This is a genomic window from Grimontia marina (assembly GCF_900060185.1).
GTDB classification, from domain to species: Bacteria; Pseudomonadota; Gammaproteobacteria; order Enterobacterales; family Vibrionaceae; genus Enterovibrio; species Enterovibrio marinus.
Map to the genome: position 1 here is coordinate 1 of NZ_FIZY01000011.1, position 115,343 is coordinate 115,343.

The window sequence follows — 115,343 nt, forward strand, 5'->3', positions numbered from 1 at the left end:
CCGTACCCGTCACCGTCACCACAATCTCATGGGTTGAGCCGTCAGAGGCGGTGAGGGTAAAGGTGTCGTTGGCTTCCTGTCCTTCTGGCAGGGACTGGGCTTTGTCCGGATCGACGGTGTACGTCCAGTTGCCGTCCACTAATTCGAAGGTGCCGTAGTTGCCTTCCATGGTGACATTGTCGATGGTGGCGGTTTCGCCACTGTCAGGGTCAGTGACCGTGATAGTCCCGGTTGTTGAGGTATCCTGGTCAGTGACCTGTCCAGTGGTATCGCCGGTGACGACAGCCGCATCATCCGTACCCGTCACCGTCACCACAATCTCATGGGTTGAGCCGTCAGAGGCGGTGAGGGTAAAGGTGTCGTTGGCTTCCTGTCCTTCTGGCAGGGACTGGGCTTTGTCCGGATCGACGGTGTACGTCCACTCGCCGTCCACCAATTCGAAGGTGCCGTAGTTGCCTTCGATGGTGGTGTTGCCAATGGTGGCGGTGTCGCCACTGTCAGGGTCAGTGACCGTGATAGTCCCGGTTGTTGAGGTATCCTGGTCAGTGACCTGTGCGGTGGTATCGCCGGTGACGACAGCGGCATCATTGGTGCCGGTCACGGTCACCACAATCTCATGGGTTGAGCCGTCAGAGGCGGTGAGGGTAAAGGTGTCGTTGGCGGCCTGACCGTCCGGCAGGGACTGGGCTTTGTCCGGATCGACGGTGTACGTCCACTCGCCGTCCACCAGTTCGAAGGTGCCGTAGTTGCCTTCCATGGTGGTGTTACCTATCGATGCCTGACCACCATCTGGATCCGTAATGTTAATGGATCCGGAAGTAGATGTGTCCTGGTCGGTAATGGATGCTGTCATGTCACCTGTGATGACGGCAGCATCGTCAGTACCGGTCACTTCGATAGTAATGCTCTGCTGGGTGTTGTCGGATGCAGTGAGAGTAAAGGTTTCGGTCGCAATGTCGTCTGATCCCAATGCTTCTGCTTTGGACGGATCCAAGGTGTAAGTCCAGTTACCGTCGACCAATTCAAAGGTTCCGTATTGCCCTTCAATAGTAGTATTGGCAAATTCCGGTGTGTCGTTAGTGTCTGCATCTGAAATGCCGATTTGACCAGTTGCTGTCACGGCATCGGACACATCAAGGTAATTGATGCTGCTTACTTCGTTGTAAGAGCCATCAACCAGAGTTAAATCAGTGCCGGATGTGATATTAGGGCCATCAATTTGAACCAGCATGGTCGTTGGTTCGGCCTTACTGCCAAAATATTCTCCTGTTTGGGTTACCGAAACTGTCAGTACTGCCATGGTGAAAACATTGCCATAAGCATCGGTGTATTGGACTGTCGCATTAACAGAAACTGGATATGATTCGCCATTCAATTCGATGGACTGGGAACCGTCGTTATTTAGTCTGCCATCGCTGTCTGTGATGTTGGCACTGAAACCTGTCGAGCTGAAGTTCAGTCCGCTTGGTTGGCTGTTGGCATTAAAATCAGAGGAATCACCATCAACATCTTCACCAAACACAAATAGGTTAGTGATTTCGACTACAGGGCTTGTCTCCGTAGAAACGGAACCCGTGAATTTACCTGAAACTACGGCTGTATCTGCTGTACCTTCAATGGTGATAACTATCTGATGTTCATTGTTTTCACTGTCAGTGAGTGTGATGGTATCAGTGGCTGTTTGGCCGGAATTCAACCCCTGAGCAACGGACGGATCGAGAGTGTAGGTCCAATCACCATCTACCAGTGATAGTGAACCGTACTGACCGTCAACGTTTGTGTTGGCGATAACGGGTGTATCGCCACTATCCGAATCAATCACTTCGATGGAGCCAGTTGCAGTGATGTCGGACCCTTCCACCAAATTGGCCGATGTGTCTCCGGTTAACTGTGCTGAGTTATCGGTACCAGTAACACTAATCGCCAGTTCATGTTTCCCGCCCATGGAATCGGTAATGGTGATGGTATCGGTGACCGTTACCCCTTCGTCTATTTCAGCGGCCAGTTCAGGATCCAAGGTATATGTCCAGTTGCCATCTACCATAGTGAAGGAGCCATATTGCCCCTGTTGGTTGATATCTGGCAGGGTTGGGGTATCACTGCTATCTGGGTCGCTAACAGTTAATGAACCGCTCGCCGTCAATGAGCCTGTTTCATCGGTGACACCACCCGTAGTATCGCCACTCAGTACAGCGGAATCCTCGCTACCCGTAATAGTGATAACAATGTCATGCACTGTACCATCAGAAGCTGTGATACTGATGGTGTCGGAAGTTGACTCGCCTTCATCCAGATACTGAGCAAGATCAGGATCAAGAGTGTAAGTCCATTCTCCATCTACCAAGTTTAACGAGCCGTATTGCCCAGCCGTTGTACCGTTTGGCAGGGTTGGGTTTTCGCCTGTGTCTACATCAACCAATTCAACTGAGCCAGAGACAGTTAACGCAGCACTGCCTTCAGTGATTATGCCTGTGGTATTGCCAGTAAGCACTGGCTCCTGATCGGTACCGGTAATCGTAATAGTGATTTCATGCTTTGAACCGTCAGAAGCTTCAACTGTCACCACGTCAATTGTGGTTTCACCATCAGGTAAGGCAGCGACTGAATCAGGTGTCAGCGTGTAGATCCATTTGCCATCCACCAGTGTAAGCGAGCCGTACTGACCATTGACCTCTGCATCTGGGAGCATTGGCGAATTATCAGAATCCGGGTCGAAAACATCAATGAAGCCAGAAGTGGTCGGCGAGCCGTTGTCACTGATGGAACCGACAGTATTACCCGTCAGTAAAGGCTCATCGTCGGTACCTGTTAACGTAATAACAATTTTCTGCTCGGTGCCGTCGTTAGCAGTCAGGGTGATAACATCAGTGTCGGTTTCACCGGCGTTCAGTGTTGAAGCGTCTGCTTTATCAAGGGTGTAGGTCCACTTTCCGTCGACCATTTCAAGCACACCGAATTCGCCCTCAATACTTGTATCTTCGAAAGTTGGTGTGTCGTCGGCATCTACGTCGATAATTGACAGTGATCCCGAGACAGTCTGCACTGCACCGCTCGTGGTGTCGGTTAATGAGCCCACTGTTTGGCCTCCGACAACAGGCAGATCATCGGTGCCTTGAATGGTGATGTCGATCGTGAGTGGTGTGCCATCCAACGAGTAAACGGTGATGGACTCAGGTATCGTGTCACCTGCGTCCAGCGTATCAAAGGTTGCTGTGTTTTCCGGTGAAGAGATGTACGTCCAATTACCTACTTTGTCTATGGTGATATCACCGTAAGTTCCGCTATAAGTACCTTCCTGGAAGAAATGCTCACCGTAATCTGCATCAGAAACTATTGCGCGTCCGCTGGTAGAAATTTGGCCATCGGTTTCATCAACAGTCGCACTGGTTTTGCCGCTGAAAACAGCTGTATCGTTAGTGCCATCAATGGTGATTGTGATGGTTTGTACTGTGCCATCTTCTGCACGCACTGAGAGAGTATCAGTGAGTTGATTACCTTCGCCTAAAAGGTTGATTGCGTCTGTTTCGTCAGTAGTGGAGTAGTTCCAACTGCCGTTTGCTTCGATGGTAATTTCGCCCCAAAGCCCTTCAATGGTCTGCGCGGTGAAGGTGTTGTTATTACCATCAATATCGGTACTGATCAATTGTCCGGACGTCGACATGGTGCCGTCAGCTTCGACAATTGTGCCGACGATATCGCCAGTAATCTGAGCAGGGTCATTGGTGCCGATAATGGTGACTTTTATTTCGGTTTCTGTGCCGTCTTGAGAGCGCACTGTGATGGTATCGACGCGCTGCTCGCCTTCTTTCAGGGAATCCAGTACGGCGTTTTGCGACGGATCGGAGGAGTAAGTCCAATTACCATTACGGTCCATTGTGACAGAGCCGAGTTCGCCAACGTACGTCCCCGCATCCATGTAGCTTTGTCCTTCGTCAGGATCGACCACATTGATGGAGCCTGAGACGTTGACAACCTCGTTACTCTCGTAAACATCTCGTTCAGTAATTGCTGAGAACACCGGGCGATCATTCACGCCTTCGATAGTCAGGACGATCTGTTGCGCCGTGCCATCTTCCGAGCGAACCGTGACAACTTCCGTTAACGTCTCACCCTCTGACAGGCGCTGAATTGCGCCGGTTGGGTCGGTGGTGGTGTATGTCCAGTTGCCATTTTCATCTATGGACACTTCACCGCGCAGTGTGGTGATGGTTTCAGCGATAAATTTATTATCTGTGCCATCGACATCAGATGACGTTAGCGATCCTGTTGCGGTCATTGTTCCATTGTTGCCGACCACAGTAGCAGTTACATCACCGGAAATCAGTGCCGGATCGTTGGTACCTTCAATGTTCAGTATGATTTCGTGGGTGCTGCCGTCAGAGGCAGTGATGGAGATGACATCAGTAACTTTGTCACCATCTACCAAGGGAGTAACCAATACTTTTTCTACGGTGTAGACCCAGGAACCATTTTCAACCACGAGGGTACCGTATTCACCCTTGTAGATTCCATCATCCAGAGTGGTTTCATTGTTAGAGTCCGGGTCAACGATATTCAGGGTGCCAGATGCTGATGCCGGGGTAGTGCCATTATTGTCAGTCACGGTGGCGATGGTATCGCCTTGAACGGTGGCGTCGTCATCTTTACGAGTAATGGGCAGCGTAACTGTTTCTTCTACTGTTGTTTTGCCGTCTGAAACACTGACGGTAACGCTGATTTGTTGTAGATTCAGCGTGTCATCATCTATGGCAGCAGCCCCGGCTGCTGTGAGCACGACTTTACCGTTTTCAACCGCGAAATAACCATTGGGGTCGTTGGAGATCGTAATGGTTAGTTCATCACCATCAGCATCGCTAGCATCGATAGAAGCAATCACACTGCCTTCGGAAACATTCTCGTCTTCTGTCAATTCTACTGGTGTGACGGATATTTCTGGGTCGTCCTCAACCTCAGATACGCTGATAGTTACATTACCTGTAACAGAATTCTGGCCATCTGTTATTTCTATCGCGAAATTGACAGTGCCACTGAAATCAGGAGGTGGGGTTAGGGTAAAGGAGCCATCTGCATTTTCGGTGACGGTAGCACCAGGTGTATTAGCCTGAATGCTGGACACACGGATACTCGAAGGGTCACCACCTGAAACGGCGCTAAGAATGTCATCTCGACTAAGGGTAATTTCACCATCTTCTTGCATTGAGATATTAATGCCTTCGAAAGAGGGCGGCCTGTATTGGCTACCTTCTCCGTCACCATCTGAATCTTGTGCGGGATTTTCAAGAAACTGCGCATAGCGTGTGCTTATGAGGGTATCAGCCTGCTCTTGAGATAAACGTGACGATAAAAGCCCGGTGCTGTCGAAGGTCACAATGGTACTTAAACCGGCTGCGGCACCGCCCTTGGAAGCGTTATATTCAATGACGGAGGCCGCCGTCAGTGCAGAGCCCGAGGCCGCTTCACCGGCCGCTGTCTCAGTACCTTCTTTTTGGGTTGGGTCATCACCTTCTTCTATGGCTGTAATGATTTCAGCAACGTCTGAAGGCAGGTCTAGGTCTTCAAAGCCCTCTTCGCTAACAAGCAATGCCTCATCCAACAAATCAACCTGCTCGCCATCTTTAGTCACCAGCCAGGCATTTTTTCCGTTTGGTACAGACAACACATCGCCGGTTTGTACCACTGTATTTTCTGCAGCAGGAACCATTTCTCCATCTGGTTTCACCACAAATGCCTGTCCTACGACCTGACTGAGGACCAAGTTCATAGCCATAACTTTCTCCCGACAAATGATGACTCATTTTTGTTCTAAGTGTTTGCCTTATGAGCGGAATGTTAAAAGTAGTACATAAATATCTACGGTGATAAGAGAGGTGAATGAAGATAAGTACTTTTTCTTTGCAATGTGTTTCATAATTGAGATTAAACTAATCCATTCGTTGATATTGATAGCTATCTGATTGGACATGATGTTTTCCTTTAGGAAATGCGTGTATATGCAACTGAGAAACTTGTAAATAAGTGAGGTGTGGATTTGGCAGTCCCAGCAAAAAGCCACTAGCTTTATTAAACAAAGCAGTGTTTCGTCAATGATATTCGGTGATAAAAAAAGCTACTAGTAGCGGTATTTCTTGCTTAAAAAGGCCGACAGAAACAGGCCACTTCGTAACATCGATTGGCGATCTCAGCCTAAGACAAAATGCGTCTTGAAAAGTCTCAAAGGAAGGCCGAATGACAGGTTTGGTAAAGCATGAGCCGCTGATTGTGCTCGTCGACGAAGATCTCTCCCACATTGATTTCTATCAGCAAGTTTTGAGTGAAAGTGGTTACTGGTTGCGCTCCGTGGCGACCCCCGCAAAGTTGATGACTATTCTCCAGCAGCATCCGGTTAACATTCTCGTTATCAACATGGATTTTCCATTTGAAGGTGGAGGCTCCCTGACAGCAGAGATTGCGAAGATCAAGCAACTACCCTCCTGCCGTGATACGCAGATTGTGATGACGAGCACTCAATTCTCTTCCGAGCAAAAACAACTGGCCTACCGCAGTGGCGGCGCTGACTATATGGTTTACCCTATCACGCCTGAAGAGCTGTTCTTGAAGATGGGTACCCATTTAACCGCAGGGGCGAGAAAAAATGTATCCAGCGCATTGAGTAGAAGCTTCAATGTGCTTTCCGAGTCAAATATGGCGCTGTATCCCATGATGGCGGCTGCTCTGAGTTGTGCCCAAATGCTGAACCAAACTTCCCTCAGCAACAAACAAGCACTTTACCTTAATAGCCTGACCCGCTCACTGAAGCGCACTGGAGTAATCTGTGATAATTTGCGAGATTTTCAAGAGCTATCATCGCATTACCTTACCCTCGAAAATACTCCCTTTGACCTTGACCAATTATTGGAAAGTCTAAGGGAATACCTGCTCAGCGAGGCAGAAAGCCGAGAAGTGGAGTTGTTGTTCAATGTACCGCTGGATGTACCGCGCTCTTTGGTGGGCGATCCAGATAGATTACGGCGTGTACTTCTGAATATCATTGATGAAGCCATGGTAGTAGGCGAAGGTAGCCCATTGATCCTCAGCATCAGATCTGGGCAAATGAAAGATCACTGCGCTGTACTCGAATTCGCGATAAACCAAAAGGTGACGGATGGCGACGAGTCATTCGATGACTTGGAAGAGCTTACTGAACGGTTGGTGATGTCGAAATCCGAAGTCGATGAATCGATTAACCTGCTTATCGCGTCTTATCTGATCGAGAAAATGGGGGGGCAGGTACATTATGACTATGATGACGGTGAGCCTGGTGTCTACTTCAATATGGAGTTGCAACTGGCGAAAGCCACATCAGACAAAAGTTTTTCTGTTCCCGTTGATTTGCGAGAGCTGCGTGTCTTGGTGGTTGATGATAATCCGTCTTCAATAGCGGTGCACAAGGCGATTGTTGAATCGCTGGGTTTTAAAGTGGATTCCGCCAGCGATGTTGACAGTGCTTTCACTGCAATTGTGGAAGGGCACTTAGATTTGGAAATGGAGCCTTTTGATCTGGTGCTGCTTGATTGGCACATGCCAGGGAAGAAAGGCTTCCATCTTCTGGAGAAAATCAAAAACGATCTGGAACCGGAGAAGCACCCGTTAGTGATTGTGATCAGTGCCTATGAAAAAAGGATGATCGACAAAGAACGAGGGCAGGGCAAGATTGATGGCTACCTTCACAAACCGATTTCAGCATCGGTAATGTTTGATACCATTATGGGAGTAATGGGACAGAACCTACCCAAAACACACCGTCGGGTAATGGGCAATAAACAACATGGTTCCGCTGTTACAGTAAACGGAGGAGGTCGACGAATACTGGTGGTCGATGACATGCCAATCAACCAGCAAATTGCCCGTGAAGTATTGATGAGTAATGACTTTCAGGTAGAGCTAGCAGCGTCGGGTCGCGAAGCGATAGTTAAAGTTTGCCCTGCTCCGGAGCTTTACGACGCCATTCTGATGGATCTTGAAATGCCTGAAATGAATGGTTTGGAAGCCACCCGGATCATTCGGGAAACCTCTGACAAAGAAAGCTTGCCTATTTTTGCATTGACCGCCCATACCATGGAGCGTGACCGCCAACGTTGTTCAGACGCTGGTATGAATGAACACATTCCTAAGCCACTTGATGCCGACAACCTGCTACAAAAACTGGCGGTGTGCTTAGGGCTAGCCGTCACCTCACAGTCTTATTGCGAAGGAGATACAGACTCTCCGATGGAGGACCACGAATACGTCGATGTGGAAGACGGTATCAAGCGCGTGATGGGCAATGAGTCCCTCTATTTCAAACTACTTAGTGACTTTGTACATCAGGCGCGTGCGCAGGAAAACAAGATTTACCAGCAGATTGACGCTGGACAGCTGACAGAAGCTTCTGAAAATGCCCACAACATCGCAGGCAGTGCAGGGAATTTGTCAATCGTTGGACTTCGGCGTTCAGCCAAGCAGCTCCAAAATACTTTGTTGGCTTTGGAAGACCATCAGCCTCCGCTCGATCATTTTAAGCGGGACATGGATAATGCGATTAAAGAAATTGGGGAGATCCTGCTACAGCGAAACCAAGCTTCGATATCAACTGAATTGCTGAATGCGGAAAGTGCCGGTGGTGAGACGATAAAGAAAAAAGAGTCGAACGTGGATCAGGCCAAACTGGCTCGCTTAAAAGTGTTCAGGAGCCAAATGATGTCGCAGGATTTGATTGCTATTGATACTTACTATCAACTGATGATTGACTACTGCGATTTAGCGCCAAAGCTGAAACCTGTGGGAGACAAGTTGATCGAACTTGATTATGTCAAAGCTCTGGCGGCATTCAACGCCTATTTGAAGGAGAGCAAGCTGGATATCTCACCGGCTGAAGTAAAAGGAGCTTCGCATGAACGCTAATCATACTGCTCCGGATAAAGACACAGTCCTCATCGTTGATTCGTCGCCAAACAGTATCCGTATTCTTAACGCCATATTGGGTGAAGAATATAGGGTGATTTTTTCAACCACCGGGGCAACGGCCAAAGTACTGGCAAAATCAGAATCGCCAAAATTGATCTTGATGGACATCGAGTTGCCAGACATTGATGGCTTTAAGCTCTGCCAGTATTTTAAAACAGAGCCGGAGACAAAAGACGTACCTGTCATTCTTATCACTGAACATTCAGAAGACGAAGGCCGTGAGATGGGGCTGAGAATTGGTTGTGCCGATTATATCTCCAAACCGGTATCTCCGGCTGAAGTAAAGCTTCGAATATACAACCAGTTACGCATTCGTCGCAATGAAGAGTTGATCATGCAACGCGCACTCTATGATTCGTTGACAGGGCTGGCCAACCGTAACCTGACATTGGATCGACTGCGTTACGCGATTGCCCACGATTTGCGTCGTGGTTTGATGACGGGCGTGATGTTGGTGGATCTCGATAATTTTAAAATCATTAATGACACCCTGAGTCATGATGTCGGTGATCAGGTGCTGATCGAACTGTCCCGCCGCATCGTCAAAACGGTCCGCGAGATAGATACGGTTGGGCGCGTCAGCGGTGATGAGTTCCTGATTGTACTTCCTGGATTGCACCAGACCGAAAATGCCTGCCAGATTGCCAGCAAACTTCGCAAAGCCATCAACAAACCGGTGGAAATCGCAGGTGGTGGTGAAGTGCATGTGACGGTAAGTATCGGTATTTCACTCTGCCCATTGGATTCTGACGATTTCAAACGTCTTTTTGGTAATGCAGACGTAGCGAAACATCAAGCTAAAGAAGGTGGCAAAGACAGCTACCGATTATTTACAAGTGAGATGAACGACAATGCTCACCGCCGTTTACGGCTGGAATACCATCTGGTATGGGCTCTGTCACGGGGCGAATTTTCAGTGGTCTATCAGCCATTGTATGATCTTAAAACCAATCGCATTTCCGGTGCGGAAGCCTTGCTGCGTTGGACTAATGAAGAGCTGGGCATCGTTTCTCCTGCCGAGTTTATCCCCATCGCAGAGCAGTCGAATCTAATATATGAAATAGGCAAATTCGCACTGGATACCGCAATGGGAGATTTTGCCAAGCTTCAAAATTGCGGTGGTGATTTACTGCATCTCGCAGTGAATATTTCGCCGCAGCAAGTCCGTCAGCCACATTTTATCGAAGATTTTATGAAGATCATGGATAAACACAGTTTTGAACCCGAGCGTCTCGAACTGGAAGTGACGGAAGGGTTGCTCCTCAGTAATCAACCCAATGTGAGGGAGATGTTGAATAGGTTACATGATTTGGGGACAGCACTCTCCATGGACGACTTTGGTACCGGTTATTCATCCCTCAGTTATTTGCTGCAATTCCCCTTTGACGCGCTGAAAATCGATCGAGAGTTCGTTGACGGTATTACGGATGTGGAACTTAACGAAGCCCTCGCTACCGCAGTGATTTCCATGGCGCAGGGATTGAAAATGAAAACTGTTGCAGAAGGTGTGGAAACCGAAGAACAATTGGAAATGTTGAAATCGAAGGGGTGTGATTTGGCCCAAGGTTTCTACCTTAGTCGCCCATTGGATATCAAAAGCCTGAAAGCCCTGCTGGGTGATTCTGAAAATGAATCCACAACAAGCGAGGAAAATGCGAAAAACGCCAGGGCGACCTGAGCAATTCGTGGGATTTATCAACGGAGTTACGGCTCCCTTTTGTGTATATACCCAAACAATCTGAAGATGCTCGGATTCAGCAGTAATCAATGTGTTCAATTCGAGGCGAATTTCGTGATGAATAGTGGTCCTATTTCCGTGAAATTTAACAAAGAAGTGGGCGCATAGAGGGCCTCCCTTCGAACGAGTTGATTGATGTCGCGCTCTTTGTTGTTCCTTTTTGATGAAGAAGACTACACCTGCAAAAGAACACCGCGATCACAACGCCAGTCAATCTCCCTGAACCCTATATCTTCACGTTACTTGGATATAGCTATTCCAGCCACCCAGCAACAGTTTGTACGGGATCGCCACCACTCTGGGGTGTTAACCAAACCGCAATGGCGGAAGGAACGGCAACAGTGTCCCTCTCTAGCGCAAATTGCCAACTTCGCTGTCCAATTTTCGTGTCGAAATCGACGACCACAAAATCATGTTCCAGTGTTTTTCCTCGGTTTTCGCCACGTTTGACCTGAGTAGTAATGTTCATAGCGAGCAGAACATACTGTGCCTGGAATAGCCCACTACCTTCGTAATTCACGCGTAAGGTCTTACCCTCTATAGATGCCTTAAGCCTCGGTGCTATTGGGCCGTTGGCATAAGGAACCGTTTGTCTGGCGAAGAATCCCAGCCATTCCTGATCATTAATAAACCAACCTGGGGTGTACACACCACTGGCGCGAGTTTGAGAAACTTTTTGTCGCTGCCTCTTGCTGAATTCCGGCTTGGCATATTTGTCTGTCCAGCCAATGTAGTTCCAATAATCAACGTGGAAAGCCATTGGGATCACGCTCGTCCAAAGTTCATCATTGCCTTTCAAATTGTTGAGCGCGGCTTCTGCTGGCGGGCAACTGCTGCATCCTTCCGAGGTGTATAGCTCGACGACTGTTGCAGGAGAGCCACGGTTTTCCCAGCTCTGGGCAGAGAGCGCGTTGGAGGCTAAAGCGGTCGCAGCAAGCGCAAAAGACAACAAGGTACGCATAGTGAATCCTTTTCATGGCTAGTTACTACAGAGACCCGTCAGTGGGTGAGTCGCTTTCAAATAATGAGACTTCTTGTGCCTTTTCGCATGTATGAGGAGTCTTTTGTCTAAGCTAAGTAAAACGGTTTATATACCCAAACGACCTGAATTCGGACATTTCCAGGTCGTTTGGGTATGCAAGGGGAAAATCATGAAATTGATTGCGATTATGTTCTTAACGCTGTTTTTCGCCAGTGGCTGCAAAATCACCAGTATTGAGGGTGAAACGAAAGACGTCGAAATAAAAGTGAATTCCAAAGAAGATGAAAATAGCGGTCACTCAGAGGGCAAATTCTGTCCACCGGGACAAGCCAAGAAGGGGCGGTGTTAACGAAGGCTGACTGTGAACGCATTGCCTGAATCTTATGTGGTTGTGATGACGACCTTTGCTGATGACAGCATCGGAAAGCGAATCATTGAGTCTCTACTGGAAAAGAAACTGGCCGCTTGCATTCAGGTGTTACCTATTCAGAGCTACTATCACTGGCAGGGAAAAATCATATCGGATGCGGAAAAGCAGGTGATGATCAAAACCAAAAAATCACTTTATAAAGAAGTTGAAGCCGAGATCTGCCTATTACATGATTATGACGTGCCAGAGGTTATCCAACTTCCAATAGAAATAGGATTGGATGCTTATCTAGGATGGATTTCGGAAAGTTGCGGACAATAAAAATACCTCAATCGAGTCACCAACAGAGGCATTTTCAATGGTGTCAGGACAGCGCTTAGAGTTGGATTCTGTATCCAAGCATTAGGCTGAGGTTTTTTTCAGTATCATCAAATTCTGAGGCGCCATCCCGACTGCCGTTCAGCTTACCTTGAGTGTAGCGCAGACCTATCATCAGGTCAGAAAAGTTACCATCAACACCGGCCCCCCAACGGAAACCATCCGCCGTCATATCGTCACTGCCTTTGTAAATTCTCAGCGATGAATAGCCCGCAAGACCATAAACATCAACAGAACTTCCTGAACTGATGGGAAAGCGTTTACCTACAGGAATATTTGCAGAATACGAATAATCTTCTTTGTAGCCATCGTAGGTATCTTGAAAATGATTATTTTTCAATAGCGCAAACTCTAATTCCCCGCCAAGGAAAAAATTATTGTCTGCGATATTTTTAGCCCCAATATGTACAGCAACCTTTTGACCTGTTTCATCAGCTAATTCATGTGCTGCGAGGCTTCCCGCAATATAGAAATCCTGTTCATAAGCTTGTGTTGCAACTGAAGTCAGTGCGGAAAATAGCAATGCGGTTCCCCATTTCATTATTAATTCCTTTTCCTAACCAATGTGAGCAAATGTACTCAAACAACCGGAAGACACCGAATCCAATGAGTATGACAGGCATTGTGATCACCTCTGAGTGCGATCGCCTTAGGTTGTTTGGGTATGAAAAATTATTTCTTTGCAAAGTTACATGAGAGGAAAATAAGGGACTTGTATCTTATTTAATAAAAAGAGAGATTTGTTTTATCATATATCCACATGGATGCATTTCATGAGTTTTAAAAGGTAAGGCGTGTATTAATTAATATTCAAACTTTGCCTAGTTACCTGATGGTTGCTATTTCTTTAATTCGATTTGGTGTGTTTCTGACCAATTTCTTAGGTCATCAAGAATTTTTAATGCAGATTGCCCAAACTCAGTGAGTTCATAGCTGACGGCGATCGGCCGGTCACTTATCACTTGGCGCAAAACCATGCCTTCACTTTCTAATTCTTTCAAACGCTGATCGATCATCTTTTTGCTGGCACCGCCCAACTGGCGGGCGAGATCGTTAAAACGAACAGGTCCATCTTTAAGGTGGTAAATAATGGAGCCTTTCCACTTTCCACCAATCAATCGCATCGCTCGTTCAATTGCACATGGTTCGGTGCAAGCTTTTCTGCCACGACTATCGGTTTCAACTTTAGCTGTCAACTTGGAATGCCTCGTTCTCAATAACCCTACATTAGATCTAAGTTACAAAAAGTAAACTGGTTGAAAATAAGGTCAAGGTTACCATAATTAACCACTCAATACATATTATACCCAAACAACCTGAAGATGCTTGTTTTCAGAAGTCATCAATGCGTTCAATTCTAGGCAAATTTCACGAGGAACAGTCATTCTATTTCCGTGGAGTTTAACAAAGAAGTGGGCGCATTGATCGCCTCCCTTCGGGCGAGTTGACTGACGCCGTGCTCATTGTTGTTCCTTTTTGATGGAGATGACTACACCTACAAAGGAACGCCGCGATCACAAAGCCAGTTAATCTCGCTGAATCATGCATCTTCAGGTTGTTTGGGTATAAAGGTGCCTGAAACCCGGTGCCTTTATTTCAAGATTTACACTTACCGCTGGGTCAACGCCAGTTTGATACCCAGTCCGACAAACAATGTTCCTGTAACCCTGTTAAACCAGCGAATAAACTGAAGCTTTGCCAGAGTCTGCTTCATCAACTTTGCGGCTCCGCCATAAAACATCAAAGAACCAAAAGAGAGCACCATAAAAGTTAGCGTCATGATGAAAAACTGCGGTGCGACACGTGCACTGGTATCCAGAAACTGCGGAAAGAAGGACGCAAAAAAGACGATGGCTTTGGGGTTGGTTATCGCCAATAGCAAGCTTTCACCGAAGTAATGGCGATAGCGCTTGTTCGGTTTGTCACTCTCTTCAACCTTTGAATTGCCTATTCGACTAGAGCGGAAAATCTTGATGCCAAGGTAAATAAGATAAACAGCACCAATGGCTTTAAATACTGTAAAGACGAAGGAGGATGTCATCAAGAGTGCGCCAAGGCCAAGCATAGACACCACCGACAGAATGAACAATCCGACGATGTTGGCGAAGCTTGACGTAGCAACCACTGACATTTTGCCGGTGAGACCATTGCGGATGGCCAGCAAAATAGCTGGACCCGGACTGGTCACATAGAAAAACGAGACGAAGAGATAAAGCAGAAAAGTCTCTAGCAGCATGAAACGCACCCCCATAAGTTTGATTTGAGTAGGTTTTACAGATCCAGATAAAGCCTCAGCATATCTTTATGTTGCACCCCATTCTCCCAAATGGGCTCATCATAGTTGTCCAAAAAATGGCCTGTGACAACATCAAACACCCGAAACCCCATTCGCTGATAGAAAGTTAACTGATAGCCAAAGGTCCCCGTACCTAGTTCCAATCTCTTCATGTCTTTCGCACGAACAAACTGGATCATGTAACGAAGCAGTTGTGTTCCACAGCCTTTGCCCTGAAATTCTGGGGAAACGGCAATGTTAAACAACTCAGCGCGCTTGTCGCCAATGGGCTTCACCACACATGCGGCCACAACCTTGTCACCAAAACTAGCAACTACGCACCAGGAGTCGAGTATGTAGGAAGCAATACTGGATGCTGAAGGGTCTGCTTCTAGAAGTAACGAAGCCGGAATGTGCTGTGGAGTCACCTCGCTAAAAGTCATGTTAGAAGGCATCAGTTAGACACCCTTTGCTGGTGGGTGGTTTTCGTAAACATCATCGAAAGAAGCATAAATTTCCTATTTGCCGAACGTGACTCTGTGTTTGGGGTTCACACAACGAAAACCCTAGTCAAGCCAATTAGCTTGACCGATCTTCGTGCAACGGAATTCGACCGTATGACTATGCGGTCCGGTAAGGTAGATGGAATGCCTTTGACCTTTTGAACCATGACGATACACAAAACCATCATTGCTCAATGACGTGTTAGTCGAAATGAGCAAAGATCCTGTTTTCATTGATTAGAAAGATCAGTAGGCACTGGTGATCCAGATTGTTCTCTGTCTCTGTTGGAGCACCGCATCCTTGCCTTCCCAGCTGACTATGAATATCGACAAAGTCAATCAATACGCGGTCTGCGAACCACTGGGTTAATCCTGTTTCAGGGATTGTTTCCCGCTCCAAGTAACAGCCGAGTGCGACAGTATAAAATGTGAATATCGCATCGCGTTTTTCAGTTCTGAGAACGAGATGAACTATGCCTAGAATGTTAAGCATGTTTCCTCTTTGACGCGATGATAAGACACTTGCCTTTAAATTTGGACTTTTTGCGTGGGTTACAGCGATGTGATGGGCAAACCGCGGCGTCTTGCTTTTGATTTGTATCGTGCCTCTTTTATGTACCATCCAAGTGTACCAAGGAGTGCTGATACCAATATGATCATCAGCAATTGGGATGGGAAGTGGATAAAGAAGACATCAATGGTGGATACAGGTTCGTAGATAAACAGTGTGGTTAGGCGCGATGATAGCAGAACGATGCTAAAAAAAAGCGCGGTACGGATGATGTGGGAAAACTTTCCGTAGCGGCGTTCTTCTCCCCACCTATAAAAGCGTCTGTCGAGTTCCATATTCGTTCCCGTATTCTTATCTAAGGTTCTGATGCAGAAGAATAAAGCGAACTATCGAGTTTTTGCATTACGAGGTTTGAATCTGCGAGGCACTTAGCGGGAAGCGCGGTTGTAAAACCGAGGAGCATCCTGTCGCGGGAGGTGCACGAGATTTAGGTTGGCTTGAATCGCAGTGTTTACCGCCAGTGAGGTTGGTGTGCCGAGAGTGATGAGAGTACCTACACCGGATAAAACCGCTTTCTGTACTAACTCAATACTGCAGCGGCTGGTGACCAGCAAAGCTAGATTCGGTGTCAGTGCTTTACTGCGAAGTGCGGTTCCCAGAGTTTTATCCAATGCATTATGGCGGCCAATATCTTCGCGACACAGCAAAATGTCACCTTTTTCATCCAACAACATCGCCGCATGAATCGCACCGCTGATATGTCCTAGCGATTGCCAGTGACGGAGTGATTCCCGTAATTTCAACACGCTGTCGTTACTTAAGGTGTCGACGTAAGGTAAAGGTTCGAGCTTGGGAATGGCATGGTCGAGGGACTCGGTACCGCAAATACCGCAGCCAGTGCGGCCAGCCAAGTGCCGTTTGGTCAGGGAAAGCCTCGCTTGCGCACGGTTGGCAAGCTGAACATCGGCTATCAGCGCATCACTTCTATGCTGAATGTTGATGTCGTGGATTTCGCTGCCGGTACGTATTATCCGTTCACTGAAGGAAAAACCGTAGATGAAGTCCTCAATATCCTGTGGTGTTACCATCATCACAGCATGACTGACACCGTTGTAACCAATAGCAAGCGGAGTTTCTGTCGGTAAGGTAGCAAACGATGTGACCTGACTTGCGTCATCGATGTAGTGATGCAACGAGTGCGGAGGAAGTGGCGCATCCGGATGCGTGTCGTTGTCTTTTATTTTTCTAATGGTCATTCTCTGCCCCGAATAGTGGGTTTCTCACGAATCATAGCGCCATCCAGTTTACCGCGCAGAACCTATGAGTGAAAAGGTGACATCACTACTTGTCGCAAACGCATTTCGGGCGGGCGCATTTGCACATTTCTTGCCGAGATCACCCCTTTACCATGCCTAAAATACGGTGGCGTTTTTCCGCCTGATAGCAATGAAAAGACTACACTTTTCAGTGCCGTGACAAATTCGGTGGCGGCGTTAGATTTTTCGGAATTCAGGACAATGGAATGACAGATTACTCAGGATTTGGGATGTTCAAACACGCGCTCTCTTTCCATGAAAACTGGCAGCGTGCTTGGCACAACCCAACGCCAAAACCTCTTTACGATGTGATTATTGTGGGTGGCGGTGGTCATGGCCTTGCAACGGCCTACTATCTCGCGAAGGAATGTGGTGTTAAGAATGTCGCGGTGATTGAAAAAGGCTGGCTCGGTGGTGGTAATACGGCGCGTAATACGACGATTGTGCGTTCGAATTACCTTTGGGATGAAGCTGCTCATCTTTACGAGCACTCACTCAAACTTTGGGAGGGCCTTTCACAGGAGCTTAACTTCAACTTGATGTTCAGTCAGCGCGGTGTGTTGAACTTGGGTCATAACCTCCAAGACATGCGTGACATTGAACGTCGTGTCAGCGCTAACCGATTAAATGGTATCGACAGTGAAGTACTGGATACCAGAGGTGTTCAAGAGCTAGTCCCGCTTCTCGATTGCTCCGATAATGCGCGTTACCCGGTGCTGGGCGCCAGTTGGCAGCCGCGTGCCGGGGTTGCTCGACATGATGCCGTTGCATGGGGATATGCCCGCGCTGCTGACCAGTTGGGCGTAGATTTAATCCAGCAAACGGAGGTGACAGGTCTGCGCATTGAAGAAGGCAAGGTGAAAGGTGTCGAAACTTCACGTGGCTTTATTGGTGGAGAAAAGGTTGGCTGTGTCGTCGCGGGTAACTCTGGTGAGTTGGCGCGCATGGCGGGAATGACGATGCCGCTGGAATCCCACCCCTTGCAGGCGATGGTTTCTGAGCCTGTGAAGCCATGTATCGACACCGTCATCATGTCTAATGCTGTTCATGGATACATCAGTCAGTCGGACAAGGGGGACTTGGTGATTGGTGCAGGTATCGACAGCTATAACGGGTTTGGGCAACGTGGATCCTTCCCTGTTATCGAACACACTATTTCTGCGATCGTTGAGATGTTCCCATTCCTCAGCCGGGTGCGTATGAACCGCCACTGGGGTGGGATTGTCGATACTTGCCCGGATGCTTGTCCCATCATCAGTAAGACTGACATTCAAGGGCTCTACTTCAACTGCGGTTGGGGCACTGGTGGCTTTAAAGCCACGCCGGGCTCAGGCCACGTATTTGCACACACCATCGCGAATGATTCGCCGCACCCCATCGCGGCACCATTTAACCTCAACCGTTTTGTAACGGGTCATTTGATTGACGAACACGGCGCTGCCGGTGTTGCGCATTAGGGTCAACAGACCATAGGGAAAGGAACGCAAATGCTACGGATTTATTGCCCCTACTGTGAAGAATACAGAGAAGAAGACGAATTCAGCTATGGCGGTGAGGCACATATCGTGCGCCCGCTGGAGCCGGAATCCTTAAGCGATAAAGAGTGGGGACATTACCTGTTCCACCGTAAGAACATTAAAGGCAGCCATCGTGAAATGTGGTATCACGCCGCAGGCTGTCGCAAGTTCTTCAACGTGCAACGCAACACAGTGACTTACAAAATTGAAGCGGTATACAAAATCGGTGAGTCCGCTCCCGAGGAAAGTGGGGAGGCAGGTAAATGAGTCAGGTAAATCGTTTAAACGAAGGCGGACGTATCGACCGTAGCTCGTCTCTCACCTTTACTTTTGAAGGTAAGGCGTATCAAGGGCATAAAGGAGACACGTTAGCTTCTGCCCTTTTGGCCAATGGTGTAAAAGTCGTAGGACGCAGCTTCAAATATCACCGCCCACGCGGCATTTTGGGCGCTGGTGCGGAAGAGCCTAATGCGATTTTGCAGCTTGGTTCTAATGAAGCAACCTCTTTGCCAAATCAGCGTGCGACACAGACAGAACTGTATGATGGCTTAACTGCTCGCGTGGCGAATGCCTGGCCGAGTCTTGATAAGGACTTCCTGTCGGTGGTCGGGAAAATTGGCGGTGCAATGATGCCTGCCGGTTTTTACTACAAGACTTTTATGTACCCCGAATCTCTTTGGCCGACATACGAAAAATATATTCGTAAGGCTGCGGGTCTGGGAGAAATTCCACGTGCGAACGATCCGGACAAATACGATCACATGCATCAGCATTGTGAAGTACTCATTGTTGGCGGAGGTGCTGCAGGTCTGGCTGCGGCAAGACGGTTGCTGGGTTTGGGTCAGCGTGTGATTCTGGTGGATGAACAGTCAGAATTTGGCGGTAGCCTGCTGCATTGTCGCGAAAGTATAAATGGTAATCCCGCGACGGACTGGGTTGCCGAAACCGTGGAGCAGTTGGAGGCTGACCATAACTTCATGTTGTTGCCAAGAAGTACCGCGTTTGGCTATTACGACCACAATTTTGTGGGTGTTGTGGAAAGGCTTACCGATCATTTTGGCGATGAAGTCAGCGGCGTCCGCCAGCGCATCCATCATATCCGTGCAGAACATGTCCTGCTGACAACAGGGGCGATTGAGCGTCCTTTAGTGTTTGGTAACAACGATTTGCCAGGGAGCATGTTGGCATCGGCCGTTCAGATTTACCTTCGTCGATATGCGGTTGTACCCGGTGATGAACTGGTAGTTATGACCACCAATGACGAAGCCTATGATACTGCGATTGAGTGGCACAACAGTGGTAAGACAGTGGTGGCTATTGTCGACACGCGCTCATTTTCAGATGGCGACCGCGTGAAAGAAGCCAAAGCTTTAGGTATTCCTGTATTGCATGGCCATGCCATCACTAACCTCCAAGGTGGCAGCCATATTGCGGGAGCTGAAATTGCGCCAATCGACCGTGATGGAAAGAGCGTCAATGGCGCAATCAAGGTGCTTAGCTGCGACACAGTGGCGACCAGCGGCGGATGGAGCCCTGCGCTGCATCTCAGTTGTCACACGGGCGGTCGTCCAACTTGGCGCGATGATATTGCTGGCTTTGTGCCTTCAAATACCGTTGAAGGGATGGATTACGCAGGGTCGGTCAATGGCCAGAGTGCGTTACTTGAAGTGATTCAGGACGGGGTAACCAAAGCCAAGGTTATTGCGGATGCTTTGGGGGTTGAACTGGCTGATATGTCAGTCCCGGTTGTCGATACGCTGCAAGCTGATGCGGCCATGGCGATGTATTTGGTGCCCCATCGCTTACCTGTCAGTCGAGCACCAAAACAGTTCGTTGATTTCCAGAACGATGTCACAGCTGCAGGTATTGAGCTGGCAGTTCGGGAAGGTTACGAATCCATAGAGCACATTAAGCGTTACACCGCGATGGGTTTTGGTACCGATCAGGGTAAAACGGGCAACATCAATGGAATGGCGATTGCCGCCAATGCGATGGGCAAATCCATTGCGGAAACCGGAACCACAATTTTCCGCCCTATGTATACGCCTGTGACCTTTGGCGCGCTGGCGGGGCAGCATGTCGGCAAGCTATTCGATCCTGCGCGTTACACCGCGATGCACGAGTGGCATGTCAAAGAAGGGGCATTGTTCGAAAACGTAGGTCAATGGAAACGCCCTTGGTACTACCCAAAAAACGGGGAAACCATGGATGAAGCTTTGGCGCGTGAGTGTAAGGCTACCCGCGAAAGTGTCGGCATTCTGGATGCATCAACGCTCGGAAAAATCGACATTCAGGGTAAAGACGTGCGTGAATTTCTGAACCGTATCTATACCAACGGTTGGGACAAGCTGGCGCCGGGACGCTGCCGCTATGGGCTAATGTGTCACGAAGACGGCATGGTGTTCGATGATGGTGTGACGTCATGTATATCTGATTCTCACTTCATCATGACCACCACATCGGGCGGCGCAGCAGGCGTGCTGCAATGGCTGGAAGTGTGGCACCAGACCGAATGGCCAGAGCTGGAAGTTTATTTCACCAGTGTGACTGATCAATGGGCGACCATGACGATTTCTGGTCCTAACTGCCGCAACGTGTTGCGTCAGTTGGTTGGGGATGAAGATGTCTCAGAAGAGGCCATGCCATTTATGAGCTGGAAGCCGATGAAAGTGGCAGGCGTGGATGCTCGTGTTTTCCGCATCAGTTTCACCGGTGAACTGTCGTTCGAAATTAACGTGAATGCCAACTATGGCCTCTATGTGTGGGAGCAGGTGATGAAAGCCGGGGAAGCCTACAACATCACTCCTTACGGCACCGAAACCATGCACATTCTTCGTGCGGAGAAAGGCTTTATCATTGTCGGGCAGGATACCGATGGATCGGTGACACCGCAGGATCTCAATATGGGCTGGATAACGGGTAAACAGAAAACCTACAGCTTCTTGGGACGTCGTTCATGGTCGCGGGAGGACACCTCCCGTACCGACAGAAAACAGCTGGTGGGTCTTAAATGCGTGGAATCGCACAAAGTAATCCCAGAAGGGGCGCAGGCAGTGGATAACCCTGACCAACCAGTTCCTATGACCATGGTTGGGCATGTTTCCTCATCCTACTACAGTGCGGTATTGGGGCGTTCCATTGCATTTGGCCTAATCAAAGATGGCCTCAACCGTATGGGGGAATATGTTTACTTCCCATTGGCCAATGGCAAAACACTCAAGGCGGAAATATGCAGCTCAGTGTTTTACGACACTAAGAATGAAAAGCCATTAAATGCGCATGAAGATGACGTATTGGCACTGTCAGAAAACTATGAGCCGATTAAACGTACACCTGTGCATCATCTTGGTAAGTCGAACCCATCTTCACCGGGGGTGCATTTGCATGAGCGCGATGGTGTCAGCCATCTAGTGCTACGTGGTGAGCCCACTGCAGAGTTCTCTGCCGCCGTGGAAAGTGTGTTGGGGCTGGCGCTTCCTGTTTCGCCCTGTACCTCATCAGTGAATGATTCGCTACAGGTTTGGTGGCAATCGCCAGATGAGTGGCTGATCCTCAGCTTTGTTCAGGATGCAGGTACCATTGAGCAGAAACTTCGGGAAGCGTTGACAGGGCATTTCCAAATCACGGATGTGAGTGGCGGGCAGACATTACTAACGCTGACTGGCTCGCATGCTAAAGACGTGTTGAAGAAGTCTGTTTCTTACGATGTGAATAGTAGCCACTTCACCATGGGTAAGTGTGTGGGCACATCTTTCGCGAAAGGACAGGTGTTTATGCGTCATCACAGCGAAAACTGTTTTGACCTGATTGTGCGCCGGAGTTTTGCCGATTATATCGCACTCTGGATCCAGCAATCTGCCGACGAATACGGATTGGCGCTGGACTGCTAACTCAATACTCATTGCCCGCTTCTTGCGGGCTTTGTTTTTCTTAGCCGCGCGACGCATTACCCATCTGCATTAGTGATATTGTCTATATACCCAAGCAACCTGAAGTTGCTCGCATTGAGGGCCTCCCTTCGGGTGAGTTGACTGACGTCGTGCTCTTTGTTGTTCCTTTTTGATGGAGGTGACTACACCTACAAAGGAACCCCGCGATCACAACGCCAGTCAAACTCGCTGAATCATGCATCTTCAGGTTTTTGGGTATTAAACAACAACGAGATGGCGCACTTGGACTTTATCACTGACCCTTTGTTTTACCTGATGGCTATTCCTGCCGTGCTGATTTATGGCATTGGCAAAGGCGGGTTAGGTGGCGCACTGGGCATTATTGCGGTGCCTTTGATGGCCTTGACGATAGCGCCCACTCAAGCTGCTGCTATCTTGCTACCTATTCTTCTTGTGATGGACGTGTTTGCCGTTCGGTATCACTACCGCAATGCGGACTATTTCGTGATCAAGCAAATGCTGCCCGGAGCATTAGCGGGCGTTGTTCTAGCGGGATTGTATATGCAGGCCGTTTCTCAGTCAGGGTTGAAGCTAACGATTGGCATATTGTCGTTATGGTTTTGTGGTCAGTATTTATTGAGCTTGTTAGGAATAGCGAACCCTGCCAGAGGACGCAACAATGCGCTTTCAGCGACGATGTGGGGTGGCGTTAGTGGCTTTTCCAGCACTACAATTCACGCAGGTGGTGGCCCGATTAGCATTTACCTGCTGCCGTTGCGGCTTGAGAAAGTCTCGCTGGTGGCAACCATGGCGGTGTTTTTTGCTATTTTGAATGTAGTCAAATTGATCCCTTATGCGGCCTTGGGCGAATTCGATGCCAATAATCTATCAACGGCTCTAATCCTGATGCCATTGGCGCCTTTGGGCGTCGTATTAGGTGTGAGGCTTTTGCACCGTGTGAGTCAGGCGCGCATTTACCAGCTCTGCTATCTGTTCCTTTTTCTATCAGGTTTGAAACTTTCTGTGGATGGGATTAACGGGCTTCTTTGAATTATTTCCGGCTGAGCGTAAATGCCAGTGATACCGCCAGGCTCTGTGCCAGACAAAGTGTTGCAGTTTGAGAACGAAACGACTCCACTTCCGCTTCTTTGATCACAAAGCAGACGTCACTGTTTGCTGCCAACGGGCTTACCTGACTGTCGGTAAAAATGATTTGTTTGGCCTTTGTCGTGGCTGCAAATTCGCATAGCTCAACCGTTTCTGGAGAGTAAGGGGAGAAGCTGGCACCTATCACGACATCTTTATTACCCACCAGTGCCAACTGTTCCGACGACATAGCGCCGAATCCGTCGACAATCACAACTCGGCGTTCGAGATGACGAAGTGCATAACCTAAGTATGAGGCGATACTGAAAGCACGCCTCATTGCCACGATATAAATCGTCTCAGCACTTTCCAATAGTTCCACGGCTGCGTTCAACTGCTCTGGTGCAATGGCGTTTGAAAGCTCTTGAAGCGCGACGGTATTGGCGTGACTAAATTGTTGGAGAATGTCAGACGGCGTTTCCAGTTCTCTTTCTTCACCTTGGGCGTTTTGCAGAAGGCGGGCACGCTCAGTATAACTGCTGGTTTCCTCAACGAGGTTTTTGCGGAACAGTTGCTTCATTTCGTTAAAGCCACTGAATTCAAAAGCATTAGCAAAGCGGATGAGTGTAGAAGGGGGAACATTGGCGTGTGTAGCAATCACAGCGACAGTATCAAAGGCAATGCTGTTTGGATTATCCAATACATAATGCGCTACCTGTTGAAGTCGTTTACTCAGGTCGTGGTAACGATGACGAATTTGTTGTTGTAATTCAGCGAGGTGAGTTGCAGTTGCCATAGCATTTCCTGATTGTGCACATCTATGGCAAGTGTAATGTTCCGTTGATAAATAGGAAATGGAATTTTTATTCCATTTCCTAATGGGGTATAACTCAGGGAGGTACTAGCTGAACGTGACTTCACTAAAATGTGGATTATCTACCAGTGCTTTCATAGAGGCCACGGTATCAAGCACAACCAATACGTCTTCCCCCTCTACATCTAATACGATGCACTCTTCTTTCTCTATATTTCTGGCGGTATCTTTTGCAATGCCTTCTTTATGATCACCTGTGTGAAACTCTAATCTTACGGGGTAGTGAAACATACAGGCGATTTCAACATAGTCATGGACGTCGCATTTGATCATCTCAATTTCCTCTCGCAGAGTCCTTTATTAACAGTCTTACCCAAAGAGTGAAAACTCGCTACCGATCATTGCGCAAATTTTACTTTGTTGCTTTCTCGGTATCAGATAAGGGCAAGGCCACCAGTTCTACACGTCGGTTTTCGGTTCTACCTGCCGCATTTTTGTTGCTTTTCACTGGCTTGGTTTCACCTGCTGAGACTGTTTTCAAGAGCTTCTTGTCACTACCAGCATCAACCAAATATCTTTCCACAGACTCAGCACGTTTTAGCCCCAGAGTCAGGTTATATGCGTGCGAACCTACGCTGTCTGTATGGCCTGTGATGGAAAGTGGTGTTGATGAGGTTTTGATGGAATCCACTATACCTGCCAGGATCTTCTTTCCTGTTGGTGTCAGTGAAGACTTATCAAACCCAAAGTGTACTTTAGCAATCAGGCCGCTTGTCCCCTGCTCAACACTTGGTGTTTCTCGTAACAAAAGTTCCGCACATTCTTTATTAAGACCAGCGTTCATTAAAGCACCAATGAAGATGGGAGTCGTTGGAAAAGAATTGTCTTGGCGTTCAAGTTGAAGGTAATGCGCTTTATGGAAGAACACGTCGGTTGATTGGCCAACATCGATTTTGAATCGTACTTCTGTCTGCTTGTCAGCACATATGTCCTCAAAGGCAGTTGCGGATACGTTAGATGCGAGAGTTGGCATCGCCACAGTGTTCAATACGATTATGAGCGCAGGGAGGGTGAAGGTGGCTTTCATAAATACTCCGTTATTTATCGTAATGGCGGTAGTAAAGGTGGCCAACTTCTTCACTGATAAGCTCAAGAACCGTATCATAAATATCCTGATATGAATTTGCAGACTGAATATTCTCAGCACCGGCACAGGTTTGAAGGCCCGGGTTTCTGTCGATGTCATAGCCAAAACCAATAATAAATATACGTGCTTCAACGTTGCGGCCATTAATCTGTCTTTGCTCTAGTCGACTAATAATGTTGTCACAAAGGCCGGCATTATAAAGTCTAAGTGCTGCGTAGGCCGGGTAGCGCCTGTCATTAGCATAGTCAGGATGCCAATCCGCTCCGTCTGACAAGACGATGATCAATTTCCGTACATTTTCACCATTGTTAACAATCTTTGCAGCACTAATAATGCCTTCATACGAGGCTGTACCGTGACTGGGATAGAATCCATCTATGATTGAACGGAAAGTTGGAAAATCATCAGTGAGAGCTAACGTGCTGAAGGTGGAGTTGTCATTTGGATCTCTATCAGAGATGAGAGTTTGGGTGCCCCCCAATGGATTAGCAACCGTCGAACCATAGTCGATGTTTGGGATATTTTGCCACCAACGCCAAGAACTCGTTCCTGAACTATTAAAATACTGAACGTCGCTGTAGAAATTGAAACCATTATATGGGTACATGTTATATCCAACGAATGCAGCTTTATTGGCTAACAGCTCGCCGTTAATTTCTTGCTCGGTAGAGTCGTTATAAGACTCCAACCTTTCTGTTACACGTTTAATAACTTCGATAACACCTTCATATTTTGTATTGATATTGGCAAACTCGTCATCGTCATCATCTCCACTCCAGTCATCTAGCATTGAGCCAGAAAAATCTGCAACAAAAGCAACGTCGATAGTATAACCTTGATATTTTCGGGCTACTGCCTTGCTGCCCATTTCCTGGACTTCGTCATAGCCAAGGTTATAGTCATTTTGCGGAAACCAAGAGTCAAAATCGGCATTAATTACGACTTTGTATTCTGTAAATATTAGCCCTTCCTCGTCATAGACACCTGGCTTACCGCAATCGTTACCATAAATCTCATCACAACTTTTCCGGACGATAGCAATATCTGATTGTTCGATTTTGCCATCAGGAACAAAAACGTTCGTGACTTTTTGTGCAAGCTCTTTGTTTTCGCTCTCGACTTTGGATGCATTTGCGGCAACAGCCAACGAAGCCATTTCGACCGCATCACCAAGCCTTGCATGGGTTTGCAAGTAGCGCGTTGATTCAACAGAAAAAACAAAAATACTAAAGAATAAAGGGTACATAATCACAAAAATAATAGTGGCTATGCCTTTTTGCTTTTTTGGTGAACTGAATTTCATTTTTATTCCCTAGCGACCAAATGACATTGAATTGGAACGGACACGTTCGAACTTTTCACCGACGATGTCGCCATACCAGTTCTTTGAGCGATAGCAAATGGTGACTTGGTAAAGCGTAAGTTTGTTGTCGAACTGAGTGATGGGAGACATATCTGTCATGTCGGATAGCGCCGTGTCCGGCTGACATGCATATTGACCGAGACTAAAGCGGTGAACATTAACAACTGGGCTGATTGGCTGCTTATTGTCATCGAATTGCTGCTGCTCGATATAAAGTCCTAATCGTGAGGCTTCGAAATCGCCGATAGTATCTTTGAGAGACTTTGAAACCAGATCCATGCCTTTTGTGGCTTCGTCGTAGGTGATCGTTTCGTCACCGTCAAAGAGTTGGGTGCGCTCTTTGATAAGGCTTGCTAGCGAATAGGACAGCCTATCCAGTTTTCCTTTAATGGATTGCTTAGCGACCACATCCATGGTGAATACTAAGATCAGACTAAAACCAATCAAAACCAAGACCAGTTCTATGGTGAATACCCCGCGTTGTTTATTGGCTAAACTGGTCACGCTCAAACTCCTGAATACCAAAGACTTCGCGGGCTAAAGTAAAGTTCTGTATACCACCTTCCCAGTTAAATATGGATGAGTAATCGTAACTTACTCTATAGAGCGCAATTGGATTGTCCTCTCGCTCTTCACTACCCTCACTGCTAGGATTAGTTGCCTGGTTATACGATTCGTAATATCTGACTGAGATATTGAATTTATTGCGGTCAAGGAATTTAACCCATGCACTATCATTGTCATTCAGCGTACGCATGAATACGTCTTTATAGTCACTGTTAGCCGATGTTCTGGCATTGCGAGATGATTCAGCAATGGCATAGTCGATTGCCGATGACATAAAGCCCAAAACGCATACCTCAACCCAAAAAATCAGAACAAAAAATAGGGCCATGAATCCCAGAACGAACTCGATAGCAACGACGCCACGTTGCCTGTTCATACTATTTTTATTTTGCATTTCCGTATCTCTAAGCTTTCCATCGAATGAACAGTTTGTTTCCCTCTACCCAAACTTCAGGGTTCCCCTGTTTGTCGTCCCTCATCTCTAGCACGATACGCACAAAGTTTTCATGCTCTCCTAGGACCAATTTTTTGGCGGGACCTTCTTTATAGTATCGGCGCCGTTTTGTGGTGAAGTCTTTTGCGCCTTCAATGTCAAACACCCATTTTCTGCGTTTCTCTAAATACTCTGTATTGATTTTTCCCATTGGGAAATCAGACGTCGCAATATACTCTTCGCCTTCGGCGGTTGATTTATATTCGACATGAGTTACCAAACGACGCGATTTAGCGAGTTGACGCTTTCTCTTGGTTTCTGCCAGCAACTCTGCTCGTTTTTTCTCTTTAAGCGCGCGTTGAGCATTCTTGGCATTTGCTTCTTCAAGCTTTGCTCGGAGCTTAGCCATTTGGTCATTTGAAGTTTTACTGGTGTGTGCCGTGGTATTCGCAGTTAGGAGAGGGGCCTCAAGCTTATCTGTAGCTTTTCCTATATTGGCGGTAGCCTCTGTCTTTAATTTTTGCGTTTGAATCGGCTGTGGTGGTTTGGTTTGATATGCCACTGACGCGGGAGTGGATTCATCAATATATGTTAGTGCACTAATGTTTAAGGTTGTGTTTCGAAGCCCTGTAAACTTCTCGGCAAGATTAGTGTCATTTTGACTGTTTGCGAGCAATTGACTGAACGCACGTGTCTTCCCCGCTTTTGCGTAAGCAAGAAGAAGGTTGGCTTTAGCTTTGTCATCTGCTCGGCCGGCTTGGACAAGCGGACTTAGAATGCTGATGGCTTCATTGTAGTCACCTTTCAAAATTGCCATCATCGCTAAGTTATTTTTTATTGCCGCATCGTTGTAATGATTTTTTCTTGCCGTTTCAAAAGCAAAGGTTGCATCAGCGAACTTTCCTTGTTCTGCAAGAATTAGTCCCTTGAGATTGTGTGCTTCGCCTAACCCTTTTTTCTTACGGATGGCTGTATTCGCATGCTGTTCGGCCAACGTCAGCTTACCTTGATCAAGAAAAACATTTGCACGAAGAAGAGCAAGTTCTGCGCTGTCTAGCTCCCTTGGTGATATTTGGGATAGCTGGAATGTGGCGGCTTCTGTATCTCCCAACTTGTAATGTGCTGAAGCAAGCTTAAATCGGGTGGTGGCCGATGGGTCATCTTGCAGCTGATTCTCATAGCGCTTTATAAGCGCTGAATAATTTCCAGAATTAATCAGAATATCTTCCCCATTTTCTTTCACGTACTGTGAAGGCGAAGAAGAGGTACAGCCTACGATAAGGGTGGCTGCAAAAACATAAGCAGAGGCTTTCATTAACCTAACATCCTCATAATTCCAGGTGTGGTAATAAGAATTACAATTGGCATCATGATGAAAATAATCAGAGGGACTGACATTTTTGACGCGAGCTTGCCTGCTTTCTCTTCCAGAGATAGCAGTTGAATTTCACGGATATCTTTCGCCAATGTTGAAAGAACTCCGTATATCGAAGTTCCGTGCTGCATACTTTGAGAGAGTGTCATGACGAAGCTGCGCATTTCCGGTGCGGGTACTCTTTCGTATAACTCTCTCAACGCCTTCTCAAGACCCACTGTTTGCGCCCTGTCCCGAAGACGTTTGAGCATATATGCCATATCCCTATCAAACGCTGTCATTTCGGAAGTGAGATAAAATAGCGTTGTCTCTATAGTCATTCCCGTTTGGACACAGACGCCCATCAAATCAAGAAGGTATGGCAGCTTTCTGGTTAACTTTGCTGATAACGCTCTGCGGCGCATGTCTAAGTAAAGGTCTGGCACAATAACGACTGCGATAACAAGTATGCTCAAGGAAATAACTTTTGACGTGGCTGCCTCGCTAAAAGAGGTATCACCCGAAAAAAGGATAATCAGTGTACCTACACCGCAGACGGTATATTTTATAAGGAAGTAATAGGGAGCCAGGGCAATGTCATAGAATCCCGCGCCAATAAACTTTTCTTCAATTGCCTTGTTTGTCCCAGCGAAGTAGCTAGCAATGAGGCTAGCTGCGACTGACAACGCTGATTTTTTTACTGGGGCATCATTCATGTCCAATACTTGACGGAGGCGATGACGGCGGTAAAAAGAAACGTAGATTCCAGTCAGAATAATTGATGCACCAACGGAAATCAGTAGTGTATAGAAAACGATATAAATGCCCGTCATTACTTCACGCTCCGCATTAGGCCAGTGATAATTGCCATACCAATCGCTTCGCTGATCAGGGTGTAATAGAGTAGTGGCCGACCATCCTCATGATTCATCACGAAATCATAGTTTTCAGGGCTGAGTATGCGCATAATGAAAAAAAGGAAAATGAACGGTATAGCGCAAACAATATATGCTGACATACGCGCCTCTGCGGTCATCGCCCGCTTTTTCATTTCGATAGAACGTGCGTCAAACAGAACGCGATTCAACCGGGATATAACCTCTCGTAATTGGCCGCCGCGATTGACGTTGACGCGCATTGCGATAACGAAGAATTGAAACGATGGTGTGGGAAACCGCAAACACGCTTTACGGAAGACGGCATCAGTAGACTCTCCCATGTTTAAGCGCTCTCCCATACGCTTGAATTCTTTACCGACAATGGTGTCAAGGTTGCCACCAACAAAAACGATGGCATGTAGTAGGCTCTCACCAGCGGATACTGAGCTGGCAATCATGTTCAGAGCGTCAGGAAAACTATCCTCAAAAGCTTTTTGAGCACGGTTATTGAGGTACGTTAGCCCCAGTGCTGTTGAAAGAGGGATAGTAATGACTAAGCTAGTGAGCATCGTAAAATGGAACAAAGTCCCCAATACGTATACCCCAAGCATCGATACAACAGCATAGAAAACGATGATTTTTAGAAATGCAAACTGGCCAATATCAGCCAACACATTGTCAAAGGCACGTTTCACTCTTTGCGGATAGGTGGTCTGCGTCAGTGCATCCATGTCGACTGCGCGGTTTTCTAAAAATTGGGTTTCCGGTAACTGGTTATTGTCTCTTAACAGAGTTTCTCGGCGAGATTTGAGACGGGTTTGTTTGTGGAGTAGGTAAAGCCCAAATGCCAAGAGCAAACAATAGATGGCGTTAGCAATCATGAATGTCTCCCGCTGAAGATACTGCTCAGTTCTTTATCTAAACCGAAGTAACGGGCCTTTTCATAAAGTACCGAACGTTGAAGCAAGCCTGAGGTGATAAAATCACCAAGTACTTTCCCGTTTTCACTAATTCCGCGGTGTTCGAAACGAAAGATCTCCTCCATGACAACGTTGTTGCCCTCCATGCCAACGACCTCACTAATACTCAGCACCTTGCGGCTACCATCATGAAGGCGACTGATTTGGATGATGACATCGATAGCACTGACTATTGTTCGCCTAATCGCTTCCAAAGGCAGTGAAGACGTTGCCATCATTACCATACTCTCGATACGAGATATGGCATCGCGGGGGTTGTTGGCATGAAGTGTTGTCATTGAACCATCATGGCCGGTATTCATTGCTTGGAGCATTTCAAACGCTTCGGAACCACGACACTCACCAATAATGATTCTGTCTGGACGCATACGCAGAGCGTTAATCACCAGCTGGCGTTGATTGACTTCACCGGTACCCTCTATGCCTGCTGTGCGGGTTTCAAGACGGACTACATGGGGTTGCTGCAATCTCAGTTCTGCCGCGTCCTCAATGGTGACGACTCGCTCTTTTTCAGAAATATAGTGAGACAGAGCATTCATCATGGTGGTTTTACCAGAGCCTGTGCCTCCTGATATCACGATGTTTGCGCGGCATCGCGAAGCAATGACCATCAATTTAGCAAGTTCAGGAGTCATGGCTCCAAACTCAACCAAATCTGCAAACATGATGCTTTGCTTCTTAAATTTACGGATGGAAACGGAAGCACCGTCAATGGCGATTGGAGGGAGTACGATGTTTACCCGGCTACCATCTTCCAAACGCGCATCACACATTGGCACAGACTCGTCCACCCGACGACCCACTCGCCCAGCGATCCGCTTAGCAACATTAATAAGTTGTTGGCTGTCAATGAAAGTGATGGGAGATTTCTCCACCAAGCCATTCCGTTCAATGAAAACGTTAGATGGCCCATTGATCATGATGTCTGAGATCGTATCGTCTTCGATCAAGGGCTGAATGGGCCCTAAACCACGAAGCTCATCGTACATCATTCGGACGAAGTCGCTTCGCAACGCATTGTTGATAGGGACGTTGTCTTGATCGGCCAATAGGTTGATGGCTTCAATTAACTGTTGCTGCAGCTCTTCACGCTTTAATGAGGCAATGGCTTCCGCATCAATGGCATCAAATATTCTCTCGCGGAGAGAACGATATAAGTCTCTTGTTCCCTGCATATAGAGTTATTTACCTCTAAAACGAGAAAAAGAGAAAAGTGACTTTCGCTTGGGTGCCAAATCTTCGCCAATAATAAGCGAGCACAAACGGCGAACTTCCCCAGCAAACTTGGATTTAGTGCTACCAGCATTCGTGCCACTCACCAAAAACTCCTCAAGTTTTGTTTCATATGGCAACACAATATCAACAGGTCTGTTGAGATATTTTTCTATTTCAGCCTGCGTCACGCTGGTAAATCTTGGCGCTCTATGTTGGTTTAACACTATAAGAGTACGGAAAATCTTTGGTCTGTCTGCTTCTTGAATTTGCTTGGCGAGTTTATTCAACATGGCGGAAGTTTCGCGTAAACAGGAAATGGTTGGTTCCATCACAATGATGGCTACATCAAGCATTTGATGAAGAGTATGTGGCTGCACGTCGAAACTCACGGATGAAGAGAGATCATCCAAGATGAAATTGGTTTCGGATGTTAGATAAGAGACGACTAAACCGTTCGTTTCGAAGAGGTGCGATGAACTTTGATTGTTCAGCCCTAAAGCTAGGTAATCCAAACGGTTGGAGATCCGAGTAACGAGGCTTTTGGCCGAAGTGTGGTCTAATTCTGTACCTATTTCGGTATCTGTTAGTCGTCGCTTGTCTGGATTTTTTAAGCCAAGGAGAAGATCGAGGTTTCCTGAAAGGTAGTTGTGGTCGACCACCATGCAGGAAGTTTGTTTGTCGTTCGTTAGTACCCAACTGAGCTCAGCGGTAAGTAATGACGCGCCAACACCACCTCTTGTTCCCACAATCCCCACTCGCTTAGCACGACGACGGTTTTTTAGGGATGATGTTTCTATGTGCCTAGAGACAACAGACTGAACGAACTCCGCCAGATCGGCTTTGTCTACTGGCCAAAGAAGGTAATAGAAACCGAGAGACTTGAGTTCTCTCACAACTGAAATAGAGTCAACATTACCAATGATGATAATTGAAAGTGATGTTGGCAGGCGCGCCGACAGTTGGCGGCACTCTTTTAATGTGTCGGGACAGCCCAGTAGGTCAATGACGGCGAGTTGGGCTTTATTTTCTTCAACTTGAACTGCGACATCTTTGAACTTGTAAGGTTGGGCAAGTGGAGGCTCATATCCGTCGAAACGGAAAGTCTCCTCAATTAAGACACGTAACTCATTTGAACGATAAAACTGTATCGTATCCAAAGCATTCTTGGATGTTGATGAGCCTCGCGCTTCTTTTGGTTCTTTCTTTAATAGATCGCCGAAATCTAACATTGACGACCCCTTTACATTGGATTCTGCGGCAATACGCCGGAAATTTGAGATTGACCCGATATCTTTCTCTCCGGATAAACCATTGACTCCCAACGCATAGTCTCGACAGTGCAACCATCATTTCCTCGGTTGTCACCTGAGATAATAACGTAGTCGCATGATGGCGCTTGAACTTGGTATATCAGGCTAGATATTGTGATGCTATCCATTTCTAGCCCTGAAGACGTTTGTAGAGAAACTTTTTCTGGCGATAAACCTTGGCGAATTAGCCAAAGATAGCTTTTTTGGGCTAGTTTTTGCCCCTGTTTACCTTTCCAAGATATCTTGGCGCCATACACCAAGAGGGCTTTGCGGTTAAGGAGCAGATAAGCGTCGATTTCTTCACGCGCTCGCATAATGCCATCTTTTTTTACGGAAATACTGTATTGGTAACTCACTGGCGCGACTGACAAGTGGCTACCATCAACTGTCGGTGAATTCGTTGAACAAGCGGCTAAAGCCAGAACCGTGAAGCTGGTGATCAGAGACAATCTTAAAGAGATCATTTTTTGAATCCTCCGGTTGATAGTATTTCCTCTTGCCATTGGGCAACTTCCGGTGAAGCGTTGAGGTTCACGCCGAAAAACCGGGATAGCGTAGACGTTCTTTGCATCGAAGGGATGCGAACGCTACCAGAAGATATAGGTTCAACGAGTGAAACAGTCGCGACAATAACTAACTCAGTTTTCCTGCGCTGCGTTGTCGTATTGCGAAAAAAAGCGCCTAGGATAGGTACATCACCGATAAAGGGGATTTTGGAGAGGGCTTCTTGATCTTCGGTGCTCAGAAGCCCCGCCAATACAAAGCTATCTCCGTCACCCAATTCCAGGGTAGTTCTGGCACGCCTTACCTTGAATGAAGGGATATCGAGTAGCTCATCACCAAACTGAGAATCCACAGAGCTAACTTGGGGAACAATGGATAGCTTGATTTTGTCGTCTCGTAAGACTTCTGCAGCGAGGTCTAAGCCGATACCGAACTCCTTATATTGGATCCGGTATCCATCATCTACACGATAGGTAATAGGGATTTCACCACCCACCAAAAAGCTTGCTGTTTCGCCTGAAATCACTGATATGTTGGGCTCTGAAAGTACCTGTCCAACGGTGTCGTCGTTGATAGCAGAAATGTACGCTGCGACATTGGTCGCACTTCCGCCTAGTCCTGAAATTCCTCTGAAGAATTGCCCGTTACCGGCAAAACCGTCGCTTAGAATCGTTCCCCATTTGATACCTAGTTCGTTAACAAGAGAGCTGTTGACTTCAGCAATAGTGAGTTTGACGTTGACTTGTTTGGAAACGCTAACTTCCAGATTATTTAGCAAACCTTCGTAAGTACGGCGCGCCATAAAGTCAATGTCGTAACTTTCGTTGTCTGTTGTTTTCCATTCCAGGCGTTTTTCAGTGAAATCCTTTTTGAGCAACTCACCAACCATGGCGTAAATGTCATTTTTCTCTTTTTGTGTCGGAACAAATCCGGAGAGAACAACTTGATCACCCAAATTTTGTACAGAGATATTGATATTCGGATAGTGCAAATTTAGGATCTGCTCTACTTTGGTAAGGCTTTTATTCACAACAACTTTGCTATTTGAAAGTGTGTTACTATTTTCACCAAAAACAATTAATGAGGTCTGCCCAATTTTTCTTCCAAACACCACCAATTTGTGATTATCGATCACTTGATAATCTGCGGTTTCTGGGTCAGCGATGAATACGGTGCCGATAACTTGCTCAAATTGAAGCGATCTTGCGTCGCCAACACCCAAGTTCATAATGGTTGCAGCTTGTACTTTACTGTCATAAAGCGTGCTGATAAGCAGGATCGAAAAAGTAACAAATAGAATCTGAAGGTGTAGCATATCCCTGCACTCTAATTAAAGGCCTTTTGTTGACCGCGAATTTCTGTGACCGATTTAAAATTGGGTAAGACATCGTGCGTATCTGCACTTAATCCAAGTGAAGGTTTTAAATAATTGTCAGTTGATTTGATGACTTCTAGGATGCCGATACGACGAGCAATAACCATTTTGGCGACTTGCGCGCGGTCTAACTCTATGGTCAGAGGCAATAGTTCATCATTTTCCTCATCGATAGCTAAGATCCGCACATTCTGTAGTAGAGGCGAAACTGAAAGTGTCCTGAATGATTCAATAAACTTATTCCTTGATGACTCACCAATATTTTGATCATCAGACGTCAAGATCATAATGTCTACCTTGTCTCCAACAGAGATACCTGAACCAATGAATTTCTTTTTTTCAATGGTCAGTGAATAGGGAGTCATGCCAGCTTTGATCACAGCATCGACATAACCGGGATCGTCTGGATTGATAAAATCATTTTGGGATAAATATTCCTTTGTCGAAATGTTGCGTTTAGCAATCATGCCGGGATTGATAGAGATATTCGTGTTGTAAGAAACCCCCTTTTCTAAGGCAGTTTCCTCATTAATCCGAAAATAACGAAAATTTCCACTCTCTAGTATCTGCCCCTTTTTGAGCGGCTCTTTGAGTTGGGCAACTTGATAGGAGATGTGAGAGACAGGTGATGCTGTAGATGGTTGGGTCTGAAATACACCACTTAAGCCAAGCACACCAATACTGATCGACAACATAGCGGTAATGAAAAAAAGACGTTGGCTCATGCTTTAACTCAGTTTGGTTAGATAAATACAGAGTAAAGAAGACATCACTATGGGTACTCCATAAGGCACAGTGGGATCGGTAACCTTCCTTAATTTATAGATTGACCAAGTGATTATTGCTGTAATGAACCCCAAGAAGCTAATCATCACAATACAAAATATAAAATACTCTGTGTCAATGATAAGCATATATGTCGACAACAACTTAGTATCACCAGCAGCTAGAACGCCAAAGTAAAATAAAGCCAGCCCTGTTACCAATACCATCAAAGATTGAGAGATATTGAATGAGTAATTACTATCAGTCAGGACAAGCAAAACACATGTTATAAGTATGCACACAACTGTGAGGTTACTTATCTTTCTCCACAATACGTCAGTGAACACGATACAGGTGGAGCTGGCTACCAAGATTAAATCCAACACGGCGATACTAGATTAAGTTGCTATAATTGTTAGCTAATTAATTGGTCTTGTTGGCACTTTCTATGTTAGCTGCTATGTTCGTCAGAGCTTTGTCTAACGTCGTTTTCAAGGTCCCACTGTTGGAAAAAACAGCAACAACGAGTGCAGAGATAGCTACACCGATTACAGCATACTCAATTGAGGTTACACCTCGTTCGTCACGCCCGAAGCGTTTTGCGATCTTTGAAAGAAACATGAGACAACTCCATTTATATAGTATGTGAATTCTAACTTTCATTATTTTTAGTGGTAAATGGAAACGTAAAAACTTCACTAAAATAACCAAAGCCGATAGATAAGATATATCTGATATAAAAATTAATCTACCTAGGCTCATAAACTTATCATGTCAATAATGATCCAGAAAATCAATAATGAGACATGTGGGCAGGGTTGTATCTCTGTTGAATAGTTATCATGTTGAATATAAATAAAGTTAAAATATGATTAAAGTCTCAAAAATAAATATGAAACAAGTTTTCTTGTCTAATGATTAAACCATATAAGAGCAGTTATAAATTTTTACTTTGTTTGACTTTAGTCACGAATATTTTCGTCAGGGAAATGTTAAATATTATGTCTTTATTGCAATTAGTTTGATAAATATGTGAGAGAAAACATATTTAAGTGCAGTGTTGATTATACATAATGACTTTTAATGTAGACAAATTTTCCATTAGATTAGAATTGTATTAGGTGTGAATTATGAATATTTTTTGAGCAGAAAAGTGAATAAAAAGACTTAGCTTATTGATTCTGATCAATTTTTGAGCGGAGGTGGAGATGGAACAACGCCTGTTGAAATTAAATACCACCCAGCGATTTTGAAGGATTTTAATGTTATCCCTGAACTTGATAGGACAACTTGGTTTTCTTGTCAGAGTAAGTGTTAACCAGATATATGCCGAGGGCCATACTGGCGACAAAAAGGAGAACCTTCCCCGATCCTGAACCAAGTGCAGTGACTGCGGGCCCAGGGCAGATGCCCGCCATTCCCCAACCAATACCAAAAAGGAGAGAACCGCTAACCAGTTTTTTATCAATTTGCTGTTTATTACTGATGGAAAATTCAGTTGCCAATACTGGTTTGGATTGATGGCGAAGGAACAGGAAGTAACTAGGCGCAAACACTAATACCGCACCACCCATAACAAAAGCCAAACTCGGATCCCATTGCCCAAATACGTCTAAAAACCCGATAACTCTAGCAGGATTGATCATACCGGAAATCATCATCCCTAACCCAAAAAGAAAGCCAGAAAACAACGAAACAAGTCTAATTAGCATAATGACCTTCCTTACAGGTGCAGACGGGCAAATACAGTGACAGACGCAGCTGCCATGAAAGTAAGTGTGGCCACAATAGAACGCCTGGAGAGGCGACCTATGCCGCATATTCCGTGGCCGCTTGTACAGCCATTGGCTAGTGTGGTTCCAACACCGACGAATAGGCCGGCTGAGATGATGAAAAGAGGGGAAGTCTCTTCTGATACTGATGAAAAATCGGGATAGTCAAAACCACTTACTGGAGCGATCAAGCCCGCTGCTATCATGCCGCCAAGAAACAATAATTGCCATGAAATACCTAATTTCTTTGGCTTAATCACACCTCCCATGATGCTGCTAATCCCAGCAATGCGACCATTTAGCGCCAAAAGAATCAAACCGGATAGGCCAAGTAGCACACCGCCCAGCAGTGCATCCCACGGAATCTGAAACGTCATAAACACTCCCGAATTTCAATGTACTTGCCGCAATTTCTGTGACTGCCAATACTTAAAATTCTAATGGAGTCTAAATATAAGTCAATTCTAAATTAGATATTAATTAATTACTGACTATGAATCATCTAGGAAGTTGGTTTATTCATCTGGTTTATCTTTTCCCAGCTGGAAGATGAGGTCAAAATCCATGCCACCATCTTTGTTCTTCCTGGCTGCAATACTTCCCTCCATGTCCCGCATATTGTTTGCACAAATCGAAAGACCCAAACCTAAGCCCTTACCTATTTTTTTGCTGGTGGTGAAAGGTTCAAACAAGGTTTCCATGGCGTCTTCTTCGACACCGATACCATTGTCTGACACGGTGACGGTGATTGATGGCACCTCTGGGATAACTGAGATGATGAGGTGAGGCTGTAGGGTATTTGCCATGGCATCACAGGCGTTGGAAATCAGGTTGCCCAACACCTGTCTGAGGCGTTGCTCTTCTGCCAGAATACATGGCGTGTTTTCCGGCAAACGAATCCTCACGTTCACTCGCTCCAGAGGCTGTTGGTAGATGCGAAGGACTTCCTCCAATACGGCTGGGAGCGCAATGGCATTAAGTTTATCCGGTTTGCTGTAGGCGAAGGTTTTAAGCTGCGTGGTCATGTCGACCATGCGTTCAATGAGCTTATCAATCAGCAGGTTGTTCGAGAGGATTTTATCTCCTTCACCTCGATCGAATAACACCCCGTTGGTTGTAACGAGAGTGCGAAGTCCGGTGAGTGGTTGGTTCAACTCATGGGCAATGGCGCTCGACATTCTACCCATCGCTGCCATTTTGCTGGATTCAATCAACTGAGCTTGCGCTTCATGGAGTTCTTTCGTTCTCTCCTCCACCCGCTGCGCTAAAAGTGTGTTGGCTTCAAACAGGGCTTCTTCTGCCTTTTTCCGCTTAGTAATATCCAGTAGAGTAACAAGATAGAAATGACGACCATGGAACGGGAAAGCGGTAAGGGAAACCAGAGCGGGAAACGTGCTCCCATCCTTCCTCACTGCGAGGCTTTCCTGAGCATTGATGTTGATATCCTCAATCACATTTTTGTATTGATCAAACAGAGACACGATGGGGGAGTGCCTGCCCTCAATGAGTTGTGAGATCTTGATGTCTGAAGTTGACTCACTGTCAAAACCAAACATGCTGATGGCCATAGCATTGATATCAACGACCCGCCCCTTTTCATCAAGCAACAAGAGCCCGACCTGGGTCTTGTTGATCATCTGATTAAGCTTGTGCTCTGATTCTTCAATCAAGGCTTGAATACGTCGCTGGCTAAGGTTTTTCTGTCGACGCTGATAGCTTATCACGCCTAGCATGAACAATAACAAAAGCAGCATAGCGACGCTCCAGCCTGCTGCAGCTGCGTTTGTTTCTACAGCGCTGATAGGTGTGAGGTAACTCAGCTTCCATTTCAGGTCGTCCAGTTGAATGGTCTGGGCAAAATAGTGCGTGCGGCCGAGTTGCCAGACACGGATAATGTCACCTTGCCAGAGGCTAGAGACCTTGGTTTTGATGTCGATTTCGCCATCGTTTAACGCATCGGCAGAGAACTTATCGCTACTGGAAAGGAAGAATTGCCCTTCCGGGTTTTGCAGTAACATGATGTCTGAGCTTGCCAGCCACTGGTCGGTCAGCAGGCGTAAATCGAGTTGCACCACAACGATGCCCACGATGTTCAGTCCGCTGAAAATCGGTGACGAAAGATAATAAAATGGACTCACTCCCTTAGTTTTTCGTACCATCGAGGTGCCTTCACCTAGGGCGTGGACATCGTGCACAATCGCATCCAAATCCTGATTGGTGATGTAGTCTCCATTCACACTTGAAGCCAGTACTTTTCCTTGATCTGAAAGGATGTACCAACCCTTGGTGTTGGCGGCTTTGTCCAGTTGACTAAGTACACCCTCTACTTCTGCTGTGATTGATCTATCGCCCAAAGTCAGTGCAACCACATCTGGGTTGTTGTTCAGCAAATAAGGTAGGTGATAGAAGCGCAGCAAGGCGTGGCGAATTTCAGCGATCGCGTTGAGCAAATCCTGTTGGGCGGAATTTTGTGCCTGCACGGTTAGCCATTGGCGTGCGGTTTCCCTGCCACCTAAGAAAAACACTGATACCAAGATCAGTGAAATACCGATTAGACTCCATTTACGGCGCATAGCAAGATTCCATTTGCTGGTTTCGTTTCTTGTAGAACGTTGAGTATATTAACACTATAAGCGCTTTTCCTACGGTTGGAGCATGGCGCGGGCAGAGAGTTGAGGGATATGGAAACAACGCAGAGTGCAAGGATTGCCCTGATTGAAGACGATGAAATCGTCAGGCAGGCGACATCTCAATGGCTACAATTGGCAGGTTTTGATGTGGTTGAGTTTGGCTTGGGGGATGATGCATTCGATGCGATTCAGCATCAGGCATTTGATGCAATTATCAGTGATGTCAGGTTACCGGATATTGATGGGATCACGCTACTCGAAAAACTTATCGACAGTGGTGTGAGTGCGCCGGTTCTTATTATTACCGGTCATGGTGATGTAGATATGGCCGTGAAAGCCTTGCACCTCGGCGCGTTTGATTTTATTGAAAAGCCTTTCCAGCCGGACAGGCTATCAAGTCGTGTTTCTCAAGCGGTTGAGCAATTCCGCGCGCAAACCTCGACCCAGCTTCGTGGTGAATACCTTGCGAGTCTCTCGGGGCTTGAAAAAGTGCTGGTCGGTCAGAGCGAAGTGATGAAGCGACTGCGAGAGCAAGTCGCACGAATCGCACTCATCGACACCAATGTGATCATTTATGGCGAAACCGGATGTGGTAAAGAGTTGGTCGCCAACAGTTTGCACAAGGGTAGTGGCAGGAAATCCCATCAGTTCGTGCCCATCAATTGCGGTGCCATTCCAGAAAACCTGTTTGAAAGCGAGCTTTTTGGCCATGAAGCGGGAGCTTTCACAGGGGCTGCGAAGAAGCGCATTGGTAAGCTGGAATATGCCGATAAAGGCACCTTGTTTCTCGACGAAATAGAAAGTATGCCTGCCGCCATGCAGGTTAAAGTGCTGCGGAGCCTGCAGGAAAACACTGTCGAGCGGGTGGGCGGCAACAAGCAAATCAACATCGATCTTCGTGTCGTGGCAGCTGCCAAAGAAGATCTGCGCGATCATCCTGAGTTCCGCCAAGATCTTTATTACCGCCTGAACGTAGCGCAAATCTATATCCCGCCGCTTCGTGAACGCGGAGAAGACATCCTCACGCTGTTTGAACACTTCGCCAAGGAATCCAATCCGAATGCGAGACAAGTAAGTGATGCAGATAAGAAAGCCATGATGTCCTATGGCTGGCCAGGAAATGTACGCGAACTTCGTAATGTCGCCATGCGTTTTGCGCTCGACAACACCATGTCAGTACTGGAGATTCTTTCCAATCGGCCTGTGGCTTCCAGTGAACCCAACGCCGCTGGCGTACCTCTGGCGGTGCAACTGCACAACTTTGAAAGAAAGGTGTTGGAAGAAGCACTGACCCGGCATCAAGGACGGATCAATGATGTGATGCAGGAACTCGATTTACCCCGTCGAACACTGAACCAGAAAATGCAAAAGTTCGGCTTGAACCGCGCAGATTTTACGGACTCTAGGGGCTGTTGATCTTTGGTGATGAATTTTGCAGCAGTTTGTGGGGATTTTATGCAAGGCAGAGGCTTCGATATGTAGTTAGCCTACATGAGAAGCCGATAACGCAGCAGAAATTTCCCACAAACGCTGCCCGAAGGGGTCTGCCCCAAGCGTTTTATGCTTTGTTGAGGTGTATTTGCTTAGAATAACTAGGCGGCACACACCTCGCCGCGCCTAAAACGCTTAGGGCTAGAACAAAATTTAACCACCAAAGTTCAACAGCCCCTAGGGACTGAACGAACGGGTGATATGCATCGGCACATTTTTGCTTATCGCTATCTGAAAACCTCCATAACCCCTTGCTAGTACATGACTTCTCCAATGAGCAAGATATTGCCGATGGTTTTTCCCTCCAATCAGCAGGATTTTGCTCATTCTTCTCTCTTTTTTCCAAAAAATAATTAAAAATCATATAGATAAAATCTGGCATTCACTTTGCTCTTACTGAATCCAAATAACAAGTTATTAACATGGAACGTAGTAAACAGGAGTGAAGTATGAAACTGAAAAAGATGCTGGCAGCGATGGCTGTTGTGGCTTCAATGGGCGCAAGCATGAATGCTGGTGCGGAAGAGAGAAGCTATATTCTCGCAACGGCTTCAACTGGCGGCACTTACTATCCAGTCGGGGTTGCGCTAGCGACGCTGAGTAAGGTAAAGCTGGGTCCTAAGTATCAGTTCTCCCTTTCCGCGATTAGCTCTGCCGGCTCTGGCGAAAACGTTAAGTTGCTGAACGAGAACGAAGCCCAGTTCGCGATTTTACAAGGGCTTTATGGCGCGTGGGCGTGGCAAGGTTCGGGTCCATACAAGGGCGTGAAGCAAGATGATATCCGCGCCGTTTCGATGCTTTGGCAAAACGTTGAGCATTTTATTGTGCGTTCTGACTTGGCAGAAACCGGCACAGTGGCGGATTTATCGAAACTGGACGGTAAGAAGTTCTCGATTGGTAAAAAGAACTCAGGTACAGAGAATTCAGGCCGCCACATAATGAGCGAGCTTTCTATCTCTCCGGACAACTTCCATCTAGCGTTTATGGGGTACGGTGCCAGTGCCAATGCGTTGCAAAACGGCACTATTGAAGGGATGAATACCCCTGCTGGTGTGCCAGTGGGCGCGGTCACTCAGGCATTTGCAGCAATGGGTGATGATTTGAAGATCCTTTCCTTTACCGACGAGCAAATCAAGCAAGTCAACAACACTTATAATCTCTGGACGGCTTACGAAATTCCCGCCAACACCTACCCTGGTTTGGATAAGCCAATTACTACTGTGGCTCAGCCTAACTTTCTTGCAGTGCGCGACGATGTGTCGGGTGACGACGTGTATCAGTTGACCAAAGCTATCTATGAAAACCTGCCATTCTTGCAGGGCATTCATAAAGCCACCAAAGCCATGGCGATTGAAAAAGCGATTGCTGGCCTTCCGGTGCCGCTGCACCCAGGTGCCGTGCGTTATTACGAAGAAGTGGGTATCGAAATCCCCGCAGAGTTGAAAACGCAATAAGCCTTTTTACTCCCTGAGCTGGGAGATTGGAAACGACAGACAGCCCTGTATCAGGGCTGTCTAGCAACAGAGTAGTAACGCTCCTCGAAAGGAGCGCTGGAGTCAATCATGACGGATGCTGTAAACAAAGAGCTCGAAAAATTCGAGCTGCCTAATCGCATCGATATTCCCTGGGTGAACCTGACCATTACCGCTCTGGCGGTAGTACTATCCTGTGTTCACATCTGGTTTAACACCTTATCAACTTGGTCGGAGCTTTGGGTTTCGGCTACCCACTTTGCCGGATTTGCAGTGATCTGCGCGCTTTGGTTTCCTGCAGCGCATCATCTGAAACATAACAAGATCGCGTTGGTAATAGATCTATGGATTGCTGTCGCGGCGGTTGCTTGCCTGCTCTATATCCCTTATGCGGAAGATGCCTTGTATGAGCGTGGCGTAAAGTTTGTGACGAGTGATTGGTTATTCGCAACAATTGCCATTTTAATCGCGATGGAATTGGTCCGCCGCACCATGGGGTGGTTTATCCCTATGCTCATCGCGGTATGCCTGAGCTATGTGGTGTTGTGGGGGCAGTGGATGCCCGGTGTGTTCCATTTTCCGGGTTTGAGCTTGGAAACCGTGTTGTACCGAAGCTTCTTCTCGTCTGAGGGCATGTTCGGCCCTATTTCCCGCATCAGCTGGAGTTACGTCTTCATGTTCATCCTGTTCGGTGCGTTTCTGGTGCGATCCGGTGTGGGTGACTTTATCGTTCGGTTATCAAAAGCGGCGGCAGGGAAAATCATTGGCGGGCCAGGTTTTATTGCGGTATTGGGTTCGGGCTTGATGGGTTCGGTATCTGGATCGAGCGTAGCAAATACTGTCTCGACGGGTGTCATCACGATCCCATTAATGAAAAAAGCGGGCTTTCCAGCGCGGTTTGCTGCGGGAGTGGAAGCGGCCGCATCCACAGGCGGGCAGTTGATGCCACCAGTCATGGGCGCTGGCGCATTCATCATGGCGTCTTATACCCAAATCCCTTACGTGGACATCATCGCTGTTTCCTTTATGCCAGCGCTGATCTACTTCCTTTCCGTTGCCTTTTTTGTTCGTATTGAAGCCAAACGCAGTAATGTGCAGAAAGTATCGGAAGACGAAGAGTCGGTTCTGGGTGTGCTCATCTCAGGCTGGCACAACCTTATTCCGCTCGCTGTTCTGGTGTTCTTGCTTATCCAGGGGTTCACACCGACTTATGCTGCGGGCATTTCCATTCTTTCTGTCATTGCAGCCAGTTGGCTCTCGAAAGACAATAAAATGGGGCCCAGTGCTGTGATTGAAGCATTGGCGTTGGGGGCTAAGAACATGGCGCCGACGGCCATTCTGCTGGTTGGTATTGGTTTGGTGGTTAACGTTATCAGCACGACAGGCATTGGTAATACCTTCTCACTGATGATTGATGGCTGGGCAGGCGGTAACCTTCTGGTGATGTTGCTGCTGATCGCGCTGGCTTCTTTGATCCTCGGGATGGGTTTGCCAGTGACAGCAGCTTATATTGTGCTTGGTACTTTGTCCGCACCCGCGCTTTATACCTTACTAGCTGAAAACCAGTTGATCGATCTGATTGTCGCTGGCGAGCTGCCTGAACAAGCGAAAGCCATCTTTATGTTGGCGGGGCCGGAAACCTTTGAATCGCTGAGCGCGGCGATGTCCGTAGAACAAGCCAAAGAGCTGCTGACGCTGGTGCCACCGGATTTCAAAGAAACGCTGATGGAGCAGGCACTAGGCGTTGAAGCGGTCGGGCTGGCATTGCTCTCTGCGCATCTGATTATATTCTGGCTGTCGCAAGACAGTAACGTGACTCCGCCTGTCTGTCTGACAGCTTTCGCTGCTGCGACTATCGCGCGCACGCCACCGATGCGAACGGGTCTGACTGCATGGAAGATCGCCAAGGGACTTTATATCGTACCAATTCTGATTGCCTACAGCTCGCTGGTAAGTTGGGATTTCACTGAAGTGTTGATGGTGGGTGTCTTTGCCATTTTCGGTACTTATGCCTTGATTGGCGCGCTGGAAGGGTATCTGGAAGGCGTGTTAAACCCCTTATTGCGATTGGTGTTGGTTGTTGCTGCGGGTGTCATGGTGTGGCCAGGTTTACCGCTTTGGATGAGGCTGTTAGGTGTTGTTTCATTCCTTGCGCTCTTTATCTTCAGCGGTCGCAAAGTCACGATTCAAACCGCTGAGCTTTCCCATTGATGTCATCTGGTCTGGGCTCAGCGCCCAGACCAGATGTTTTTATCCGCTTTCCCAAATCCTGACACTATTTGTTAGTCGCTTTTGTTCATGATTATTTTAGGTTCGCATTTAGGGTAAGCATGAAAAATCATCTGTTTTTAGTCTTATGCATTATGTCGATTCTACCTACGCTCCCGCTTTTTGGTACATTGGCGAATGCCGCAACCTCTTCGCTGCCGGGCGCGCGCGTCTTTTTTCTCACCCCACAAGATGGTGATGTTGTTCCTCAGACGTTTACCGTTAAGTTCGGATTGGAAGGTATGCGTTTGGCGAAAGCGGGCGAGAAAACCCCTAATTCAGGGCATCACCACTTATTGATCGACATCGACTCGCTGGTAGATTTTTCGCTACCCTTACCGGCAACGAACAACATCCTGCATTTTGGTGGTGGGCAAACTGAGACCCAATTAACGCTGCCTACGGGTAAGCATACGCTGCAGTTACTCCTTGGTGACTACCTGCATATACCGCATGTAAAACCTGTTATCTCCCAGAAAATCACAATTTTGGTTAGATAAATAGCATTGAAGCTATCGTTTTTATTTAACCTATTGTGATTATTTGATTTTTAGGGTTGTAAAAGCAAGAAGCCTGAAATACGGCGAGGATAACAAACGCGCCTAAGCAGCGCGTTGTTACTGTTTTGTGAGTCAAATCGGGAAATTAGGGTGTTGTACCCGGATGAATCAGGCGAATTACCAGCGAGCCCGCTGCACGCATAGATTCTACATTGTGGCTGAGTACCACACCCCCTTCCGGCGCGTGATACCGATGTTCTACTTCACCGAAACTGTCGTATTGAATGGCCAGAAGCTGATCTTTTTCAACTGTCTGCATCAACTCAACTTGAGGGATAATGAAGCCACCCTGAACAGCGCGAATGCTGGTGACCTTGGCGCTTTCAATTGCAGGCTTAACCTCTGCAAATTCGTCATCAATCAAACCGTGTAATGTGAATATATTGAATACACCACGAACAGTGCGTTTCACCATTTCCATATCGGTGTAACGACCTACACCAGCTTCAACCGTGATGCTTGGGATACCGCTCTGATTCCAAACGGTTTCCAAAATTCCCGGCTCGCCTGGGTCGTCCAGAATAGCGTCTGGATTCATTCGGCGCGCCATGTTCACAGAATCATCCAGGCGGAAATCAGCGAATACATAAAGCGGATAACAGCTCCCTGATGTTTGTGTGTGAAGGTCAATCGCCAAATCAGCATTTGGATGAAGGAGGTTACGCCAAATGGGATCAAGGTAACGTTGTGGCTCGTTGCCGTGTGCATTCCCCGGGAAATGGCGGTTCAGGTTGCCACAGGATACATCTGGGTCAGAGGATAAGAAATCTCGGCTGCGGTGCAGCATACCACTTAAGTTGATGGTAGGAATAATAGTCACACAACCTTTCAGCACTTTTCCACGAAGACCACGCGCAATGGCCTGTGCCGACAGTACACCATTGTATTCATCACCGTGAACACCTGCGGTGATGACGATGTTTTTGCCCGGTTCAGAGCCTTTGAAAACCCAGACCGGAAGATGTTGCCACTGTGCCAAGGCATCGGTTGCCGTGCGGAACCAAAACTTGTGTTCTCCTTCATCCAGCTGGCTCACGTCTAGTGATGAGATCACTGACAAACCGTCGATTTTGTTTCCTTCAATACACTTCGTCATTACGTCATTTCTTATTTTTAAGAATTTTGTGGGTCGTTAAAACTCAAAAAAGGCGAGATTATCATCCCGCCTTTATTCATGTCGTCAATGCTTCAGCTTACTTGAAGCTAGTAAGATGTGCACTCACAACTGTGATACTTGAGATGACAAAAAGTAAAAGCATAAAACGCCAGACAAACTTCGCCCAATTCCCCTGCATGTTCCATAGCCATTATGCGCTGGTGATAGAATATAGCTATCAATGCAGTAATTTAGGCGCTCTTATGACCAGAAAGACGGCGAGAGCACAAACAGCGAAGCCAACAATGGTGGCGGTAGAAAAAGCTTCATCAAAGAAGAGCCAGCCCTGAATAGCTGTGACTGGCGGAACAAGATAGATTAAAGAGGTGACCTTCGACGCTTCGCCATGTCGAACCATATAGAGATAGAGCAAGACAGCGGTAACGGAAAGTGCCAGTACAAGCCAAGCCATCGCCAAGGTGAATGTGATTGACCAAGTGACATCAAAGCCTTCGTATAACCATGCGAAAGGCAGAAAGAAAGCACCTGCTGCTATGTACTGCCACATCGCGCAAGAGACGAGATCCACCCCTTTGCAATAGCGCTTTTGATAGAGAGTGCCAAGTGTTATCCCCGCAAGCGCGGAGATAACAAAGAGGTAGGCATAGAAAGGCTCAGCATCCGCTCCCCATGTCATTTTTCCTTTCACGACTAATGCAATCCCGGCGATTCCTGCGACTAAACCTAGCCATTGGCTTGAACTTAGCTTCTCATTAGAGAACTTGATGACCAGTAATGCGGTGAGAATAGGTTGGAAGCCGACCAGCAGTGATGACAAGCCTGCTGGCATTCCAAATCCAATGGCCGCGAAGACTCCACCGAGATAGAGGCCGTGAATTAAAAGTCCTGATACTAAAACGTGGAATAGAAGTTTGCCCTTTGGCATGACTGGTTTCATTACGCCCAGAATCACGACAAACACCAAGACATTCAAAACCATGCGGATAAATAGGAAAGTGGCAGCATCCGCATACGGAAGGCCAAATTTGGCACCGATAAAGCCTGTGCTCCAAAGCAGGACAAAGACAAAGGGAATGGCGCTTTTCAGCATGGTGCAGCAATCCTTGCGCGATGAAAGTGAGTCGAGAAGTGATTAAAACGCAATCAGTGTGCGACAACAAGGAAAATGACTGCGTCCAAAAGGCTATGAATTCATATGAGTAAGTGGGTAAGTGTACGAACGAAGAAAAAGCCCACAGATGTGAGCTTTATGCGTTGGAACGAGAGGTTAAGACAACCAATCCAGACTGAGTAGTAATCGTGAGGCACTTCCGGGATCGGGAGAGCGATGAACAATACCGCGGCCTTCATTGCCGACCCAGGCTTCACCTTTCAATATCGCTACGGCACCGGTAGGGATTTCTTTGATACCAGAAGGGGCGACAGATTGTTCTGGTAATTGCCCCGGTGAGCTAGAACGCTCAACGTTACTCTCATCAATCCATTCCGTACCACGACCAGAGTATGTCACCAGCAATCTGGCTGGGACACGGTCAATATGGAAACGCTGGCACATGGTTGTATCCAACACCTGAAGGCGAACGCCTAACGCGTCGGGTTCGAAAAGGCATCGATACATTTCGACCACATCTTCCACATCCGCTAACCAGCTTTCTATGCCTTTAAGTTCCAACGCCCATTTAGGCAGAAGTTCCCAGATAGACAGTGAATTTTCGAGAGCGACAAAGCGGTTGTATTTGCCTACCCGTGCAGCGAACTGGTCGGCAAACTCTCTGCAATCTTGCGAAAGCTCGCGCTGCCAGACGGTAAGATTCACGTCTTCACGGAATATTTCGGTTAGGCATTCTGGGTGGGTATTCTGAACCGTCACTGGCCGGGTGACTGTTTCGATTTCCGCTATCATGGACAGTCTCAAAGTCATTCTTTATTTGAAATGTTATAATATAACAAAATCATGACTGAGACTGTTTAGCGACGGCTACCTAAAACCTATTACGAACGCGGTTTAGCAATTTCTGTCCTGTCCACAGTCCGATTTTGATAGCTTGAATCTTCGGCAGGTCTGCTTGAGAGGTCACTCGCTAAGCAATCTCTTGTTTCTGAAGCCAACTCTGGCTTTTGATACCTTCGCCGAAAGCTTGAAAGTTGCCCGCAATCTGCGTGTTTCTGGAGAGATGATCTGAAGGGGAGCAAGAGAACATGAAAAGTTTGGGGCTGATTTATTTTCATCTGGTAACGGCAGTACTGTCATTTTTGCTCGGAACCTATTTGCTTGCCAGAAGAAAAGGTAGCCCGCTGCATAAACAGCTCGGAAAGATATATATGCTGCTCATGATAGCGACCGCTATCTCAACACTATTTATCCCAGCGCAAGTGGGGCCTCAGGTGTTCTATCACTTTGGCTATATTCATATCCTCAATATTGTCACCCTCTACACCGTACCTGAGTCCTTCATTGCAATTAGAAAGGGTAATGTGAAAAAACATCAGCAAAGCATGGTGATCTTGTACGTTTTGGCGCTATTGGTCGCGGGTGCATTTGCGTTTACGCCGGGAAGATTACTGCATACTTGGCTGTTTGCTTAGTCGGGTCGAGTAATAAAAAAGGCTGCTTGGCAGCCGTTTTTATTATCAAAATTTATAGATAGCCCCAAGGCTGAACTCCCAACCCAAATCATTTTGTACAAGGGGGCTGTCTATATCATGGTGCTCAAGTGCAACTGCAGAAATGGCTAGCCAGTTTTCAGAAAAATCATAAAGGGCTATCACGCCGCCTTTGTACACCCAGGTTTCGTCAGCGTTAAATTCAGCCAAGCCTGAAGCCGAAGACTCTTGGGCTGAGACGGAATACAGGTGTCGGGAAAGTTTCTTATCGCGATAATCTATTTCCACATAAGGTGACAAAACAAAATCAGTGATAGGGGTATCAAACGCGCGGCCGAAATGAAGTTGGATTTCATAGCCATTTTGCTCGTTGGTGACATCGAGAAGATAAGTGAGTCGCGCGCCAACAGTACCTAATGTGATACCGAGTTCGCCATTGCTATCTCGATTGTTTATCCCTGAAGGAATGTCATTAAAGTCCTCAGAAACTTCAGCAAAGCGAAGGTTACCGGAAAGGCCAATAAACGGGATAGGGTTGTAAGTGAAAAGACTGCCATCAATAAAGCCATGCTCACTATTGTAAAACAGGTATGGTTCAACCCCAGCCTTTGTGCCTTGATGTGAAAAGACCGATTTCCCAATGGCAAGTCCGGCACCGATAAAACCAAAATCCTTGTATTTATCCTGCGCTAAAGCTGGTGCTGTAGCGACAGACAGCAAAAAGGGGGACATGATAGATATGACGTATTTTCTCATTACAGCTCTCCTTTCTATGAAAAAGAAGAACCGTAATGATGGCGATTTATTTCAGGTTGTTTAGGTATAAAAAGAACTTAGCCTTGCCGATTGCCTTATATCAGTCTTTCGATGTGATTAGATTTGTTTGAAAAGCTAACCTGAAAGTCTATGCCTCTGACATTTCAGACAGGGATTTTTTCAGCGAGCGGGCTTTGTTAAGTTCAATTTTATAGGCAGCCAGCAGAGTAGAAAGATCGCTCACCTTTACTGTGCAGTTGCCTTCGTTGTCCATCGAGTTAAGGACGTCGTTATTAAGTCTAGCGAGTGCATCACGCATCGCTGGTGTATCAGTTGTAATAGGCATGTTTGTTGACTTTTTTGTTATTAGTGCGGGCTTATTAAATCAGAAAGCGAAATAGGGAAACAATCCGGTTTTCAAACGGATTGCTTCAGTAAGTCGAAGTGTAGTGCTTGGATTCATGAGCGGCAGGGGCGTGACGGAAATTAACCAGAATATTAGACTAGCCACTCAATTGTAATGAAATTAGACGCTTAACGTTACTTTAAGAGGCTGTCTATCGAGGTTCCTATATAGGAGGGCCAGTCAAAAAAGGTACATGGTTTGGTTTTTGGCATGCCACACTTTTGCGAGCGATATCGATAAATCGTGCTGTTCACTCACTATGAATCGGGTAAATCAGCTCGCCAGTATCGAATCCTCGGGAGTTGGCGGCTTCAATAAATTGTTGAATCACTTCTTCTGAAACTTTAGGTGTTCTCGCCAGCAACCAGAGATAGTTGGTATTGAAGCCAGACACAAAAGCGTAGTCGTAGTTTTCTCCCAACTTGAAGACTACATACGACGAATAGAAGGGGCCAAAAAAGGATACCTTAAGGTGGGCGACATCACGGTCACCAACGAAGTATGCACGGCCTAAAGCTTCACTCCACTCTTTATCTTCATTGTTGTAACCGCGGTTGATAACGTTGATGCCACCATCTTCTCGCAGCGTATACTCCGCTGAAACGGAAGAAAGGCCGCGTTCGAAAGAGTGGTCGAGTCTTGCGATTTCATACCATTTTCCTAGGTAGCGTTGTTCGTCAAATCCGGTTACAGGCTCTACGCCTTCTGGAATAGATTGACAGGCAGTAAGGCCAAGAAGGGAGGCCGCAATCAAGAGCGCTTTAAACATAAGCAAAAGTCTTCTTTTTATTGTGAATTGGACTTAGGTACGGTGCCAAAAGTCTTGTAGGTCATTTCATTTAGCGAAAAATTTTGGTGAGAGCATCAGCCAAAGCCGCATGACCTGCTTCATCGAGATGGAGGCCATCAATGGGTGAAGCTTCACAGACTGTCGCTGCTTCAAAAAAGTCGCAGCCTTCTTCTTCTTCTTCTTCTTCTGCTACTGCTCGGAAGTAAGTAGCAAGATCCAATGATTTCTGTCGACCATTGTGAAAGCCTGAAGCCCAGTTATTGGCATCATGCATTGGGGCAGGTGAAACAATAAGAATGCGTGGTGTTGGTTGCCCGGCATTATCGCACTCTTTGACCTGACCAATCAGCTTGCGGATACCTTCCGCTATCCAAGCGGGTTCTGAGGGGAATTGTGATTTCAAGTCATTAGTGCCAAGCATAATGACAACCCAATTCAACGGGCGGTGAGAGAGCAATATCATTGGCAGAGCAGCGCTGCCATCACGATAAGGTTTGATTGGGTCGTTCCAAACTGTAGTGCGGCCGTTAAGTCCTTCCTCGAGTACCTCAAATCTCTCTATTGCACCTTTAGTACTGTCATTGTTCAACAAGTTATTGAGTCGCGATGTCCAGCGAATAGCCTCTCCCCAACGTGAACCATTTGAAGGGTTGTAACCCCAAGTGTTTGTATCACCGAAACATAAAATCCGTGGCATAGATGCGTCCTTTTGTTGTTATCTCGATATTTTACTCCGTCGGGCGTTTTTCGTCTGGTGTAATTTGACGCTTTTACTTTTTTCGGCGTCGCGTGTGGAATATTTAAATTGTTTAAAACGGCTCATGGTAGATTTAAGGGGTAAGTTATCGTTGCGGTAAAGCGAAGGACAAGCGCTCTCAAACAGGGATAGGAATGCCGAAACCGATAACAAGGCCCTGATAACAAAGAGGGCCATACTATGAAAGAAAAAACGCCTCTTCAGATAAGAGCCGCTGCTGCCCGGCACAATACATCTGTCGATCAATCCAATCGCCGCGTCCCCATTAACTTGCGGCAATCAGGACCCACCCCCGTCGAAATGCTCATTTCTACCCGAGTGAGAAAATCTCCTTATTGGCATCTTTCCTTTGAATCCGGTTGCTGGCGAGCAACGGTATATAACCGCGTCTACCACCCGCGCGGTTATCAGCGCATGGATGAAGGCGGTGCGATGGTGGAATACGAAGCACTGGTCAATCATGTCACCATGTGGAACGTTGCGGTTGAGAGGCAGATTCAGGTGAAAGGGCCTGATGCCGAAAAGTTTGTCGACTTTGTCATTACCCGTTCCGCGAGTCTCATTAAGCCAATGCGTGGTAAGTACGTCATCTTGTGTAATGAGGAAGGCGGGATTTTGAATGATCCTGTGCTTTTGCGTGTAGCAGAGGATGAATTCTGGTTCTCTATCTCAGACAGTGATCTGGAATTTTGGATGCGTGGCGTGAACATCGGCAAAGGTTTTGATGTGACCATTGCGGAAATTGATGTCTGTCCGGTGCAAATTCAGGGGCCGAAATCCGAAGCGCTAATGTCCGATCTCTTTGGGTCAGCAGTGAGTGATATTCCTTTCTATGGTTTGATGGAAGGTAGACTGAACGGGGCTGATGTCATTATCTCGCAGACTGGCTTTACTGGAGAGAAGGGATATGAAATCTACTGCAAAAACGCGACCGTAGATGCTGAAAAAGTGTGGTATGGCGTGTTGGAAGCCGGCGAAAAACATAATCTGATGGTGATTGCTCCTGCGCACCATCGGCGTATCGCGGCGGGAATTTTGTCCTGGGGACAGGACATTGATCAGGAAGTGTCGCCATTCCAGTGTAATCTCGCTTATCAGGTTCCTCGTGATAAAGAGGGCGATTACATTGGGAAAGCGGCGCTGGAAAAAGCACGTGATCAAATCGAAGCTGGCGCATCCCCTTATCCACTCGGTATGGTTGGTATCGTGTTTGGTGGTAAACCTGTTATCGACTATGCCAATGACTTCTGGCTTGTCTACGGAGAAGACGGTGGTGATGCAGTCGGTTATGTGACGTCGCCTTGGTATAGCCCTGAGTTGGAAACCAATATCGCGCTTTGTCATGTGCCTTGGGATGGGCGTGATGTCGGCACTAAATACAAGGTGGCTTTGCCGGAGGAATATGGGGGTGAGATTGTCGACGCTGAGGTCGTTGAGATACCTTTCCGTCCATCTGTAAATCCTAACTCCCGCGAAGTCGCCAAAGCGCGCGGCAGCGATTCTGTAGACTGACCGGCTGTTGGCGGCACGGAAAGTGCCGCCCCCTCCAGCAGGATTTTCATCACAATGAATTTTGAATCAGGCAGCGTAGATCGGAAGCCTGTGCTCCACGATCCTGCTTTTGCTGCAGCAGAACTTATAAAGAATGCGTCTTTGGAAGCGACACCCAAGCAAATTGCTTCGCTGGGTGACGAGAAGCCAGACTGGCTGGCGGATGGAATGCGGGTGTATGTCCCCTTTCTGCCTTCTGCGAAGTTTGAAGACGCTTTTGTGGCTTGCGAAATACTAAAAAAATGGGGGATCGAACCTGTTCCACACCTACCCGCCCGTGCAGTGCCAAATGAGCAAGCCCTGAGGCTTTGGTTGCTGGCTCTGCAAGCGTTAGGTGTCACCCAAATTTTACTGATTGCCGGTGACATTGATGATCCCAAAGGTCCTTTTACTGACACCTTACAATTGATGGAACTTGGTCTTTTCCAAGAATTTGGTATTGACGGAATCGGTGTGGCAGGACATCCAGAAGGGCACCCAATTGTGAGTGAGGCAGTACTTGTGGACGCACTTAAACGTAAACGGGATTACGCCCTTCAACATGGGCTGTCTCTTTGGGTGGTGACGCAATTTTCGTTTGAACAGACGGTTTTGGAGCAGTGGCTGGAAGATCATCAAACCATACTGGAGGGAATACCGGTTTATCTGGGGCTTGCTGGCCCTACACGATTGAAAAATTTGCTGTCTTATGCCGCGCAATGTGGCGTGGCTACGTCTGCAAAGGCGCTGACAAGAAACCTGAATGCCGCAAGATTGCTGAGGCCATGGACACCGGACTCGCTACTGAAAGCGATGGCAGAGTTTCAATCGGAAAGACCGGAATCCGTATTAAAGGGGATCCATTTGTTTCCATTTGGTGGGCTGAAACAATCCAGCGAATGGTTAGTTAAGAAGGCCTGATAATCGAATTATCTGGGTGTGACCCTGAAATAGTGAAATTTGGGGGGATCTAATGAATAATCAAAATAATACCGTATTAGTGACTGAAAATATGACAGCTTTACCTCCACCCGGCGCGCCGGACATTGAAATTGCACGCGCGGTCAGACCTTGGCCGATTTTTGAAGTGGCTCAGCGAAAACTTGGCGTTGCTGCTCACGCACTTATCCCATATGGACATTACAAAGCAAAACTGGATTTGGCGCAGATTGACACTACCTCGAAAGTGGGCAAACTCGTGCTGGTGACAGCAATTACCCCAACCCCGGCAGGAGAAGGAAAAACGACCACCAGTATTGGTTTGACCGATGCATTGAATGCGATTGGTGTGAGTGCCAGTGTTTGCCTTCGTGAGCCATCACTGGGTCCTTGTTTTGGAGTAAAAGGTGGTGCAGCGGGTGGAGGCCGCGCGCAAGCCATTCCGATGGAAGATTTAAATCTTCACTTCAACGGCGATTTCCACGCGATCACCTCCGCGCACAATCTGCTGGCAGCCTTGATTGACAACCACATCCACTGGGGTAACGAGCTTAATCTGGATGCGCGCAAAGTATCATGGCGTCGTGTGATGGACATGAATGACCGCGCGCTTCGCCATACATTGGTGGGATTGGGCGGCCCTGCTCATGGTCAGCCGCGCGAATCTGGTTTCGACATTACCGTGGCGTCTGAAATCATGGCAATCCTTTGTCTGGCGGAAGACAGAAAAGATCTCCAACGCCGTCTGGGTAACATCATCATTGGCCGCAACCGTGACAACATGCCAGTGACTGCGCGTGATTTAGGCGCAGAAGGCGCAATGACGGTACTTCTGAAAGACGCGATTCAGCCAAACTTGATCCAGACTTTGGAGCACAATCCAGCGCTTATCCATGGCGGTCCGTTCGCCAATATCGCTCATGGCTGTAACTCCGTGATGGCGACCCGCACAGCCATGGGTCTAACCGATGTTGTGGTGACGGAAGCGGGTTTTGGCGCGGATTTGGGCGCAGAGAAATTTATCGACATCAAATGCCGTATTTCTGGTTTGAAACCGGATGCGGCTGTATTGGTATGCACCGTACGCGCTCTGAAAATGCAGGGTGGTGTCGCGAAAGACAATCTGGATGCAGTTGACGTTGACGCGGTGAAGCTTGGTTCAGCCAACCTTAAACGCCATATCGAAAACATGCAGAAGTTTGGCCTGACGCCTGTGGTAGCGATCAACCGTTTCCCGACCGATGATGCCAAGGAGGTATCTGTCATCAAAGAAGTTTGCCTGAGCCTGGGCGCGCGCGTCGAAGAAGCACAGCATTGGGCAGAAGGTGGAGTCGGTGCCAAAGCGGTTGCAGAAGCAGTGAAAACCATCTTGGACGGAGAAGCACCAGATGTGCAATTCCTCTATGAAGATGACCTTCCAATTGATGACAAAATCCGCAAAGTTGCCACTTCGCTGTATGCGGCGGAAGATGTGCAGTTCAATATCGCAGCGTCGAAGCAGCTTGATGAGATTCAACAACTGGGATACGGTCATCTGCCGGTTTGTATCGCGAAAACACCATACAGCTTCACCGCGGAGCCCTCTGAACTTGGTGCACCATCAGGACACATCTTGCCTGTACGAGAACTTCGCCTGATGGCAGGGGCTGGTTTTGTCGTGGCTATTTGTGGTGATGTGATGACCATGCCAGGACTGCCGCGTAAACCCGCCGCGCTCAGTATTTCCCTCGATGATGACGGCGAGATTGTAGGGCTGTTCTAGCTTTCCAATGTATCGTCTCAAAAGCGCTACCTTGGGTAGCGTTTTTACTTCCCCCTTCAGGTTTTTCTCTTTCCCTGACGCGCGTATCTAAAGATGCTCGTATTGGTTTGTTCTCTCTGGCAGCGGATTGACGCCTTGCTCTTTGTTGTTCTTTTTGGCGGAGATGACTACACCCAAACGGGAGCGCTGTAATGCTTACGGCTTTGCTGAGAAAGCATGCGTATTAGCCTTTAGCCAAAGAAAATTGAGCGAATGAGGTACTGCGATAAGTGTACATTTCAATGTACACATCAGTGTCTGAAACTAAGACTCATTAATGATGTGAATGTATCTGATGTGTTAATACGTACTCGATGGGTACTTGAGCGAACGGTGTTATTTGCTGACTGAATTTATGAAATTATTCGAACGGTTGAATAAAAATTATAACTTTTGAGTTTCTTTTGTTACATGAAAATATGAGATGAAAATCACATAAGAGCATAAGTAGCAATGGTAAAGAAAATCAGCCTCATATTTGGAGTCGTCATCGTCGCAGTTCTGTGCCTGACGCTCCTCATTTCAAATCACTTCTTGGAGGGTTTTAAAAAACAGAATATGGATCATGAAGACGAAGTGAGCACAGTTGTTCTCAAGGCAAGCTTCGATTCTGCCATTAAAGGGTTGTTGGTTCAGGTTCAATCTTTAGGGACCGCTTTTAACCTTGATATCAATCAGCCTTTTGATGAACGTTCCGTATTGGCAGAAATGGGTAAAATTGTCGAAGTTAACCCAGCAATCGATAACGTGATTCTTGCAACTTTAGAGGGCGATGTCTTTTCGTTTTCTTCAAATGGCTGGAATCGTGCATTCAACGCGAGGCAAGCGGGTCGGGACTATTTTATCTCTATCATACACAACGACAAAAAAGCTCATATCAGTGAGCCATACAAGTCGAACCGAGGTAATTATGTCGTAACGGTAAGCGCACCACTGAATTACAAGGGTGAGCGCGTTGGCGTCATTGCTCTAAACGTCAACCTAAACGTTGTTTTGCCAGAAAAACTTGGCCTTGAGTACGCAATCACCACCGAGGAAGGAATTGTGGTTGCTGTAGACAGAAGCTCTCTTGAGTGGCTAAACAAAAACCTGTTCGATGTTCGTCCGAACTATCGTGATATCGGAGATGAGCCAAGGATCATCACCAGTCCTACGTTAGGTGTTTATAGCCTATCGAGAGAAAGCCTGGGACATGGTTTTACGGGGTATGTCTTTACCGAGCAAAAACAGACAATGGAAAATGCTTCCATGATCAGAACCGCTTTAATGGTGCTTTTGATTACGATTGGCTTGTTGCTCACCTTGACGCTTTATATTGTTGTTCGTCGCGAGTTAGCGCAGATCCCAAATGTGGTAACGACGATTGGGAGCATGTCTGAAGGCGATTTCTCCCACGTGGAAATCGCAGAGACCGGTAATGAAATTGATCAGGTTTCTACCTCGTTGGGCAATATGCAATCTCGGGTAAATGACGTCATCAATACCACACATACGATTATGGATACCCTCTCTGAGCACCAGGCCCATATTTCAGATGTCGCACTGAATAATGCCCGTCGTTCTGAGACAGAGCTTGTGCATATTGATCAGGTCGCGACGGCGATTGCTGAAATGGCAGCAACGGCGAATGAGATTGCGGCAAATGCTCAAGCCGCAGAGGTTGAAACCTCCTCAACACTGGCCTTGTCAGCAGTCAGCTTGGAGACATTGCACAAATCAACAGTCATCGTGGAAGAAGTCACCAAGTCTATTCAGGAGTCGGCGAATATCTTCGAAGAGTTGAAAGTACTTTCTGACAATATCAGCTCTGTGGTCGATGTCATTGGCAATATCTCCGACCAAACCAATTTGCTCGCACTCAATGCTGCTATTGAAGCAGCTAGGGCGGGTCAACAAGGTCGTGGATTTGCAGTTGTCGCGGATGAAGTCCGTGCATTGGCAGTAAAAACGCAAGAATCGACAGGGAACATCCAGACGATCATCACCACGTTACAAAGTGGTGCGCAGAAAGCCGTCGATTCAATGAATAGCAACTTACAGTTGGCCGGTGAGCTATCATCGATTTCTAAGGAAATTGAGAGCGCATTTAGTGATATCTCAACTAAAGTGACTCAGCTCTCTGATATTAACTCTTCGGTTGCAACAGCTTCTGAGGAGCAGTCAATTGTGAATCAGGAAATATCCAAGAGTATTGAAGACATTAAAATGATGGTTGAGGAAAATCTGTCGGGAGTGAACAACGCCATTGAATCGAACAACGAGATGGTCAAGTTGGTTGAAGAGCTCAAAAGAGAAGTCGCATTTTTTAAAGTGAGTGGTAAAGAGAACGATCAATTATCTGCCAACTAAAAGCGGCTAAAGAAAACCTAAGCGCCTGAAATTAATAGGCGCTTTTTTTGTTTTTTCTATCTGAAAATAAGGGCAAAAACCCCGTCACATATTGCCATATATTGCCGCATTCCAAATATAACCCGTCGCAATCGCATCGCTGAATAATGGGGTTGTTGGTTAACTTGAACTAAAGATTAAAGAGGAAAAACCAACAAAGGACGTGCACATGTCGGACGCTCTAGCGCTGCATCGAGATTCCATCATTATTGATGGCCTGATTATTGCCAAATGGAACCGGGAATTGTTTGAAGATATGGCAAAAGGTGGGCTGACGGCCGCCAATTGCACAGTTTCTGTTTGGGAGGACTTTCAAAGCACTGTCGACAACATTGTCGAGTTCAACCAACTGCTACGTGAAAACAGCGACCTCATTCGCCCGGTTCAGACCACTGAAGACATTCTCGCCGCTAAGCGTGAAGGTAAAACGGGCATCATGTTGGGCTTTCAGAATGTTCACGCGTTTGAAGACCAACTCGGTTACATAGAGATCTTCAAGAAGTTAGGAGTAGGCATCGCGCAGATGGCTTATAACACCCAGAATCTGGTTGGCACGGGTTGCTATGAGCGAGATGGTGGCTTGTCAGGTTATGGCCGCGAAGTCGTCGCGGAAATGAACCGTGTCGGCATCATGTGCGATCTTTCCCACGTTGGGCCTAAAACCTCGGAAGAAGTCATTCTGGAATCGAAAAAGCCAGTTTGCTACTCACACTGCTTACCACTTGGCTTGAAAGATCATCCACGCAATAAATCTGATGAAGAGCTGAAGTTTATTGCTGACCACGGCGGCTTTATAGGCGTCACTATGTTTGCGCCTTTCCTGAAAAATGGCATCAATTCCACCATTGAAGATTACGTAGAAGCGATCGACTACATCGTTAACCTGGTCGGTGAAGATTGCGTTGGGATCGGCACTGATTTCACTCAGGGCCACGATCAGGAATTCTTCGAGTGGATCACTCATGACAAAGGCTATGCCAGAAGGCTGACTAAATTTGGCGAAATCATCAACCCGAAAGGCATCCGTACGGTGGGAGAGTTCCCTAACCTCACAGCAGCCCTGCTGGACAGCGGTTGGTCGCCGGAGAAGGTGCAGAAAATCATGGGCGGTAACTGGGTGAAAGTTCTTAAAGACGTTTGGGGCGAATAGCCTAAAAGAGATAGAGAGGAAGCATTGATGGGTCATCATTCGCCAGAAATTCCAATTCAGGTCGACGACGAAACAGGTGTATGGAGCACAGATGGCTTACCCATGCTCTATGTGCCAAGACATTTTTTTATTAACAACCATGCGGCAGTAGAAGACGCTATTGGCGAGGATCAATACGCGGAATTGCTCTACAAAGCGGGCTACAAATCCGCATATTTCTGGTGCGAACAGGAAGGGGAAACCCACGGGATCTCAGGGGCAGAAGTGTTTGACCACTATATGAAGCGCCTTTCTCAGCGCGGATGGGGACAGTTTTTTATCGAGCATCTGGATGTTTCCCAAGGCGTTGCCCGTGTGCGCCTCGAAAACTCCGCATTCGTATATTACTACGGCAAGGTCAATCGCAAGGTGGATTATATGTTCACGGGCTGGTTTGCCGGTGCCATGGATCAGGTGACAGAGAGCGTAGGCTTTCCGTTTAAAACCCACGCAGTGCAATTGCAAAGCGGGTCCGAAGAAGGCTGCGATTTTGGAATATTTGAAGTGAAGCCGATTGGTTAACAGCAGGTAAGAGCAGGTTCTGGAGCCTAGGAAAAGAAGGCCCTAGGGAGAGCAAAGAGCTTGAAGCAAAATATGAATCTAGGCTTCTGAAATCGCTAAGACTCAGGACCCCAAAATAAAATAAGGAAGTGCAATGTCTCAGTTCGACGCAATTTTTCAGCCGCTTGCGATCAACAAGCTAACGATCAGAAACCGGGTGATCAGTACGGCACATGCCGAGGTGTATGCGACGGAAAATGGCATGCCGACTGAGCGCTATATCAAGTACTACGAAGAGAAAGCCAAGGGTGGTATTGGCCTCTGTGTCTGCGGTGGCTCAAGTCCCGTCTCCATTGATAGTCCCCAGCATTGGTGGAGCTCTGTGAATGTCAGCACAGATGAAATTATTCCGCACTTCCAGAACCTTGCAGATGCTATGCACAAGCATGGCGCACACATCATGATTCAGCTCACCCACATGGGACGCCGTTCCCGTTGGGATGGGGGGCACTGGCCGACCTTGATGAGCCCGAGTGGTATCCGCGAGCCGGTTCACCGTGCAACTTGTAAAACCATCGAAACAGAAGAGATTTGGCGCATCATCGATGATTTCGCTCAGGCAACCCGCCGTGCAAAAGAAGGTGGCTTGGATGGTGTTGAACTCTCATTTGCTCACCAACACCTTGTCGACCAGTTCTGGAGTCCGCGTGTTAACCGACGTACTGATGAATGGGGTGGTAGCTTCGAAAACCGTATGCGCTTTGGCGTTGAAGTGCTGAAAGCGGTACGTGCGGAAGTAGGGCCTGATTTCGCGGTCGGTATTCGCATGACGGGAGACGAATTTCATCCTGATGGCCTTGACCACGAGAACATGAAAGAAATCGCGGCCTACTATGACGGGCTGGGAATGATTGATTTCTTCAGCGTGGTCGGCTCAGGTTGTGACACCCACAATACCTTGGCTAACGTCATCCCGAATATGACTTATCCGCCAGAGCCGTTTATTCATCTCGCCGCAGGTATTCGCAGCGTGGTGAATGTGCCGGTAATGCATGCACAAAACATCAAGGATCCGGTACAGGCTGCGCGTGCGCTGGAAAGCGGATTGATTGACTTTGTCGGTATGACACGCGCCCACATCGCAGACCCTCATCTCATCACTAAAGTGAAGCTGGGCCAGACAGATCAAATCCGTCAGTGTGTTGGTGCCAACTACTGCATCGACCGCCAATATCAGGGTATCGATGTCCTCTGTATCCAAAACGCAGCCACGTCTCGTGAATCCAAAGTCCCACACATCATCAGCAAGACAGACGGCCCAATTCGCAAAGTGGTGGTGGTCGGTGGCGGTCCCGGTGGCATGGAAGCAGCGCGTGTCTGTGCCGAGCGCGGTCATGAGGTCACCCTGTTTGAAAAAAACAGTGAGCTTGGTGGGCAAATCACGCTGGCTGCCGCTGCGCCTCAGCGTGAACAAATCGCAGGTATTACCCGCTGGTTCGATCTCGAACTGCGCCGTTTGGGTGTGAACCTTGTATTCGATACGGCGGCAGATGAAGCCACCATTATGGCTGAATCGCCCGATGTGGTGGTGCTGGCTGTCGGCGGTAAACCGTTTATCAATCAGGAAGCTAAATGGGGCGGTGATGACGGTTTGGTGGTGAGCAGTTGGGACATTCTGAGTGGTGCGGTTGAGCCGGGCAAAAACGTGGTGGTGTATGACACCATTTGCGAATTCGCGGGTATGTCTGTCGCGGATTATCTAGCGGCGAAAGGCTCACTGGTGGAAATTGTCACCGATGACATCAAACCGGGTGTCGCAGTGGGCGGCACCAGCTTCCCCACATACTATCGAAGCCTCTACGAGCGCGATGTGGTGATGACGCCGGATCTGGTGCTGGAAGAGGTCTACAAAGAGGGTGACAAGCTGATTGCCCGCTTCGAAAACGAATACACAGGTGTGTGCGAAGAGCGCGTGGTTGATCAGGTAGTGGTTGAAAATGGGGTCAGACCGGACGAGGCGCTCTACTATGCGCTTAAGGAAGGCTCCCGCAACCGCGGCCAGGTAGATATCGACACCCTGTTCGCCTTCGAACCACAACCCGCATTTGCTGAACAGGCGGACGGTTATCTACTTTATCGCATCGGGGATTGCAGCGCGCAGCGCAATATTCACGCTGCCATCTACGATTCACTGCGTCTGTTTAAAGACCTCTGACCGACTGCGGGGTAGCTGTGATGTGGACGTCGCTTATCGGTCCCTTGTTAGTCATCATGATTGCGCTGGCGATTGCGGGCGCAGTCAAACGAATTCGTCTCTGGCAGCAAGGAAAGCCAGCCAGCTTTTCTATCGGGAAAGCCCTTGCTGCCATTCCCCGACGCTACTTGGTCGATCTTCACGACGTGGTTGCACGTGACAAAGCGTTTGCGAACACGCATGTCGCCACTGCTGGGGGCTTTGTGGCATCCGGCATTTTAATGGTGCTGGTTTTCGTTATGGGGTTAGACAATACCCTGACATTCGCATTAATGAGTGCAACGTTTGCCGCGATGGCGTTTGGTGCAGTAAAGGTGAAAAAGCGTCGCGAAAATCCTCCAGCGAACCTTTCCAAGGGGCCTTGGCAGAGGCTACCTAACAGTCTGCTGGTTTTCTCCTTCTCTGGTTTGATGATGTCATTGCTGTTGTTATTAGGCATCGGCAATGTGCCTATCATCGTCGCGGCGCTGCTTATCGTTGGCATTCTGTTAGGTTTGGCTGAGCTGCTGTTTGGTATGACCTGGGGCGGCCCAATGAAACACGCCTTTGCCGGTGCCTTGCATCTTGGTTTTCACCGTCGTCAGGAACGTTTTGGCGGTGGCCGATCAACGGGATTGAAGCCAATCAATCTCGACGAGCAAACTCTGGGCGTCGAAAAGCCATCCGATTTTTATTGGAACCAACTATTGGGATTTGATGCCTGCGTGCAATGCGGACGCTGTGAGAAAGTCTGTCCCGCGTTTGCCGCAGGTCAGCCGTTGAATCCGAAGAAACTGATTCAGGATATGGTGGTCGGCATGGCAGGGGGTGATACCGGGAATTATGCGGGTATTCAGTACCCTGGCAAATCTGATGAGGCTCGCTGCGGCGCGCCGGACAAGCCACTGTTTGAAGGTCTGCTGGATGCTGAAACTGTCTGGTCTTGCACTACCTGTCGGGCTTGTGTGGAAGAATGTCCGATGATGATCGAACATGTCGATGCCATCGTCGACATGCGCCGCAACCTGACCCTTGCAAAAGGCGAAACGGTCGGAAAAGGTGCTGAAGTGTTGGAAAATCTGATAGCAACCGATAACCCGAATGGTCTGTCGCCAAACAGCCGAGCGAACTGGTCCGTCGATCTCAAACTCAATCATCTGTCAGAGGTAGGTACCACGGATGTGCTGCTGTGGGCAGGGGATGGTGCCTTTGATTTGGCTTACCAACGTACGCTCCGTGCGGTGGTTGCTCTGCTGCGTAACGCCAATATTGATTTCGCCATTTTGGGCAACGAAGAATTGGATAGCGGCGATCTGGCGCGCCGTCTGGGTGATGAAGCGACCTTCCAGCGCTTAGCGATTGCCAATGTAAAAACCCTGAACAAATACCAATTCAGGTCGATTGTTACGCCGGATCCCCATGCTTTCCATGTATTGAAAAACGAGTATCCGGATTTCGGTGGCAGCTATGATGTCTTCCACCATACCGAGTATCTCGCAAAGCTGGTTGAGCAAGGTGATATCAAACTCAATCAGGCCAAAGCCCAATCGGTAACGTATCACGATCCTTGTTATCTAGGACGTTACAACGGTGGCTATGATGCACCCCGTTACCTTCTGAGCAGCATGGGACTGACGGTGAGTGAAATGGAACGCTCAGGTTACCGCTCGCGTTGTTGCGGCGGTGGTGGTGGTGCGCCAGTTACCGATATTCCGGGCGAACATCGCATTGCGGACATGCGAATGGATGATGCCCGCGAGACGGGCGCAGACATGGTGGCGGTCGCCTGCCCGCAGTGTGCAGTAATGTTGGAAGGTGTGGTGATGCCAAGGCCGGAAGTGAAGGACATTGCGGTCATGCTGCTCGATGCCATGGCAGAAAATGCCGACGCTGGCAAAGTAAAAGCGGTGGGGGAGTAAATGGACGACATCAAACGACGCGATCCCCGTAAAGAACATATCCTGAGAAATCGCCTGCACCCTCAGTATGATGAGATGGCTGTTGACCATGATTTGCTGATGTCAGGAGGTACCAACCGCAAAAATCCCCACAAGCAGGGGTACTTATCGGCGGAAGGCATTAAACGGATCGACCGCTCTGGTGCTGCGGTCGCGGCGGCTGGCGTGGCAAAAATACAGCAAGATCAAAGCCTGCCGCTGAGGGCAATCGTTAATCCTTCCAACTATATTGTGGTGTTTTCGGATTCTGACAGTGCCAAGCTGACGGTGCTGGATAAAGATATGTTAGGGCTTGCTCATTCTTTGGCTGATGATGGCACAGCCGTCGTGATGATTAACCTTCACAGCCGTGAAGATGACCTCGCCTCGGCAGGGGCAGACAGAGCACTGGCGCTTGATGCAGCCAGTTACTCCCCTGACAGCTGGCTCGCGATATTACAAACCATCGAAACTGAGCTTTCCCCCAAACATTGGATATTCGCGGATGGCACCTTAGTCGGTGGTGATTTAGCAAGAAGATTGGCGGTTTCACTGGGCGTAAGACCAGTGACTCGCGGCAAGCTTTACGCTGAAGGCACCCTGAATTGTGGCGGTGGTGACGGATCGAAAAGCGTTAACCGGAAGCTTTCCCGCATCTTGCTGGTGGAAGAACAAGTGGCTGACCTCATTGCTGGCTTTATCACTGAAGCATCTTCTCTGGATGTCGCAGAAGTGGCGGGCGTGATCCCCAAAGTCACTGATCTTGGTGGTGTCGCCGTTGATCCGGCAGACATTCCTTTGGCGGAAACCCGCTTTATTCTCTCCGGCGGTAACGGTATTCGTAATTGGGCCTTGTTCCATCAATGTGCGCAAGCATTGGGTGCGACAGAAGGTGCCAGCCGTGTTGCTGTTGATAACGGGCATATGCCGAGAACGACTCAAGTGGGTGCAACCGGCACTTACGTGAACGCCAAAGTCTATATCGCGGTAGGTATTTCGGGCGCGATTCAGCATTTGCAGGGGATGACGACCTGTGAAACTGTCATCGCACTCAATACTGATGCCAACTGCGACATGATTAAGCGTGCTGATCTGAGCATTATTGCTGACAGCAGCGAGGTGATGCAGGCATTGGTTGACGCAACCGCTGGTGGTAAAGGAGAGCTTGATAATGTCGGATAACCAAAACATCCTGGTACTGGTTTCAGCCGGCCAACATCCGCTCTCTGGGCGCCCAAGACGGGCAGAGCGTGATGCCAAGGCGCTGGAAATGGCTATGACCCAGTCTGAATCCGCAATGGTTGTATTTGCCGGAGACCCGCAATCACCTGCTATTCGGGAGTATCTCGGTATGGGCGTCTCCAAGGTCAATGTGTTGAAGCAACCCGAAGGGGCAGACACAAGCACGGCACTGGCGGATTTCGTCAAATCCCAGCAGCCCCAACTGGTTTTCTGTGGTGCCCGGGCAGAGCACGGGGAATCATCCGGCATGGTGCCGTATTTGGTTGCCGATGAGTTAGGTGCAGCCGTCGTGCCGGAAGTGGTCAATGTGACGGGGCATACCGATTCCCATGTTGAAGTGCTTCAGGCTTTGGCGGGCGGTCAGCGCAGAAAACTAAGGGTAGAACTACCTGCCGTGCTGATTGCCAGTGCATCAGCACCGGCAGCGAGGCAAAGTGCGTTTACCAAAGCGAGAGACGGGTTAGTGAATGTGCTGGAAGTTGAAGTGAAAATGGATTTTGAGCAACAGGGCTGGGAATGGCAGCCTGCCAAAAAACGTCCGAAGCGCACCAAAACCGTCGCGGCCAAAGCGTCCAGTCGTGATCGCTTTAAAGCCGCCACCGCAGCGCCTGCTTCTTCGGGCGGAAAGGTGATGATGAACCCAAGCCCTCAGGAAGCGGCAGAAGCGATTCTTTGTTTGTTGAAGGAAAAAGGACTCGTCTAAAGCAGAGTATCCCCCCTACCTTTGTTCAACTTTTTACTCAAACCATCTGGATGTGGCATTTTCGGGTGGTTTGGGTATAACCTCTCCTTAAAACACTATTGAACAAAGGCTATTTCTTGAAACGGATCGTTTTATATACCAGTAAAAATTGTGCTCACTGCCAGTCAGCCAAGCAGTTTTTCGATAGCAAGAAAATCGCCTACCGCCTGTGCGATGTAGGAACTCCAAGAGGCAGGAAAGAACATGCCTCGCTGGGTGTGCGTGGCGTGCCGGTGATAAAGATTGGTGACAAGGTTTTGCATGGCTTCAATGCCAAAGCCGTTCAAAAAGCACTGAAAGGTGATTGAGCTTTCATAGAAAGCGAAAGCCCAATTATCTGTGAGTCTGAAATCAAAGTGTCACTTTACATATGAAAAAACATATATAAAGTATGCAAGGGTTAAGTATGACTTGGTGAATGTGCGTGATCTCTCCCGTTAAGTTCTACAAATGTATGGCTGATGAAACCCGTCTGAAAACCCTAATGCTACTGCAACAGGAAGGTGAGCTTTGCGTGTGTGAGTTAATGGAAGCGCTCGAGGAAAGCCAACCAAAAGTATCCCGTCATCTTGCTCAATTGCGTAAATGCCGCCTCCTGACAGATCGCCGTCAGGGTCAGTGGGTGTTTTACAGCATTTCCAGTACGCTGCCGGCGTGGGCGAAAGAGGTGCTTGCCGTGACGACCCACTCAAATCCGGTCTTCCTGCAAGAAAGTATGTCCCGCCTATGCAAAATGGGCGATCGCCCAGAGCGCGCTTCTACCTGTTGTTAAGGGCTGAGAGTGAGGATGATGGTTTTTAAAAATTCAACACATATGATTTTTCATATATTAAATAATTCGGGATAGAGTTATGGGCATGTTTGAACGCTACCTTTCCGTATGGGTAGCAGTGTGTATTGGTGCAGGTGTACTGCTTGGAAATCTTATTCCTTCTGCTTTTGAAGTGGTCGCTAACCTAGAATTTGCACATGTAAACCTGGTGGTTGCAGTACTGATTTGGGTGATGATCTTCCCGATGATGGTACAGGTTGATTTCTCCGCCATTAAAGACGTAGGCAAAAAGCCAAAAGGCCTTGCGCTGACGTTAGTGATCAACTGGTTGGTGAAGCCCTTCACTATGGCAGCTTTGGGCTGGTTGTTCTTCAAAGGTATCTTTTCAGATTGGGTTGATCCACAAAGTGCGGGCGAATACATCGCAGGCATGATTCTTCTGGGTGTGGCTCCCTGCACCGCCATGGTTTTTGTTTGGAGCCAACTGACTAAAGGGGATGCCAACTATACCCTGGTTCAGGTGTCAGTGAATGACATCATTATGGTGTTTGCATTCGCACCGATTACTGCATTCCTGTTAGGTGTGACAGACATCCAAGTGCCTTGGGAAACCTTGATTCTATCTGTTGCTTTGTATGTTGTTCTTCCGCTCGTAGCGGGGACTTGGGCACGCAAACACCTACTGGCAAAAGGTGAAGATAAATTGCAAAGCTTCCTGACGGCCGTGAAGCCGTGGTCTATTGTGGGCTTACTGGGCACTGTTGTTTTGCTGTTTGGTTTTCAGGCGCAGACCATCGTCAGTCAGCCTCAAACCATCTTGTTAATTGCGATACCTTTGCTTATTCAAACTTACGGCATCTTTGCGATTGCTTACGGCGCTGCGAAGTGGCTCAAGCTCCCACATAACGTGGCAGCTCCGGCTGGTATGATTGGTACCTCTAACTTCTTTGAATTGGCAGTGGCCGTTGCGATCTCGTTGTTTGGTTTGCACTCCGGTGCCGCATTGGCGACGGTCGTAGGTGTGTTGGTGGAGGTACCAGTCATGCTTTCATTGGTATGGTTTGCGAACAGAACAACTCATTGGTTTGAGTCCGCCAAAGCGCACCAGTGACCGAATTAGAAAGCCCTGCGATGCAGGACTTTTTGGTGCACTAAGCAGTTAAACCAATATCTCGCTAAAAAATGCCTGCGGGGCGGGCATTTATTGGGTTGGGTAGTTGCCTTGGCCGACGTTAGACACGGAAGTTATTCAGCTCGTCGTCTTGTCGCTTATTGAGGTCAACCATTTGATTACATTTTTGTTCTTGCTCTGAAGCCTTCTCTGCAACACTCTGGCTGATACTGCGAATATTTGCAGTGTTCTGATTAATCTCTTGTACAGTACCGTTCTGCATTGCAGCTGCATTGGCAATATCTGTTGTGACAGTATTGATTAGGCCGATATTTTCCCGTATTTCTAGCAGAACATTGGATGCCTCTTTAGCAACTTGTTGAACATCCTGTGCGGATCCCTGACTCTTAGTTATGATTGATTCAGCGCCTGCAACGCCAGTCTGTAACTGGCTAATTTTGCTTTTTATCTCTTCTGTAGACTGCTGTGTACGTGACGCAAGCGCTCTGACTTCATCTGCCACAACAGCGAACCCACGTCCAGTGTCGCCTGCTCTGGCTGCTTCAATAGCAGCATTCAATGCGAGAAGGTTGGTTTGTTCGGCAATATCAGTGATCACAGTAAGTATGGAGGCAATGTTATTGCTGTACTCTTCGAGATCAGTAATCTTATTAACAACCTCGTCCATGTTTATCATTAGTGCGGAAATTGATTCAACGGTATGAGAGACGACTTCTGAACCGCGTTGTGCAGCTTTATCTGCTACCTCCGCAGAATCTGAAGCTTGTTTGGCATTATCAGAAACAGACCCTGCAATTTCTAACATATTTTCCATAGCAGAAGTGAGCTTGTTGAGCTCATGCAGTTGCTCCTGGGCCCGGCGCGAAGAGTCAACAGCAGAGCGAGAAGTATAGTCAGTGTTGTTTTTTACCTCGACAGAGATATCTTTAATCTGTTTTACGAGTTTCTGTAAATAGCTCAAGAAGGTGTTGAACTCGGTAGATAAGTGACCAAACTCGTCCTTTCGGTTTACATGAATGCGTTTAGTGAGATCGCCCTCTCCATTGTTAATTTCACTTAACGAGGAGCGAAGCAATGTCAATGGTTTAAGTTGCCTGCTTAGTGTAAGTATGAGAGCAATAGAACAGAGTAGCGTACTGAGCAAGGTCGCAACCATTGCCGTCCATCCCAGTTGAGTCACTTGCGCCAACACTTTTGATTCCGACAATACCGCGCCGATTAGCCAGTTTTTTCCATAAATGTTGTCTAGGGGGTAAAAGACAGTAAAAACAGCCTCCCCTGCAACCTTTGCTGGTGTTAGTCGATGGTTGAACTCTAAAAGCCCGCCGTCGAAGAGCTTCTCGATGTTTTCACCATTTAAAGAGGAATCAGGGTGGCTGATGATATTGCCATCCACATCCATCAAAAACGCATAACCAGCATTATTAAATGTCAGTGTGTTGATCGACTGAGATACCGTTTCAAGGCTCAAATCACCACCAAATGCCCCCTCAAAACTTCCTTTATTGGTTAAATTGGCTACAGCAGAGATGAGGATTTCGTTTGAGGCAGCATCTGCATATGGATCGGTGAGAATCGCTCTGTCATGTGCTTTGGCTAGCGGATACCAAGGCCGTTTTCTTGCGTCCCAACCTTCAGGGGCCCATTTCTCGTCATTGGTTATGGGTTTCCCATCCGTTTTTAGGCCGCCGAAAATAAGAATGAATTCTTCTTGGAGCAAAGAATTATCAAACGTTTTTTGGATAGTGTTCTGGCTGAAATCTGCATCTATAGAGCGGGCCATCATATCGATGAGAGATAGCTTGGCATTTAACCAGTTTGTAATTTGTTGTCCTAGTGCAGCAGTTGCCTCCTGAGTGGCCTGTTCTTTGTTGTTAAGAATTGTTGTTTTTACGGTATGGTATTGAAACCACGAAAAACTGGCAAAACTCAAAACGATTACAGAAGATGCGATAACAGCAATTCGTTGAGCTACACGCATTTTATCACCTCCTTATTGTACTTCTAACAATATAGACGCCTGTCTCAATTATTCATCGTGGATGATAATTTTTTCTCAGCTCTCTTTTGTAAAAAGGTGTGAGATGTTGATTGGTAACAATTAGATAGAATGAGTTGGTACACGAAATCATTGTGATGGGTTATGCATGTAGCGGTGCTTCAAATACTCCCAGTTAACATGGCGTTGCACATTTTTAATGTTGAGGGGAGAACGGAGAGCATCCTAAATCAAAGATAATGATTGGCTGAGCCCGCCAGAGTTATGTGCTAGATAGTTCTGGTCGCAGTGAGGTTAGTGACATGGAAAGCTATTGTACGGAGGGAAAACGACCCGAAGATATCAAAATCTGCTTCTAATGACAAAAATTCGAAGAATGAACAAACAAATGCAAATAGCGCAGGTTTACATCTCAAATATGTGAGCCTTTGATGTCTTATTATTGAGGCATGTATCTTCCCTTGGGCCACACTTAACGTAATGAGAGCTTTCGAATGAGTGAGCGATGGTCATAACCAGCAAAGTAATAATGAGCGTAATCCTGATTTTTGGGATTGGCTTTTCGCTTCTTTTTTCATACATGCTATATCAGTCAGAGAAAGACGTGATCATGGCCGAAATGCAAAAGGATGCCGAAAGGAGAGCTGCGGCGTTTACACTGTCGCTATCCATGAAGTTTGAAGCATTACATACACTCACTGCCTTGTTTCGTCAGAATCCGGATTTCAGTTACTCAGACTTTAAAAATGAGGCGAAAATTGTTCTAGAGCGTCACCCTGATATTCAGGCGCTGGAATGGATGCCTATTGTTCGTAAAGAGCAAAGAGAAGAGTATGAACAGCATCTTCAATATATTCACACTGGATTCACTTTTGTCGAGCTTGACGATGGCGGGAACGTCATCAAGGCAGCAGAGCGCGATTTCTACTACCCCGTATACTACGTGGAACCTTACATTGGTAATGAAGTCGCCCTTGGCTACGATATGTCAACAAGTGCAGCTAGGCTCTCCTCAATTGACAGGGCGATCGACAGCGGCAGGGAAAGTGTCACCGAACCTCTGATGCTAGTTCAGGAAAGCGGGAGTCAGACGAGTTTTTTAATGTTCAATCCCGTTTATCGAGATGGTTTTGTACCGTTCGTGAATCATCGAGAGTTCTTCGTGGGTGCAGTGCTAGGTGTATTTCGGATTGGCGACCTCTATCAGACATCGGAAGCTGGAAATATTCCTCATGATGTCAAACTCTTATTGTATGACCTAACGGGGGAGCAAAAAACGCTTTTACATACCAGAGTCCATGATGAAGACAAACAGTATATCGGTGAAATGGCTTATTCTGTTGATATTGACGCCTTATTTGACAGGGATTGGAGGTTCGAAGTTTTCATCGCCGATGATTATATCTCCCAGCGTATGAGTTCCCAGCCCTATATCATTTTGATACTGGGTGTGTTGTTGGTAATTGCATCAGCAGCATATCTGGATTTGATATACAAATACATCTCTCTAATTAAATGCAAAAACTGCGACCTCCAAAATATCTCATTGCGGGATCCTCTGACAAATCTTTACAACCGCCGACATTTCGATGATGTACTAAAAAAGGAATGGCAGAGGGCAATCCGCGCGGAATCGAGCATTTCTATGTTGGTTATTGACATAGACCACTTTAAGCGTTTCAACGATAGCTTTGGTCACATGGCTGGTGACTTATGCCTTAAGGAAGTGGCAAAGGCTATTAGTCAATCCATGAGCAGGTCAAATGATAGTGTCTTTAGGTACGGTGGAGAGGAATTTGCCATCCTCTTGCCTAATACGACAGACCCTAAATCAGTCGCTGAACGCTGCCGGCAGAACGTTGAGGCGTTGGGTATTAGACACCCTGATTCGGTGGAAGAGGTGGTGACAGTCAGTGTGGGCTGCGCTTTTATCCGCCCAGAAAAAGGCGATGATCACAATGCACTCTTCCTCGAGGCCGATAGGGCACTCTATGCCGCTAAGAAAGCGGGAAGAAACAGGGTGTGTGAACAATTGAACCAAAAGGATAATGCATTGGTAGGTGCCATTGAGTTTTCGCCTAAAGATTGACAGTGACTATGGTCTGTTGACCTTTGGTGGTTAAATTTTGTTCTAGCTTTAAGCGTTTTGAGCGCGTCGGGTGTATGCGGCCTAGTCATTCTAAGCAAATACACCTTAACGAATCATCACCAAAGGTCAACAGCCCCTAGGAAAGGTGCTTTCCGTCGTAGCCTAAAAGCGCAAAGTTGTAGGATTGAGTAACAACAACTGCGCTGGGTGCGCCGTTTTCTTGAACACTTCAGCAGAGCTTGAGTTAAGGCTTTTTCGCTCCGGCTTTCTTCAACAACTGGCGCTTAAGGCGACGCTTCTCTCCACCGCGGCCCCCGCGCTTTTCATGATGCTCTTTATCTGCGTTTATATCTGGTTCGAAACCCACCAACCACTCCTGAGGGAGGCGTTGGTCAATTAGGGTTTCAATTGCGTTCAGCATACCTTCTTCTTCGCGACTGACGAGCGATATTGCCATACCGGATTTCCCTGCACGACCGGTACGGCCGATTCGGTGAATATAGTCTTCCGGTTGATGTGGTAGTTCGTAGTTGAACACAGTATCCAGTGATGGGATATCCAGACCGCGCGCTGCAACATCGGTTGCCACTAACACACGTACAGTGCCGTTTTTAAATCCTTCTAATGCTCGATTACGTGCGCCTTGGGTTTTCTCGCCATGAATAGCTTCTGCTGCCAGACCGTCGAGTTTAAGCTCATTTGCCAGTGCTTCGGTACTTTGGCGGGTTTTGGCGAAAACTAATACTTGCTGCAGGTTACGGCTGCCAATCAGGTAAGAGAGCAGTTCTCGCTTCCGTTTCCTGTCGACGGGGTGCACCAGCTGGTTGACGGTTTCAGCAGTGCTGTTCGCAGTCGATACTTCCACGCGCACAGGATCGTTCAGCAGGCGGTAAGCCAAATCCATGACCTGTTTTGGATAGGTGGCGGAGAAAAACAGCGTCTGGCGTTCTTTTGGCATTTTCTTCATCAGGCGCTTGATGTCTGAAATAAAGCCCATGTCGAGCATGCGATCAGCTTCATCGAGAACCAGCGTATCCAGGCTGTTAAGCTGCAAGGTACCAATATGAAGGTGATCGAGCAGGCGACCCGGCGTGCCGACAATGATTTCCGGCTTCTTCGCCAACTGATTCTTCTGAGGATTAATGTTCGCGCCGCCATACAGCGCCACACATTTCAGAGAAGTGTGCTGGCCATACTCTGCAACTTTGTCATATACCTGCTGAGCAAGCTCTCGGGTTGGCGTGACGATCAACACTCGCGCAGAACCTTTCACACCACGTTCCAGAATCTGGTGGATCAGAGGCAGCGTAAAGGCGGCGGTTTTGCCTGTGCCTGTTTGAGCTGCACCCATCACGTCTTTTCCTTCCAACACTTTTGGAATCGCTTGCTGCTGGATATCAGTGGGCTCGCTGTAACCAAGTTCACTCAGCGTTTGCTGAAGAGTGGGATGAAGAAGTGAAAATACGTTGTCTGACATGGGTAAAAAGTTCCGCCATAAATAAGGGGCGCGAGTGTATCAGATAGTCTGATTTCACGGAAATGCCGTGCATAATCCGCACTCGTATACAAGGGGCTGTTGACCTTTGGTGGTGATTTTTGCAGCAGTTTGTGGGGGTTTTATGCTTTGTTGAGGTGTATTTGCTTAGAATGGCTAGGCGTCACACACCTCGCCGCGCCTAAAACGCTTATAGCGAGAACAAAATTTAACCACCAAAGGTCAACAGCCCCTAGCTCAGGAATGCGAATGTTGGCGTGAATCTCGGCTTGGAAGTTGCTACTTGCCTGTAACTGCGCGCTTTTTGTTCTATGTTAAACATTGAAGTCAAGCGAGGGTAAGACAGTGGGACAGAATATTAATAAAACCTCGTTTAGCGCCAGCGATCATGAGCAATTCGCCAAGCAGCTAAAGTCAGAACTGGACCAACTCGAAGGGTTATTGAACACGCCGGGTTGGGGAATAGGAAAATGCACTCTGGGTGCCGAACTGGAGCTTTATCTCACCGACAAACACCACCGACCCGCACACTACAACCTCGATATTCTCGACAAAGCCGCAGACCCCCTCATGACGGCTGAAATTAATCGATTTAACGTTGAATACAATTGTCCTTATACCGAGTTCAGTGGCGCGCCTTTCACCTTCCTCAAACAAAAAATGGACGAACGACTGCAATCGCTTCAGGCCATCGCGCAAGAAGAGGGTATTGATGTCACGCCCATTGGAATATTGCCCACACTGAAAGGTGGCGACTTCGGATTGGCGTCAATGACGGACTCTCCTCGTTACCACGCCCTTACCGATATTCTCTGCCAATCCCGGGGTGGCCCGTTCCATATCCGGATTCATGGTGCAGAAAGCTTGGAAGTTGATGCGGATGATTTGACATTAGAAGGGGCAAATACGTCCTTTCAAGTGCACTATCGTGTTAAGCCCAACGAGTTTGCACAATGGTACAACGGGATACAAATCGCCACGATTTTTTCTCTAGCAATGTCTGCTAATTCCCCTGTATTCATGCAGAAAAAGCTCTGGCATGAAACTCGGGTGCCTTTGTTCAAGCAATCTATCGATAGCCGTAACCTCTGTGGCATGAATTGGCACACACCTGCACGTGTCTCTTTCGGGAAAGGGTACGTGCGTAAAAGTGCATTGGAACTGTTCAGACAAGGTGTCAGCCTTCAGCCTGTGCTTTTGCCCGATATGCCTGAGAGCAAGTGCAGGGAAGGCTGTGGGCCAAGGCTTGATGCTCTGCGTCTTCACCAGAGCACTATCTGGAGTTGGAACCGTGCCGTCTATGACGACGCAGACGGTGGCCACCTGCGTGTTGAGCTTAGAAGCCTGCCAGCAGGGCCTACGACGATTGACATGGTGGCGAATGCGGCACTTTGCATTGGTTTGGCACATGCGATCCAAAATGATCTAGACAGACTGATGGATAGGCTGCCCTTTGAGTTCGCCAAGTATAATTTCTACCGGGCTGCCCAATATGGCGTGAACGCGAATATCCTTTGGGAGTCAGAAAATGGCACTTTACAGGAGTATCCGCTGGTTGACGTGCTGGACAAGCTATTGCCTCGGGTTGCGGATTCCTTGGTTGCACTGGGCATTTCCAGACTGGAAGCTGACATGTTGATGGTGGTGATTGAACATCGGCTGGCGAAACGTCAGAACGGCGCCAGTTGGCAACTGTCGACCTTGGTGGAGCTTGAGAGGAAATACGGTCGGGAAGTTGCCTTGAATAAGATGTTCGCCTTGTATCAAAGACAATATTTATCAGGAGAGCCTGTTTCACATTGGCCGGTTTTATGATGCAAAGGTCAACAGACCCTAATAATTTCACAAGGAGTGTAAAAAAGTCATGATGCTGCATGATGTTAGCTGGCCTAACGATGAGGACTTAAGGCGCGGATTGGTTACTTGGTTAGACACGCTGCCTGGTGCCAGTTGGCTGACGGTACCTGGCCAGGATTCCAACCGACATCGTGTGGTGGTGACTTTGCTCCACGGCAATGAGCCGTCTGGTGTCAAAGCATTGTGGCATTTCGTCCAGAATCCTCCGGAGTGTGCTGTAACCACGCACTTTTGCCTCGCTAATGTCAAAGCGGCGCGTTATGACAAGCCATTCACTACGCGCCATTTTGATGATAAGCCCGATATGAACCGTTGCTTTGGCAAGACGGGTGAGGATGACAGCTATGGTGTCGCCGCTGAAATTATGGCGCGGATTACTGACTTGAAACCTGAGGCAGTTGTCGATCTCCACAATACCTCGGGGAGCAGCCCCTCATTTTCTGTTTCTATCGTTGATGATGAAAAACACCAGCAAATTGCTTCGTTGTTTACTGAGCGAATGCTTTGTACCAGCGTACGGCTGGGGGCATTGATGGAGCAAACCACCGACCAATCACCCATTGTTACCGTTGAATGTGGTGGGGCTGCTGATCATGCCGCACATGAGGTGGCCCAAAATGGGCTTCATCACTTCCTGACAGCAGAGAATATTTTCGTTAACCACGGTGATTTTCGGCCTTTAGATTTGCTCTATCATCCAGTGCGTGTGCAGTTGAAAAAAGGGTTGGAGCTTTGCTATCACGACCGAAAAGTTGATGACGCTGATCTGACACTTCCCCTGGATATTGATCGCCATAACTTTGGTTGTATGGCTGCGGATAGCATGATTGGCTGGTTGGGAGAGAAAGGGCTGGATGCGATGATCACCAATGATGGAGGAGGTGGCCACCCTATTTATGCGCTTTTCTATGAGCACGATGGCGAGCTTCGCTTAAAGCATGCTTCCAAGCTTTTCATGATTACCACCAAACACCACATTGCCCTCTCTGACTGTCTGTTTTATATGGTGGTTGATTAAAACAGCCGTACCCAAGCAACCTGAATATGCATGTATTCAGAGGTCATTAATGCGTCCAACTTGAGGTGAATTTCACGAGGAATAGTTGTTCCACTTTCGTGGGGTTTAACGAAGAAGTGAGCGCATTGAGGGCCGCCCTTCGAGCGAATGGAATGATGACGTGCTCTCTGTTGTTCCTTTTTGATGGAGATGACAACGTCTACAAAAGGACCCGATCACAACGCCAGTCAATCTCGCTGAATCCTGAACCTTCAGGTTGTTTGGATACACATTCTATATTCAGCTAGGTAATGCAGAGATAGTGGCTCATTAGAAAGGGGCTCAGTAAAAATTCCCTCAAAATAGAAAGCGTTTTCGCAATGTATTTGATTTTACAAAATTTGCTGTGGCTCCGCTTTACTATACGAATTTGGCCTTGTTATTTTCTTATTCGTATTCCGTCTCGCTTCCAATGCATATTCCCTGAAATACCACCGATACAATCAATCAAGATTTAACTTGCGTTGAGGTTCTATCCCATGGATTTCAGCTGGAAAAGTGAATAATTATGAAGTCGTATCTGTTCGGCGTAAGTATTACACTACTTTTGGCAGGGTGTGGAGGCGGTGGTGGAGATGGAAACACAGTGTCCCAGCGTGCCAATTCTTCGGCTTGCTTTAATGAATCGCTTTATAACGTCGGTACCGTGGTCAATGAAGTTAATACCGTCATTTTTAACGGTGCGTCACCGTCAGAGAATTCTGAAACCACCGAAGTGACTCAAACAACATCCTATCGTGGCTACTCAGATGCGATTGAAGAAAAAATCACAGATGGGAGTGGTGAAGATAATCGGCTCTACATTCTTGCAGATTCTACAGAAAAAAGTGTAACGACTTTAGGCCAGATTCTTGGTAGCGATGAAATTATCTATCGCCCCAGTGGCTTTGTTCTGAATTACGATCTAGCTCTGGGTGAAAAGAAAACATTCCCTACTGTCTCAGAATACGAAAACAATGTTCTGAGCAATACGACTGACTACTCTCTTGAGTATTTGCGAACCGAAAATATCACGGTTCCCGCAGGAACATTTGAAACTTGCGTACTTGAATTTGTTTTAGATAACGTAGATTCGAGTGGGGACAAGCTTAAAGTGGTGTTTACGCAGTATATTGGTGTCGGTAATGGAATCACCATTCGAGAAGATTTCGTGTCGACAGATGAAAATGGGGAAACCACAACTGGCTCTGAAAAGCTTGTTTCCGCCACCATCAACGGCAATCCAATCTAGTCAAAAAAGGCCGGATTCAATCCGGCCTTCTCTCATCTTAACGCTTTACGCACACGAAAATGGCGTTACCTGACGTGGTGTTCCACATCTCCAGCTTTTCGTAATCGTGTTCAAACACAGTAACTTCAAAGTATGGTTCAAGCAGTTCTCTAAGCTCGTTGAAGCTCACGGCAACCATTGGGTGGTCATCATGCCATTCCTCGGTCACCTTGTCCGTGGTCTTTTCGATGCTCAGTTTCAGTGCTTGTCTGTCGCCTTCACCGGAATAGAACCAGCCGGATTTGAAAGCAAACTCACTGCCTTCGTGCTGAACAATATGTCGCACGAAAGAGTTGTTATTGATCAGGTTCTTCTCAACGGCATTAAAACAGAACACACCACCAAGCTTAAGTGCTGCGTGAGCACTGCGAATACAAGCGCTCAGGTTTTCGATATTGCCACTGTAGTGGATCGAATAAAGAAAACAGGTGATGAGATCATAAGGCGCATCCACCACAAATTCACACATATTCTGCAGCGAGAATTGTGCTTCCGGACAGCGCAGTTTCGCTTGATCCAGCATAGGCTGGTTCAGATCAAGGCCATCGCTTGAGAAGCCGGTATCAATAAAATAGCGAATGTGCGGACCTGTACCACACGCCAGATCCAGATGACGTTTCCCTTGGTTACCAAATAGTTGATGAAGTCTGCGCACACAGTCACTTTGAGACTGATAGTTGATGTCTGCGCACATCAGATCGTAATAACCCGAGAGATCTGTATACAGCGCATTTGATGATGGAGTAATCACGTAAAACACACCGAAATGAAAAAGGTGGCGCATCGTACATCGGTTTTCATTTTAGCGCGATATAAATCACATCATGAATTTGTACTGAGGCTGGAAAGAAAAAACGCCAGCAATGGCTGGCGTTCTAAGAGAAGTATTTTCAGTTAGCTCTGCAGAATCAACAGCGGCAGTGCCAACATCTCATCTCCCTTGGTCGCGAAGTAGATAATCACGCCAACCAAAGCGGCAACCGTTGAGAAATACCAAACGGTACTGAAGATTTGGCCGTAACGGCTCAACGGCAAAAGATGCGAGTGATGACGGTATTTCCATTCGAAAATAATTTCCGCACTGCCAATCAACAGCAGGAAGCCGAGAAGGGCCAATCCGAATGCGTAACTAACATATACGCCCACCACCGCACCGGCAATACAGGCTATCAAGCCCGCAACGCTGTTCATCGAAAAGCTGATGCTTTTAAGGATGTGTCCGCCATCAAGGGGCAGAATTGGCAACAGGTTGAACAGGTTTAATAGCGCATTAAAGGTCGCGAGTCCGGCAAAGAACACATTCCCTGTTACCCAGTAAGCCACGAGGGCCGCCAAAGACATAAACAGGCCGAAGGTTGGCCCCATGATGGAAATCACCACATCCTGCCAGCGCGTATTTATTTTCTCATCCGAAAGCGCCAATCCGCCCATAAACGGGATGAGGTAAATGCCTTTGGTTTTCATGCCAAAGTACTTCATAGCACGGATGTGGCCGTATTCATGCACCACTAGGCAAGCAATCAACGCCAAAGCGAATTGCCAGGAGAACAACCAGGAATAGGCAGCGACACTCGCGCCCGCGAGTACCACTTTGATGACCTTGGCACTCTTGAATAGTTTTAAGCCCAGTGACGCCAGACCAATCAGGCTGAATTTCTGTTTGGCTTGGGGTTTCACTTCCGGCTGTTGGCGCTCGATGTCTTTTTCGTTGCGCGAGCCAGACTCCACCACTTCGCCATCTACTGCGACTTTGTAGTCGATGTTGAATGGCTGCCAACTGAGGCTGGAAGATACATCGACGGTAATGATTTGGTCGTTGGCCGTCAGTTGAAAAGTGTGGACTTTCTCGCCGTCGTTATCAGCGCTAGCGGCGAGTTGAGAAACGAGTTGGTTATCCCAGTAAAGTGCTTGCCAGCCCGCCAGCGATCCTTCAAGACGCAGAGGCTTACCGAGGCAGGTGATGTTGAATAGTTCCAAAGTGTTAGTGCTTCATCAGAAAACGTTGGCGCTAATGTATCAGCATTAGCGCCGGATTTCTCTAGGTAGGCTGATTGATCAATGAAGGTGTGACAATGATTTTGCGCGGGGCGGAATCGCTTTTCTCCAACTGCTCAATCAAGCGTTTTGCGGCTTGTCGGCCAATTTCTTTGGCATCTGAATTCACAAACACGATGGGCGGCTCGGTGAGTTCCGCCTCTTGAACGGCATCAAAACCTACGATGGAGATTTCTTTATTGAAGATGGTGTCGTTCCCGACATTTCTGCCAAGTCGGTGAACGCCCTGCACCGCGCCGACTGCGGTTGACGAATAATGGCAAAGCACCGCGCTGATTTGTGGATGGCTAGCGAGCAATGCTTCGACCGCTTTTGCGGCGGGTGCCTGGCCGGGTTCACATTCCACCACCCATTCAGGTTTAAACGGCAAACCAAACTGCATTAGCGTGCTGCAATAACCTCCCACGCGTTCAGCGCGACAAAGTGAACTGCTTTTCCCGCCGACGTATGCAATGCGACGATGACCTTGTTCAATCAGGTATTCCGTCGCCATTTTCGCTGCGCTGGCGTTATCCGGCCCGACGTAATCAATCTGGTGGTTGACCGATGCACGGGAGATACACACCAACGGCAAGTTATGGGCTTTGAGCACATCCACATCAACCTGCTGGTTTTCATTGGTCGGACAGAAAGCAATGCCGCCGACACCCTGACGCGCCATGGTCAGCATGCACTGTTCAAATTTTTCAGCATCGCCACTTTGCGCCAGAAACACCATGTAGCCTTGTTTTTCGGTTTCTTCGCAAAGCCCGGCAGCGACTTGCGCGTAATAAGGGTCACTGATGTCTTTCAGGATCAGGCCAACAATTTCGCTGCTGTTAGAGCGAAGGTTAGCGGCAGCGCGGTTTCGGACATAGCCAAGTTCAGTCACGGCTTTATTGACCTTCTCAGCCGTATCCGGAGAGATACGTCCTTTGTTGCCCAACACCATCGAGACAGTGGTGACTGAGACGCCTGCGTGCTCAGCGACATCCGTGATCGTCACTTTCTTCAAGTGAATTCCTTATTTGATATTTAATAACCAGACGACGTGAAAATGCAGGATTCAGCGTGCATCCTCATGTCGTTTGAATATGGGTTAGCGTGACATTAGTAAAACGTTTTACCCAGAAAGGATACTGCCAAATTCCCATTATTTAAACCTGATCAAATTTGTGGATTAAGCATCGATGCGCAGATCACAAATGTTTTGATAAAACGTTTTACCAAAATTTTGTTTCCCTAATATGAGCGGAGAAAACACATAGTCCCGTGTGTGGGGCAGACAACCGATTCATGCTTTGGTTGAGGACTCCACACCAGTCATATGCTCATAATTCGGAGAGTTGTCATGACGAAGAAAGCCACCAAAACCACCATGTGGGAATTCCTCCAAAGTCTTGGTAAAACCTTTATGTTGCCTGTCGCGCTGTTGGCGTTCTCAGGTATTTTGCTCGGTGTAGGTAGCTCGCTATCGAGTAATGCCATCCGCGAAGCGATTCCTTTCTTAGATAACACCCTGCTTCAATACCTGTTTATGTGGATGACCAAGATTGGCTTGGTGGCATTCATCTATCTGCCAGTGATGTTCGCGATTGCGATTCCGCTGGGTCTGGCACGAGAAGAAAAAGGCGTCGCAGCCTTTGCGGGTTTCGTGGGTTATGCCGCGTTTAACCTGGCGATAAACTTCTTCCTGACCGTGAACGGCGTGCTGGGTGACGAACTGGAACGCAAAGCCTACGGCGTGAAGAGCATTATCGGCATTGAATCTATCGACACCGGTATTCTGGGTGCTGTGATGGTAGGTATCATCGTCGCCAAACTGCACCAGCGTTTCTACACCTTCAAGATGCCGGATGCACTGGCGTTCTTCGGTGGCGCACGTTTTGTTCCAATCATTTCAGCAATCACGCTGGGTGTTGTGGGTGTACTGATCCCATTCGTATGGCCTTACTTTGCTGCAGGCATCAACGGTATCGGTAACCTGATTGCAGGTGCTGGCGCGTTCGGTCCGTTCCTGTTTGGTACTGGTGAGCGTCTGCTGCTGCCCGTTGGTCTTCACCACATTCTGGTTGCACTGATCCGCTTTACTGAAGCGGGTGGCACCATGGAAGTGTGTGGTCAGACAGTCTCTGGCGCACTGAACATTTTCTACTCTGAACTGGCGTGTGCAGACACCAACGGCTTCAGCCCAGAAGTGACCGCATTCCTGTCTCAAGGCAAGATGCCAGCATTCCTAGGTGGTCTGCCAGGTGCAGCACTGGCGATGTACCACTGTGCGAAACCTGAAAACAGCAGCAAGATTAAAGCGCTTCTGATTTCTGGTTTGGTGGCGTGTGTGGTTGGCGGTATCACAGAGCCTCTGGAATTCCTGTTCCTGTTCGTGGCACCGGCTCTGTACTTCATCCACGCTATCCTGACTGGCCTTGGCTTCATGGTTATGGGTCTGCTGGATGTGACTATCGGTAACACTGATGGCAACATCATCGACTTCCTGGTGTTCGGTGTTCTGCAAGGCACAGCAACCAAGTGGTATCTGGTTCCAATGGTGGCAGGCGCATGGTTTGCGGTTTACTACACCGTGTTCAAGTTCGCGATTACCAAGTTCAACCTGAAAACCCCGGGCCGTGAAGTGGATACTGCAGAAGTAGACTCAGAGCTGGAAGCTGCGTTCATCAACGAATCTGGTAAAGGTGCAGCGATTCTGGCAGCGCTGGGCGGTAAAGAGAACATGACCGCGCTGGACAACTGTATTACCCGCCTGCGTTTGTCTGTCGACAACATGGAATTGGTAGATGCTGACAAGCTGAAATCATACGGTGCGCTGGGTGTGGTTAAGTTGGACACTCACAACCTGCAAGTCGTGATTGGTACTCAGGTTCATCTGGTGAAAAATGAAATGCAGGCACTGATGACCGCAACAGCAAGCTGATAACTTGTTCCCCCTAAACCCCCGCAACACAATAAGTCGGGGGTTTTCCTGTTTGTGTACAACAAGAAGGCACACATGACATTTAATTTTGATATCCCAATTGACCGCATGGGCACCTACTGCACTCAATGGGACTATGTGCAGGACAGATTCGGCAAAGCAGGGCTGCTGCCATTCACGATTTCAGACATGGACTTCGCAGCGCCAGCACCTGTGATGGAAGCCTTGAAAGCGCGCTTGGAACATCCTGTTTTGGGCTATTCGCGCTGGAATCACGATGACTTTAAAGGCGCGATTGAAAGCTGGTATCAACGCCGCTTCGATGTGCAAATCGACAAAGACACCATCGTTTACGGCCCCTCGGTGATTTACATCATCGCCAAGCTGATTGAAAAGTGGAGCCACGCGGGTGATGGCGTAGTCTTTCAAACGCCAGCTTACGATGCGTTCGACAAGTTGGTGGAAGGGGGAGGGCGTCGCTGTGTGCGAAACCCCCTCATCAAAACAGAATCCGGCTGGGAAATAGACTGGGACTTGCTGGAAGCGCAATTGGCAGAAGCTGACACCACGATTTTCCTGCTGTGCAGCCCACACAATCCAACCGGTCGTGTTTGGCAAAAAGAGGAGCTACAGCGCATCGCAGCGCTTTGCGATGAGCATGATGTGGCGCTGATCTCCGATGAAATCCATATGGATGTCGCCTTCAAAGCGCATACCCCTTGGACGGGCTTTGGCATGACGCAGCGTTGGGCGCTGGTGACCTCAGCTTCCAAGTCTTTCAACATTCCGGCATTGAACGGCGCTTATGCGTTCATTCCAGAAGACAAAGCGCGCAATGATTACCTGTTCAAACTGAAAGAAGTGGATGGACTGTCATCGCCTTCTATTCTCGGTGTGATAGGCATGATGACCGCCTACAACCATGGTGAAGCATGGCTAAACGCATTGAATGCTTATGTGCGTGAAAGCCACGAGCTTGTGCGTGACACACTCAGCGTGTTCCCAGAACTCAACTATGTGGTGCCTGATGCGACGTATTTGGCGTGGATTGATTTGTCGCCTCTAAACCCTGATATGCAGAAGCTAAAGAGCGATCTCATTGAACACTTCAATGTCGCCATTATGGATGGCAGTGTATATGGGGAGTCAGGCAAAGGGTATGTCCGCCTGAATCTGGGCTGTCCGTGCTCGAAAGTGGAAGCGGGATTAAAGGCGTTGGTTGGGGCGATAAAGCGATAACGCTAAACCGAACTCAAATCTAAAATAGTTTTCGGAATGGCTCACTTCGGTGAGCTTTTCTTATTAAATCGACGCGTAAGGGGTTGGAACATAGCTATATTCATTTCTACAAAAGGAAATCAACAACACGGATGTACGACGATGAAGAAAATTACCTTTGGGTTGTTCCTGGGAACCATACTTGTTGGTTGCTCAGGCCCTAAGTACACTGCAACGCCTATCAGTGAATCCAATCAAAGCGCGGAAGTTACGATCGTAGAACATCCACCTACACGCAGTGTGTTTCTCGACAACATGCTTAGGTGGTGTATGGATGAAGGCAAAAAATGCAAAGTGGTGAAGCCCAATACGACGCCTGACCCAAGTGAACTGACTCTGACTTATATCTCCCGCTGGAGTTGGGATATTCGAACCTTTGTTGCTGATGCGAAAATCAAAGCTTACAGGAATGATGCCCAAGTGGGAGAAGTAGAATTTAAAGCGCCAAACCATCTCAAATTATCGAAATATGGTGATGACAATAAACGTATTCGGGCCATGATGGATATATTATTCGGGCGAATAACCGTTTCTGAGGCACAACAGAAATTGAGCTCTGGAGAGTACTAAAAACAGCCCGCTGTTGCGGGTTTTTTCTCGCCTGCAGACTTTTGGCGACTGATGCTTATCGCACTCTTCTAGTAGAAAATCATTATGTGCTATCAACAGCGAGACACTTGGTTAAGATATTTCATGCATATAGTGATGATTGGTTCCGTTGTGAATCTGATTAAAGAGGAGAACCACTATCATGCAGGGAAATCATTTCGTTGATACGCAGCTATTCAAAAAGCTCACTGCTTTACAAGATGAAAGAAAGGCTTCATCGACTCCCCAATATACTTTCTTTGACCGCCTACGCAGTCAGATTGAAGACAGCACTGATATGGAGTATGGCTACAAAGCGAGATTAAAGCGCCGCCTTCAAGTACTTTCTAATGAATCATTGAACGTTCTAGTGCTGGGTTCGCCGGGTGCTGGCAAATCTGCCTTGCTGTCAGCGCTGTTTGGGGAGAAAGATTGGTCGCGTTCAACCTACAACATTCAGCGCACAGAACTCAATCGAGTGACGCTTTGGGAGGCCAACCTTCCAGACTATAGCCCAGAATCTACCCCTTTGATTCAGGAGTTATCTGCACTTTTGTCTGAAACCGATGAAAACAACACCCCACTGGTCGACCTGGTCATGGTGGTGCTTGATGCTTCCTCAAACAACATCGACGATTGCTACCTCGATATCTGCCGCAGGATCATTCCTATGATGGGCAGTAACGCTGATGGGCGTCTGATGGTAGTTTTCAACAAGTGCGACAAAGTTGCCCATGCTATTAGAGGGGAATACGTAAAAGATGTGATGCCGATGGATGCTGAGATCTGGTTAGATTGCACAGCAGCAGCGCTCCGGTATCGGTTGATTGATAATGCCAGTGTTCAGATCCGGCCATTAGCCTTCAGCGCGGAAGCGGGTGAATCTCCAACTGCTCGTCCATACAACCTGCTTAAACTCTTGGCTCGTACCATGGAAACCCTTCCGGAAGATAAGTCTCTTACATTGTTTAATCATGTTTTAAGCCGAGATGATGATCATTGGCGTGAGCATGATAACAACTTGATTTACCTGCAACTAATAGAAAACGCGTGTTTTGACGCCATTCATGTTGGCGCACATGAGGGTGATCGCTTTGGTGGTCAGTTAGGCGTGTTTTTAGGGCGTCATGGACGCGCGCTCGGAAACATGGTTTCAGATGAAATCCGCAGCCAACTGGGTATTTCTATCTAAATATACCCAAACAACCTGAATACAAACATCTTCAGGTTGCTTGGGTAGACATAAAAGGGCTCAAAACTCGGTGAGCCCTTAACTTCCCAAGTTTCATCAGCTTTAAACCGCACATCATTCTTTAAGTAAACAAATTGTTAATTGCTATCAAGAGCGAGACAAATTGCTACTTGTGCATTGCTTATAGTTGCAGATGAAAAGTTGGTTATATGCCCAAGCTGACAGGAAGTTGTTGGCGTGCAAAGCACTTGGGTATAGTAAGTATTTACCGAGGACATGCCCATGGAAAACAGCAAGTCATTTTCTCAACAATTGGCCTGGGATATCAGCCACTCCTCACTGGTGGACGAGTTTAAAAAGTCCACATTGCAACTGCATCTGCATGAGCTTGAAGATCAACCGCTGAATATCATGGTTGTTGGTCCAAAAGGTGTGGGTAAAACCTCTACCATAAAGGCTGTGTTTGGTAATTGCCTGAACGAAGAGTTTAATGCTGTGTCTGGTATTACCCGTTTCCAAAACGGTCATTTGGTTGTCTGGGATTACCCCGGCCACAATGGTGATGAGCAGCATGACAAAATGCTGGACATGCAGATTGGTGCGACCCTGAGCGAAAGTGATAGCGATGGTAATCCACTCATCGATATGGCGGTTGTGGTGCTGGATCCAGCAGAGCAAAACCTGAACCAGGGCTATCGGCTGATTTGTGATGTGATTGCACCGGCGTTAGGCAGGAATTTTGATAACCGCCTGGTGGTGGGGTTGAACAAAGCGGATATTGCCAGCCATAGCTACGGGTGGGATTTTCTTAACGACTCACCGTCCAATGAAGTGGAGATTTGGCCGGAAAGCACAGCCGCATTGATTCGACATTGCATGTTGGATGAGTCGGGCCTTGAGATTGCGCCAGTTTGCTATGCCGCCGACTTCGAGCGCACCAATGGTGAAGGTCGTCGGCCGTTCAACACCATCAAGCTGCTCAACCAACTTGTGGCGAAACTGCCAGCAGCAAAACAGATCACTCTGATAGATACACCGCTGAATCAGCAATCACAGGCTTGGTTTGATAGTGATGACCGCATGAATTACGTGGTGGAAGTGGAAAATTCGCTGTTTGACTCTATTTATCAGGGTTCACGAGGTGGTTCACGATTTGGTGGACTACTCGGCGCATACATGGGTAAGCAAGGGCGTGAAATTGGTTACCTGATTCGCCGTAATCTGCATAACCGTTTGAACCTCGCCTGACCTTCGGCGTTTCAAAAAAGAAAGGCGCTAACTTAGCGCCTTTCTTTTGTCTCCTATTCAGCGCTGACTATGAGTGAGTTTGACTCAGTCCCACTTGAAGTCCAACACCCTTTCATCGGCAATATAGAACAACAAATCGTTAGGTTTGATTTCCAGATCAAGCGGCGGATTCAGCCTGACATGACTGTCGCGTCGGAAGCCAATCAGGGTTGCATCATGCTCTTTCTTCATGCGCATGAAGAGCACTTCAACTGTGGTGTATTGTGCGTCGCCAGGGTAGGCGACCGCGTATTGCGTCATGCCTTTTCGTGTGTTCAAAAGCTCATGGTGAAGCTCAGAAGAGCCTGGGTCCACAGCAGATTTCGCCATCATTTCCACCGACACAGAAGGAATACACTCCGCGTTCGGGCAGTGGGTTTTCAAAAGGTCAGACAGCACTTCTTCCTGGAAGTAAGCGAGAATGTGCACATCCGGATTTTTGCTGGCACAGAATAGCGCCGCCGCGAAGGTGATGTCGTCTTCCGGGTTGTCGATGATGATGCAGTCCGCATCACTCACGCCTGCGCGGCTCATCGCGGTTTCATCGGTAAAGCTGGTGGTGCGGACAAAATCGATTTCCTTTGGCAGAGGGTTTTCAATGTCAGCACGCACACACAGCACGATGGGGCGCTTGTCTTTTTCTTCGTGCAGAAGCATGTCGATGAGGTGAAGGGTTCGGCTTTCGTTCCAACCCAAAATCAAAATGTGTCCGGACACGTCAATGCTCCTTCTTCCTAACAGTCCTTTGCGCCAATACTCAATGGTGACACCCGCCAAACGGCCTACGCCGATGGCAAAAATACTCAGTCCACAAGGGATCACAAACAGCGCGACAATCCATTTACCCGCCGATGTGGTGGGAGACATGTCGCCGTAACCCACTGTAGAAGCGGTCACTAACAGATAATAGATATAATCAACGAAGGGAGAAGTAAGAGCATGCTCTCCCGCCAAGCGAAGCAGCACCCAGCTTATGACCGCATAGGACAATACTGCAGTAATGACGTGCTTCCCGCTTAAACGCTGAAATTGAGAGGTGATCCATCGGCGAACCATGTACCACTTGTTCATCAGCCGTTTTCCTTAACCTTCTTAGAGTCCAAACTAGCTTGCCACTATAACAGTCTAATCCATCAGCAAATTTCTCAATTTTGCCGACTGTGAAAAAGTTCTCAGATTCGGGTTAGGCAGCAGCATTGATTAGCGTGTAGATTGAAAACAGTCATTCTTTACGAAAAGGATCGCACCGTGAGTGACAACAAATATCTCGATGAATTTTCCGACGATGGATTCTGGACCAAAGCCCGTAACTTTGCGCAAAAAGCGGGTTACGACGTATTGGAAAATGCCCTCAAGCTCTACTACTCAGCAACCGATGACGATACACCCAAATGGGCGAAAACCACTATTTTCGCTGCGCTTGGTTACTTTATCGCGCCTATTGATGCCATTCCCGACCTGACGCCTGCGGTTGGCTTCTCTGATGACCTCGGTGTACTGGCGGCAGCCGCTGCTGCGGTCGTGATGCACGTGAAAGCAGAACACGGCCAGAAAGCAGGCGAGAAGCTGGATCAGTGGTTTAAAAAGCTCAATTAATTTATCCATATAGGGGAAAGGGCATGAAAGGAAGCAGAGTCAACCTCAAGGATGCGTTTGAGAAAGTCACTTTCCTTGAAGACCGTACGCCGGAACACTCGCTGAGCGGTGAAGGGGAAGATGCCTTTGCAACACTGGCAGATTACCGAGATGGTGGCGTTTTCATTGCCCACTACGAAGGAAAGAGTGAGTGGGAGCGTCATCCGGCCGACGAACTGGTCCATGTGCTGGAAGGGCAAACCACCATTTTCTTGCTCAAAGGCGAAGAAGAAACACCCATTTCCTTGTCTGCCGGGGAGTTGGTTGTGGTGCCTGAAAATGTTTGGCACCGCTTTGATACACCAAGTGGCGTAAAGGTGATAACAGTGACACCGCAGCCGACTGAACACAGTATCGAAAGACCTGACAACTAGCGGAAATCAGCTCGGAATTTCTGGCTGTCGTGCTAGAATCGCTGCCCTGCAATTTCCGGACAAAGTCGACTAGGCGTCATCATGACAAAACCGAACAAAACCACTTCACAACCGAAGAAAGGTCTGCACCCGAGAAATCCTCATCGAGCGCGATACGATTTCCCGGCGCTGATGAAAGGCACCCCAGAGCTCAAAGCCTTTGTGAAGAAGAACCCGTTCGGTGATCTGTCTGTCGACTTTTCCAACCCGCAGGCCGTGAAAACCCTCAACAAGGCTCTGCTGCAACACTTTTACCAAATCAGTTTCTGGGATATTCCAGAAGGCTATCTTTGCCCGCCAATTCCCGGCCGCGCGGATTACCTGCATTACTTGGCAGATCTGCTGGCTGAATCCAACGGTGTAGAAATTCCCAAAGGCAAAGCCGTGAAGGGGCTGGATATTGGCATGGGCGCAAACTGCGTGTACCCCATGGTCGGCCACCGTGTTTATGGCTGGCAGTTCGTGGGTGCGGATATTGACCCAGTATCCGTAAAAAGCGCGAAGCTGATGGTGGAGATGAACCCAAGCCTCAAAGGGGGCATTCAATTCCGCCTTCAAAAGAATCCAGACCACATTTTCGCAGGCATGATTAACGCCAAAGAGCGTTTTGATTTCACCATGTGCAACCCGCCCTTCCATGCTTCGATGGCAGAGGCAACAAAAGGCTCTGAGCGCAAAGTGAAGAACCTGGCCGCTAATGCCCGCAAAAAAGGCTCGGAACCCTTCAAAGCGCAGCCAATGAAAGGCAAGGGTAAACCGATGCTGAATTTTGGTGGTCAGAACGCAGAGCTTTGGTGTCCGGGTGGCGAAGCTGCTTTTATCAAGCGAATGATAGAGCAAAGTGCCGACTTCAAGACTCAATGCCTGTGGTTCACCACCATGGTTTCCAAGAAAGAAAACCTGCCGGGTATATACAAGCAATTGAAAGCGTTAAAAGTCGAAGATGTCCGCACCATCGAAATGGCGCAAGGCCAGAAAGTAACGCGTATTGTGGCATGGACTTTCCTTAATGAATCTGCGCGCCAATACTGGTCGAAAAACGGCGAAAAATAGCGCGCTTTTCAGGCGGTTTTTGGTTGGAAAATCGCCGCCTTATGCAAGGTCGTCATAAGCGATAAAAAGTGGTGTTCTTTTTGTGGTTTTAGCAGTAAATTCTGCCTGAATTGACCTTTGAGAATACGCAGTGAAAACGCCGACCACGCGACTTCCCCTCTATGTTGCCCTGATGATGGTGCTGCTGTTAAGCGGCGCTGTGGGGGTTATTGGGGTCGACTTGGCGCAGGGGCATCACGCTGCTTTGCAGGATAGAGAAGGCGTACCGCTGGCGAAGGAAGAGTATTCGCTGCTTCGCACCATGGCATCACGCATTCTTCCCGATGACGTCGAGTTTATCGATGACGAACCTTCATCACTGCCAGTGTTTCCGGCTTCAGGCATTTCTCTGCTTCTCTTTGGACTTTTGTCGTCAGGCTACTTCCGCATTCGCCAAAGCCAACAGAACATCACAGGCTTCTTCGCACCTTGTCATCTCCAGTTCCGCTTTATCCACTCAAGGGAAGGTTTCTCCAGCATCACTTAACCCTGTTAATTTTGATTCTTGGAGAGAATATGTTTGAAGCAATTCAGGAAGTGCTGGTGGCCTTGTGGAACCAGGATTTCGATGCGCTGCTGGCTCCTGGCAGTGCAACCCTAATCTACATCATCGTGGCTGTGTTGATTTGTCTTGAAAGCGGCTTTTTACCGGCGGCTCCCCTACCTTGCGACAGCGTGGTTGTACTGGTTGGCACCTTGGCGGCCGTCGGTGTGTTAACGCCTGCTATCGCATTCCCACTGCTGATTGTGGCGGCTTCAATGGGAAGCTGGATGGCCTTCATGCAAGGTCGTTGGTTGAACAAGCTGCCAATGGTGCAATCCTGGCTGAAGAAAGTGCCAGAAAAGAACATGAAAACTGTGGATGCTTTACTGCGTCAGCATGGTTTGGTGGCGCTTTTTGCAGCGCGCTTTATTCCGGGTGTTCGCTCGATTGTGCCAATGATGATGGGCATCCGAGTGAAAGAAGCACCACGTTTCCACTACTTCGCTTGGTTAAGTGCCACCCTTTGGGTGTTCCTGCTGGCGGGTATCGGATTTCTGCTGCCTTCACTGCCAGACGCGCTTGGACGAGCGGTAACCATGGGGCTGATGGCTGCTCCTGTTATCACGCTTTGTGCCGCGATTCTAACTGCCATTACCTGGCGAGTGCGCAAATTGCTGAGAGGCAATAAACCCCCTTCAGCACAAGCTTAACCCCGATCTGTTTTATCGCCACGTGGTTTGAAAAACCGACGTGGCTTTTCTGATCTTAACGAAGACGTTTTAACCCATGAATATACTGCGCCCACGACTGGATATTCCGTTGCTGATCGCGATTGTCTCGCTGATCACTCTTGGCTCAATGAGCGTATGGAGCGCGAGCGGCTACAGTGTTCCCACTCTTGAGAGGCACCTCGCCCGTGCCATGATTGCGCTTCTGGCCTTACTGTTTTTCTCCTTGATCCCTGCCAAAACCTACCGGGCACTCACACCGCACCTTTTTGGTTTGGCGATTGTTTTACTGCTTGGCGTGATTGTGGCGGGAGACACGGTCAACGGTGCCAAACGCTGGCTCGCGCTTGGCCCAATCCGTTTCCAGCCTTCAGAAATAGTGAAGGTGGCGGTACCTATGATAATCGCCTGGCTGATAGTGCGAGACCCCGGCAGACCGGGTCTGCAAAAAATTGGACTTTGCGCGTTGGTCACCGCATTACCGGCAGGGCTGATTGTGATTCAGCCAGACTTGGACGGCGCGATCTTTACTGTGATGTACGCACTGTTCGTGCTTTATCTAGCAGGTATGAGCTGGAAGATCATTGGCTCAGTGTTAGCAGCAGTTGCTGCGACAGTGCCGGTGATGTGGTTCTTCTTTATGGCCGACTACCAGAAACTTCGCGTCACCCAGTTTTTGAACCCCGAATCAGACCCACTCGGCGCGGGTTATCAGATAATCCAATCTCTGATTGCGATAGGTTCAGGCGGAGTGCGCGGTAAAGGCTTTATGCACGCGACACAAGGGCAGTTGGGGTTTATCCCTGAAAGCCACACCGACTTTATCTTCTCGACCTTTGCCGAAGAGTGGGGCTTTCTGGGAAGTGCGGTCATGATTGCGCTGTATCTGTTTATCTCAGGCCGTGCTTTATGGCTGGCAGTCAACACGGCTTCACCATTTTCCCGCCTAGTCAGCGGCGCATTGGCGATGAGCTTCTTCCTCTATGCCTTTATCAACTTGGGCATGGTAAGTGGTTTGCTACCCGTAATGGGAAGTCCACTGCCATTTATCAGCTACGGCGGCACGGCGATGATCACCCAAGGCGCATGCTTCGGCATCATCATGGCGCTCTGTTGCGGCAAGCAACCCGTAGAAGCAACGTGGAGTGCGAGGACGTTTTCGAAGGTGTAAATAGGGATGCCTCAAGAAATATTGGGCATTACCTGTTTTCAATGGCTTCTGCCAAACAGCCAGCCAGTTTCACTGAGTCCGTGATGGTGCGGAAAAAACAAAACAAAACCAATTATGTTGAAGTGCGCCGCATTCTTTAAAGGAGTCGCGTGTCTCATCTGTGAAACTTTCTTTCTGTATTTCCCCAGATTTCTCTCAGTAACTGTTTGCTTTAACAATTAATCTGATTTCCACAGTGTCTCAGTCTTATTTATGAATCAATATTCTCACCATTGAATTCCCCTCAATCTCTTCTAGCTTATTTTTCGATACGAAATTATACGCGCGCCCGATTTGCGATTTGGGTGTGCTGATTAGGCTTAACAACCATTAGACGTAATTTATCGAGGACATATGATGTATTTCTTCAAGAAGGCAATATGGGTGGTGCCGGCATTCTCGCTCGGACTCACCGCTTGTGGGGGGGGATGGGGATGACGCCTCCGTACCGGGGAACACGAATAGTCTCCCTTTACCGGGCGCACCAGTTTTAGCACAACCGACGGTGGGGGCGCTCACAGATGATGCTTATCCTGTCACCTTCAGCTGGAGTCGCGCGGCGAATGCGACGGGCTATACCCTGTGTAGAAAAGATGAATCACAAGACGATAACTGTGCAAAACAGGGCGAACCGACGACCAATACATCACTGAACCTGCCTCTGAGTTTGGACACGACGGCTGACTATTTTGTATTGGCCTCTAACAGTACGGGCAAAACAGCGTCTAATGAGATAGCCGTATCTATTCCCAAACCAGAGATGCCGGTTTTAGCGACGCCACAGGTGGGTGCGTTCAACGTTAGTTCTAGTTCTTACCCTGTCACCTTTAGCTGGGATAGCGCCGAGTATGCGACGCACTATACCTTGTGCAGAGAAGACGGATCAGAAGACGATAACTGTCAATTTCTACAACAAACCGAAGCTAACAATACGTCGCTTACTGTCAATCTAAATTTGGACGAACCGGCTAATTATTTTGTATTGGCCTCTAACGGTACGGGCAAAACAGCGTCTGTTAAGCAAGCCCTCTCTCCCGCTCCTGGTGCAACGAATTTCTCGATAGGGGTGGGTGAGCTCGAAAATGGCTATCATCCTGTCACCTTTAACTGGGAGGAAGCCGACCATGCGACGGGATATACCTTGTGCAGAAAAAATGAAGCACTCGATGATAACTGTGAAAAGCTGGGCGAAACGAACGAATTGTCCCTTACTCTGAGTTTGGGCCCACTGAAAAATCATTTGGCTGAATTTTTTGTGCTAGCCGAAAACAGTACGGACAAAACAGCGTCTGTTGCCAAATCCTTAGAACGATCAGACCTGACCACCTTGATAACCTACATCAAGGCCTCGAATAGCGAGGAAGATGACTATTTTGCCTACTCGTTATCAATGTCATCGGATGGCAACACCGTCGCGGTGGGGGCTTATCAGGAAGATTCCAGTTCCAGGGAAATTAACAGTGGCGAGAGCAATAATAGTGCAAGTTCTGCCGGCGCGGTGTATGTGTACCGCTTTGCCAATGGCAGTTGGACGCAGCAGGCCTACATCAAGGCCTTGAATGCGGATGCAGGAGACCGTTTTGGCCACTCGGTATCAGTGTCAGGGGATGGTAACACCCTCGTGGTGGGGGCTTATGGGGAATCTTCCAAAGCTACCACCATTAACGGTGACGGGAATAATAATGAAGCAGGTTATTCCGGCGCGGCATATGTATACCGGTTTGACGGTAGCAGTTGGACGCAGCAGGCCATCATCAAGGCCTCGAATGCGGATCCAGGTGACAGTTTTGGCCTCGTGGTATCGGTGTCAGGGGATGGCAACACCCTCGCGGTAGGGGCTCCCTTTGAAAGATCCATTAATACTGACGAGAGCAATAATGATTCAAATAGTGTTGGCGCTGCGTATGTGTACCGCTTTGAGAATGACAAATGGACGCAGCAGGACTACATCAAGGCCTCGAATGCCGGGTACAGAGACTTTTTTGGCTACGCGTTATCAGTGTCAGGGGATGGCAACACCCTCGCGGTGGGGGCTAAAGAAGAAGATTCCGATGCCGATCTCACTGACCCTACCGGGGTAACTGATTCCGGCGCGGTGTATGTATACCGCTCTGACGGTAGCAATTGGTCGGAGGAGGCCTACATCAAGGCCTCGAATGCCGAGTCAGAAGACAATTTTGGCTGGTCGGTATCAGTGTCAGAGGATGGCAACACCCTCGCGGTGGCGGCTTATTTTGAAGATTCCGGTTCCCAGGGGTTTAACACTGACGGGAGCGGTACTAGCGTAATTAATTCCGGCGCGGTATATGTATATCGCCTTGAAAATGAAAATGACGAATGGTCGCAGCAGGCCTACATCAAGGCCTCGAATACCGGCCTATATGACTATTTTGGCTACGCGTTATCAGTGTCAGGGGATGGCAACGCCCTCGCGGTGGGGGCTCGTGGGGAAGGATCCGATGCTACCAGCATTAACGGTGACGGAGACAATGACAATGCAGGTGATGCCGGCGCGGTGTACATCTACTAGCCCATACCAGTAGTCACAATGGACGCGCCCAAACACGGTGTTGCACCAGACCGAGAGGTGAAATCCGTGAATCGGGCGCGTCCATATCTATCCCAAGGGCTCGGTTTCTTTTTGTGGGCTCAGCCAACAATGAGCTAAAACAACAAAGTGAAAAGTGAGTGTGTCACTTTGCGTAAATAGCGCTTATCCGGAGTGGTTGTTTGTTAACAGCATCGCCAGCTTTATTGTCCAAAAGTTCTTTTACCTCGTGATATTACCTATTCGCCTGATTTATTGAGCAAAGTTTTCAACCTTTCGGGCAGTCTCTCAACCAACTCAGGATTGTCCGCGAGCATCTGCTCCAAAAACTCACGGGCTTGTTGCTCCTGACCTGCATCTAGTAGCCTTTCTACATCTGTGAATTCTGCGACTGCGGCTTCTTCCAACTCAATTTGCGGTAGGGACCTGATGGTCGAAGGCGCGTTGCGGAAGAAACGCTGTTCCTCTGGTTTTGTTGGCAACGCATCCATTGATTGCAACGCATTGGTTTCATCGTCAGACAAGGTTTCAGGGCTGATGCGTATAGGGGAGGGATTTCGTTTGATAACAGTTTCGCGAATAGGCTCGATACCTTGAGGTACTTCTAGAGTGTCATCGACCCATTTCCAAGGTGCCAGCAAGGCAACAAAAGCGACTGTTGCGGCGGCACCAGCATAGGTCCGCCAAGGTATGTGTTTTTTGTGCTGGCTGCCTGCATAGGCAAGGATGCAATTATCTAGAGCTTTGCTTGATGTTTCTGTCGCACTTTCCTTGTACAGCGCGACAATGTCTTCGTCTTTGATTGGCGCTGTCATTGTCTGTCTCCGAGTTTTTTGGTCAGGCATTGGCGAAGCTGATCCATGGCATAGCGAAGGCGGGTTTTCACAGCCTCCGCTTTCGCACCGACGATCTCACAAATCTGCGCTGGCTCAAAGCCTGCTTCATGGCGAAGTAAAAACGCTTCCCTCTGCAAAGGGGCGAGCAGTGCCATGCAGGCTTTAATGGCGGTTTGTTTGTCACCATCCCAATCCGGTGTTTCGCCCTGCTCGTCTTTCAGAGATTGGGCATAAGCGCTGGATGACATCATCTTGCGGTGTTCATCAATCACCAAATTATGGGCAATGTGATACAGCCAGGTGGTGAACTTGGCGGACGGCGCATAGCTTTCCCGCTTATCAATCACGCGGTACCAAACATCCTGATATAACTCTTCGGCACGGGCGTGTTGCGCCGTACCCAATTGACGGACGAAGTAGCGATACAGCGGATTTTTATGGCGTTGATAGAGCTCAGCAAAGGCGTGCTGGTCGCCTTTGCTGAAGTTCACCATCAATGTTTCGTCGGTTTGTGTATCCATGGATGCCTGTTAACAAATGCCCCTAAAGGTTCTGTGCAATCTCCACCAGACTGATAAATTCGCCGCGGTAGTTGTATGGGTCTTTGCCACGGTTTTCACGCGCGATATCAGCAATTTGACTGTAGGCTAAACCATTCACATAGTGGTTGTCTTTGAGCTTCTGCGCAAAGGCGGCAACCGCAGTGGCAAACTGGAAATCCTCACTGGCCTGAGCGAATGTTGGCTTGCCTTTACTGCCATTAATCACCTGAGTGGTGAGCTGGCTTTTATCATTACCCGGCAGCTTATATCGGACTTTGACCTGAGCGAGTTCGTCACTGTGCGTGGAGTTATCTACCTGTTTTTGCTGATAACGCAGATTGTCAATACGTCCTTGATCGCCAACCAGTGTCAGTTCATAAAGGGCAGTGACTGTGTGTCCTACGCCTATTTCACCCGCGTCGACTTTATCGTTGTTGAAATCTTCATCACGCAGCTTACGGTTTTGATAGCCAATCAGGCGGTATTCCTTAACGGTGTCCGGGTTGAACTCGACCTGAATTTTCACATCTTCCGCGATACTTTGCAGCGTGCCGCTCATCTGTCGCAACAGTACCTTTTGCGCTTCGTGCAAGGTATCGATATAAGCATGGTTGCCGTCGCCGACGTTGGCGAGTTGCTCCATCATGGCATCGTTGTAGTTGCCACGTCCAAAGCCCAATGTGGTAAGTGAAATGCCGTTCTCGCGCTCATCTTCCACCAGATCTTTCAGCGCATCCAAGCTGGTCACGCCGACGTTAAAATCACCGTCTGTCGCGAGAATAACGCGGTTTACGCCATCTTTGATAAAGCCTTTCTTCGCTTGCTGGTAAGCCAGTTTTATCCCGCTTTCACCGTAGGTGCCACCGCCCGCTTGCAGGCTTTTGAGTGCATCGACGATCGCATGTTGATTGTCGCCGCTGGTGGGTTCGAGCACGACGGAGGAATTGCCCGCATAGGTGACCAGACTGACCTTATCTTTCCCTCCAAGGTTTTTAGCGAGTAGAGAGAGGCTTTGTACCAACAGCGGCAGCTTATTAGGTTCATTCATGGAGCCTGACACATCTACCAGAAACACCAGATTCGACGCTTTTCGCTCGCTGGCAGGAATGTCGTAACCCTTGAGTGCAATGCGCATCAGCTTGCGATCGGCATTCCATGGCGCAGGGGCAAGTTCGGTGCTGAGAGAAAAAGGTCTGGCTTTGGTTACCGGTGTTGGGTAGGCGTAATCAAAGTAGTTGATGAAGGCTTCTTCACGAATGGCATCTCCTGGCGGCTTGTTGCCCATTTTCAGATAACTGCGCACATTGGCATAACTACCTGTGTCGACATCAATGGAAAATGTCGACAAAGGTGACGTTGTCACTAATTTTGTGGCATTGCTCGGCGTGTCGAGGTAATTGTCGCGGCTCTCAATTTGTACATAAGGGTCAATGCCAGACATTGGCATCACCATAAATTGATGATCGGTAGCAACCTGGCTATAAGCCACTTTAGTTGTTGGCGCAGCACGTAGCGCGTGATCCATCTCTACCACTTCTTTCTGAAGAGCTGGGGATTGTTTCTGAGCTTCAGCGTTAGTGGTGTCGTGGATGGACTCTGAACAGCCGACAACCACTGTCAGAGCCGCAAAAATAGCGATGGTGATTTGATTGAATGTCATATACCGATTCCTTTTTCTTGCTGGTTTGTCGGTATAAACGGGCGAGTGGGCAAGAGGGGTGAAATATTTTTCGTCTTCTAAAAATTCGACAATGTGAAGAATACTTGGAGTATAGTTTGCTCAAAAAGTAACCAGTGTGGCGGATATATCTACAAATGCTCTTATTTGCAGATTATTACATAGAACATTTCATTATTTATCACAAAAAAATGTATGAGTTACATTTGGCTCGATGAAACGAAACACCTTACGAATAATACGTGAACTCTCCGGAAGGTGTTCAAGGAAAAATAACCATTGGAGTTGTAACCATGCCTTCTATGAAAAACATTTTGCTTGCTACCGTCGCACTTGCAGCAAGCTTCACTTCTACCGCTTCGCTTGCCCAAGAAGAAATTAAAGTGGGTATGTCTGGCCGCTACTTCCCATTCACCTTCGTGAAAATGGACAAGCTGCAGGGCTTCGAAATCGATGTATGGAATGAGATCGGCAAGCGTGCGGATTATGACGTTGAATTCGTGACTGCAAACTTCTCAGGCCTTTTCGGCATGCTGGAAGCGGGTCACATCGATACCATCAGTAACCAAATTACCATGACCGACACGCGTAAAGCGAAATACGCTTTCTCTGTGCCTTACGTGGTTGACGGTGCACAGGTTGTTGTGCGTAAAGGCCGCGAGGACATCGTTGGTATTGATGACCTGAAAGGCAAGAAAGTGGCGGTTAACCTCGGTAGTAACTTCGAACAACTGCTGCGCAACTATGACAAGGCTAATGAGATCAACATCATCACTTACGATTCTGGTTTCGAACAAGACGTTGCTTTGGGCCGCACCGATGCGTTTGTGATGGATCGTGTTTCTTCAGCACAGCTGATCAAAAAATCTGGTCTACCGCTGCAACTGGCAGGTGAACCGTTCGAAACTATCCAGAATGCGATGCCATTCCTGAAAACTCCTGAGAAGCTCGTCATCAAAGCTAAAGTGGATCAGGCACTGACTGAAATGAAAGCTGATGGCACCCTCAGCGAGATTTCAGAGAAGTGGTTTGACTCTGACATCACGCAATAATGCAGAGCTTCGATTTTAGCTACATGCTGGAGTTGTTCCCGATACTGGTGAAGTATCTGGGAATCACTCTGGAAATGTCACTGATTGGCTTTGCGGTTGCTCTGGTGCTGTCGGTGCTGCTGGCACTGGTAAGGGTGTTCAAAGTTAAAGTGCTCGACTCTGTCGTCGCGGTGTACATTTCTTTCTTCCGCGGCACACCGCTGCTGGTTCAGCTCTTTCTACTGTATTACGGATTGCCACAGGTCTTCCCGATTTTCGTAGGGATGGATGCTTTCACTGCCGCTGTGATTGGCTTGTCGCTCCACTTTTCCGCCTACATGGCCGAGAGTATTCGCGGTGCGATTTTGGGAATTGATAAGAACCAAATGGAAGCCAGCCTGAGTGTCGGCATGACTGAACTTCAGGCGATGAAACGCATTATCCTGCCGCAGGCAGCGCGCGTTGCAACCCCTTCATTGATGAACTACTTCATCGACATGATTAAAAGTACTTCTCTGGCGTTCACGCTGGGTGTTGCGGAAATCATGGCGAAGGCACAAATGGAAGCCTCTTCGAGCTTTAAGTTCTTTGAAGCTTTCATGGCGGTGGCATTGATTTACTGGCTGGTGGTGATTTTCTTCACCCGTATTCAAACGGTGATGGAAGTCCGATTGAACAAGGCGTATGCACGATGATTGAAGTGAAAAATTTGAGCAAGCGCTTTGGTGATGTCGAGGTACTGAAGCAAATCGACCTCGACGTCAAACAAGGTGAGATTGTGGTGATCATCGGCCCGTCTGGCACGGGTAAATCAACCTTGCTGCGTTGTCTGAACTACTTGGAAACGCCAAGTGGTGGTGAAATACAAATAGGTGATGTGCGCGTTAACGCTGGGAAGGTATCGAAAAACGAGATTCACCAGCTTCGTAAACAAAGCAGCTTTGTGTTCCAGAGCTATGCCTTATTCGCCAACAAAACCGCACTGGAAAACGTAGCGGAATCGCTGATCACCGTGTGGAAAGAGCCAAAAGAAAAAGCGCTGGGAATTGCACGTAAATTGTTGGTCAGCGTCGGAATGGAAGCACATTTAGAAAAATACCCTGCGCAGCTTTCCGGTGGCCAGCAGCAACGTGTCGGCATTGCCCGTGCTATGGCATGTAAAGGCGAAGTGATCCTGTTTGATGAACCGACGTCAGCACTCGACCCTGAATGGGTAGAAGAAGTGTTGTCAGTGATGAAAGCACTGGCCAAGCAAAAGCAAACCATGATTGTGGTGACCCACGAAATGCAGTTTGCCCGTGAGATTGCTGACAAGGTGATCTTCATGGAAGGTGGCGTGATTGTTGAACAAGGCCCGCCATCCCAGATTTTTGGTCACCCTCAAAACGAACGCACGAAGGCCTTTGTGGCGCGCTCAGCGTAACGAATTCAACTGTTCCCCCTGGTTGATGATGTTCCATTAAAGTAAAGCCCCTTAATCTGGCCGATTAAGGGGCTTTTTATCTGATGCTGTCAGTCAAAGGGGAGGTAACACTGTCCATAAAGCAGCTGATCGACGCTGAGCCTGGGCGCTGTTTTGTCGTGACTATGCATAGAGGGTGTTGTTCTTTGAATTCATCGATAGCGACAGACGCCACATCAGCCATTAGTGAAAGAGACTGTTTAAGGGCGATAGATACCCCTAACTTTTGCCTTACTGCATTATGCATCATCTCGTAGTTTTCCACGGTGATATTGGAAGCAAAGTTGACCTCTGAATGCGAGTAACTTCAGGTTGCTTGGATATAGTTATCCTTGTGAAAACGAAAGCCTGTCGTATTGATCGGTTTGCAGCTTTTCGGGATATAACCAATCATGTCTGCCGTTATCCGCCACATAAAACGCGGCGAGTCTGGTGACGTTGTTAGTCTGATTAGCTGGAGGGTTTATGAAAATATCAATACAGGTGTTACTTGGTTTTCTCAGTCTCACGGGTACTTCTTTAGCAGCGATTTGCCCGGATATCCTCAATGGCTTTCAGCGCAAGCTTAACTCTACTGAAACAGTTAACCTTTGCGAGGCGTTTAAAGGCAAAACCCTGCTGGTGGTTAATACGGCAAGCCAATGCGGGTATACGCCACAATTCGAGCAATTGGAGGCGCTACATCAGAAATACAAAGACGACGGTTTTAGTGTGATTGGTTTTCCTTCCAATGACTTCAATCAGGACAGGGGCAACGAGGAGCGCTCTGCGAAGGTTTGTTATCTCGATTACGGCGTGACCTTCCCTATGATGGCGAGAAGTGCAGTAAAAGGGAGCGGGGCGAATCCTGTGTTTGCGGAAATTAGCAAGCAGGCGGGTGTGGAACCTAGATGGAACTTTTACAAGTACCTGATCAATGCAAAGGGTGAAGTGGTGGCCACATTCCCGAGTTCTGTGGCGCCAGTTTCATCAAAGCTCACCGCACTGGTGGAGTCTCAAATCAACCCCAAATAGAACGGTAGGAAATCCCGCATAACGGGTGTGATGAGCAATAAATCTCTACGATATTTTGTTTAAGTCAAAAGAACGGCTTTTAAAAGTACTCCTGACGATTGTATTGGCATAGAAAATAGTAACAGTTCGAAACATTTTCCTATCTTGCCATAAACGATTTTTCTGCTACCCATGAAGGAAGTTTCTGCTCGGTCATGTTTTGAACATAAAAAGCGTAAAAAAGTGCCTTAGAAATATGGAATTCATATTTCTGTAATATTTAATTCATAGCATCCACTTCGAACTGAAATCATTACTATCAGGAAGTGAGTTATGAGCATCCAGTCTGATGCGCTACAAGGACCTCAGTCCGCGAATCCCAAACGCGCCATTCAGTGGGCAACGCTAATCGGTATGTTGTACCTTCTGTTGGTTTCTGTCTCTATGATTGGCAGTGGCTTCAAATGGGCTGTAGGTGAGCAGGCAAAAGAGCTTTTCGAGTTTGCCTCTAACCCTGTTGCAGGATTGATGATTGGTATCGTTGGTACCGCTCTCATTCAATCTTCAAGTACAGTCACCGCGATTATCGTTGGCCTGGTTGCAGGCGGCCTGCCTGTTGCAATGGCAATTCCGATGGTAATGGGCGCAAACATCGGTACCACGGTAACAAATACCTTGGTGAGTTTGGGTCACGCTCGGTGTAAAGATGAATTCCGCCGCGCATTTGCGTGCGCCACCGTACACGACTTCTTCAACCTGTTTGCGGTAGCGATTTTCCTTCCTCTGGAAATGATGACGGGCTTCCTAGCGAAAATCTCCGCTTGGCTGGTATCCCCTCTGATGCAAGCTGACAACCTTAGCCTGAAAGGCCTGAACTTCATCAAGCCTTTGACGAAGCCGGTTGTGAGCGGTGCTAAATCTGTCTTCGAAATCTTCCCAGGCTCGTTCGGCGGTGTAGCGCTGGTACTGTTCGGTATTCTTCTGGTCGTTGTGTCTATCACTGTGATGGGCAAACTGATGAAGAAACTGATGGTAGGTAAAGCGCGTGAAGTGCTGAACGGCGCAATTGGCCGTGGTCCAATTCACAGCATCGCGTCTGGTACGCTGGTGACCATTCTGGTTCAGTCTTCTTCTACAACCACAAGCCTTGTCGTTCCGCTGGTGGGCACCAACGTACTGAGCGTGCGTCAGGTTTATCCATTCACGCTGGGCGCGAACATCGGTACCTGTATCACCGCACTGCTGGCAGCAACTGCTGTAACAGGTGGTAATGCAGTATTTGCACTTCAGATTGCACTGGTTCACCTGTCATTCAACGTGCTGGGTATTCTGGTTATATTCGGTCTTCCATTCCTGCGTGAGCTGCCATTGAAAGCCGCTGAGTTGCTGGCTGACTATGCTGCGAAGACCAAACTGGCTGTTGTTGCCTACTTGGGTGCAGTGTTTGTTGTGCTACCAGGCTTGGTACTGGCAGTGTCATAATCGACCGCCAATTGAATAACGAAAGCCCGACCATTTAGTCGGGCTTTTTGCTTTTTAGCTTAGCCTTCCATAGTTATCAGCCAGACGGAGGCTGCTCAGTTTTAGCGTGGTGGCGACGGACAGTGTCGCTGTGATAAAAATAGCTATCATGATCACCAGTTGATACTTCACTGCCAGCAATGGCTCCGTACCACCCAGAATTTGCCCCGTCATCATCCCCGGTAGGCTTACAATGCCAAGTGTACTCATTGCTGCCAGCGGTGGCCTTAGTGCCGCAGAGAATGCCTCTCTCAGGAAAGGCTGACACGGTGATTTCGCTCCAAGGGCAACATAGTATTGATACTCTGCATGTCGTCGCTTCATGCTTGAGTGTAAGCGCTCAATGGCTAATACATTGGCAGATAGCATATTGCCGAGCAGCATACCTGCTACGGGGATCAGATACTGTGCCTGCCACCAAGGTGATGTTTGAATCACACCCACCATCAAAAGCGGCAGAACCAAGCCCAGTGAAACAAGTTGTCCGCTTAAAACGGCGGGGAGCATCTTTCGCCAGGGTGTGTCAGCCTGTTTGCAGATAGTCCAGCTTGCGACCAGTATCATCACCAGTAGCCATGCTGTGTTAAGCCAAAAACTGGCGAAATTAAACAGAGTTTGAAGATAAAGACCCACCAACGCGAGCTGCAAGGTCATTCTGATCACAGAGGTAATCAGGCTTTTTCTGAGTCCCAACTGCCAGCGCTGAAAGAGCAGCAGCGGGATGATAAAAACACAGTAAAGGCCAGAGAGCGCCCAAGGACTGATTTCAAGTGCCTCACTCATAATGATGCCCCCATATCAAACTCGATATCTGCCGCTGCAATCCAAATCGGATCGTGGGAGACTGACACCGCAATGATGTCCTTGGTGTTCAAAAGCGATATCAAACAATCTCTGCTGTTGCCGTCAAGCGCTGACGTGGGTTCATCCATCAACCAAATTGGCCTATCTAGCAGAAGGGCGCGAGCAAATGCGAGGCGTTGTTTCTCGCCACCGGAGAGTGAAGTTATCTCGGTATTGAGCGAGTGTTCGAGAGAGAGAGCTTGGAGTACGTTCTGGCATGTTACCGTTTCAGGCTTGGCGAGGCTGGTTGCTTGCATCGACCAAGGCAGCATGAGCACTTCTTCGATAGTTTCACCGCCCATCACCGCTTCTTGTGGCAGGTAGTTAATCTGGTTGCGCCACCTGGGAAGTGATTCGACGGTGACTTTCCCTGCTTCCCACTCAATGCTTCCCTTTGAAGGAGGCAGTAATCCACATATGACTTTTAAGAGGCTACTTTTACCACAACCTGAAGGCCCGTGAATCACCAGATGTTCCCCGCGCGCGAGTGAAGCATCCAGCGCTGTACTGCTCTGGCTTTCATAGCCAGAGCGAAGAGTAGTAATAATGAGAGAGTCTGCGGTCATTGCCCCCCCACAAACGCTTGCAGGCCTTCCAGAGCGTCAGCTGGAATAGGGCAGCTTTTACCCGTGCTGAAATCGCAGTATACGACGAGGGCCTCTCCTTCAGCTACGCAGCGCTGTTGACTATGGCTGTGGATTTCGTACTTCATGGTGTAGCGTTTTTCCTGAATGTTTTCGACCCATGAAACCGTGGTGATAGTGTCTGGGTAAACCAGCGGTGCGCGGAAGTCGCAGCGCGTTGACGCGACGACAGGGCCGATATTGTGGCTTTTGACGAAGTCGAATACCTTTAGCTCTTCAAGCATGACGACGCGAACATCTTCAAAGTAGCGAAAATAAACGGTGTTATTGATGTGTTGCAGGGCATCCATGTCGTTCCAGACAATCGCCTGACTTTGTGAGAGCGGGTATTCATTAAAGTCTACATTGGCCACTGTGTGATCCTCCTTTTTTGTTGTGCTTTGATTGCACAACAAGACGCCAGATCAAACAAGGTCAGCGTTCTGAATGGGCTGAGTAATGTGACATTAGGCCAATGAGCTAGGATCAACCGGGTGGATCAGAATTGCACTTTACCGCGAAGTGATTTGGTCTTACCGCGTTGGGTTTTACTATCCATGCGCTTTCTTTGCGAAGATTTAGTTGGCTTAGTGACACGGCGCGCTCTCTGAACAACAGCCACGCTTTTAACCAGCTCTTGAAGGCGCTGCAGTGCGTCTTCACGATTCTTTTCTTGTGTTCTGAATTGTTGTGCTTTGATCACGATAACGCCTTCTTTGGTTAGGCGGTTGTCTTTCAGTGCCAACAGACGTTCTTTGTAGAACTCAGGAAGCGAAGAGCCGTGGATATCAAACCGTAAATGAACGGCAGAAGATACCTTGTTCACGTTTTGTCCACCGGCGCCTTGGGCTCTGATGTATGAAATATCAATCTCGTCGTCCGGGATTGATACGCTCTGGGATATAACCAACATGGGTTTTGTTGCTCCTTGTTTAACATGAGGCGCAACTATAACCAAACTGGAATGCTGTGCAAACTGGCGTAGTAGGAGTCTCATGTTAGAAAAGAGGGGGCTTGGCTATGCAGTATTGTTCGGCGCCACTGGCTTTCGCTTTGCAGAGATATTGGCAATCAAAAGCCCACAGACGATAAAAGCTATTCCCAGCCAGTGATAACTCTCCAACCGTTCTCCAAGCAGTAGCATCGAAAAAATTAGCCCAAAAACCGGGATCAAATGCATAAACTGACCTGTGGTAGCTGCTCCCATTTTCTGTACGGCAGCATTCCAACAAAAATAAGCAATACCTGAAGCGAAAACTCCTGTGTAGAGCGATATGCCAATACTTTCTCTGGTAAAGGGCATAGTTTCATGCCACACCGATTCCCCAAGGTAGAAAGGCAATAGCATCATGTTGCCGATAAACACGGTATAGCCGAGGATGGGTAAACCTTTCAGTGCGTCTGGAAGTTTCTGGACCAGCACCGAATAGGTGCCCCAAACGAAAATGGCAAACAGGGCAATGAGTTCGCTGTTGCCAATTGCAAAGTCTGAGACCAATTGGCCCTTGGTGATGATAAGCAGAACACCAATGGCTGAGACACAAATAGCAAATGCCTGCTTGAGCGTTGAAAGCTGACGGAATAGCAGAAATTGCACCAACAGGATCATCAAGGGCGACGAAGACTGGAGTATTACCACATTGGTTGAAAGTGTGTTTTCCAGCGCGACATAGACCAGGGTGTTATATCCGGCTACCCCAAAAAGTGCCAGCAATAAAACCAGCCGGAAATGAGCTTTAAAAAGTGGCCACTGCTCTCGCATAGGGCGCAGTACAAATGGAGCCAAAACCAGCGACGCCACTGTCCAGCGCCAGAAGGCGAGCCCAATAGGCGGTATAAATTCATTAACCAGTTTTGCTAGCGTAATGTTGCCTGCCCAACTCATGGTCGCGATAACGGCGAGCAGAATGGGCAGCCATGCCATTGAAGCGCGTTGGGAGGAATTTGCCATGTTCTGCTGTGAAAAAGCCTTCTGGATGATTCAGTTAGTCATTATGTTAACCATTATGCAACATTTCAGAGTCAGCAATGTGCCGTTACTCACTGTGTCCGGTTGTTCAAAGGGTTGGGATTTTTGGTAAAGTAAGCGCTGATTTTTTACTGGTGGACGCCATGTGTCAGCCAGAGTGATATTCGGAGAGACCGATGAATTGGTATATCGGCGTTTTAAAGCAATACGCGAATTTTAAAGGCCGCGCGCGCCGCAAGGAGTATTGGATGTTTTTGGCGTTCAGTATGTTGTTCACTTTCGCACTGGCGTTTTTGGATCAGGCTATGGGAACGTTTAACGAAGACATCGGCCTTGGTACCGCAGGTATGGTTTATGCGATCGCCGTGTTTATTCCGACACTGGCAGTAACCATTCGTCGACTGCATGATACTGATCGCGTGGGTTGGTGGGCATTAATCGGTATTTTGCCATTTGGCGTGATTGCTTTGCTGGTGCTCAATGCATTCGATGGTACAAAAGGCAGTAACCGGTTTGGCGCAGATCCAAAATCAGAAGCGCATAAGACCCGCTCTGATACGGGCACTTTCAGTGGTTGATATCTCTTTGAACCATGCGTAAAGCGATGTGATCGCGCTAGGTGGCGTCTGCCTAACCACCTGCGCGATCCCTGTGTGTGTACTTTCCGCGTGAGTAAGACGAAACGACGGCTCTTTTCCTTCCTGACTCTGCCAGCAGGTAACACCTCATTGCATAGAGCAACAGCATCAAGATGAAGGCCAATGGACTGAGACTACCTGAAGAGCGTTCTGATTGAACATAGGGGGTCACTGTTACCAGTAAGATCGCTTGCCCAACCGTTGAGTTTTCATCGACAACGTTGTAGGTCACAGCGTCTATGTAGAACCTATATTACTGATAGTCATTAAAAATGAGATTTAACAAAGCGGCCCACGATGCCTTTTCGAAAAGTGAGAACTGTATCAATGAGATGTGAGAGGGTTTTCCTATTGGGTATATAGAGAATAGGTTGCTCTTTTGAATTTCAATAGGTTGTATATACAGTTGGGGCAGGTGGCCTTTTTGTTCTACCCTCGATGATGAATGAACCAACAACGTCTTATGCAGGCAAAACGACAAATTAAAAGATACGGTAAAGTGCAGCTAATGAGCCGCGACTTTGCTGACAGCAATATGCGCTGAGGTGATGTATATCCCGTGCTGGACAGATAGGGCTCTAAAGAGCGGTCAGGCAGTCACCTTATTTCATTTCTCAGGAATGTGTTACACGGCTGCGACGTGTCGCAAAGCATGTCGTGTTCCGGCGTTAACTCACCTAACCCCTCTCCTTTACTGGTCTTTGATATAAGCTCAACATCTTGTTGCGACAGGCAGATGAACAGACATGTATTTGTCTTTCTTCAGGATTCAGGAGTCGAAGATGGATATTGGCTTTATAGGTTTGGGAAAGCTGGGCGAACAGATAGCAACTCGGGTTTTGGCTTGGTGCAAGACACATGGATGCCACCTTTACGTCTATGACATTGTTCACCCTATCGCAATGAAAAATCTCGTTGCTGCTGGGGCGTATGATGGAAAAGACATCCCCAGCATTGCCCAGCGTTGTACCATTTTATTCACTGTGATGGCAGGTCCGGAGGATATCATCGCGGTAGCAGCAGGAACGAATGGTATCCTGGAAAATGCAGATGGCATGGATATCTGGTTTGAACTGAGTCCATTTTTCGTGCCACGTTGGGACTCCCTGAGGGAGAGAGCACCTGCTGATTTGCTGCTGATGGATACCCCAGTAACGGGTAGCGAAGCACAAGCCAGGATGGGTGAACTCGGGATGGCATTGGAAGGGTGTCAGTCGATTCTCCAGCGGTACCAAAGCGTATTGGGCGCGTTTATTGCGCGTTGTCAGGTGACTGAATTACCTAAGACCACGCCAACAACTTTCCGGTTGCCAAGAGGGTAAAGAGGGCGCGTACGCCCTCAGTAGTAAAGACACATTCGCTTGCCGTTGGCTTCCACAATGGTGAATGGCGTGTCGTAGATGTTTTCCAAAACGGCTTCCTGAATCACTTCATCAACCACGGCATTGGTGGCGATTTTGCCTTGCTTCATCGCGATGATGTGGTCGGCATAACAGGCTGCAAAGTTGATATCGTGGATGACGATAACCACGGATTTTCCCATTTCGTGCGCCAAACGTTGAATGATGCGCATGATGCTCAGTGAGTGGCGGATATCGAGGTTATTCAAGGGCTCATCAAGGAACACATAGTCTGTGTCCTGTGCGATGACCATGGCAATAAACGCCAATTGCCTTTGACCTCCACTTAGCTCATCGAGATAACGGTTTTCCAATGACTTCAAGTCCAGATAATCAATGGCTTTATCGATGACTTTATTGTCTTCGCTGGTCAGGTTTCCCTTTGAGTAGGGAAAGCGCCCAAACGAGACTAATTCGCGCACGGTAAAGCGCATGGTGATTGAGTTCGCCTGACGAAGCACGGCAAGGCGCTTTGCCAGCTCACCTGTATCCCATTCGGTTATTGCTTTGCCATCTATCACTACATGGCCACCATCTGGCGTAACGAGGCGGCTTGCCATAGAAAGTAGGGTACTTTTCCCCGCGCCATTTGGACCTATGATGGCGGTCACTTTACCCTTCTCGAATTCGCCGCAGGCTTCATCCACGACGCGTTGTTTGCCAAAAGCTTTGGTCAGGTTTTTTAAGGCGATCATGTTAAACAACTCGGTTCTTCAGCAGCATCCAGAGGAAGTAGAGTCCTCCAGCGAAATTCACGACAACACTTAGCGTGGTATCAAACTTAAACAGGTTTTCTACCACCCATTGGCCGACCAACAAGGTGCAAATGGACATCAACGAACATCCCATTAGTAAAATGCGGTGCTCATAGACGCGGAACAGTTCTCGGGTCAGGTTGGTGACCAACAGGCCAAAGAACATGACAGGGCCAATCAATGCGGTCGACATGGCGATGAGGACAGCGGAGAGAATGAGCGCTTTACGTGTTGTTTTCTGCACATCAACACCCAGACTGATGGCGTTGTCCTTATCCAGCCAGAACACATCTAATGTCCGGTGCATGCGGTAAAGCAGGAAGCTGGCGACCAGCAAGAGTGGCAGGCACAAATACACCAACTCAATCTTGATGTTGTTAAAGCTTGCAAACATCTTGCTTTGCACCACCAGAAACTCGTTCGGGTCCATCAGCATGGTGAAAAACGAGGCGGTGCTTGAAAACACCTGCCCGAGGATCAGGCCAATTAAGAGCAACACAATCAGGTTGCGGCCTTCCTTGCCGAAGTAGAAGCCAAACAACAGCAGCGAGAACCCCACCATCACGGTCACGGCAATGGCGAAGTTAATATAGGTGTTGATCAGGAAAAAGCTGAAGCCACCAAACACAGCAACCAGCAGTGTCTGTGTCAACACATACAGGGAATCAAACCCCATGATGCTTGGTGTGAGAATGCGGTTGTGGGTGATGGTCTGGAATACCAACGACGACTGGGCAACCGCAATGCCGGCCAGCACCATTGCGAGCACTTTCGGGACACGACGAGACAGGAAATACCCATAGTTTGTGGCCGTGAGTCCAATGCAGATAAACAGAGCAGCAAAGACAAGGGCTGTCATAGCCATTGCCCACATTTTCTTAGCGTCAGACATTTTTTGGCCCTTTGGTGATAAGAATGATAAAGGCCAATCCACCCAAAATACTCACCAGCATGGAAACCGGAATTTCGTACGGGAAGATGATCAGACGGCTGACAATGTCGCAGGCAAGCACCAAAAGCGCGCCGACAATCGCCACGCGGGAAATGTTCTTGCGAAGGTTGTCGCCATAGAAAATGCTGACAAGGTTAGGCACAAGCAAACCTATAAAGGGTAAGGCGCCCACAATCATCACAACACTCGCTGACAGAATGGAAACCAGCATTACGCCAATCACTAACACCTGTCTGTAACTCAGTCCAAGACCAACCGCAAAATCACGTCCCATGCCGACAGCGGAAATCCGCGTGGCGTAGGCATAGGTGAAGGCTGCAATCGGCAGGGCGATATAGAGAAGCTCATAATCACCTTTCAAAATGCTGGCAAAGTTGGCGACTGTCCAGCTGCTTAGCATTTGCAAGGCATCATATTTGTACGCGAGGAACGTGGCGCATGAGCTGATAATACTGCCGTAGATAATGCCAATCAGCGGTACAAATACAGCATTCCGGAATTGTATGCGTTGGATTAGGGTAACAAACAGTAGGGTGCCGAAAATGGATACAGAAAAGATTAGCCAGAGTTGATTACCGTTGCCGAAAAACACAAGGCTGAGCATGTAGCCGAGCATGGCACACTCAATGGTGCCTGTAGTGGAAGGCGCAGCAAAGCGGTTTTGGCTAATTTGCTGCATCACCAAACCTGCAATGCTCAAGCCTGCACCGGCGAGCACGATGGATAGTAAACGGGGAAGGCGACTGGTGAAGAGAAGTTCGAGCGCTTGGCTGTCTCCTGCCAACAAAAGGGCAGGAGACAACTCGCTGACACCGACAAATAGGGATGCCAGACTCAGCAAGCCCAAAAGAAACAACAACTTTAACAAGGTATACCTCAGTTTCTTAGGGTCAACAGCCCCTAGGTCGCTTATAGATCAACGCTGTTTTTGATGTCTGAAATCATTTGTTCGGTCGCAGTGATGCCAGACATAGACAGGTACCAAGCGTTCAGATCCAGATAGGTCATCTTGTTGTTCTTGTAAGCTTGGGTTGCTTTGATGAGATCGTTATCAAACTGTTCGCGGGTTTCGCTTTCTGCAGGATTGATCAGGGTATCGCGATCAATCACCAACAGGGTCTTTGGATCAGATTTACGGATGAACTCAAACGAAATCATATCGCCGTGGTTGGAGGCTTTGATGCCTTTCACAGACTCATTAAAACCAAAGTCCGTATAAATTGCAGAGAAGCGGGAGTCTGCGCCGAAAGAAGACAGTTTCCCGCCTGCGCTCATGATAGTCAGCGCATCTACGCCGTTGGTTTGGTTGTAATCACTGATGGCTTTGAATTCTTTGTCCATGGCTGCGATTTTTTGTTCAACCAACTCTTCTTTGCCAAACACTTTACCCAAGTTTCGCCATTGCTCTTGAGTCGCGTCCCAATAGCCTCTCGAAGTATCTGCGGCAAATACAACGGTGGGCGCAATTTTTGATAGCTCGTCGAAGCTTGGTGAACTGCGTGGGCCGACAATGATGATGTCTGGGTTCTGGTTGTAGATTTCTTCGAAGTTTGGCTCGAACAGGCTACCGACGTTGGCATACTTATCGTCTTTGAACTTTTCCAGATATGTTGGAACCTGTGGCAATGTCTTTGAAACGGCGACAGGGTCGATACCCAGCGCATTCACTGCGTCTAGAGACCCGAGACCAATCACGACAACACGCTCAGGTACACCGCGAACCTCGGTTTTTCCCATGCGATGTTCTATAACGACTGAGTCTGCAGCCACGGCGGAGGTGGTGGCTAATGAGAGCAGTGCTATCTGGATGAAAGTTTTCATTTACTTCTCCTCTTCATAAATGAAAATGGTTATCAAAATCGTTCGCAATATACATTTGAGCTTCTACTTATTCAACTGGATATCGCTAAAAGGCATGTTATTGAGGATTCTGATAGGGAAAAGTTGCGATGGTGATGGGTATTTAGAAGTACGGTTATGCGTGTATGCCGGCCTTGGCATTAGCCTCGGTCAGCATGGTCTCAGTAAAATTTGTGACTTTTTAGGCCTGAGAAATACGCCTCAAAAGTGACAATCTTTACGTAAATAAGGTCTGGAACAATATTTTTGTGTAGTTAGTTCATCTACCAAGGAAAAGGTTTTGATAGGTTAAACCAGCGTTTAAAAAGCAATACCCAAGCCACCTGCAGTTGGCCTCAATATCTCTGAGTTTCAGGTTGTTTAGGTATAGTCATGGCTGTACAACAAAAATTCGAATAAGCCTATTAGAAGTAAGGATATACTCGAATGAAATGGCTGTTTGCCGCGTTTTGGAATTACGCGAAGTTTTCAGGCAGGGCTAGACGACGGGAGTTTTGGGGATTTTTCCTCATTCAAAATATAGTACTGGCTCTCTGCGTCGGGATTGATGTTGCTGAGGTTGGGGTGCATGAGTTCCAGATAACCGACTTTTACGCTGCTCCACTCTGGTTTGCTATTACCTTGATCCCATTAATTACTGTGACGGTTAGACGCCTTCACGACATCAATAAGTCAGGCTGGTGGTGGTTAGTCATCGTTGTACCCGTTGTAGGGCCACTGGTATTTCTCGTGTTTACTTTGTTACGTGGCACCAAAGGAAGCAACCGTTATGGTTGCGACCCTATCGGCATTTTTAGCAGCGGGATCTAATGGAATCCCTTCAGGAAAACTGGAGGGATTTTGTCATTAGTGCTTCAACCGCCTTGTTGGCAGCGTCTAGCGCGCCTTCCAGATACCCGCCATACGCGCGGGAGGCCTCTGTCCCAGCAAAGAAAATGTTTGGGTGATTTTCATCTTGTTGGGTAAACCCATACAATCCATGCATCACTGCCATGTCATCATTCGTTGCTGTATAAGGCTCTTGAAACCAATCAACGTACTGGACCGAAATCGGTTTTTCAGCTTCAGGTCCAAACAACCTGACGAGTTGCTGTTGAACGAGTTTTTTCAACGTTTCGTCGCCCGCCGTTTTTCTTGCTGCTCCGTTAATACCCATAAATCCCATGATGGCACCATAGGTGGCTTCGCCATTCATTTCTGGTGAGGCGTCGTGAATTTCCACCAGTGGCCCTACGTTGCTAGATGCCGACCCTGAAAAGCCGTTATCGCGCCAAAAAGGTTTATCATAAATAAACACTGCTTTGGCATGCGCAGCCATCCAAGTCTCCGTACCATCAAAAGTATTGCTCAGAGCTGGGCTCAATGGTGGGTTAATGCTCACCGTGCGTGTAATCAGTCTCAGTGGCATCGCAAAAATAATGTTTTGCGCCTGTACTGTTTTGGCCTCACCCCCTTGCTCATAACGCAGGGTGTAATCGCCATTGTCTAGCGAGATCTGACTTAGTTTGCTACCAGTGATGCGTTTGTCACTAGGGATTTTTTCTAATAGGCCATCAATCATCGCTTGCATGCCGCCTTCGAGGCGGTATGTATCCGGCATAATGTCATAGCCGACATTGATCGCTTGCGGCGGCGCGCCGCGGGCTTTTTCGACGAGATAATGCCCATCGCCGTGTTGCTTGTAGCTCGAAATCTCCAGCTCTTCAGCTAACGCAGAAATTTTGGGATTGATGTTAGGCCAAAACCACGATGGGCCTAGATCAACTCTGG

104 protein-coding genes (1 of these 104 running past the window's edge) are annotated in these 115,343 nt (G+C 47.9%); 50 read left to right on the forward strand and 54 right to left on the reverse strand.

Features of this window, described 5'->3' with window-relative positions; all coding sequences use genetic code 11:
* Nucleotides 1-5,767, reverse strand: a 5,767-nt coding sequence (locus GMA8713_RS07600; RefSeq protein ID WP_198159474.1) for a VCBS domain-containing protein, incomplete at its 3' end; no start/stop codon positions are given.
* A gap of 458 nt (nt 5,768-6,225) precedes the next feature.
* Between GMA8713_RS07600 and GMA8713_RS07605 the strand changes: the two genes are divergently transcribed.
* On the forward strand, nt 6,226-8,919 hold the full coding sequence (locus GMA8713_RS07605) for a response regulator (RefSeq protein ID WP_062707415.1): 2,694 nt from the start codon (nt 6,226-6,228) through the stop codon (nt 8,917-8,919).
* Nucleotides 8,909-10,660, forward strand: a complete 1,752-nt coding sequence (locus tag GMA8713_RS07610) for a two-component system response regulator (RefSeq protein WP_062707418.1) — start codon at nt 8,909-8,911, stop codon at nt 10,658-10,660. The genes GMA8713_RS07605 and GMA8713_RS07610 overlap by 11 nt, the downstream gene beginning before the upstream one ends.
* A 313-nt stretch (nt 10,661-10,973) precedes the next feature.
* Here the strand turns inward: GMA8713_RS07610 and GMA8713_RS07615 are convergent, their stop codons facing one another.
* Entirely contained in the window at nt 10,974-11,681 is a 708-nt protein-coding gene (locus GMA8713_RS07615) for a DUF1223 domain-containing protein (protein WP_062707421.1), read from the reverse strand.
* 190 nt (nt 11,682-11,871) lie between these two features.
* On the opposite strand from GMA8713_RS07615, the gene GMA8713_RS07620 reads away from it, so the two are divergent.
* Nucleotides 11,872-12,051 carry a hypothetical protein gene (locus tag GMA8713_RS07620; RefSeq protein ID WP_062707740.1) on the forward strand — a complete coding sequence of 60 codons (180 nt, stop codon included), beginning with the start codon at nt 11,872-11,874 and terminating at the stop codon, nt 12,049-12,051.
* Between the two features lie 45 nt (nt 12,052-12,096).
* Nucleotides 12,097-12,393 (forward strand): divalent-cation tolerance protein CutA, encoded by a 297-nt coding sequence (cutA, locus tag GMA8713_RS07625; protein WP_422615193.1) that lies wholly within the window; start codon nt 12,097-12,099, stop codon nt 12,391-12,393.
* 55 nt (nt 12,394-12,448) lie between these two features.
* On the opposite strand, the gene GMA8713_RS07630 is transcribed toward cutA, so the two are convergent.
* The 7 genes from GMA8713_RS07630 to fdhD all read right to left on the reverse strand — a co-directional run bounded on the left by GMA8713_RS07630 (nt 12,449) and on the right by fdhD (nt 16,995).
* Nucleotides 12,449-12,991: an outer membrane beta-barrel protein gene (locus GMA8713_RS07630; protein ID WP_062707427.1), complete on the reverse strand. Its 543-nt coding sequence runs from the start codon at nt 12,989-12,991 to the stop codon at nt 12,449-12,451.
* Between the two features lie 298 nt (nt 12,992-13,289).
* A complete protein-coding gene (locus tag GMA8713_RS07635) occupies nt 13,290-13,574 on the reverse strand; it encodes a winged helix-turn-helix transcriptional regulator (protein WP_422615194.1) in 285 nt (94 codons plus the stop codon).
* 485 nt (nt 13,575-14,059) lie between these two features.
* Complete coding sequence (locus GMA8713_RS07640; protein ID WP_062707743.1) at nt 14,060-14,686, reverse strand: LysE family translocator; 627 nt, start codon at nt 14,684-14,686, stop codon at nt 14,060-14,062.
* 35 nt (nt 14,687-14,721) lie between these two features.
* On the reverse strand, nt 14,722-15,180 hold the full coding sequence (locus GMA8713_RS07645) for a GNAT family N-acetyltransferase (RefSeq protein ID WP_084387677.1): 459 nt from the start codon (nt 15,178-15,180) through the stop codon (nt 14,722-14,724).
* A 250-nt stretch (nt 15,181-15,430) separates the two neighbouring features.
* Nucleotides 15,431-15,721 (reverse strand): hypothetical protein, encoded by a 291-nt coding sequence (locus GMA8713_RS07650; protein WP_062707434.1) that lies wholly within the window; start codon nt 15,719-15,721, stop codon nt 15,431-15,433.
* 59 nt (nt 15,722-15,780) lie between these two features.
* The gene (locus GMA8713_RS07655; RefSeq protein ID WP_062707437.1) at nt 15,781-16,074 is read right to left on the reverse strand and encodes a hypothetical protein; all 294 of its coding nucleotides are present in this window, start codon (nt 16,072-16,074) and stop codon (nt 15,781-15,783) included.
* Nucleotides 16,075-16,167: 93 nt separating this feature from the next.
* Nucleotides 16,168-16,995 (reverse strand): formate dehydrogenase accessory sulfurtransferase FdhD, encoded by an 828-nt coding sequence (gene fdhD / locus GMA8713_RS07660; RefSeq protein WP_062707440.1) that lies wholly within the window; start codon nt 16,993-16,995, stop codon nt 16,168-16,170.
* A 266-nt stretch (nt 16,996-17,261) separates the two neighbouring features.
* Here fdhD and GMA8713_RS07665 point away from each other — a divergent pair, with 266 nt between their 5' ends.
* From GMA8713_RS07665 to GMA8713_RS07680, 4 genes are all read left to right on the forward strand, one after another.
* Nucleotides 17,262-18,512, forward strand: coding sequence for a sarcosine oxidase subunit beta family protein (locus GMA8713_RS07665; protein WP_062707442.1), 1,251 nt, complete (start codon nt 17,262-17,264; stop codon nt 18,510-18,512).
* Between the two features lie 30 nt (nt 18,513-18,542).
* A complete protein-coding gene (locus tag GMA8713_RS07670; RefSeq protein WP_062707445.1) occupies nt 18,543-18,839 on the forward strand; it encodes a sarcosine oxidase subunit delta in 297 nt (98 codons plus the stop codon).
* A complete protein-coding gene (locus GMA8713_RS07675; RefSeq protein WP_062707448.1) occupies nt 18,836-22,462 on the forward strand; it encodes a sarcosine oxidase subunit alpha family protein in 3,627 nt (1,208 codons plus the stop codon). Before GMA8713_RS07670 ends, GMA8713_RS07675 begins: the two co-directional genes overlap by 4 nt.
* Before the next feature lie 273 nt (nt 22,463-22,735).
* Complete coding sequence (locus tag GMA8713_RS07680; protein WP_062707749.1) at nt 22,736-23,512, forward strand: sulfite exporter TauE/SafE family protein; 777 nt, start codon at nt 22,736-22,738, stop codon at nt 23,510-23,512.
* Between the two features lies 1 nt (nt 23,513).
* On the opposite strand, the gene GMA8713_RS07685 is transcribed toward GMA8713_RS07680, so the two are convergent.
* The 18 genes from GMA8713_RS07685 to GMA8713_RS07770 all read right to left on the reverse strand — a co-directional run bounded on the left by GMA8713_RS07685 (nt 23,514) and on the right by GMA8713_RS07770 (nt 40,598).
* The gene (locus GMA8713_RS07685) at nt 23,514-24,344 is read right to left on the reverse strand and encodes a MurR/RpiR family transcriptional regulator (protein ID WP_062707451.1); all 831 of its coding nucleotides are present in this window, start codon (nt 24,342-24,344) and stop codon (nt 23,514-23,516) included.
* A 105-nt stretch (nt 24,345-24,449) separates the two neighbouring features.
* Entirely contained in the window at nt 24,450-24,695 is a 246-nt protein-coding gene (locus GMA8713_RS07690; protein WP_198159475.1) for a Rho-binding antiterminator, read from the reverse strand.
* A gap of 79 nt (nt 24,696-24,774) precedes the next feature.
* Nucleotides 24,775-25,449, reverse strand: coding sequence for an OmpA family protein (locus GMA8713_RS07695; protein WP_062707459.1), 675 nt, complete (start codon nt 25,447-25,449; stop codon nt 24,775-24,777).
* Nucleotides 25,450-25,459: 10 nt separating this feature from the next.
* Nucleotides 25,460-26,812: a TadE/TadG family type IV pilus assembly protein gene (locus GMA8713_RS07700; RefSeq protein ID WP_062707462.1), complete on the reverse strand. Its 1,353-nt coding sequence runs from the start codon at nt 26,810-26,812 to the stop codon at nt 25,460-25,462.
* A 9-nt stretch (nt 26,813-26,821) separates the two neighbouring features.
* Nucleotides 26,822-27,376 carry a tight adherence pilus pseudopilin TadF gene (tadF, locus tag GMA8713_RS07705; RefSeq protein ID WP_084387678.1) on the reverse strand — a complete coding sequence of 185 codons (555 nt, stop codon included), beginning with the start codon at nt 27,374-27,376 and terminating at the stop codon, nt 26,822-26,824.
* Nucleotides 27,357-27,815, reverse strand: coding sequence for a TadE/TadG family type IV pilus assembly protein (locus tag GMA8713_RS07710; protein WP_232314390.1), 459 nt, complete (start codon nt 27,813-27,815; stop codon nt 27,357-27,359). The genes tadF and GMA8713_RS07710 overlap by 20 nt, the downstream gene beginning before the upstream one ends.
* A 28-nt stretch (nt 27,816-27,843) precedes the next feature.
* On the reverse strand, nt 27,844-29,187 hold the full coding sequence (locus GMA8713_RS07715) for a tetratricopeptide repeat protein (protein WP_062707470.1): 1,344 nt from the start codon (nt 29,185-29,187) through the stop codon (nt 27,844-27,846).
* Nucleotides 29,187-30,059 (reverse strand): type II secretion system F family protein, encoded by an 873-nt coding sequence (locus GMA8713_RS07720; protein WP_062707473.1) that lies wholly within the window; start codon nt 30,057-30,059, stop codon nt 29,187-29,189. Before GMA8713_RS07720 ends, GMA8713_RS07715 begins: the two co-directional genes overlap by 1 nt.
* Entirely contained in the window at nt 30,059-30,985 is a 927-nt protein-coding gene (locus GMA8713_RS07725; RefSeq protein WP_062707476.1) for a type II secretion system F family protein, read from the reverse strand. The genes GMA8713_RS07720 and GMA8713_RS07725 overlap by 1 nt, the downstream gene beginning before the upstream one ends.
* Entirely contained in the window at nt 30,982-32,259 is a 1,278-nt protein-coding gene (locus tag GMA8713_RS07730) for a TadA family conjugal transfer-associated ATPase (protein ID WP_062707479.1), read from the reverse strand. Before GMA8713_RS07730 ends, GMA8713_RS07725 begins: the two co-directional genes overlap by 4 nt.
* A gap of 6 nt (nt 32,260-32,265) precedes the next feature.
* Nucleotides 32,266-33,528: a CpaE/TadZ family protein gene (locus GMA8713_RS07735; RefSeq protein ID WP_062707482.1), complete on the reverse strand. Its 1,263-nt coding sequence runs from the start codon at nt 33,526-33,528 to the stop codon at nt 32,266-32,268.
* A gap of 11 nt (nt 33,529-33,539) precedes the next feature.
* The gene (locus GMA8713_RS07740) at nt 33,540-34,073 is read right to left on the reverse strand and encodes a hypothetical protein (protein ID WP_062707487.1); all 534 of its coding nucleotides are present in this window, start codon (nt 34,071-34,073) and stop codon (nt 33,540-33,542) included.
* Entirely contained in the window at nt 34,070-35,341 is a 1,272-nt protein-coding gene (locus GMA8713_RS07745; RefSeq protein WP_422615195.1) for a type II and III secretion system protein family protein, read from the reverse strand. Before GMA8713_RS07745 ends, GMA8713_RS07740 begins: the two co-directional genes overlap by 4 nt.
* A gap of 98 nt (nt 35,342-35,439) precedes the next feature.
* Nucleotides 35,440-36,213, reverse strand: coding sequence for a Flp pilus assembly protein CpaB (gene cpaB, locus GMA8713_RS07750; RefSeq protein WP_062707493.1), 774 nt, complete (start codon nt 36,211-36,213; stop codon nt 35,440-35,442).
* 463 nt (nt 36,214-36,676) lie between these two features.
* Complete coding sequence (locus GMA8713_RS07755) at nt 36,677-36,874, reverse strand: Flp family type IVb pilin (RefSeq protein ID WP_062707496.1); 198 nt, start codon at nt 36,872-36,874, stop codon at nt 36,677-36,679.
* A 644-nt stretch (nt 36,875-37,518) separates the two neighbouring features.
* On the reverse strand, nt 37,519-37,965 hold the full coding sequence (locus GMA8713_RS07760) for a YeeE/YedE family protein (protein WP_062707499.1): 447 nt from the start codon (nt 37,963-37,965) through the stop codon (nt 37,519-37,521).
* A gap of 11 nt (nt 37,966-37,976) precedes the next feature.
* Nucleotides 37,977-38,402 (reverse strand): YeeE/YedE family protein, encoded by a 426-nt coding sequence (locus tag GMA8713_RS07765; protein ID WP_062707502.1) that lies wholly within the window; start codon nt 38,400-38,402, stop codon nt 37,977-37,979.
* Between the two features lie 138 nt (nt 38,403-38,540).
* Nucleotides 38,541-40,598: a sensor histidine kinase gene (locus tag GMA8713_RS07770; RefSeq protein WP_062707505.1), complete on the reverse strand. Its 2,058-nt coding sequence runs from the start codon at nt 40,596-40,598 to the stop codon at nt 38,541-38,543.
* 108 nt (nt 40,599-40,706) lie between these two features.
* Between GMA8713_RS07770 and GMA8713_RS07775 the strand changes: the two genes are divergently transcribed.
* Nucleotides 40,707-42,071, forward strand: a complete 1,365-nt coding sequence (locus GMA8713_RS07775; RefSeq protein WP_062707508.1) for a sigma-54-dependent transcriptional regulator — start codon at nt 40,707-40,709, stop codon at nt 42,069-42,071.
* A gap of 142 nt (nt 42,072-42,213) precedes the next feature.
* Here the strand turns inward: GMA8713_RS07775 and GMA8713_RS27275 are convergent, their stop codons facing one another.
* Nucleotides 42,214-42,528, reverse strand: a complete 315-nt coding sequence (locus GMA8713_RS27275) for a hypothetical protein (protein WP_062707511.1) — start codon at nt 42,526-42,528, stop codon at nt 42,214-42,216.
* Nucleotides 42,529-42,595: 67 nt separating this feature from the next.
* Here GMA8713_RS27275 and GMA8713_RS07785 point away from each other — a divergent pair, with 67 nt between their 5' ends.
* The 3 genes from GMA8713_RS07785 to GMA8713_RS07795 all read left to right on the forward strand — a co-directional run bounded on the left by GMA8713_RS07785 (nt 42,596) and on the right by GMA8713_RS07795 (nt 46,386).
* A complete protein-coding gene (locus tag GMA8713_RS07785) occupies nt 42,596-43,600 on the forward strand; it encodes a TAXI family TRAP transporter solute-binding subunit (protein ID WP_062707514.1) in 1,005 nt (334 codons plus the stop codon).
* A gap of 108 nt (nt 43,601-43,708) precedes the next feature.
* Nucleotides 43,709-45,829: a TRAP transporter permease gene (locus GMA8713_RS07790; RefSeq protein WP_062707517.1), complete on the forward strand. Its 2,121-nt coding sequence runs from the start codon at nt 43,709-43,711 to the stop codon at nt 45,827-45,829.
* A gap of 119 nt (nt 45,830-45,948) precedes the next feature.
* Nucleotides 45,949-46,386 carry a DUF4399 domain-containing protein gene (locus GMA8713_RS07795; protein ID WP_062707520.1) on the forward strand — a complete coding sequence of 146 codons (438 nt, stop codon included), beginning with the start codon at nt 45,949-45,951 and terminating at the stop codon, nt 46,384-46,386.
* A 145-nt stretch (nt 46,387-46,531) separates the two neighbouring features.
* Here the strand turns inward: GMA8713_RS07795 and GMA8713_RS07800 are convergent, their stop codons facing one another.
* From GMA8713_RS07800 to GMA8713_RS07810, 3 genes are all read right to left on the reverse strand, one after another.
* Nucleotides 46,532-47,542 (reverse strand): succinylglutamate desuccinylase/aspartoacylase family protein, encoded by a 1,011-nt coding sequence (locus GMA8713_RS07800; RefSeq protein ID WP_062707523.1) that lies wholly within the window; start codon nt 47,540-47,542, stop codon nt 46,532-46,534.
* 238 nt (nt 47,543-47,780) lie between these two features.
* Nucleotides 47,781-48,653 carry a DMT family transporter gene (locus GMA8713_RS07805; RefSeq protein WP_062707526.1) on the reverse strand — a complete coding sequence of 291 codons (873 nt, stop codon included), beginning with the start codon at nt 48,651-48,653 and terminating at the stop codon, nt 47,781-47,783.
* 177 nt (nt 48,654-48,830) lie between these two features.
* Entirely contained in the window at nt 48,831-49,466 is a 636-nt protein-coding gene (locus GMA8713_RS07810) for a DUF1826 domain-containing protein (RefSeq protein ID WP_062707529.1), read from the reverse strand.
* A gap of 296 nt (nt 49,467-49,762) precedes the next feature.
* On the opposite strand from GMA8713_RS07810, the gene GMA8713_RS07815 reads away from it, so the two are divergent.
* Nucleotides 49,763-50,149: a DUF2306 domain-containing protein gene (locus tag GMA8713_RS07815; RefSeq protein WP_062707532.1), complete on the forward strand. Its 387-nt coding sequence runs from the start codon at nt 49,763-49,765 to the stop codon at nt 50,147-50,149.
* Between the two features lie 45 nt (nt 50,150-50,194).
* Here the strand turns inward: GMA8713_RS07815 and GMA8713_RS07820 are convergent, their stop codons facing one another.
* The 4 genes from GMA8713_RS07820 to GMA8713_RS07835 form a co-directional block, all read right to left on the reverse strand.
* Nucleotides 50,195-50,923 (reverse strand): MipA/OmpV family protein, encoded by a 729-nt coding sequence (locus GMA8713_RS07820; RefSeq protein WP_062707535.1) that lies wholly within the window; start codon nt 50,921-50,923, stop codon nt 50,195-50,197.
* 148 nt (nt 50,924-51,071) lie between these two features.
* Entirely contained in the window at nt 51,072-51,269 is a 198-nt protein-coding gene (locus GMA8713_RS07825; protein WP_062707538.1) for a hypothetical protein, read from the reverse strand.
* A 310-nt stretch (nt 51,270-51,579) separates the two neighbouring features.
* A complete protein-coding gene (locus GMA8713_RS07830; RefSeq protein ID WP_062707542.1) occupies nt 51,580-52,098 on the reverse strand; it encodes a lipocalin family protein in 519 nt (172 codons plus the stop codon).
* Nucleotides 52,099-52,168: 70 nt separating this feature from the next.
* Nucleotides 52,169-52,816 (reverse strand): SGNH/GDSL hydrolase family protein, encoded by a 648-nt coding sequence (locus tag GMA8713_RS07835; protein WP_062707544.1) that lies wholly within the window; start codon nt 52,814-52,816, stop codon nt 52,169-52,171.
* 240 nt (nt 52,817-53,056) lie between these two features.
* Between GMA8713_RS07835 and GMA8713_RS07840 the strand changes: the two genes are divergently transcribed.
* The 13 genes from GMA8713_RS07840 (at nt 53,057) to arsB (ending at nt 69,261) form a co-directional block, all read left to right on the forward strand.
* Entirely contained in the window at nt 53,057-54,388 is a 1,332-nt protein-coding gene (locus GMA8713_RS07840) for a glycine cleavage T C-terminal barrel domain-containing protein (protein WP_062707547.1), read from the forward strand.
* Between the two features lie 54 nt (nt 54,389-54,442).
* Entirely contained in the window at nt 54,443-55,327 is an 885-nt protein-coding gene (locus GMA8713_RS07845; RefSeq protein ID WP_062707549.1) for a methylenetetrahydrofolate reductase, read from the forward strand.
* A 52-nt stretch (nt 55,328-55,379) separates the two neighbouring features.
* Nucleotides 55,380-57,107 carry a formate--tetrahydrofolate ligase gene (locus GMA8713_RS07850; protein ID WP_062707553.1) on the forward strand — a complete coding sequence of 576 codons (1,728 nt, stop codon included), beginning with the start codon at nt 55,380-55,382 and terminating at the stop codon, nt 57,105-57,107.
* Between the two features lie 615 nt (nt 57,108-57,722).
* Nucleotides 57,723-59,495: a methyl-accepting chemotaxis protein gene (locus GMA8713_RS07855; RefSeq protein WP_269747442.1), complete on the forward strand. Its 1,773-nt coding sequence runs from the start codon at nt 57,723-57,725 to the stop codon at nt 59,493-59,495.
* A gap of 208 nt (nt 59,496-59,703) precedes the next feature.
* Nucleotides 59,704-60,684, forward strand: coding sequence for a dipeptidase (locus GMA8713_RS07860; protein ID WP_062707556.1), 981 nt, complete (start codon nt 59,704-59,706; stop codon nt 60,682-60,684).
* A gap of 27 nt (nt 60,685-60,711) precedes the next feature.
* Nucleotides 60,712-61,245 carry a DUF5943 domain-containing protein gene (locus tag GMA8713_RS07865; protein ID WP_062707559.1) on the forward strand — a complete coding sequence of 178 codons (534 nt, stop codon included), beginning with the start codon at nt 60,712-60,714 and terminating at the stop codon, nt 61,243-61,245.
* A gap of 133 nt (nt 61,246-61,378) precedes the next feature.
* Nucleotides 61,379-63,439, forward strand: a complete 2,061-nt coding sequence (locus GMA8713_RS07870) for an NADH:flavin oxidoreductase (protein WP_062707562.1) — start codon at nt 61,379-61,381, stop codon at nt 63,437-63,439.
* A gap of 20 nt (nt 63,440-63,459) precedes the next feature.
* The gene (locus GMA8713_RS07875) at nt 63,460-65,376 is read left to right on the forward strand and encodes a (Fe-S)-binding protein (RefSeq protein WP_062707566.1); all 1,917 of its coding nucleotides are present in this window, start codon (nt 63,460-63,462) and stop codon (nt 65,374-65,376) included.
* The gene (locus GMA8713_RS07880) at nt 65,377-66,576 is read left to right on the forward strand and encodes an electron transfer flavoprotein subunit alpha/FixB family protein (RefSeq protein ID WP_062707570.1); all 1,200 of its coding nucleotides are present in this window, start codon (nt 65,377-65,379) and stop codon (nt 66,574-66,576) included.
* Nucleotides 66,566-67,339 (forward strand): adenine nucleotide alpha hydrolase family protein, encoded by a 774-nt coding sequence (locus tag GMA8713_RS07885; protein WP_062707573.1) that lies wholly within the window; start codon nt 66,566-66,568, stop codon nt 67,337-67,339. Before GMA8713_RS07880 ends, GMA8713_RS07885 begins: the two co-directional genes overlap by 11 nt.
* Nucleotides 67,340-67,455: 116 nt before the next feature.
* Nucleotides 67,456-67,686 (forward strand): glutaredoxin family protein, encoded by a 231-nt coding sequence (locus GMA8713_RS07890; protein WP_062707577.1) that lies wholly within the window; start codon nt 67,456-67,458, stop codon nt 67,684-67,686.
* Nucleotides 67,687-67,796: 110 nt separating this feature from the next.
* The gene (locus tag GMA8713_RS07895; protein WP_232314391.1) at nt 67,797-68,150 is read left to right on the forward strand and encodes a metalloregulator ArsR/SmtB family transcription factor; all 354 of its coding nucleotides are present in this window, start codon (nt 67,797-67,799) and stop codon (nt 68,148-68,150) included.
* 79 nt (nt 68,151-68,229) lie between these two features.
* Complete coding sequence (gene arsB / locus GMA8713_RS07900) at nt 68,230-69,261, forward strand: ACR3 family arsenite efflux transporter (RefSeq protein WP_062707580.1); 1,032 nt, start codon at nt 68,230-68,232, stop codon at nt 69,259-69,261.
* A 121-nt stretch (nt 69,262-69,382) separates the two neighbouring features.
* Here the strand turns inward: arsB and GMA8713_RS07905 are convergent, their stop codons facing one another.
* On the reverse strand, nt 69,383-71,263 hold the full coding sequence (locus GMA8713_RS07905; protein ID WP_062707583.1) for a methyl-accepting chemotaxis protein: 1,881 nt from the start codon (nt 71,261-71,263) through the stop codon (nt 69,383-69,385).
* A 547-nt stretch (nt 71,264-71,810) separates the two neighbouring features.
* Here GMA8713_RS07905 and GMA8713_RS07910 point away from each other — a divergent pair.
* Nucleotides 71,811-73,370 (forward strand): sensor domain-containing diguanylate cyclase, encoded by a 1,560-nt coding sequence (locus GMA8713_RS07910; protein ID WP_198159476.1) that lies wholly within the window; start codon nt 71,811-71,813, stop codon nt 73,368-73,370.
* Between the two features lie 244 nt (nt 73,371-73,614).
* On the opposite strand, the gene GMA8713_RS07915 is transcribed toward GMA8713_RS07910, so the two are convergent.
* Nucleotides 73,615-74,847, reverse strand: coding sequence for a DEAD/DEAH box helicase (locus tag GMA8713_RS07915; RefSeq protein ID WP_062707589.1), 1,233 nt, complete (start codon nt 74,845-74,847; stop codon nt 73,615-73,617).
* 363 nt (nt 74,848-75,210) lie between these two features.
* Here GMA8713_RS07915 and GMA8713_RS07920 point away from each other — a divergent pair, with 363 nt between their 5' ends.
* The 3 genes from GMA8713_RS07920 (at nt 75,211) to GMA8713_RS07930 (ending at nt 79,010) form a co-directional block, all read left to right on the forward strand.
* Nucleotides 75,211-76,680: a glutamate-cysteine ligase family protein gene (locus GMA8713_RS07920; RefSeq protein WP_062707592.1), complete on the forward strand. Its 1,470-nt coding sequence runs from the start codon at nt 75,211-75,213 to the stop codon at nt 76,678-76,680.
* Nucleotides 76,681-76,729: 49 nt separating this feature from the next.
* The gene (locus GMA8713_RS07925) at nt 76,730-77,740 is read left to right on the forward strand and encodes a M14 family metallopeptidase (RefSeq protein ID WP_062707595.1); all 1,011 of its coding nucleotides are present in this window, start codon (nt 76,730-76,732) and stop codon (nt 77,738-77,740) included.
* Nucleotides 77,741-78,287: 547 nt separating this feature from the next.
* Nucleotides 78,288-79,010 (forward strand): DUF3108 domain-containing protein, encoded by a 723-nt coding sequence (locus GMA8713_RS07930; RefSeq protein ID WP_062707598.1) that lies wholly within the window; start codon nt 78,288-78,290, stop codon nt 79,008-79,010.
* 37 nt (nt 79,011-79,047) lie between these two features.
* Here GMA8713_RS07930 and GMA8713_RS07935 read toward each other — a convergent pair whose 3' ends face one another.
* The 3 genes from GMA8713_RS07935 to malI all read right to left on the reverse strand — a co-directional run bounded on the left by GMA8713_RS07935 (nt 79,048) and on the right by malI (nt 82,104).
* Entirely contained in the window at nt 79,048-79,833 is a 786-nt protein-coding gene (locus GMA8713_RS07935; protein WP_157515530.1) for a class I SAM-dependent DNA methyltransferase, read from the reverse strand.
* A 110-nt stretch (nt 79,834-79,943) separates the two neighbouring features.
* The gene (locus GMA8713_RS07940; RefSeq protein ID WP_062707601.1) at nt 79,944-81,026 is read right to left on the reverse strand and encodes a site-2 protease family protein; all 1,083 of its coding nucleotides are present in this window, start codon (nt 81,024-81,026) and stop codon (nt 79,944-79,946) included.
* Nucleotides 81,027-81,087: 61 nt separating this feature from the next.
* Nucleotides 81,088-82,104, reverse strand: a complete 1,017-nt coding sequence (gene malI / locus GMA8713_RS07945) for a Mal regulon transcriptional regulator MalI (protein WP_062707603.1) — start codon at nt 82,102-82,104, stop codon at nt 81,088-81,090.
* Between the two features lie 330 nt (nt 82,105-82,434).
* Here malI and malX point away from each other — a divergent pair, with 330 nt between their 5' ends.
* The 5 genes from malX (at nt 82,435) to GMA8713_RS07970 (ending at nt 88,321) form a co-directional block, all read left to right on the forward strand.
* Nucleotides 82,435-84,015 carry a maltose/glucose-specific PTS transporter subunit IIBC gene (malX, locus tag GMA8713_RS07950; protein ID WP_062707606.1) on the forward strand — a complete coding sequence of 527 codons (1,581 nt, stop codon included), beginning with the start codon at nt 82,435-82,437 and terminating at the stop codon, nt 84,013-84,015.
* Nucleotides 84,016-84,090: 75 nt separating this feature from the next.
* Entirely contained in the window at nt 84,091-85,254 is a 1,164-nt protein-coding gene (locus GMA8713_RS07955; protein ID WP_062707609.1) for a MalY/PatB family protein, read from the forward strand.
* Between the two features lie 141 nt (nt 85,255-85,395).
* The gene (locus GMA8713_RS07960; protein ID WP_062707612.1) at nt 85,396-85,863 is read left to right on the forward strand and encodes an Sbal_3080 family lipoprotein; all 468 of its coding nucleotides are present in this window, start codon (nt 85,396-85,398) and stop codon (nt 85,861-85,863) included.
* 181 nt (nt 85,864-86,044) lie between these two features.
* Complete coding sequence (locus GMA8713_RS07965) at nt 86,045-87,073, forward strand: GTPase family protein (RefSeq protein ID WP_062707615.1); 1,029 nt, start codon at nt 86,045-86,047, stop codon at nt 87,071-87,073.
* 282 nt (nt 87,074-87,355) lie between these two features.
* Nucleotides 87,356-88,321, forward strand: a complete 966-nt coding sequence (locus GMA8713_RS07970) for a GTPase family protein (RefSeq protein ID WP_062707617.1) — start codon at nt 87,356-87,358, stop codon at nt 88,319-88,321.
* Between the two features lie 84 nt (nt 88,322-88,405).
* Here GMA8713_RS07970 and GMA8713_RS07975 read toward each other — a convergent pair whose 3' ends face one another.
* The gene (locus tag GMA8713_RS07975; RefSeq protein WP_062707620.1) at nt 88,406-89,431 is read right to left on the reverse strand and encodes an ion channel; all 1,026 of its coding nucleotides are present in this window, start codon (nt 89,429-89,431) and stop codon (nt 88,406-88,408) included.
* A gap of 177 nt (nt 89,432-89,608) precedes the next feature.
* Between GMA8713_RS07975 and GMA8713_RS07980 the strand changes: the two genes are divergently transcribed.
* The 7 genes from GMA8713_RS07980 (at nt 89,609) to GMA8713_RS08010 (ending at nt 96,452) form a co-directional block, all read left to right on the forward strand.
* On the forward strand, nt 89,609-89,956 hold the full coding sequence (locus GMA8713_RS07980; protein WP_062707623.1) for a YkvA family protein: 348 nt from the start codon (nt 89,609-89,611) through the stop codon (nt 89,954-89,956).
* Nucleotides 89,957-89,979: 23 nt separating this feature from the next.
* Nucleotides 89,980-90,369: a cupin domain-containing protein gene (locus GMA8713_RS07985; protein WP_062707625.1), complete on the forward strand. Its 390-nt coding sequence runs from the start codon at nt 89,980-89,982 to the stop codon at nt 90,367-90,369.
* Nucleotides 90,370-90,450: 81 nt separating this feature from the next.
* On the forward strand, nt 90,451-91,461 hold the full coding sequence (gene rlmF, locus GMA8713_RS07990; protein WP_062707628.1) for a 23S rRNA (adenine(1618)-N(6))-methyltransferase RlmF: 1,011 nt from the start codon (nt 90,451-90,453) through the stop codon (nt 91,459-91,461).
* 130 nt (nt 91,462-91,591) lie between these two features.
* Nucleotides 91,592-91,987: a hypothetical protein gene (locus GMA8713_RS07995; RefSeq protein WP_062707632.1), complete on the forward strand. Its 396-nt coding sequence runs from the start codon at nt 91,592-91,594 to the stop codon at nt 91,985-91,987.
* 29 nt (nt 91,988-92,016) lie between these two features.
* A complete protein-coding gene (locus GMA8713_RS08000; protein WP_002539946.1) occupies nt 92,017-92,694 on the forward strand; it encodes a DedA family protein in 678 nt (225 codons plus the stop codon).
* Between the two features lie 76 nt (nt 92,695-92,770).
* Entirely contained in the window at nt 92,771-93,883 is a 1,113-nt protein-coding gene (gene rodA / locus GMA8713_RS08005) for a rod shape-determining protein RodA (RefSeq protein WP_062707636.1), read from the forward strand.
* Nucleotides 93,884-94,427: 544 nt separating this feature from the next.
* Nucleotides 94,428-96,452: an FG-GAP repeat protein gene (locus GMA8713_RS08010; RefSeq protein WP_062707638.1), complete on the forward strand. Its 2,025-nt coding sequence runs from the start codon at nt 94,428-94,430 to the stop codon at nt 96,450-96,452.
* Between the two features lie 257 nt (nt 96,453-96,709).
* Here GMA8713_RS08010 and GMA8713_RS08015 read toward each other — a convergent pair whose 3' ends face one another.
* From GMA8713_RS08015 to GMA8713_RS08025, 3 genes are read right to left on the reverse strand one after another with little or no spacing between them, the layout of a single operon-like run.
* Nucleotides 96,710-97,285 carry a hypothetical protein gene (locus GMA8713_RS08015; protein WP_062707641.1) on the reverse strand — a complete coding sequence of 192 codons (576 nt, stop codon included), beginning with the start codon at nt 97,283-97,285 and terminating at the stop codon, nt 96,710-96,712.
* Nucleotides 97,282-97,827, reverse strand: coding sequence for a sigma-70 family RNA polymerase sigma factor (locus GMA8713_RS08020; RefSeq protein ID WP_062707643.1), 546 nt, complete (start codon nt 97,825-97,827; stop codon nt 97,282-97,284). Before GMA8713_RS08020 ends, GMA8713_RS08015 begins: the two co-directional genes overlap by 4 nt.
* 22 nt (nt 97,828-97,849) lie before the next feature.
* Nucleotides 97,850-99,508 (reverse strand): vWA domain-containing protein, encoded by a 1,659-nt coding sequence (locus GMA8713_RS08025; RefSeq protein ID WP_062707646.1) that lies wholly within the window; start codon nt 99,506-99,508, stop codon nt 97,850-97,852.
* A 311-nt stretch (nt 99,509-99,819) separates the two neighbouring features.
* Here GMA8713_RS08025 and GMA8713_RS08030 point away from each other — a divergent pair, with 311 nt between their 5' ends.
* From GMA8713_RS08030 to GMA8713_RS08050, 5 genes are all read left to right on the forward strand, one after another.
* Nucleotides 99,820-100,578 carry an amino acid ABC transporter substrate-binding protein gene (locus GMA8713_RS08030; protein WP_062707648.1) on the forward strand — a complete coding sequence of 253 codons (759 nt, stop codon included), beginning with the start codon at nt 99,820-99,822 and terminating at the stop codon, nt 100,576-100,578.
* On the forward strand, nt 100,578-101,252 hold the full coding sequence (locus tag GMA8713_RS08035; protein ID WP_062707651.1) for an amino acid ABC transporter permease: 675 nt from the start codon (nt 100,578-100,580) through the stop codon (nt 101,250-101,252). Before GMA8713_RS08030 ends, GMA8713_RS08035 begins: the two co-directional genes overlap by 1 nt.
* A complete protein-coding gene (locus tag GMA8713_RS08040) occupies nt 101,249-101,980 on the forward strand; it encodes an amino acid ABC transporter ATP-binding protein (protein ID WP_062707656.1) in 732 nt (243 codons plus the stop codon). Before GMA8713_RS08035 ends, GMA8713_RS08040 begins: the two co-directional genes overlap by 4 nt.
* 504 nt (nt 101,981-102,484) lie before the next feature.
* Nucleotides 102,485-103,033, forward strand: a complete 549-nt coding sequence (locus tag GMA8713_RS08045; RefSeq protein ID WP_062707659.1) for a glutathione peroxidase — start codon at nt 102,485-102,487, stop codon at nt 103,031-103,033.
* 312 nt (nt 103,034-103,345) lie between these two features.
* Nucleotides 103,346-104,494: a Na/Pi symporter gene (locus GMA8713_RS08050; RefSeq protein ID WP_062707662.1), complete on the forward strand. Its 1,149-nt coding sequence runs from the start codon at nt 103,346-103,348 to the stop codon at nt 104,492-104,494.
* A 54-nt stretch (nt 104,495-104,548) separates the two neighbouring features.
* On the opposite strand, the gene GMA8713_RS08055 is transcribed toward GMA8713_RS08050, so the two are convergent.
* The 5 genes from GMA8713_RS08055 to GMA8713_RS08075 form a co-directional block, all read right to left on the reverse strand.
* The gene (locus tag GMA8713_RS08055) at nt 104,549-105,316 is read right to left on the reverse strand and encodes an ABC transporter permease (protein WP_062707664.1); all 768 of its coding nucleotides are present in this window, start codon (nt 105,314-105,316) and stop codon (nt 104,549-104,551) included.
* Entirely contained in the window at nt 105,313-105,942 is a 630-nt protein-coding gene (locus GMA8713_RS08060) for an ABC transporter ATP-binding protein (RefSeq protein ID WP_062707666.1), read from the reverse strand. Before GMA8713_RS08060 ends, GMA8713_RS08055 begins: the two co-directional genes overlap by 4 nt.
* Nucleotides 105,939-106,373 (reverse strand): acyl-CoA thioesterase, encoded by a 435-nt coding sequence (locus GMA8713_RS08065; protein WP_062707668.1) that lies wholly within the window; start codon nt 106,371-106,373, stop codon nt 105,939-105,941. Before GMA8713_RS08065 ends, GMA8713_RS08060 begins: the two co-directional genes overlap by 4 nt.
* Nucleotides 106,374-106,498: 125 nt before the next feature.
* Nucleotides 106,499-106,912 (reverse strand): alternative ribosome rescue aminoacyl-tRNA hydrolase ArfB, encoded by a 414-nt coding sequence (arfB, locus tag GMA8713_RS08070; RefSeq protein ID WP_062707670.1) that lies wholly within the window; start codon nt 106,910-106,912, stop codon nt 106,499-106,501.
* Between the two features lie 105 nt (nt 106,913-107,017).
* Nucleotides 107,018-107,950, reverse strand: a complete 933-nt coding sequence (locus GMA8713_RS08075) for a DMT family transporter (protein WP_062707673.1) — start codon at nt 107,948-107,950, stop codon at nt 107,018-107,020.
* A 194-nt stretch (nt 107,951-108,144) separates the two neighbouring features.
* Here GMA8713_RS08075 and GMA8713_RS08080 point away from each other — a divergent pair, with 194 nt between their 5' ends.
* Nucleotides 108,145-108,546, forward strand: coding sequence for a DUF805 domain-containing protein (locus GMA8713_RS08080; protein WP_062707677.1), 402 nt, complete (start codon nt 108,145-108,147; stop codon nt 108,544-108,546).
* Between the two features lie 842 nt (nt 108,547-109,388).
* On the forward strand, nt 109,389-109,928 hold the full coding sequence (locus GMA8713_RS08085) for an NAD(P)-binding domain-containing protein (protein WP_062707681.1): 540 nt from the start codon (nt 109,389-109,391) through the stop codon (nt 109,926-109,928).
* Nucleotides 109,929-109,945: 17 nt separating this feature from the next.
* Here GMA8713_RS08085 and vctC read toward each other — a convergent pair whose 3' ends face one another.
* The 4 genes from vctC to GMA8713_RS08105 are packed head-to-tail and all read right to left on the reverse strand — an operon-like array spanning nt 109,946 to nt 113,534.
* Nucleotides 109,946-110,701 (reverse strand): iron chelate ABC transporter ATP-binding protein VctC, encoded by a 756-nt coding sequence (gene vctC, locus GMA8713_RS08090; protein ID WP_062707683.1) that lies wholly within the window; start codon nt 110,699-110,701, stop codon nt 109,946-109,948.
* A gap of 1 nt (nt 110,702) precedes the next feature.
* Nucleotides 110,703-111,653 (reverse strand): iron chelate uptake ABC transporter family permease subunit, encoded by a 951-nt coding sequence (locus GMA8713_RS08095; RefSeq protein WP_062707686.1) that lies wholly within the window; start codon nt 111,651-111,653, stop codon nt 110,703-110,705.
* On the reverse strand, nt 111,646-112,581 hold the full coding sequence (locus GMA8713_RS08100; RefSeq protein WP_062707689.1) for an ABC transporter permease: 936 nt from the start codon (nt 112,579-112,581) through the stop codon (nt 111,646-111,648). The genes GMA8713_RS08095 and GMA8713_RS08100 overlap by 8 nt, the downstream gene beginning before the upstream one ends.
* Nucleotides 112,582-112,622: 41 nt before the next feature.
* Complete coding sequence (locus GMA8713_RS08105; protein WP_062707692.1) at nt 112,623-113,534, reverse strand: siderophore ABC transporter substrate-binding protein; 912 nt, start codon at nt 113,532-113,534, stop codon at nt 112,623-112,625.
* A gap of 465 nt (nt 113,535-113,999) precedes the next feature.
* Here GMA8713_RS08105 and GMA8713_RS08110 point away from each other — a divergent pair, with 465 nt between their 5' ends.
* Nucleotides 114,000-114,383, forward strand: coding sequence for a DUF805 domain-containing protein (locus tag GMA8713_RS08110; RefSeq protein WP_062707695.1), 384 nt, complete (start codon nt 114,000-114,002; stop codon nt 114,381-114,383).
* Between the two features lie 10 nt (nt 114,384-114,393).
* Here GMA8713_RS08110 and GMA8713_RS08115 read toward each other — a convergent pair whose 3' ends face one another.
* Nucleotides 114,394-115,343 carry the 3' portion of a flavin monoamine oxidase family protein gene (locus tag GMA8713_RS08115; RefSeq protein WP_062707698.1) on the reverse strand. Its footprint extends 157 nt past the window's final position, so only the last 950 of its 1,107 coding nucleotides appear in the window; the start codon falls outside the window, past its right edge — the gene reads right to left on this strand; its stop codon occupies nt 114,394-114,396.

Coding starts and splice junctions, on each gene's coding strand:
- GMA8713_RS07760 (WP_062707499.1), bottom strand. CDS start 37,965: ATGCTAATTAGACTTGTTTCGTTGTTTTCTGGCTTTCTTTTTGGGTTA.
- fdhD (WP_062707440.1), bottom strand. CDS start 16,995: ATGACCATTAGAAAAATAAAAGACAACGACACGCATCCGGATGCGCCA.
- GMA8713_RS07770 (WP_062707505.1), bottom strand. CDS start 40,598: ATGCGCCGTAAATGGAGTCTAATCGGTATTTCACTGATCTTGGTATCA.
- GMA8713_RS07875 (WP_062707566.1), top strand. CDS start 63,460: ATGTGGACGTCGCTTATCGGTCCCTTGTTAGTCATCATGATTGCGCTG.
- GMA8713_RS07925 (WP_062707595.1), top strand. CDS start 76,730: ATGATGCTGCATGATGTTAGCTGGCCTAACGATGAGGACTTAAGGCGC.
- GMA8713_RS07680 (WP_062707749.1), top strand. CDS start 22,736: ATGGCGCACTTGGACTTTATCACTGACCCTTTGTTTTACCTGATGGCT.
- GMA8713_RS07965 (WP_062707615.1), top strand. CDS start 86,045: ATGCAGGGAAATCATTTCGTTGATACGCAGCTATTCAAAAAGCTCACT.
- GMA8713_RS08050 (WP_062707662.1), top strand. CDS start 103,346: ATGAGCATCCAGTCTGATGCGCTACAAGGACCTCAGTCCGCGAATCCC.
- GMA8713_RS08080 (WP_062707677.1), top strand. CDS start 108,145: ATGAATTGGTATATCGGCGTTTTAAAGCAATACGCGAATTTTAAAGGC.
- arsB (WP_062707580.1), top strand. CDS start 68,230: ATGGGCATGTTTGAACGCTACCTTTCCGTATGGGTAGCAGTGTGTATT.
- GMA8713_RS07860 (WP_062707556.1), top strand. CDS start 59,704: ATGTCGGACGCTCTAGCGCTGCATCGAGATTCCATCATTATTGATGGC.
- GMA8713_RS07910 (WP_198159476.1), top strand. CDS start 71,811: ATGAGCGTAATCCTGATTTTTGGGATTGGCTTTTCGCTTCTTTTTTCA.
- GMA8713_RS08095 (WP_062707686.1), bottom strand. CDS start 111,653: ATGTCTGACGCTAAGAAAATGTGGGCAATGGCTATGACAGCCCTTGTC.
- GMA8713_RS07670 (WP_062707445.1), top strand. CDS start 18,543: ATGCTACGGATTTATTGCCCCTACTGTGAAGAATACAGAGAAGAAGAC.
- GMA8713_RS07775 (WP_062707508.1), top strand. CDS start 40,707: ATGGAAACAACGCAGAGTGCAAGGATTGCCCTGATTGAAGACGATGAA.
- GMA8713_RS07880 (WP_062707570.1), top strand. CDS start 65,377: ATGGACGACATCAAACGACGCGATCCCCGTAAAGAACATATCCTGAGA.
- GMA8713_RS07815 (WP_062707532.1), top strand. CDS start 49,763: ATGAAAAGTTTGGGGCTGATTTATTTTCATCTGGTAACGGCAGTACTG.
- GMA8713_RS07895 (WP_232314391.1), top strand. CDS start 67,797: ATGTGCGTGATCTCTCCCGTTAAGTTCTACAAATGTATGGCTGATGAA.
- GMA8713_RS07605 (WP_062707415.1), top strand. CDS start 6,226: ATGACAGGTTTGGTAAAGCATGAGCCGCTGATTGTGCTCGTCGACGAA.
- GMA8713_RS08025 (WP_062707646.1), bottom strand. CDS start 99,508: ATGACATTCAATCAAATCACCATCGCTATTTTTGCGGCTCTGACAGTG.
- GMA8713_RS07810 (WP_062707529.1), bottom strand. CDS start 49,466: ATGATAGCGGAAATCGAAACAGTCACCCGGCCAGTGACGGTTCAGAAT.
- GMA8713_RS07690 (WP_198159475.1), bottom strand. CDS start 24,695: ATGATCAAATGCGACGTCCATGACTATGTTGAAATCGCCTGTATGTTT.
- GMA8713_RS08045 (WP_062707659.1), top strand. CDS start 102,485: ATGAAAATATCAATACAGGTGTTACTTGGTTTTCTCAGTCTCACGGGT.
- GMA8713_RS07970 (WP_062707617.1), top strand. CDS start 87,356: ATGGAAAACAGCAAGTCATTTTCTCAACAATTGGCCTGGGATATCAGC.
- GMA8713_RS07870 (WP_062707562.1), top strand. CDS start 61,379: ATGTCTCAGTTCGACGCAATTTTTCAGCCGCTTGCGATCAACAAGCTA.
- GMA8713_RS07955 (WP_062707609.1), top strand. CDS start 84,091: ATGACATTTAATTTTGATATCCCAATTGACCGCATGGGCACCTACTGC.
- cpaB (WP_062707493.1), bottom strand. CDS start 36,213: ATGAGCCAACGTCTTTTTTTCATTACCGCTATGTTGTCGATCAGTATT.
- GMA8713_RS07745 (WP_422615195.1), bottom strand. CDS start 35,341: ATGAACTTGGGTGTTGGCGACGCAAGATCGCTTCAATTTGAGCAAGTT.
- GMA8713_RS07835 (WP_062707544.1), bottom strand. CDS start 52,816: ATGCCACGGATTTTATGTTTCGGTGATACAAACACTTGGGGTTACAAC.
- GMA8713_RS08000 (WP_002539946.1), top strand. CDS start 92,017: ATGTTTGAAGCAATTCAGGAAGTGCTGGTGGCCTTGTGGAACCAGGAT.
- GMA8713_RS07800 (WP_062707523.1), bottom strand. CDS start 47,542: ATGACGAAGTGTATTGAAGGAAACAAAATCGACGGTTTGTCAGTGATC.
- GMA8713_RS07730 (WP_062707479.1), bottom strand. CDS start 32,259: ATGCAGGGAACAAGAGACTTATATCGTTCTCTCCGCGAGAGAATATTT.
- GMA8713_RS07905 (WP_062707583.1), bottom strand. CDS start 71,263: ATGCGTGTAGCTCAACGAATTGCTGTTATCGCATCTTCTGTAATCGTT.
- GMA8713_RS08030 (WP_062707648.1), top strand. CDS start 99,820: ATGCCTTCTATGAAAAACATTTTGCTTGCTACCGTCGCACTTGCAGCA.
- GMA8713_RS07850 (WP_062707553.1), top strand. CDS start 55,380: ATGAATAATCAAAATAATACCGTATTAGTGACTGAAAATATGACAGCT.
- GMA8713_RS07630 (WP_062707427.1), bottom strand. CDS start 12,991: ATGAAATGGGGAACCGCATTGCTATTTTCCGCACTGACTTCAGTTGCA.
- GMA8713_RS08110 (WP_062707695.1), top strand. CDS start 114,000: ATGAAATGGCTGTTTGCCGCGTTTTGGAATTACGCGAAGTTTTCAGGC.
- GMA8713_RS08055 (WP_062707664.1), bottom strand. CDS start 105,316: ATGAGTGAGGCACTTGAAATCAGTCCTTGGGCGCTCTCTGGCCTTTAC.
- GMA8713_RS07675 (WP_062707448.1), top strand. CDS start 18,836: ATGAGTCAGGTAAATCGTTTAAACGAAGGCGGACGTATCGACCGTAGC.
- rodA (WP_062707636.1), top strand. CDS start 92,771: ATGAATATACTGCGCCCACGACTGGATATTCCGTTGCTGATCGCGATT.
- GMA8713_RS07885 (WP_062707573.1), top strand. CDS start 66,566: ATGTCGGATAACCAAAACATCCTGGTACTGGTTTCAGCCGGCCAACAT.
- GMA8713_RS08105 (WP_062707692.1), bottom strand. CDS start 113,534: ATGAAAACTTTCATCCAGATAGCACTGCTCTCATTAGCCACCACCTCC.
- cutA (WP_422615193.1), top strand. CDS start 12,097: ATGACGACCTTTGCTGATGACAGCATCGGAAAGCGAATCATTGAGTCT.
- GMA8713_RS07845 (WP_062707549.1), top strand. CDS start 54,443: ATGAATTTTGAATCAGGCAGCGTAGATCGGAAGCCTGTGCTCCACGAT.
- GMA8713_RS07985 (WP_062707625.1), top strand. CDS start 89,980: ATGAAAGGAAGCAGAGTCAACCTCAAGGATGCGTTTGAGAAAGTCACT.
- vctC (WP_062707683.1), bottom strand. CDS start 110,701: ATGATCGCCTTAAAAAACCTGACCAAAGCTTTTGGCAAACAACGCGTC.
- GMA8713_RS07650 (WP_062707434.1), bottom strand. CDS start 15,721: ATGCTTAACATTCTAGGCATAGTTCATCTCGTTCTCAGAACTGAAAAA.
- GMA8713_RS07735 (WP_062707482.1), bottom strand. CDS start 33,528: ATGTTAGATTTCGGCGATCTATTAAAGAAAGAACCAAAAGAAGCGCGA.
- GMA8713_RS07935 (WP_157515530.1), bottom strand. CDS start 79,833: ATGCGCCACCTTTTTCATTTCGGTGTGTTTTACGTGATTACTCCATCA.
- GMA8713_RS07785 (WP_062707514.1), top strand. CDS start 42,596: ATGAAACTGAAAAAGATGCTGGCAGCGATGGCTGTTGTGGCTTCAATG.
- GMA8713_RS07840 (WP_062707547.1), top strand. CDS start 53,057: ATGAAAGAAAAAACGCCTCTTCAGATAAGAGCCGCTGCTGCCCGGCAC.
- GMA8713_RS07765 (WP_062707502.1), bottom strand. CDS start 38,402: ATGACGTTTCAGATTCCGTGGGATGCACTGCTGGGCGGTGTGCTACTT.
- GMA8713_RS07930 (WP_062707598.1), top strand. CDS start 78,288: ATGAAGTCGTATCTGTTCGGCGTAAGTATTACACTACTTTTGGCAGGG.
- GMA8713_RS08020 (WP_062707643.1), bottom strand. CDS start 97,827: ATGGATACACAAACCGACGAAACATTGATGGTGAACTTCAGCAAAGGC.
- GMA8713_RS08040 (WP_062707656.1), top strand. CDS start 101,249: ATGATTGAAGTGAAAAATTTGAGCAAGCGCTTTGGTGATGTCGAGGTA.
- GMA8713_RS07665 (WP_062707442.1), top strand. CDS start 17,262: ATGACAGATTACTCAGGATTTGGGATGTTCAAACACGCGCTCTCTTTC.
- GMA8713_RS07975 (WP_062707620.1), bottom strand. CDS start 89,431: ATGAACAAGTGGTACATGGTTCGCCGATGGATCACCTCTCAATTTCAG.
- GMA8713_RS07820 (WP_062707535.1), bottom strand. CDS start 50,923: ATGAGAAAATACGTCATATCTATCATGTCCCCCTTTTTGCTGTCTGTC.
- GMA8713_RS07640 (WP_062707743.1), bottom strand. CDS start 14,686: ATGCTGCTAGAGACTTTTCTGCTTTATCTCTTCGTCTCGTTTTTCTAT.
- GMA8713_RS08060 (WP_062707666.1), bottom strand. CDS start 105,942: ATGACCGCAGACTCTCTCATTATTACTACTCTTCGCTCTGGCTATGAA.
- GMA8713_RS07740 (WP_062707487.1), bottom strand. CDS start 34,073: ATGATCTCTTTAAGATTGTCTCTGATCACCAGCTTCACGGTTCTGGCT.
- GMA8713_RS07805 (WP_062707526.1), bottom strand. CDS start 48,653: ATGCTGAAAAGCGCCATTCCCTTTGTCTTTGTCCTGCTTTGGAGCACA.
- GMA8713_RS07915 (WP_062707589.1), bottom strand. CDS start 74,847: ATGTCAGACAACGTATTTTCACTTCTTCATCCCACTCTTCAGCAAACG.
- GMA8713_RS07635 (WP_422615194.1), bottom strand. CDS start 13,574: ATGCGATTGATTGGTGGAAAGTGGAAAGGCTCCATTATTTACCACCTT.
- malX (WP_062707606.1), top strand. CDS start 82,435: ATGACGAAGAAAGCCACCAAAACCACCATGTGGGAATTCCTCCAAAGT.
- GMA8713_RS07960 (WP_062707612.1), top strand. CDS start 85,396: ATGAAGAAAATTACCTTTGGGTTGTTCCTGGGAACCATACTTGTTGGT.
- rlmF (WP_062707628.1), top strand. CDS start 90,451: ATGACAAAACCGAACAAAACCACTTCACAACCGAAGAAAGGTCTGCAC.
- arfB (WP_062707670.1), bottom strand. CDS start 106,912: ATGTTGGTTATATCCCAGAGCGTATCAATCCCGGACGACGAGATTGAT.
- GMA8713_RS07830 (WP_062707542.1), bottom strand. CDS start 52,098: ATGTTTAAAGCGCTCTTGATTGCGGCCTCCCTTCTTGGCCTTACTGCC.
- GMA8713_RS08075 (WP_062707673.1), bottom strand. CDS start 107,950: ATGGCAAATTCCTCCCAACGCGCTTCAATGGCATGGCTGCCCATTCTG.
- GMA8713_RS07620 (WP_062707740.1), top strand. CDS start 11,872: ATGAAATTGATTGCGATTATGTTCTTAACGCTGTTTTTCGCCAGTGGC.
- GMA8713_RS07825 (WP_062707538.1), bottom strand. CDS start 51,269: ATGCCTATTACAACTGATACACCAGCGATGCGTGATGCACTCGCTAGA.
- GMA8713_RS07790 (WP_062707517.1), top strand. CDS start 43,709: ATGACGGATGCTGTAAACAAAGAGCTCGAAAAATTCGAGCTGCCTAAT.
- GMA8713_RS07610 (WP_062707418.1), top strand. CDS start 8,909: ATGAACGCTAATCATACTGCTCCGGATAAAGACACAGTCCTCATCGTT.
- GMA8713_RS07645 (WP_084387677.1), bottom strand. CDS start 15,180: ATGCCTTCTAACATGACTTTTAGCGAGGTGACTCCACAGCACATTCCG.
- GMA8713_RS07755 (WP_062707496.1), bottom strand. CDS start 36,874: ATGTTTCTTTCAAAGATCGCAAAACGCTTCGGGCGTGACGAACGAGGT.
- GMA8713_RS07710 (WP_232314390.1), bottom strand. CDS start 27,815: ATGAACAGGCAACGTGGCGTCGTTGCTATCGAGTTCGTTCTGGGATTC.
- GMA8713_RS07715 (WP_062707470.1), bottom strand. CDS start 29,187: ATGAAAGCCTCTGCTTATGTTTTTGCAGCCACCCTTATCGTAGGCTGT.
- GMA8713_RS07865 (WP_062707559.1), top strand. CDS start 60,712: ATGGGTCATCATTCGCCAGAAATTCCAATTCAGGTCGACGACGAAACA.
- GMA8713_RS07700 (WP_062707462.1), bottom strand. CDS start 26,812: ATGAAATTCAGTTCACCAAAAAAGCAAAAAGGCATAGCCACTATTATT.
- GMA8713_RS07615 (WP_062707421.1), bottom strand. CDS start 11,681: ATGCGTACCTTGTTGTCTTTTGCGCTTGCTGCGACCGCTTTAGCCTCC.
- GMA8713_RS07695 (WP_062707459.1), bottom strand. CDS start 25,449: ATGAAAGCCACCTTCACCCTCCCTGCGCTCATAATCGTATTGAACACT.
- GMA8713_RS07685 (WP_062707451.1), bottom strand. CDS start 24,344: ATGGCAACTGCAACTCACCTCGCTGAATTACAACAACAAATTCGTCAT.
- GMA8713_RS07795 (WP_062707520.1), top strand. CDS start 45,949: ATGAAAAATCATCTGTTTTTAGTCTTATGCATTATGTCGATTCTACCT.
- GMA8713_RS07655 (WP_062707437.1), bottom strand. CDS start 16,074: ATGGAACTCGACAGACGCTTTTATAGGTGGGGAGAAGAACGCCGCTAC.
- GMA8713_RS07720 (WP_062707473.1), bottom strand. CDS start 30,059: ATGACGGGCATTTATATCGTTTTCTATACACTACTGATTTCCGTTGGT.
- GMA8713_RS08015 (WP_062707641.1), bottom strand. CDS start 97,285: ATGACAGCGCCAATCAAAGACGAAGACATTGTCGCGCTGTACAAGGAA.
- GMA8713_RS07725 (WP_062707476.1), bottom strand. CDS start 30,985: ATGATTGCTAACGCCATCTATTGTTTGCTCTTGGCATTTGGGCTTTAC.
- GMA8713_RS08035 (WP_062707651.1), top strand. CDS start 100,578: ATGCAGAGCTTCGATTTTAGCTACATGCTGGAGTTGTTCCCGATACTG.
- GMA8713_RS08085 (WP_062707681.1), top strand. CDS start 109,389: ATGGATATTGGCTTTATAGGTTTGGGAAAGCTGGGCGAACAGATAGCA.
- GMA8713_RS27275 (WP_062707511.1), bottom strand. CDS start 42,528: ATGCCAGATTTTATCTATATGATTTTTAATTATTTTTTGGAAAAAAGA.